At 59.2% G+C, this 115,343-nt stretch carries 90 protein-coding genes, 1 tRNA gene and 2 pseudogenes (1 of these 93 cut by a window edge); 57 read left to right on the top strand and 36 right to left on the bottom strand.

From position 1 onward, the window contains the following. The 3 genes from hxsB to ACEN8Z_RS17080 form a co-directional block, all read right to left on the bottom strand. Positions 1–456 carry the 5' portion of a His-Xaa-Ser system radical SAM maturase HxsB gene (gene hxsB / locus ACEN8Z_RS17090; RefSeq protein WP_495594989.1) on the bottom strand. 1,032 nt of this gene lie to the left of the window's left edge, so 456 of the gene's 1,488 nt are visible here — the first part of the coding sequence; the start codon lies at positions 454–456; its stop codon lies off the left edge, out of view. Then, entirely contained in the window at positions 453–752 is a 300-nt protein-coding gene (gene hxsD / locus ACEN8Z_RS17085; RefSeq protein ID WP_495594988.1) for a His-Xaa-Ser system protein HxsD, read from the bottom strand. The genes hxsB and hxsD overlap by 4 nt, the downstream gene beginning before the upstream one ends. A 346-nt stretch (positions 753–1,098) precedes the next feature. Continuing rightward, positions 1,099–2,013: a LysR family transcriptional regulator gene (locus tag ACEN8Z_RS17080; RefSeq protein ID WP_495594987.1), complete on the bottom strand. Its 915-nt coding sequence runs from the start codon at positions 2,011–2,013 to the stop codon at positions 1,099–1,101. A 269-nt stretch (positions 2,014–2,282) separates the two neighbouring features. Between ACEN8Z_RS17080 and ACEN8Z_RS17075 the strand changes: the two genes are divergently transcribed. The 4 genes from ACEN8Z_RS17075 (at position 2,283) to pgm (ending at position 8,561) form a co-directional block, all read left to right on the top strand. Next, on the top strand, positions 2,283–3,305 hold the full coding sequence (locus ACEN8Z_RS17075; RefSeq protein ID WP_008002059.1) for a zinc-dependent alcohol dehydrogenase family protein: 1,023 nt from the start codon (positions 2,283–2,285) through the stop codon (positions 3,303–3,305). 564 nt (positions 3,306–3,869) lie between these two features. Further along, positions 3,870–5,360: a hypothetical protein gene (locus tag ACEN8Z_RS17070; RefSeq protein WP_495594986.1), complete on the top strand. Its 1,491-nt coding sequence runs from the start codon at positions 3,870–3,872 to the stop codon at positions 5,358–5,360. Between the two features lie 40 nt (positions 5,361–5,400). Continuing rightward, complete coding sequence (locus tag ACEN8Z_RS17065) at positions 5,401–6,801, top strand: aminotransferase-like domain-containing protein (protein WP_495594985.1); 1,401 nt, start codon at positions 5,401–5,403, stop codon at positions 6,799–6,801. 113 nt (positions 6,802–6,914) lie between these two features. Further along, complete coding sequence (pgm, locus tag ACEN8Z_RS17060; RefSeq protein ID WP_495594984.1) at positions 6,915–8,561, top strand: phosphoglucomutase (alpha-D-glucose-1,6-bisphosphate-dependent); 1,647 nt, start codon at positions 6,915–6,917, stop codon at positions 8,559–8,561. Between the two features lie 198 nt (positions 8,562–8,759). Here the strand turns inward: pgm and ACEN8Z_RS17055 are convergent, their stop codons facing one another. Beyond that, complete coding sequence (locus ACEN8Z_RS17055) at positions 8,760–9,455, bottom strand: pirin family protein (protein ID WP_495594983.1); 696 nt, start codon at positions 9,453–9,455, stop codon at positions 8,760–8,762. 279 nt (positions 9,456–9,734) lie between these two features. Between ACEN8Z_RS17055 and ACEN8Z_RS17050 the strand changes: the two genes are divergently transcribed. Next, positions 9,735–12,209, top strand: a complete 2,475-nt coding sequence (locus tag ACEN8Z_RS17050) for a UvrD-helicase domain-containing protein (protein WP_495594982.1) — start codon at positions 9,735–9,737, stop codon at positions 12,207–12,209. A 162-nt stretch (positions 12,210–12,371) separates the two neighbouring features. On the opposite strand, the gene ACEN8Z_RS17045 is transcribed toward ACEN8Z_RS17050, so the two are convergent. Next, positions 12,372–12,644 carry a DUF1652 domain-containing protein gene (locus ACEN8Z_RS17045; RefSeq protein WP_495594981.1) on the bottom strand — a complete coding sequence of 91 codons (273 nt, stop codon included), beginning with the start codon at positions 12,642–12,644 and terminating at the stop codon, positions 12,372–12,374. A 264-nt stretch (positions 12,645–12,908) separates the two neighbouring features. Between ACEN8Z_RS17045 and ACEN8Z_RS17040 the strand changes: the two genes are divergently transcribed. From ACEN8Z_RS17040 to ACEN8Z_RS17025, 4 genes are all read left to right on the top strand, one after another. Further along, complete coding sequence (locus ACEN8Z_RS17040) at positions 12,909–13,724, top strand: helix-turn-helix transcriptional regulator (protein WP_495594980.1); 816 nt, start codon at positions 12,909–12,911, stop codon at positions 13,722–13,724. A 50-nt stretch (positions 13,725–13,774) separates the two neighbouring features. After that, a complete protein-coding gene (locus ACEN8Z_RS17035; RefSeq protein ID WP_495594979.1) occupies positions 13,775–15,181 on the top strand; it encodes an NAD(P)/FAD-dependent oxidoreductase in 1,407 nt (468 codons plus the stop codon). Between the two features lie 43 nt (positions 15,182–15,224). Continuing rightward, positions 15,225–15,566 (top strand): cupin domain-containing protein, encoded by a 342-nt coding sequence (locus ACEN8Z_RS17030; RefSeq protein WP_008002074.1) that lies wholly within the window; start codon positions 15,225–15,227, stop codon positions 15,564–15,566. Between the two features lie 68 nt (positions 15,567–15,634). Further along, complete coding sequence (locus ACEN8Z_RS17025; protein ID WP_108228806.1) at positions 15,635–16,720, top strand: polyamine ABC transporter substrate-binding protein; 1,086 nt, start codon at positions 15,635–15,637, stop codon at positions 16,718–16,720. A gap of 45 nt (positions 16,721–16,765) precedes the next feature. On the opposite strand, the gene ACEN8Z_RS17020 is transcribed toward ACEN8Z_RS17025, so the two are convergent. Next, on the bottom strand, positions 16,766–17,443 hold the full coding sequence (locus ACEN8Z_RS17020) for a lysozyme inhibitor LprI family protein (RefSeq protein ID WP_495594978.1): 678 nt from the start codon (positions 17,441–17,443) through the stop codon (positions 16,766–16,768). A gap of 138 nt (positions 17,444–17,581) precedes the next feature. After that, positions 17,582–17,806 (bottom strand): YgdI/YgdR family lipoprotein, encoded by a 225-nt coding sequence (locus tag ACEN8Z_RS17015; RefSeq protein WP_495594977.1) that lies wholly within the window; start codon positions 17,804–17,806, stop codon positions 17,582–17,584. Positions 17,807–18,000: 194 nt separating this feature from the next. Between ACEN8Z_RS17015 and ACEN8Z_RS17010 the strand changes: the two genes are divergently transcribed. Both ACEN8Z_RS17010 and ACEN8Z_RS17005 read left to right on the top strand, forming a co-directional pair. After that, positions 18,001–19,668: a VRR-NUC domain-containing protein gene (locus ACEN8Z_RS17010; RefSeq protein ID WP_495594976.1), complete on the top strand. Its 1,668-nt coding sequence runs from the start codon at positions 18,001–18,003 to the stop codon at positions 19,666–19,668. Next, positions 19,665–22,013 carry an ATP-dependent DNA helicase gene (locus ACEN8Z_RS17005; protein WP_495594975.1) on the top strand — a complete coding sequence of 783 codons (2,349 nt, stop codon included), beginning with the start codon at positions 19,665–19,667 and terminating at the stop codon, positions 22,011–22,013. The genes ACEN8Z_RS17010 and ACEN8Z_RS17005 overlap by 4 nt, the downstream gene beginning before the upstream one ends. A gap of 61 nt (positions 22,014–22,074) precedes the next feature. On the opposite strand, the gene ACEN8Z_RS17000 is transcribed toward ACEN8Z_RS17005, so the two are convergent. Then, positions 22,075–23,229 (bottom strand): MalY/PatB family protein, encoded by a 1,155-nt coding sequence (locus ACEN8Z_RS17000; RefSeq protein WP_495594974.1) that lies wholly within the window; start codon positions 23,227–23,229, stop codon positions 22,075–22,077. Positions 23,230–23,515: 286 nt separating this feature from the next. Between ACEN8Z_RS17000 and fdnG the strand changes: the two genes are divergently transcribed. The 7 genes from fdnG to ACEN8Z_RS16965 all read left to right on the top strand — a co-directional run bounded on the left by fdnG (position 23,516) and on the right by ACEN8Z_RS16965 (position 32,623). Next, positions 23,516–26,581 (top strand): formate dehydrogenase-N subunit alpha, encoded by a 3,066-nt coding sequence (gene fdnG, locus ACEN8Z_RS16995; protein WP_495594973.1) that lies wholly within the window; start codon positions 23,516–23,518, stop codon positions 26,579–26,581. Beyond that, positions 26,582–27,517 (top strand): formate dehydrogenase subunit beta, encoded by a 936-nt coding sequence (gene fdxH, locus ACEN8Z_RS16990; RefSeq protein WP_442098214.1) that lies wholly within the window; start codon positions 26,582–26,584, stop codon positions 27,515–27,517. Continuing rightward, positions 27,514–28,179 carry a formate dehydrogenase subunit gamma gene (locus ACEN8Z_RS16985; RefSeq protein WP_495594972.1) on the top strand — a complete coding sequence of 222 codons (666 nt, stop codon included), beginning with the start codon at positions 27,514–27,516 and terminating at the stop codon, positions 28,177–28,179. The genes fdxH and ACEN8Z_RS16985 overlap by 4 nt, the downstream gene beginning before the upstream one ends. A 3-nt stretch (positions 28,180–28,182) precedes the next feature. Then, positions 28,183–29,109, top strand: a complete 927-nt coding sequence (fdhE, locus tag ACEN8Z_RS16980) for a formate dehydrogenase accessory protein FdhE (RefSeq protein WP_495594971.1) — start codon at positions 28,183–28,185, stop codon at positions 29,107–29,109. A 51-nt stretch (positions 29,110–29,160) separates the two neighbouring features. After that, positions 29,161–30,591 carry an L-seryl-tRNA(Sec) selenium transferase gene (gene selA, locus ACEN8Z_RS16975; RefSeq protein WP_495594970.1) on the top strand — a complete coding sequence of 477 codons (1,431 nt, stop codon included), beginning with the start codon at positions 29,161–29,163 and terminating at the stop codon, positions 30,589–30,591. Beyond that, positions 30,588–32,495, top strand: a complete 1,908-nt coding sequence (gene selB, locus ACEN8Z_RS16970; RefSeq protein WP_495594969.1) for a selenocysteine-specific translation elongation factor — start codon at positions 30,588–30,590, stop codon at positions 32,493–32,495. Before selA ends, selB begins: the two co-directional genes overlap by 4 nt. A 32-nt stretch (positions 32,496–32,527) precedes the next feature. Further along, a tRNA-Sec gene (locus ACEN8Z_RS16965) sits at positions 32,528–32,623 on the top strand. 8 nt (positions 32,624–32,631) lie between these two features. Here the strand turns inward: ACEN8Z_RS16965 and ACEN8Z_RS16960 are convergent. The 7 genes from ACEN8Z_RS16960 to ACEN8Z_RS16930 form a co-directional block, all read right to left on the bottom strand. Next, positions 32,632–33,960, bottom strand: a complete 1,329-nt coding sequence (locus tag ACEN8Z_RS16960; RefSeq protein ID WP_495594968.1) for an OprD family porin — start codon at positions 33,958–33,960, stop codon at positions 32,632–32,634. Between the two features lie 171 nt (positions 33,961–34,131). Then, positions 34,132–34,785 carry a hydrolase gene (locus tag ACEN8Z_RS16955; RefSeq protein WP_495594967.1) on the bottom strand — a complete coding sequence of 218 codons (654 nt, stop codon included), beginning with the start codon at positions 34,783–34,785 and terminating at the stop codon, positions 34,132–34,134. Between the two features lie 264 nt (positions 34,786–35,049). Beyond that, positions 35,050–36,117, bottom strand: coding sequence for an alpha/beta fold hydrolase (locus ACEN8Z_RS16950; RefSeq protein ID WP_495594966.1), 1,068 nt, complete (start codon positions 36,115–36,117; stop codon positions 35,050–35,052). 164 nt (positions 36,118–36,281) lie between these two features. Beyond that, positions 36,282–37,640 carry an ATP-binding protein gene (locus ACEN8Z_RS16945; RefSeq protein ID WP_495594965.1) on the bottom strand — a complete coding sequence of 453 codons (1,359 nt, stop codon included), beginning with the start codon at positions 37,638–37,640 and terminating at the stop codon, positions 36,282–36,284. Further along, complete coding sequence (locus ACEN8Z_RS16940) at positions 37,616–38,281, bottom strand: response regulator (protein ID WP_442098199.1); 666 nt, start codon at positions 38,279–38,281, stop codon at positions 37,616–37,618. The genes ACEN8Z_RS16945 and ACEN8Z_RS16940 overlap by 25 nt, the downstream gene beginning before the upstream one ends. Before the next feature lie 85 nt (positions 38,282–38,366). Further along, positions 38,367–38,801, bottom strand: coding sequence for a hypothetical protein (locus tag ACEN8Z_RS16935; RefSeq protein WP_008000889.1), 435 nt, complete (start codon positions 38,799–38,801; stop codon positions 38,367–38,369). A 27-nt stretch (positions 38,802–38,828) separates the two neighbouring features. Beyond that, complete coding sequence (locus ACEN8Z_RS16930; RefSeq protein ID WP_495594964.1) at positions 38,829–39,593, bottom strand: COG4705 family protein; 765 nt, start codon at positions 39,591–39,593, stop codon at positions 38,829–38,831. Between the two features lie 415 nt (positions 39,594–40,008). Between ACEN8Z_RS16930 and ACEN8Z_RS16925 the strand changes: the two are divergent. Further along, positions 40,009–40,861: pseudogene (locus ACEN8Z_RS16925) on the top strand (IS5 family transposase). 144 nt (positions 40,862–41,005) lie between these two features. On the opposite strand, the gene ACEN8Z_RS16920 reads toward ACEN8Z_RS16925, so the two are convergent. Then, positions 41,006–41,356, bottom strand: a complete 351-nt coding sequence (locus ACEN8Z_RS16920) for a hypothetical protein (RefSeq protein WP_495594963.1) — start codon at positions 41,354–41,356, stop codon at positions 41,006–41,008. 527 nt (positions 41,357–41,883) lie between these two features. Here ACEN8Z_RS16920 and ACEN8Z_RS16915 point away from each other — a divergent pair. Further along, a complete protein-coding gene (locus ACEN8Z_RS16915) occupies positions 41,884–42,525 on the top strand; it encodes a DUF1826 domain-containing protein (protein ID WP_495598144.1) in 642 nt (213 codons plus the stop codon). A gap of 581 nt (positions 42,526–43,106) precedes the next feature. On the opposite strand, the gene prpR is transcribed toward ACEN8Z_RS16915, so the two are convergent. After that, positions 43,107–45,071 carry a propionate catabolism operon regulatory protein PrpR gene (gene prpR, locus ACEN8Z_RS16910; protein ID WP_495594962.1) on the bottom strand — a complete coding sequence of 655 codons (1,965 nt, stop codon included), beginning with the start codon at positions 45,069–45,071 and terminating at the stop codon, positions 43,107–43,109. A gap of 204 nt (positions 45,072–45,275) precedes the next feature. Between prpR and ACEN8Z_RS16905 the strand changes: the two genes are divergently transcribed. From ACEN8Z_RS16905 to ACEN8Z_RS16885, 5 genes are all read left to right on the top strand, one after another. After that, the gene (locus tag ACEN8Z_RS16905; protein ID WP_495594961.1) at positions 45,276–46,334 is read left to right on the top strand and encodes a phosphotransferase family protein; all 1,059 of its coding nucleotides are present in this window, start codon (positions 45,276–45,278) and stop codon (positions 46,332–46,334) included. After that, positions 46,331–46,687: a DUF6285 domain-containing protein gene (locus tag ACEN8Z_RS16900; protein WP_495594960.1), complete on the top strand. Its 357-nt coding sequence runs from the start codon at positions 46,331–46,333 to the stop codon at positions 46,685–46,687. The genes ACEN8Z_RS16905 and ACEN8Z_RS16900 overlap by 4 nt, the downstream gene beginning before the upstream one ends. 51 nt (positions 46,688–46,738) lie before the next feature. Then, complete coding sequence (locus ACEN8Z_RS16895; RefSeq protein WP_495594959.1) at positions 46,739–47,911, top strand: acyl-CoA dehydrogenase family protein; 1,173 nt, start codon at positions 46,739–46,741, stop codon at positions 47,909–47,911. Then, a complete protein-coding gene (locus tag ACEN8Z_RS16890) occupies positions 47,911–48,678 on the top strand; it encodes an SDR family NAD(P)-dependent oxidoreductase (protein WP_495594958.1) in 768 nt (255 codons plus the stop codon). Before ACEN8Z_RS16895 ends, ACEN8Z_RS16890 begins: the two co-directional genes overlap by 1 nt. Positions 48,679–48,762: 84 nt before the next feature. After that, a complete protein-coding gene (locus tag ACEN8Z_RS16885) occupies positions 48,763–50,415 on the top strand; it encodes an AMP-binding protein (protein WP_495594957.1) in 1,653 nt (550 codons plus the stop codon). A 603-nt stretch (positions 50,416–51,018) separates the two neighbouring features. On the opposite strand, the gene ACEN8Z_RS16880 is transcribed toward ACEN8Z_RS16885, so the two are convergent. From ACEN8Z_RS16880 to ACEN8Z_RS16850, 7 genes are all read right to left on the bottom strand, one after another. Next, positions 51,019–52,272, bottom strand: coding sequence for an aspartate aminotransferase family protein (locus ACEN8Z_RS16880; RefSeq protein WP_495594956.1), 1,254 nt, complete (start codon positions 52,270–52,272; stop codon positions 51,019–51,021). 48 nt (positions 52,273–52,320) lie between these two features. Then, entirely contained in the window at positions 52,321–53,745 is a 1,425-nt protein-coding gene (locus ACEN8Z_RS16875; protein ID WP_204931518.1) for a gamma-aminobutyraldehyde dehydrogenase, read from the bottom strand. An 80-nt stretch (positions 53,746–53,825) separates the two neighbouring features. Then, positions 53,826–55,157 carry an APC family permease gene (locus ACEN8Z_RS16870; RefSeq protein WP_204931517.1) on the bottom strand — a complete coding sequence of 444 codons (1,332 nt, stop codon included), beginning with the start codon at positions 55,155–55,157 and terminating at the stop codon, positions 53,826–53,828. A 12-nt stretch (positions 55,158–55,169) separates the two neighbouring features. After that, positions 55,170–56,327 carry an iron-containing alcohol dehydrogenase gene (locus tag ACEN8Z_RS16865; protein ID WP_495594955.1) on the bottom strand — a complete coding sequence of 386 codons (1,158 nt, stop codon included), beginning with the start codon at positions 56,325–56,327 and terminating at the stop codon, positions 55,170–55,172. A 219-nt stretch (positions 56,328–56,546) separates the two neighbouring features. After that, positions 56,547–57,422 (bottom strand): alpha/beta fold hydrolase, encoded by an 876-nt coding sequence (locus ACEN8Z_RS16860; protein WP_204931513.1) that lies wholly within the window; start codon positions 57,420–57,422, stop codon positions 56,547–56,549. Continuing rightward, positions 57,419–58,945, bottom strand: a complete 1,527-nt coding sequence (locus ACEN8Z_RS16855; protein ID WP_495594954.1) for a flavin-containing monooxygenase — start codon at positions 58,943–58,945, stop codon at positions 57,419–57,421. The genes ACEN8Z_RS16860 and ACEN8Z_RS16855 overlap by 4 nt, the downstream gene beginning before the upstream one ends. A 381-nt stretch (positions 58,946–59,326) precedes the next feature. After that, positions 59,327–59,908, bottom strand: coding sequence for a TetR/AcrR family transcriptional regulator (locus ACEN8Z_RS16850; RefSeq protein ID WP_495594953.1), 582 nt, complete (start codon positions 59,906–59,908; stop codon positions 59,327–59,329). 431 nt (positions 59,909–60,339) lie between these two features. On the opposite strand from ACEN8Z_RS16850, the gene ACEN8Z_RS16845 reads away from it, so the two are divergent. The 8 genes from ACEN8Z_RS16845 to ACEN8Z_RS16810 all read left to right on the top strand — a co-directional run bounded on the left by ACEN8Z_RS16845 (position 60,340) and on the right by ACEN8Z_RS16810 (position 71,772). Continuing rightward, positions 60,340–61,227: a phytanoyl-CoA dioxygenase family protein gene (locus ACEN8Z_RS16845; RefSeq protein ID WP_204931507.1), complete on the top strand. Its 888-nt coding sequence runs from the start codon at positions 60,340–60,342 to the stop codon at positions 61,225–61,227. A 66-nt stretch (positions 61,228–61,293) separates the two neighbouring features. Beyond that, positions 61,294–62,661, top strand: a complete 1,368-nt coding sequence (locus ACEN8Z_RS16840; protein WP_204931505.1) for an NAD(P)/FAD-dependent oxidoreductase — start codon at positions 61,294–61,296, stop codon at positions 62,659–62,661. A gap of 75 nt (positions 62,662–62,736) precedes the next feature. Further along, positions 62,737–63,399: a hypothetical protein gene (locus tag ACEN8Z_RS16835; RefSeq protein ID WP_495594952.1), complete on the top strand. Its 663-nt coding sequence runs from the start codon at positions 62,737–62,739 to the stop codon at positions 63,397–63,399. A 509-nt stretch (positions 63,400–63,908) separates the two neighbouring features. Further along, the gene (locus ACEN8Z_RS16830) at positions 63,909–65,330 is read left to right on the top strand and encodes a DUF1329 domain-containing protein (RefSeq protein WP_495594951.1); all 1,422 of its coding nucleotides are present in this window, start codon (positions 63,909–63,911) and stop codon (positions 65,328–65,330) included. 24 nt (positions 65,331–65,354) lie between these two features. Beyond that, a complete protein-coding gene (locus ACEN8Z_RS16825; RefSeq protein WP_495594950.1) occupies positions 65,355–67,001 on the top strand; it encodes a DUF1302 domain-containing protein in 1,647 nt (548 codons plus the stop codon). Between the two features lie 50 nt (positions 67,002–67,051). Next, positions 67,052–69,424 (top strand): efflux RND transporter permease subunit, encoded by a 2,373-nt coding sequence (locus ACEN8Z_RS16820; RefSeq protein WP_495594949.1) that lies wholly within the window; start codon positions 67,052–67,054, stop codon positions 69,422–69,424. Positions 69,425–69,434: 10 nt separating this feature from the next. Further along, complete coding sequence (locus tag ACEN8Z_RS16815; RefSeq protein WP_495594948.1) at positions 69,435–70,397, top strand: WD40/YVTN/BNR-like repeat-containing protein; 963 nt, start codon at positions 69,435–69,437, stop codon at positions 70,395–70,397. Positions 70,398–70,572: 175 nt separating this feature from the next. Then, entirely contained in the window at positions 70,573–71,772 is a 1,200-nt protein-coding gene (locus ACEN8Z_RS16810; protein ID WP_495594947.1) for a PucR family transcriptional regulator, read from the top strand. Between the two features lie 37 nt (positions 71,773–71,809). Here the strand turns inward: ACEN8Z_RS16810 and ACEN8Z_RS16805 are convergent, their stop codons facing one another. Continuing rightward, on the bottom strand, positions 71,810–72,286 hold the full coding sequence (locus ACEN8Z_RS16805; protein ID WP_495594946.1) for a TetR/AcrR family transcriptional regulator: 477 nt from the start codon (positions 72,284–72,286) through the stop codon (positions 71,810–71,812). Between the two features lie 195 nt (positions 72,287–72,481). On the opposite strand from ACEN8Z_RS16805, the gene ACEN8Z_RS16800 reads away from it, so the two are divergent. From ACEN8Z_RS16800 to ACEN8Z_RS16790, 3 genes are read left to right on the top strand one after another with little or no spacing between them, the layout of a single operon-like run. After that, positions 72,482–73,615, top strand: a complete 1,134-nt coding sequence (locus ACEN8Z_RS16800) for a MexC family multidrug efflux RND transporter periplasmic adaptor subunit (protein ID WP_495594945.1) — start codon at positions 72,482–72,484, stop codon at positions 73,613–73,615. Between the two features lie 15 nt (positions 73,616–73,630). Then, positions 73,631–76,759, top strand: coding sequence for a multidrug efflux RND transporter permease subunit (locus tag ACEN8Z_RS16795; RefSeq protein ID WP_495594944.1), 3,129 nt, complete (start codon positions 73,631–73,633; stop codon positions 76,757–76,759). Further along, complete coding sequence (locus ACEN8Z_RS16790; RefSeq protein ID WP_495594943.1) at positions 76,759–78,162, top strand: efflux transporter outer membrane subunit; 1,404 nt, start codon at positions 76,759–76,761, stop codon at positions 78,160–78,162. The genes ACEN8Z_RS16795 and ACEN8Z_RS16790 overlap by 1 nt, the downstream gene beginning before the upstream one ends. A gap of 87 nt (positions 78,163–78,249) precedes the next feature. Here the strand turns inward: ACEN8Z_RS16790 and ACEN8Z_RS16785 are convergent, their stop codons facing one another. The 4 genes from ACEN8Z_RS16785 to ACEN8Z_RS16770 all read right to left on the bottom strand — a co-directional run bounded on the left by ACEN8Z_RS16785 (position 78,250) and on the right by ACEN8Z_RS16770 (position 83,334). Next, entirely contained in the window at positions 78,250–78,807 is a 558-nt protein-coding gene (locus ACEN8Z_RS16785; RefSeq protein WP_204931490.1) for a TetR/AcrR family transcriptional regulator, read from the bottom strand. 1,214 nt (positions 78,808–80,021) lie between these two features. Beyond that, positions 80,022–80,267 (bottom strand): hypothetical protein, encoded by a 246-nt coding sequence (locus tag ACEN8Z_RS16780; RefSeq protein ID WP_495594942.1) that lies wholly within the window; start codon positions 80,265–80,267, stop codon positions 80,022–80,024. A 432-nt stretch (positions 80,268–80,699) separates the two neighbouring features. Further along, entirely contained in the window at positions 80,700–81,608 is a 909-nt protein-coding gene (locus ACEN8Z_RS16775; RefSeq protein ID WP_495598143.1) for a carbohydrate kinase family protein, read from the bottom strand. A 160-nt stretch (positions 81,609–81,768) separates the two neighbouring features. Further along, entirely contained in the window at positions 81,769–83,334 is a 1,566-nt protein-coding gene (locus tag ACEN8Z_RS16770; RefSeq protein ID WP_495594941.1) for a carbohydrate porin, read from the bottom strand. Positions 83,335–83,502: 168 nt separating this feature from the next. Between ACEN8Z_RS16770 and ACEN8Z_RS16765 the strand changes: the two genes are divergently transcribed. The 6 genes from ACEN8Z_RS16765 to ACEN8Z_RS16740 all read left to right on the top strand — a co-directional run bounded on the left by ACEN8Z_RS16765 (position 83,503) and on the right by ACEN8Z_RS16740 (position 90,357). Continuing rightward, positions 83,503–84,777 (top strand): ABC transporter substrate-binding protein, encoded by a 1,275-nt coding sequence (locus tag ACEN8Z_RS16765; RefSeq protein WP_495594940.1) that lies wholly within the window; start codon positions 83,503–83,505, stop codon positions 84,775–84,777. Positions 84,778–84,798: 21 nt separating this feature from the next. Then, positions 84,799–85,761: a carbohydrate ABC transporter permease gene (locus tag ACEN8Z_RS16760; protein ID WP_495594939.1), complete on the top strand. Its 963-nt coding sequence runs from the start codon at positions 84,799–84,801 to the stop codon at positions 85,759–85,761. Then, positions 85,758–86,600: a carbohydrate ABC transporter permease gene (locus ACEN8Z_RS16755; protein WP_495594938.1), complete on the top strand. Its 843-nt coding sequence runs from the start codon at positions 85,758–85,760 to the stop codon at positions 86,598–86,600. Before ACEN8Z_RS16760 ends, ACEN8Z_RS16755 begins: the two co-directional genes overlap by 4 nt. Before the next feature lie 27 nt (positions 86,601–86,627). Further along, complete coding sequence (locus tag ACEN8Z_RS16750) at positions 86,628–87,773, top strand: ABC transporter ATP-binding protein (protein ID WP_495594937.1); 1,146 nt, start codon at positions 86,628–86,630, stop codon at positions 87,771–87,773. After that, a complete protein-coding gene (locus ACEN8Z_RS16745) occupies positions 87,770–89,272 on the top strand; it encodes a glycoside hydrolase family 32 protein (protein ID WP_495594936.1) in 1,503 nt (500 codons plus the stop codon). Before ACEN8Z_RS16750 ends, ACEN8Z_RS16745 begins: the two co-directional genes overlap by 4 nt. Before the next feature lie 92 nt (positions 89,273–89,364). Next, positions 89,365–90,357 (top strand): LacI family DNA-binding transcriptional regulator, encoded by a 993-nt coding sequence (locus ACEN8Z_RS16740; RefSeq protein ID WP_495594935.1) that lies wholly within the window; start codon positions 89,365–89,367, stop codon positions 90,355–90,357. Positions 90,358–90,615: 258 nt separating this feature from the next. Here ACEN8Z_RS16740 and ACEN8Z_RS16735 read toward each other — a convergent pair whose 3' ends face one another. Continuing rightward, positions 90,616–91,272 carry a dTMP kinase gene (locus ACEN8Z_RS16735; protein ID WP_495594934.1) on the bottom strand — a complete coding sequence of 219 codons (657 nt, stop codon included), beginning with the start codon at positions 91,270–91,272 and terminating at the stop codon, positions 90,616–90,618. A gap of 531 nt (positions 91,273–91,803) precedes the next feature. On the opposite strand from ACEN8Z_RS16735, the gene ACEN8Z_RS16730 reads away from it, so the two are divergent. Further along, positions 91,804–92,670 carry a patatin-like phospholipase family protein gene (locus ACEN8Z_RS16730; protein WP_495594933.1) on the top strand — a complete coding sequence of 289 codons (867 nt, stop codon included), beginning with the start codon at positions 91,804–91,806 and terminating at the stop codon, positions 92,668–92,670. Positions 92,671–93,035: 365 nt separating this feature from the next. Here ACEN8Z_RS16730 and ACEN8Z_RS16725 read toward each other — a convergent pair whose 3' ends face one another. Beyond that, on the bottom strand, positions 93,036–94,931 hold the full coding sequence (locus ACEN8Z_RS16725) for a sigma-54-dependent Fis family transcriptional regulator (RefSeq protein ID WP_495594932.1): 1,896 nt from the start codon (positions 94,929–94,931) through the stop codon (positions 93,036–93,038). 245 nt (positions 94,932–95,176) lie between these two features. Here ACEN8Z_RS16725 and ACEN8Z_RS16720 point away from each other — a divergent pair, with 245 nt between their 5' ends. Then, positions 95,177–97,000, top strand: a complete 1,824-nt coding sequence (locus ACEN8Z_RS16720; RefSeq protein WP_495594931.1) for an NAD(P)/FAD-dependent oxidoreductase — start codon at positions 95,177–95,179, stop codon at positions 96,998–97,000. Between the two features lie 203 nt (positions 97,001–97,203). Here the strand turns inward: ACEN8Z_RS16720 and ACEN8Z_RS16715 are convergent, their stop codons facing one another. From ACEN8Z_RS16715 to ACEN8Z_RS16705, 3 genes are all read right to left on the bottom strand, one after another. Further along, positions 97,204–97,689, bottom strand: coding sequence for a methylated-DNA--[protein]-cysteine S-methyltransferase (locus ACEN8Z_RS16715; RefSeq protein WP_495594930.1), 486 nt, complete (start codon positions 97,687–97,689; stop codon positions 97,204–97,206). Then, positions 97,682–98,005 (bottom strand): gamma-glutamylcyclotransferase, encoded by a 324-nt coding sequence (locus ACEN8Z_RS16710; RefSeq protein WP_495594929.1) that lies wholly within the window; start codon positions 98,003–98,005, stop codon positions 97,682–97,684. The genes ACEN8Z_RS16715 and ACEN8Z_RS16710 overlap by 8 nt, the downstream gene beginning before the upstream one ends. Positions 98,006–98,471: 466 nt before the next feature. Continuing rightward, complete coding sequence (locus ACEN8Z_RS16705) at positions 98,472–98,813, bottom strand: winged helix-turn-helix transcriptional regulator (RefSeq protein ID WP_495598142.1); 342 nt, start codon at positions 98,811–98,813, stop codon at positions 98,472–98,474. A gap of 100 nt (positions 98,814–98,913) precedes the next feature. Here ACEN8Z_RS16705 and ACEN8Z_RS16700 point away from each other — a divergent pair, with 100 nt between their 5' ends. Continuing rightward, positions 98,914–99,081: a hypothetical protein gene (locus tag ACEN8Z_RS16700; protein ID WP_495594928.1), complete on the top strand. Its 168-nt coding sequence runs from the start codon at positions 98,914–98,916 to the stop codon at positions 99,079–99,081. Beyond that, positions 99,020–99,289, top strand: a pseudogene (locus ACEN8Z_RS16695) (SPASM domain-containing protein); the annotation flags it as partial. The gene ACEN8Z_RS16700 and the pseudogene ACEN8Z_RS16695, both read left to right, overlap by 62 nt. A 103-nt stretch (positions 99,290–99,392) precedes the next feature. Here the strand turns inward: ACEN8Z_RS16695 and ACEN8Z_RS16690 are convergent. Further along, positions 99,393–100,343 carry a LysR family transcriptional regulator gene (locus ACEN8Z_RS16690; protein ID WP_218570085.1) on the bottom strand — a complete coding sequence of 317 codons (951 nt, stop codon included), beginning with the start codon at positions 100,341–100,343 and terminating at the stop codon, positions 99,393–99,395. 122 nt (positions 100,344–100,465) lie between these two features. Between ACEN8Z_RS16690 and ACEN8Z_RS16685 the strand changes: the two genes are divergently transcribed. The 11 genes from ACEN8Z_RS16685 (at position 100,466) to ACEN8Z_RS16635 (ending at position 113,396) form a co-directional block, all read left to right on the top strand. Then, the gene (locus ACEN8Z_RS16685) at positions 100,466–100,753 is read left to right on the top strand and encodes a hypothetical protein (RefSeq protein WP_495594927.1); all 288 of its coding nucleotides are present in this window, start codon (positions 100,466–100,468) and stop codon (positions 100,751–100,753) included. Beyond that, a complete protein-coding gene (locus tag ACEN8Z_RS16680) occupies positions 100,743–101,072 on the top strand; it encodes a DUF485 domain-containing protein (RefSeq protein WP_116263693.1) in 330 nt (109 codons plus the stop codon). The genes ACEN8Z_RS16685 and ACEN8Z_RS16680 overlap by 11 nt, the downstream gene beginning before the upstream one ends. Beyond that, on the top strand, positions 101,069–102,718 hold the full coding sequence (locus tag ACEN8Z_RS16675) for a cation acetate symporter (RefSeq protein ID WP_495594926.1): 1,650 nt from the start codon (positions 101,069–101,071) through the stop codon (positions 102,716–102,718). Before ACEN8Z_RS16680 ends, ACEN8Z_RS16675 begins: the two co-directional genes overlap by 4 nt. Positions 102,719–102,903: 185 nt before the next feature. After that, positions 102,904–104,154, top strand: a complete 1,251-nt coding sequence (locus tag ACEN8Z_RS16670; RefSeq protein ID WP_495594925.1) for an OprD family porin — start codon at positions 102,904–102,906, stop codon at positions 104,152–104,154. Between the two features lie 351 nt (positions 104,155–104,505). Continuing rightward, positions 104,506–106,209 carry an AMP-binding protein gene (locus ACEN8Z_RS16665; protein ID WP_495594924.1) on the top strand — a complete coding sequence of 568 codons (1,704 nt, stop codon included), beginning with the start codon at positions 104,506–104,508 and terminating at the stop codon, positions 106,207–106,209. A 102-nt stretch (positions 106,210–106,311) separates the two neighbouring features. Next, complete coding sequence (locus tag ACEN8Z_RS16660; protein WP_495594923.1) at positions 106,312–107,820, top strand: CoA-acylating methylmalonate-semialdehyde dehydrogenase; 1,509 nt, start codon at positions 106,312–106,314, stop codon at positions 107,818–107,820. A gap of 52 nt (positions 107,821–107,872) precedes the next feature. Continuing rightward, positions 107,873–108,769, top strand: a complete 897-nt coding sequence (gene mmsB, locus ACEN8Z_RS16655; RefSeq protein ID WP_495594922.1) for a 3-hydroxyisobutyrate dehydrogenase — start codon at positions 107,873–107,875, stop codon at positions 108,767–108,769. Beyond that, positions 108,766–109,854 carry an enoyl-CoA hydratase/isomerase family protein gene (locus ACEN8Z_RS16650; RefSeq protein ID WP_116263699.1) on the top strand — a complete coding sequence of 363 codons (1,089 nt, stop codon included), beginning with the start codon at positions 108,766–108,768 and terminating at the stop codon, positions 109,852–109,854. The genes mmsB and ACEN8Z_RS16650 overlap by 4 nt, the downstream gene beginning before the upstream one ends. Before the next feature lie 17 nt (positions 109,855–109,871). After that, positions 109,872–111,023 (top strand): acyl-CoA dehydrogenase family protein, encoded by a 1,152-nt coding sequence (locus tag ACEN8Z_RS16645; RefSeq protein WP_495594921.1) that lies wholly within the window; start codon positions 109,872–109,874, stop codon positions 111,021–111,023. A 64-nt stretch (positions 111,024–111,087) separates the two neighbouring features. Beyond that, positions 111,088–112,716 carry a methyl-accepting chemotaxis protein gene (locus ACEN8Z_RS16640; RefSeq protein WP_495594920.1) on the top strand — a complete coding sequence of 543 codons (1,629 nt, stop codon included), beginning with the start codon at positions 111,088–111,090 and terminating at the stop codon, positions 112,714–112,716. Next, positions 112,713–113,396, top strand: a complete 684-nt coding sequence (locus ACEN8Z_RS16635) for a TetR/AcrR family transcriptional regulator (RefSeq protein WP_495594919.1) — start codon at positions 112,713–112,715, stop codon at positions 113,394–113,396. The genes ACEN8Z_RS16640 and ACEN8Z_RS16635 overlap by 4 nt, the downstream gene beginning before the upstream one ends. A gap of 445 nt (positions 113,397–113,841) precedes the next feature. On the opposite strand, the gene ACEN8Z_RS16630 is transcribed toward ACEN8Z_RS16635, so the two are convergent. Then, entirely contained in the window at positions 113,842–115,320 is a 1,479-nt protein-coding gene (locus ACEN8Z_RS16630) for a DASS family sodium-coupled anion symporter (protein ID WP_495594918.1), read from the bottom strand. Positions 115,321–115,343 lie beyond the last annotated feature (23 nt).

Below are 115,343 nucleotides of genomic sequence, written 5' to 3'. Positions count from 1 at the left end.
CTCCACAGTCAGGGCGGGAGCGTTCGATTCGAACAGGCGATCGACCGCCGCCTGTGCATCCGCTTCCGACAGATCGTGGCCGGATCCTCCCAGAGGGGCCCGTGACACCTGGCAGTACTGGCAGGTGTGGTTGCAGCGCAATGTAACCACGAACAAGTGCAGTGCAGGACCCTGGAAGAGGAAGTCCTTGCGGCTGCGATACTGCGCGGCCATTTCCGGGAACGGGTCGTGGCGGCCTGGTTCGTAGATGAAGTGGCGGGCCAGCAGGTCCTTGTAAAAAGGCGTACTTGCTTGAACGTCGAAGTAACTGAGGGCTCGTAATTGCGCGTCGTTCACGTGCATGTACTCACCGGTATCGGAGGTGAGCAGGATGTCACGGTCATGTCCCGTGTTCATGCGCATGAATCGAAAAGGCAGCAAGCGGTAGTGCTTGGCGTCTGTCGCAATCAGTGTCACTGGGAAATCCCACATCCAGCGAGCGCGGCTCGGGCCAGGACTTCGCGCAGCCCTGCTGTTTCGCGGTTGATATGGTCGCGTAGGGCGAAGTCGTTCAGATGCTGGAGGATCAGCGAGTGAGCCTGCTCCGGGGAAAGCGTTAGCCTTGCTTCAGCGGGGTGGGCCGTGAGGCTTATCTGATTGGTTTCAATACCGACCTGGATCGCGACAGTGTCGGCCAGGGAATAAGCGGCGCGTTGCACCACGCTGAGCGGGTAGGCTGCGCTGTCGAGTTTCAGCGTGACTGGCCATGTCATCGGAACCGCTCCTTCAAATCCGTTGGAAACGTGTGGATTTTGCAGGTTGTCGAGGCATTATGCCATCATAATTTTTTACATTTGCACGCATTTGTCCAGCGTGGTGGGTGGTGCGCTCACTACGGCTCGGCCATTGATACGGGGTAGGGCCGAGGGTTCATATCTCCCTCAGCCCACCCATCCTCATCAATAGCCTGCTTGGCCTCAGGCTGGGGGCATCCTTTTCAAACCATCCAAAGCATGCCCTCAAATATGCCCCCAATGTAGCAATCCACTGGAAGTGAATGGATCTCCATGGTCTATGAAAAGGCATAAATGATCAGATGAACATCCTGCCCGACGACGCCTAGAGACTCTCAGGGTCCCCGAAGAACATCTGAATCCGCGAACGCAACCAGCGCTCACCCGGATCATTGTCCTGTGACCCACGCCACGCCATATGCAGTTCAAAACTGCGCACCGGCAACGGCGGGTCTTCAGCTCGCACACCGCCCGCGGCAGTCAGCGCTTCGGCCGTGTAGTCCGGCACGGTTGCGACGATGTCAGTGCCGGCCAGCAAGGTACTCAAGCCATTGAACTGCGGCACCGCGAGCACTACATGCCGTTTGCGCCCGAGTTTTTCCAGTTCTTCATCTATAAAGCCGCTGAGGTCACCGGCGAACGACACCAGTGCATGGGGGCGAGCGCAATAGTCATCCAGGCTCAACGGCCCCGGCACGGTGTCGGCGCGCAACAGCTTCGGCTGGCTGCGGCGCAGTACCTTGCGCTTGGCGTTGGCCGGCAGGTCGGTGGTGTAGCTGACACCGATGGATATCTCGCCGGATGCCAGCAAACCCGGCATCAGGATGTAGTTGACCCTGCGTATCACCAGCACAATCCCCGGTGATTCGGCACGCAGGCGCTTGAGCAGCATTGGCAGCAAGGCGAACTCGACATCGTCCGAAAGGCCGATGCGGAACACGGCGGTACTTGTGGCAGGATCGAACTCGGCCGCACGGCTGACCGCCGTGGAAATCGAATCCAGTGCCGGAGAGAGCAGGGCGAAAATCTCGATCGCCCGGGCAGACGGCTCCATGCTGCGGCCGGTACGCACAAACAAAGGATCATCGAACAGCCCGCGCAGGCGCGAGAGCGCCGCACTGATGGCTGGCTGGCCGAGGAACAGCTTTTCCGCAGCGCGGGTCACGCTGCGTTCGTGCATCAATGTTTCGAAAACGATCAACAGGTTCAGGTCGACACGACGCAGGTCATTACGATTCATCTGGAGTCCTGGCAGAGTCAGCAAACTTGACGTGGGCGGCCATATGAGAACAATGGCCAGCAGGAATATTACGGGGAAAGACTGGTACTCTGCACCGAGTAATTCAGATTTCCTGCAAAGGTGGCTTCAATTTCTTGCGACATTTGACGATGTTGCTGCCGCTGCGGAATCAATGACAGGCATGTCGACTATTAATAGCCACAGATAGTGTTGGGTTGAAAGCCCAGCTAGAGTTCAAGGCATTAGAGGTTCAATTGGCGAGGTTTGTGATGTCCCGCACGATTCGTTTTCACAAGTTTGGTCCAGCCGAGGTGCTCAAATGCGAAGAGCATGCGGCGGCTCTGCCTGCACCGGGCGAAGTGCAGGTGCGCGTCGAAGCGATCGGCATCAGTTGGTATGACACGCTCTGGCGCCAGAACCTGGCGTCGTCCCGCGCCCATCTGCCTTCCGGCCTTGGCCAGGAAATGGCCGGTATCGTCACGGCTGTCGGTGAGGGTGTCGATGACCTGGCGATAGGTGACAAGGTCGCCAGTTTCCCGGCCCAAAGCCCGAACGACTATCCGGTCTACGGCGAACTGATTGTACTGCCGCGCTCGTCGCTGACCCGTTACCCGGACGTACTCACCCCGATCGAAGCCAGCGTGCATTACACGCCGCTGTTGGTCGCCTATTTCGCTTATGCGGACCTGGCACGGGTCAAGCCCGGGCAATTCGCCCTGGTGACCGACGCCAGTCATTGCGCCGGACCTTCGTTCGTACAACTGGGCAAGGCCTTGGGTGTTCGAGTGATTGCTGCAACCAAGTCAGCAGAAGAGCGTGAGTATCTGCTGTCACTGGGTGCCGAAAAAGTCATCGTTACCGAGGAAGAAGATCTGCTCATGCGGATCAACAAAATTACGGACAACCGCGGCGTGGACGTGGTGTTCGATGGTTTGGGCGGTCCGCAGATGTCGTTGCTCGGCGATGTGTTGGCGCCTCGCGGCAGCCTCGTGCTGTACGGCCTGCAAGGCGGCAACCAGACACCATTCCCGGCTTGCGCAGCGTTCCAGAAGAACATTCAGTTCTTCGTGCACTGCATCGGCAACTTCACCGGCAAGCCGGAGCTGGGCATCATCCAGGACCAGGTCGCACTGCAGCGTGCCTTGCGCGATATCAACCAGTTGACCGCTGACCGCGTGCTGCTGCCGCTCAAGACTCGGGTCTTCCCGTTTACCGAGGTTGTCGAGGCACACCGCTACATGGACGAATGCCCGTGTCGCGAGAGGGTCGCGCTCCAGGTCGAACCGGCGTAACACTTACCCAATAGCTATCCCAACAGCCTATCCAAGAGTCCGTGCCCACACGGACTCTTTCGTTTCAGCCCCCGAAACCCGTCGATCCGCAGGCCTGTCCAGCAACTGAACTGGTTTTTGCTCGTAATCTGTAGCTTCTAATCAGCCACTAAGCCCTGATAATTGAATGATTACTTTCATCTCAAGGAACGAGTCATGGCTGGTGGTCAGGCTGAAATTTTTCAATGTGCGCCATCGGTGCAAATCTCCAAACTAGTTCGTTGTTGTGTAGTTGCCAAAAAGACAGCGACAACTTCTTTCCTTATTTCTTGTATTAAGTGTCTGTGGGACTTTGTCGGACGTTTCCTAGGACTCCGGTTTAAATCGAGCAAACCCTTGCCCGCCGGGTGGTACAGCCTCGCCTTCGTGGTTAAACCGAGGGGGTGCAGCGCTCACTTCAAATGATTGTCTGAAAATTCTAGTGTTAGCATTTGGCAATAAAGTCCATGACTCCATTCGTACAGACAGTCCAACGGGATTTGCTGTCTGCGCGATATTGAACTTACGAGTATCAGGTAAATAAAGATGACCAGCATCCATGACCAAGCGATGAACCATGTCTATCAACAAGTGCTGCAGCGATTGCTGGGTTATTTCTCCCGTGCCGAACGCACTGCATTGCAATTGTTGATTCAGCGCCTGGCGGTCGCGGCGGGGGGCATGGAGCACATTGGTGATTACAAGGTGTTGGCGATCCAGTCCGGGGCGCGTGACAACTGCTACACCCTGGCACTGTTGCGTGCTGCGCAGTTGACCATTGCCACGCGGGCGCCGGCGACATTCCAGTTGCGCATCGCCTCGTTACGGTTGAACGGGACAAGCTGCGCGGCCGTGGAAAACATGCACCGGACCAACTGTGCGTTGTTTGTCCATGACGATCCCCGGGTCGAGGTGTTGATGGTCGATGATCGGGAAGTCTTGCCGTTCAACCAACTGACGCCGATCTCCGACGCCGGTCGCGAGTCCAGCCGCCTGAACCAGCTGCTGATCGGCCATCGCCGGGAGTGGCGCGGCGGGTTCGACCTGTGGGATGACGGTTATCTGGCCACCGGAGAGTTTTACGGACAAATAGCCCGCTGGGACGGTGGTGTCGACGCTTTGCTCATCAGTGACACGCCGCGACAGCAGAAGCAGTTCATCGACGGATTGAAGCGTGCCGCCACCAAGGCAGGGCTCAAGCCTTCGCAAGTGGGCGAGGCCGGTTATGCGGGATTGTTTGCATTGCTCGATGAACTGGGCAGCGACTGTTATCACGCGTTTTACGCGGATTTCGGCCAGGCCCCGTGGCGTCCGCAAGAGCGCTTTGAGACCTGTCGTCGTACGGACTGCATCGACATTCACGACCTGCTGGTCAGCAATCTGGAGGAGCGTTGGCCATTGCTGACTGAGTTTCTCGGGTTCCAGCCTGACGAACTGTCCGCGCAGATCAGCGACAACGAATTCGTCAGCCCGTCGGTCTCGGCCCACGTCCGGGGGCTGCACGCGTGCTTCGTGCAGGGTCGTAATTACGAGTTCGGCATTGCGCAATACCTGCAACGTGCCTTGGTGATGATGCGCCGCAAGCGCTTGCCTGAGCGTTTGTGCGAGCAGGCCATCGAGGTATTCGGCAATCCGGCGACACTGGGCGAGCAGCGCGCCCGAGCGGCGGCCGAGGCGCAAAAGAACCTGGGCCTGAGCGAAGCACAACTGGTGTGCCTGCTTTTTTCGCCTTTTATCGAAAAAGGTGCGGGGCTCGAGCGTTTTCTGCGGCAGTGCCATCCGGGCATGCTGGTGGCCATGCCCGAGCTGCACCGGGCCATGCAGGGGCATCCGGTCGCCGAACAGATCATGCAATGGATGATGGATGTCAGCGGACTGCCCGTCAGCCTGATTGGCCAGCTTTATCGCATGGAGTGGGCGCCCGCAAGCGCTGGCGGGGCGCCTGAAGCACTGATCCAGACGGCCGCGTTGCAAAATGCCGTGGACGATCCTGACGCTGGCATCACATTGGTGGATGAATGGTCAGCAGGTCACTGACCGTGGGTGGATTTTCAGCCATTGCAATCGGCCTTTACCCATGAAAGGTCCTCGAGAAACGGATTTCGCCTATCAGGCGGTTTACCGGTACCTGGCCAGCCTGATCAACGAGTCCGAAGGGGATTCGCGCATCCGCCTGCCATCGTTGCGGCATCTGGCAGAACGTCTCAACGTGTCGATCTCGACCATTCAGTACGCCTATTCGCTGCTGGAAAAAGAAGGGCGCGTCTATTCGGTGGCCAAGTCGGGTTACTACGCATTGCCGGTGTCCTCAATCAACCCGCAGGACAGCGGCAGCGACCTGCTGGAAGCCGTCTACGTCAATGCCAGGCGTCCGGGGATGCTGGTCCTGAGCGCCGATGAACCGGCGTTGCTGCAGCCGCTCGACAGTCCTTTGTTACTTTTGGAGCGAGAGCTGCTGCGCCAGTATCCCCGACAGCCGCAGTCGCCTTCGCAACCCTGCGGTGAGCTGGAATTGCGCGCCGCCCTGGCAGCACGCTACACCACATCGCCAATGCGTTACTGGCACGCCGATGATGTCTACATCGGCGCCGACCTTCGCGGTGTACTGGAAATCCTGATCGCCGTGCTGGGCTTGAAAGACGCCACCGTGGTGGTCGAATCACCGTGCGACTGGGCGATCCTGCGTTTGTTCCAAGCCGCCTGCGTGCAGGTGATCGAGTTGCCCTTGCAAGCCGATGGCTGCCTCGATCCGGAGCGCCTCAAAATGCTGCTGGATACCGAACCGGTAAGGCTGGTGATGCTGTCATCGGCCCTGAATATGCCCCGTGGCAGCCTGGCGCCTGACGAAAACAGGCAAGCCATCGCCCGGCTTTTGGCTGCGTATGACAGTTGGGTGCTGGAAAACGATTGTTATGGCGAACTCGGATTCGACCTGGGCGGCGTGCGCTTTCGCGACTTGCTGGACCCTGAACGGTTGATGGTGTTTTCCACGTTCGAGAAAACCATCGGTCCGGAAGCGCCTTACGGTTACCTGCTTTCAAGGCATTTGAGCGTTGAGTTGCAACGGCACTTTCTGCTGCGGTCCTTTCGTCTCTCGCCGATTCGCCAGAAAGCCATCGCCCGTTTGTACAGCAGCGGTCGTATCGATCAACACCTGCTAGTGCTGCGTCGGTTACTCAAGGAGCGCAAGAGCCAGATGACCCTGTTGTTGCAGGAACGATTGGGTGATGCCTTGCATTTCGTCGAGCCTGAAGGCGGTGCAACGATCTGGGTGCGTTCCTTGCGTCGGGTCAATGTCCGTCGTGTGTTCCAGCGTCTGCTGGCGCATCAGGTGGTCATCGCGCCGGGTGAACTGTTTAGCCTCCAGGGTCTGCACGGGCAGCATCTGCGCTTGAGTCATACGTTCGGCGGTGATCACAATCTGGCTGCCGCACTGGGCTTGTTGGGGGATGCGCTGCGCCTTGAATCAATCGAGTGAGTCAGGCAAAAAATAACATCCTGCACTCTGTTGGATCGATCCCATCGCCTTGCGGTCAAACTGCCAGTAAACTGCGATCCAATTCCTGAACCACTCTATTCCAGAGGTTTTGCATGACACTCAGTCCTTTTGCGGGTAAACCGGCACCGGCAGAATTGTTGGTCGACATCCCGCGACTGGTAACGGCCTATTACACCGGCCAGCCTGATGCCGCCATTTCGACCCAGCGCGTAGCCTTCGGCACGTCCGGGCACCGCGGCAGCTCGTTCGACTTGAGTTTCAACGAATGGCACGTGCTGGCGATCAGCCAGGCGATCTGCCTGTATCGCGAAGCTCAAGGCATCGATGGCCCGCTGTTTGTCGGCATCGATACCCACGCGCTGTCCACGCCGGCCGGCGCCAGCGCCCTCGAAGTGCTGGCCGCCAACGGCGTGACCGTGATGATCGCCGCTGGCGACGAGTACACACCGACGCCAGCCATTTCCCATGCGATCCTCTGCTACAACCGCGGGCGCACTTCGGGCCTGGCGGACGGCATCGTCATCACACCGTCCCACAACCCGCCACAAAGCGGTGGCTACAAGTACAACCCAACCAACGGTGGTCCGGCCGATACCCACATCACCAAGTGGATCGAGGCCAAGGCCAACGAACTGCTGGCCAACAAGCTCGCTGGCGTCAAGCGCATCAGCTACGAGCAGGCACTGAAAGCCGGCACGACCCATCGTCACGACTTCCTCAGCACCTATGTCGCCGACCTGATCAACGTGATCGACTTCGACGCCATCCGTGAGGCCAAGCTGCGCCTGGGCGTCGATCCGCTAGGTGGAGCGGGGGTGCGCTACTGGTCGGCGATTGCCGAGCATTACCGCCTGGACCTGGATGTGGTTAACAAGGAGGTCGACTCGACCTTCCGTTTCATGACCGTCGACTGGGACGGCCAGATCCGCATGGACCCATCGTCCACCCATGCCATGCAAGGCCTGATCGGCCTGAAACAGCGTTTCGACGTGGCGTTTGCCTGCGACCCCGATCACGACCGTCATGGCATCGTCACGCCGTCCGGTGGTTTGCTGGCGCCGAACAACTACCTCGCCGTTGCCATCGACTACCTGTTCCAGAACCGTCCGCAATGGCGCGCCGATGCTGCCGTGGGTAAAACCGTGGTCAGCAGCGGCTTGATCGACCGCGTGGCCAAGCGCCTGGGCCGGCGCCTGTACGAAGTGCCGGTTGGTTTCAAATGGTTTGCCGACGGCCTGTTCGATGGATCCCTCGGTTTCGGCGGCGAAGAAAGCGCCGGTGCCTCGTTCCTGCGCAAGGACGGCGGCGTCTGGAGCACCGACAAGGACGGTTTGATTCCGGCCCTGCTGGCTGCCGAGATGACTGCCCGTACCGGCCGCGATCCGAGCCAGGCGTATCGTGCCTTGACCGATGAACTGGGAGAACCGTTCTCGGTACGGGTCGACGCCAAGGCCAACCCGGAACAGAAGGCGTTGTTGAGCAAGCTGTCGCCGCAACAGGTCACTTCGACCCAACTGGCCGGCGAACCGATCCAGAGCATCCTCAGCCATGCACCGGGCAATGACCAGGCCATTGGCGGTCTCAAGGTCATGACCGAAAACGGCTGGTTCGCGGCGCGTCCGTCGGGCACGGAAGACATCTACAAGATCTACGCCGAAAGCTTTGTCAGCGACGACCACCTCAAGCAGCTGGTGGCCGAAGCGCAAACGCTGGTGGATGGCGCCATTTCCGCGAAATAAGCAACGTAACTCCCTCCGGAGTTGTATGTAACCCTGTGGGAGCGAGCTTGCTCGCGATAGCGGTCTGTCAGTCAATATCAATGCTGGATGCCAGGCCGCCATCGCGAGCAAGCTCGCTCCCACAAAGGGTTTGCCGCAGCAACTAAAAAGGGGCGACCAATACGGTCGCCCCTTTTTTTTGCAATTGCGCTCAGCGAATCAAGCCAGATCCACCAACACGATCTCACTGTCCTCGATGGCCGTTACGCGCAGCACCTGCTCATCGGCAACCGCTACACCGTCTCGAGCTTGTGCACGCAAACCATTGACTTCGATGACCCCGGTGGCCGGCACCAGGTATGCACGACGCCCCTTGTCCAGCGGGTACTCGGCAGACTCGCCGGCCTTCAGGTTGGCCGCTACCAGCCGGGCATCGGCGCGGATGCGCAGGCTCTGATCGTCGCCTTCCTTGCCGCTGGCCAGGGTGACAAAACCTTCGCGCTCGCCTTTCGGGAACGGCTTGGCGCCCCAGGACGGGGCCAGACCGGATTCATTCGGGATGATCCAGATCTGGAAGATCCTGGTCGGCGTCGCTTCCAGGTTGTACTCGCTGTGGGCGATCCCGGTACCGGCACTCATGACCTGGACGTCACCCGCTTCGGTGCGGCCCTTGTTGCCAAGGTTGTCCTGGTGGGTAATGGCGCCTTCGCGGACATAGGTGATGATTTCCATGTCCCGGTGCGGGTGTTGCGGGAAACCGGTGCCGGGAGCGATCACGTCGTCATTCCAGACCCGCAGGTTGCCCCAGTTCATACGCTTGGGATCGTAGTATTCGGCGAACGAAAAATGGTGATGAGCATCCAACCAGCCGTGGTGAGCGCCGCCGAGCGAGTTGAAAGGTCTGAGTTCAAGCATGATCGTCTCCTGAAAAGGTTCGTCATGGGGCGAGGCGCCTGGGCCATGAAGCGAGACCGGTGAGTGATGACGGCTATCATCCATCAGGCAACAATCGATAAAAAGCGTAAAAAATGCAGCATTCCAATCGAATGGATTGATATAAAGCCACCTCGAAAGTTTCTTATCCAACCTTCACTTCATCGCATAAGCCAATGAGTCATAAGCAATTCACTAGAACTCGACGGCAAATGCAGACACCATAGCGCTCAACAGCCTCACACCCTGGAGTCAGTCCGCGTGCCGCGACACACCCCCGATCTTCCTCCTGAACTTCGCCCCCTGGCCGAGATGCCGCTGATCAAGCGACTGCTCGCCCGATTCTTCGGTTACAGCCTGACCCGCCTGCATGCCCAGCATCGTGCGTCGTGGTTGCATGGCCAGGCCGACGGTTTTCGCAGCGGTCACAGCGCCGGGGTCGATTACGGCTACAAGGAAGGCAAGCTCGAAGGGTTGGAGGAGGGTCGACAGGTCCTGCTGATCCGCGACTCGCGCTCCACTGAACACCGGCCACCGAATGTCGATGACCTGTTGTTCGACGATTGGCGCCTGCCGTTGACTGCCGAGTTGAAGAAGCGCATGAAGGCTGATGTCGCCCGGTTGCTGCCGGCCCATGCCCAACCCAGCGCCGCACAGTGGAAAATGATCTTCAGCGATACGCCGTCGACCTCGGTGATCGCGGGTGCCGGTGCAGGCAAATCGACCACGCTGGTGCTGCGTATCTTGCTGCTGACCCATTACCTGGGCTTCGAGCTGAGTTCGATGACGGTGGTGACCTTCACCCGTGAGTCGCGCAAGGACTTCATCAATAAGCTGATCGAACTGTTTGCGCTCTGGGGGCGCGTTATCAGTTTCAAGGAGGCGCGGGATCTGGTGCGCACCTTTCACTCGCGGATCCTGCCGATGGTGCGCAGCCTTCCGGGTTTTGAGCGTTTGCAGGCTTTCGAAAACCTCAGCCTGCGGGCTGCACAGGGTGATGAGGAGGTCGACAGCAATCCGTTCGATCTGCGGATCAACGACGCTCAACGCCAACAACTCAACGCCTGCTATCACCGTCTGCACCGTGACGATGAGCGCTTTCGCGAGCTGATCAAGCCATTGTCCCGGCATGCCTTGCAACTCAAGGAGCTGGAGCGCGATCACCCGGATGTGCAGAAACGCATCGGCGTTACCGAACTGGCCGCCAAGCGCGATGAAGAATTGTGCGACGCCATAGAAGACCTGTGGATTCGCGCCGGTGCCTGGCCCATCAAGGGTATCGAACCAAATCGTCAGTCGTTCGATATCAACGGTTCGACATTCCATTGTCACGGCTACATTCCGTCCCTGGATGCCTGGGTGGTGCTGGGGTTCGATCCTCGGGAAAACCCGCAGGTGGCACGTCCTAACGCCAAACTGACGGTGCGCGCAGAGTGGGCAGTGAAGCGCACCCTGTTTCAAGCTTTCTGTCGTAAGCCATTGATATGGCTGGATAGTTACGAATCATCAAAACGTGTTTTGGCATCGCTCGCCGACGATGCCAGCGCCGGGCCGGGCTTCGATTACAAGGTCAAAGGCGAACTCGCTTCTGCGCCATTGCTCGATTGTTTTGTCGCCGCTGCCGGGTTCATCGAAAACCTCGGGCTCGATGTGCCGAGCGCCGTGGGTCAGATGAGTTTCGCCAAGGACGATCCCGACCGGTTCTTCTTCGAGGCCTTGAGCCTTTACTGGCGGGCGCTGGAAGATCATTTGCTCGATCAGAAACCGCCGATCATGACTTACAACCGGATGTTCGCCCTGTTCAGCGAGCACTCGCCAGAGAACCTCAAGCTGCTCGGCGATGAGCTGCTGCGACCGCTGTCGCACCTGATGATCGACGAATTCCAGGATGTCTCGCCGCAAATCGTCTCCTGGATCAGGGCCAGTCTGGCCGAGATCCGCAGTCGCGGACCGGCCATGCACGTCGGACGCGGCGCCCAGCGTTCCTCGCTGCTCTGTGTAGGCGATGACTGGCAGTCGATCTATGGCTGGCGCGGCAGTTCGCCGACCTACTTCATGGAGTTCAACAAGGAGTTTCCGTCGCCGAGTACCACCAAGGTCATGCTGAGCGACAACTATCGCAGCCACCAGCACATCATTGATGCCGCCGAACACATCGTGCGGGCAGCACCGGCGATTGCCGGGAAGAAAGCCAAGGCCAGCGGCGAACCCAAGGCATTGCTGCCGGTTAACGTCCTCGATCGTGACGACCAGGGCATGGCCCAGCGCCTGATGGAGCATTACCGAAAGGGCGACTCGATCTTGATGCTGTATCGAAAAAATAGCGATAAGCTATTGATAGAAGAGCATATTCAGTCTGTAGTTAATGTTGATTCGAGCTTGCCGTATGAGGCTCGCAGGCTCAAGCAACTGACGTATCACAGTGCCAAGGGCCTCCAGGCCGATGCGGTGTTCTTGCTGGGCGACTGCCAGCACCTGACCAGTTCGCCTTACAAGAATCAGGTTTACCGGATGGCGGGCCTGGGCAAGGCCGGTGACAGTGAACCCTACGACAATGCCCAGAAGGACGAGATCCTGCGGCTGGCGTACGTGGGTATTACCCGCGCCGTCAGCCATTGCTACTGGTACGTCGACGCGCAAGACACCCAGGCCGCGAACATGCCCAAGGCCTCCGACCGGATCGGCAAGGGCAAGGCGTTTTTTGTCGATCATCGTGCAAGCCAAACCACGACCTGATTTTGTGGGAGCGAGCTTGCTCGCGATGGTCGTTAACGATAACGCGTATTTACTGGCTAAACGCGGCGCTCTTGAGTCCATCGCGAGCAAGCTCGCTCCTACAGGGAATAGCGCTCAACAAAAAGCCCATTTGAAGTGGGCTTTTAGTGGGGGGGACAGCCTTCAGGCATAACTCTTGACGGCCTCCGGTGGAATGAAGGCTTCAAGTTCATCTTCCACCGCTTCGATTATTCGTTCTACATCCGCGGCATTCATGACGGTGGCGCACGGAATACCGGCAATGGCGATCATGGTCTCGCCAGTGGCACGATCAAACAGACGGGCAATCATGCTGCCCGGCGCGTCCATGCTCGCCTCGAACCCCATGGGATGAAAATGCCAGCGCATCAGCTGGCAGGCGTTTGGAAACGTGACCTTACTGAACCCTATATTCATGTGTTGCCCGCCTTCATCTTCGAGCGCTTCCTTGAGCTCATGGTAGGAGGGAGAACCTTCATTGGTTCAACCAGTGACAGTGTTTAAAAGTAGCAGCCGGATGTGAAAATAATGTGGATTTTTCAGGCCGTTTGGCGATTGCCGGCGTTGTTTTGATTCAGCTCACTCTTAGCCGCAATTTGCGGGCAAAAGCCATCATCTGTTTAGTCGTTGAAGACAAAGCGGAAGTTGGGCAAGCTCGGTTTTTTCCCGTCGAGATTTTCAATGCACGCCGATGATGATGGCCCGCTGCAAACCCAGGCCACGGGCGAGACGGTCATGCGCTATCACTTGCGCTGGAAGCACCGGGATCTGGATGGTGTCATGGCGCTCTATCACCCTGAGATCCAGTACAACGATTTTTTCCAGAACCGGGTCATGGGCCTGGCCGAATTGCGCGAATACGTGCGCAGCAGCATGCCCCGGGATCCGGATGAAGCGCTGGAGCACTCCGACCGCATTCGACTGGACGGCAACACAGCGTTCATTCAGTACCGCATCACACTGCGCGGCGGTGAAGGATTGGTGTCTTTGCGCGCCAGCGAAGCGATTACCGTGAAGGACGGGCTGATCTGGCGGGTCAACGAATACGCTTCATTGGTGCATGAGCAACCCGCCAGCAAAGCTTGCGGCAACCAGCGCCCGGCGGTCAGCCGGCTCGGATTGTCACCCCGCCAATTGAGCTTCATGGCCGATGACCTGCAACAGTATTTCCAGGGTCAGCAGCCTTATCTTGACCCGGAGCTCGACCTGCAACGGGTGGCGAAGGAGTGCGGCTACAGCCGTAATCAGATTTCCTATCTGTTGAACCAGGTGTTGGGACAAAGCTTCTACCGCTACGTCAACCAGGCGCGCCTGCAGCATTTGCTCGCCGCGCTGGATGCCGCCACACCACCACTGCGTATCGATGAACTGGCCTTCGCTGCGGGATTCAATTCGCTGTCGGCGTTCTACAGCTGTTTCCGTCAGCACACCGGCCAGTCACCCAAGGCCTACGTCAAACAAATTTCTTTGCGTGCACGCGCGCAAGACAGCGCCTGAGCCCACGCACTAGGATCGACGCCATCGAAGTCTGAGTGGCGGAGTCTTGCATGCCGGCGTGGCGCACTATCAGTTTGTGGATGGACCAGCTCGACGAGCCTTTGTTGGCGCGTCCGGCGCTGGAGCGGGATCTGGATGTCGACGTGGCGATCATCGGTGCGGGCTACACCGGCCTCTGGACCGCGTACTACCTCAAGCGGCACAAACCTGACCTCAATATCGCGATTGTCGAAGCGCAAACCGCCGGTTTCGGCGCATCCGGGCGCAACGGCGGCTGGCTGATGGGCAACTTGCTGGGTGAAGATCGCCTGCTGGCCGATTTGCCGGTGGAAGAGCGCCGCGCCTCCTACGATTTGTTGCACAGCATTCCGGAAGAAGTGGAACTTGTCCTCGAACGTGAGGGGATCGACTGCGATTATCGCAAAGGCGGGGTGCTGTATTGCGCTGCGCGCTATCCGGAGCAGGAGACCAGCCTGCGTCACTATCTGGACGATCTCCACCGCCAGGGCCTCAACGACAGCCACTATCGCTGGCTGAACCCGGAACAACTGGCGCAACAGATCCGGGTCGCCAAACCCTATGGCGGTATCTACGCGCCACACGTGGCGACCATCCATCCGGCCAAGCTGGTACGCGGGCTGGCCCGGGCGGTGGAGCGCCTGGGGGTCAAAATCTACGAAAACAGCCCGGTCACCCATTGGCAGTCCGGCAACCTGCGCACGGCGCAAGCGTCGGTGCGCAGTCGCTGGCTGGTGCCGGCGGTCGAAGGCTACTCCGTCACCTTGCCGCCGTTGGGGCGTTATCAGATGCCGGTGCAGAGCCTGATCGTCGCGACCGAGCCATTGTCTGCCGCCACCTGGGACGAAATTGGCCTGAGTCGTGGCCAGGCGTTCAGCGAGGCCAGTCGCCAGGTCACCTACGGTCAACGCACCGCTGACAACCGCTTGATCTTTGGCGCCCGTGGCGGTTACCGGTTCGCGGGCAAACTACGCCACAACTTCGACCTGACCACTGACGAAAAAGAGTTGCGGCGCTATCTGTTTGGCGAGTTGTTCCCGCAGTTGAAAAACGTGCAGATCACCCATTCCTGGGGCGGCAACCTGGGCATGTCCCGGCACTTCAAGCCGCACATGCTCTGCGACCGGGCCAACGGTATTGCCTTGTCTGGCGGCTATGGCGGGGAGGGCGTTGGCGCCAGCAACCTGGGGGGGCGGACGCTGGCCGACCTGATCCTGGGGCGCGACACCGACCTGGTACGCCAGCCGTGGGTCATCCCCGAGCGTGGTCTCGACGCGCTCAGGGCCTGGGAGCCGGAACCGATCCGCTGGCTCGGCTACAACGCGATCATCCGCAGCTTCGTCCATGAGGACCAGACCCTGGCCAACCCGGCGACCGCGCCCTGGCGCCGCAAGCTGGCCAGCGGGGTGGCCGGTTTCATGGAAGGTTTCATGCACTAAACGGCGCGCTCTTCATCTACAGGCTACATCGACAGGTATTCCCATGAGCATCACGCAATTCAAGAACACCGCAACCCTGAAACTGGAAGAGTCCAATCCGGTCGCCGTACCCCTGGGTACACCCGTGGCCGTGGCTTCGACCACCAGCGTCGAACGCGACGACGGCGTCGAGACCGGCGTCTGGGAATGCACACCCGGACGCTGGCGGCGGCAGATCGTCGCCCAGGAATTCTGTCACTTCATTCAGGGCCGCTGCACCTTCACCCCGGACGGCGGTGAACCCCTGCTCATAGAAGCCGGCGACGCACTGATGTTGCCGGCCAACAGCCTCGGCATCTGGGACATCCAGGAAACCGTACGCAAGACCTACGTTTTGATTTTTTGAGTTTTGAGTTTTGATTTTTGATCCTTTGATTGCCTGCCAACAAAAACAACCTTTACAGGAATCGACTCATGATCCGAAAGACACTGACTCTGGCCCCGCTGATGCTGGTCGCATCAATCAGTCAGGCGGCCGAAACCGTCAAAATCTACAACTGGTCGGACTATATCGCGCCAGACACCACGAAAAACTTCCAGAAAGAAACCGGCATCGCCTTCACCTACGACGTCTACGACAGCAACGAAACCCTCGATGGCAAGCTGATGACCGGTAAATCCGGCTACGACGTCGTGTTCCCCTCCAACCACTTCATGGCCCGGCAGATTGAAGGCGGCGCACTGAAGAAGCTCGACAAGAGTCAGCTACCAAACTGGAAAAATCTCAACCCGGTACTGCTCAAGGCATTGCAGACCAACGACCCGGGCAACGAGCACGGCTTCCCGTACCTGTGGGGCAGCACCGGTATCGGCTACAACATTGCCAAGGTCAAAGCGGTGCTGGGCGACAATGCCCCGGTGGATTCCTGGGACCTGATCTTCAAGCCCGAGAACATGCAGAAGTTGCAGAAGTGCGGCGTGGCCATCCTCGACAACGGCCCCGAACTGCTGCCAGCCGCGTTGAACTACCTCGGTTTACCGCCTCACAGCAAGAACCCGGAAGACTACAAAAAGGCCGAAGCCCTGCTGTTGAAAGTGCGGCCGTATGTCAGCTATTTCCACTCGTCCAAGTACACCAGTGACCTGGCCAACGGCGACATCTGCGTCGCGGTCGGTTTCTCCGGCGACATCCTGCAAGCGGAAAACCGCGCCAGGGAAGCCAACAACGGCATCGACATCGGCTATTCGATTCCCAAGGAAGGCGCCGCGATCTGGTTCGACATGGTCGCGATGCCGGCCGATGCCCCGGATGAAAAGGCCGGCTACGACTTCATGAACTACCTGCTGCGCCCGGACGTCATGGCCAGCGTCAGCAACTACGTGCATTACGCCAATGGCAATGAACAGGCCGACGGCCTGATCGACCCGGCCATCAAGAATGACACCAAGGTTTACCCCAGCCCGGAAATGATGGGCAAGCTGTTTGCCCTGGAAGCCATGCCTCTGAACATCGACCGGGTGCGTACCCGGGTCTGGAACAAGATTCGCACCGGCAGCTGAAGCGGTGAGCGGTCATCGGGACAGGACGTCCCGATGCCAGGGTCATCAGCCGACCGGCTCGGCTGCGCAACTCATCTTTCCTGAGCCGGGTATCTGCAAAAACACGTCATTGCCGATTTGCCAGAAGCTGTAGCTGCCTTTGTAATCCTTGCCCGTGAACTGGGTTCCGTAATTATTCGGCACCTGGTTGAGGGTGATGGAGGTGTTCGCCCATTTCAGGAACACAACCCCCGGTTCGACCGTAAAGAACGTGGCGGCAACCAGCGGGCTGATCCCTGCGCAATGGAAGGCGACGGGGCCTTCGGTGCGTCTGCTTGGGTCCTTGGTTCTGGCAATGGCCGAGCCCTGGCGCAATTGATGCGCACGCTCGGCATAACTGCGAATGACGCAGGGCTTGGCTTGCGGGCCGCTGTCACACTGGTTGCGGGCGTCGATCCAGAACTGTTGATCAACCTCGACTTTGTCCGGGCGCGGCACGGAATGTTCATCCGTGAGCGCCAGCAAATAAAGGCGATTGAGTTCGAGGTCCATCTGCGCCAGTTGGGCGTCATGACAGATGAGCTTTTCGGCGGATGCCTGGGGCGAGGCGCAATCGAAACTGGTCTTGTAAGTTGGCAAGGGCTTTGGTTTTGCCTTTGCCTTCGTGGCGGCGTCACACACGCTCGCAGTCATGCACACGCTGACGGCGAGCAGAGAGGCCAGAAGTGGCGAGACCATTTTCATTTCGGCGTCACCTGAATCTTTACGTGATGCCCGTATTGCAACGCATCGTGTCGAAGCGTTGCACAGTCATTCGGTCGCACGGGGTCTATCGAGTGTAAAGCAGTGCTCGAAACCTGCCACATCGTGCCAGGAGAAACGTTAGTCTTCCTCACGAATCGTCGCCACGTCATCGGCCCTGACTTTCACCTTCGCACCCGAAATGTCCTCAAACTCGAAGAACCCGTCGCTGGTTTTGGTTTTCGGCATGTCTTCGGTCAGGTACTGAGTGCCGTTCTGCAGCGTCACCACCGTTGGCGTCGAGCAACCGGTCAGCGTCAACAGGGCCGCTATTGCCAGGGGCAAGCCCAAAGTCTTGATATCCATAATCACCTCTATACGTTCTGAAGCAGCGCCATCAGTTCGATAGCTGTCACTGCACCTCTATGGCGGTTGGTGCGGCTGGGGGGCAGAAAGTTCTACTGCCCGGAAAAAATTCCGTACAGCGCCATTTATCCTTTTCCGATTGCACCGGGCAGGGCGGAACTGGTATCTGTACGCATAACCAGTACTCGCTCGCCATGGCCCATTTCCCTGTGACTGCAAATCCCCTCGACGACCCGTTCTATTACTTGAACAACTTCATGCAAGTGCTTGATTGGCTTGAGCAGCGCTCGGCCGATGTGCTGAGCGTCGACGAGCAGCGTTTCATTCATGAATTCAAGCGGTTGCCCCGTGAATCGCAGGCGCTGCTGGTCAGAATGGTCATGCGCAAAGGCGTTCATTTCAGGGCGAGCAAGCTGCATTACGACGAAATCGGCGATATCGGTACAGCCGCCGGCCCGTTGCTCGAACTGGGTTGGGTCGACGGGCAAATGCCAATCACCATCGACGAGCTGTTCGAGGTGCTGCTCAAGGCAGAGATCCTCCAGGCCTTTGTCGCTGTCATCGATCAACCCAAAGGCAAGAAAGCCGATTGGCTGCCGGCGCTGTGCGAGCAATTTCCTCAGGTGCAAAGCTTCAACGACTGGTGTCCGACCCTGGACGAGCGCCTGTTCAGCCTGACCATCATGCAATTGTGCGATCGCCTGCGCCTGATGTTCTTCGGCAACCTGTACCAGGACTGGTCGGAGTTCGTGTTGGCCGACCTGGGTATCTACACCTACGAAAAAGTCGAGTTCTGCGCCGAGTCCCGTGGCTTGCGCAGCCGCGAAGACGTGGATGCCTGTGTCCTGCTGCACGCGTACCAGCAACAATTCGAGGCCGGTGAAGCGCTGGAAGCGGTGGCCGAGCGAATCAAGGGGCTGGCGCTGGATAATCCGTGGTTGCAACGCCGGCGCGGCAAGCTGCTGTTCCAGATGGCCCAGTACTGCGAACGCATCGCGGATTTCTCCATGGCCCTGAACCTCTACCGCGAATGCGCTTACCCCGGCGCGCGTTCGCGGCTGATTCGCGTGCTGGAACGCAGCGGTCAGTTCGAGCTGGCGATGGATCTGGCCGCACAGGCCGAACAGGCTCCGGAAAGTGCCGCAGAACACCAGCAGTTGCTCCGTGTGCTGCCACGCCTGCGGCGCAAGCTCGGCGGGCCTCCCATCAAGCGGGCTGCGCCCCGGGAAATGCAGCGTCTGGACCTGCAATTGCCCAGGACAGACCCGGCGTTGTCGGTGGAGTTTTACGTTCAGGCGCATCTTGCGGAGGATTCGGTACCGGTGCACTACGTGGAAAACAGCCTGGTCAATTCACTGTTTGGCCTGCTGTGTTGGCCAGCGATTTTCGCGCCTTTGCCGGGGGCGTTTTTTCACCCGTTCCAGCGCGGGCCGGTGGATTTGCTCAGTGAAGACTTCCATGGCCGCCGGGCCGACCTGTTCCAGGCTTGCCTGGCCGAACTCGACGACGGACGCTACCGGCAGACCATCCGCGAACGTTATGCCGCCAAGTGGGGCGTGCAGTCACCGTTCGTGTTCTGGAGCGCGCTCAGCGAAGAGTTGCTGGAGCAAGCCCTGGACTGTCTTCCGGCCGAGCACCTCAAACACTGGTTCAACCGCCTCCTGCTCGACATCAAGGCCAATCGCGCCGGCATGCCGGACCTGATCCAGTTCTGGCCGCAGCAAAAGACCTACCGCATGATCGAAGTCAAAGGCCCGGGCGATCGCCTGCAGGACAACCAGTTGCGTTGGCTGGAGTTCTGCCACGAACACCGGATGCCCATCGCCGTGTGCTACGTGCAATGGGCGGAGCAGGACACTTGAGCTACAGCATTGCAGTGCGGGCGCTGTGTGAGTTCACCGCCAAGGTCGGCGACCTCGATCTGCGCTTCACGCCGTCGCCTACCGCGCTGGAGGGCATTGTCGGGCACCGTACGGTGGCAGCGCGGCGCAGCGAGGGCTACCAAAGCGAAGTCGTCCTTGAAGGCCAGTATCGAACCTTGACGGTCAAGGGCAGGGCGGACGGCTACGACTCCGGGCAAAACTGCCTGGAAGAGGTCAAGACCTACCGCGGCGACTTGAGCAAGCAACCGGCCAACCACCGTCAGCTGCATTGGGCCCAGGCGAAAATATACGGCTGGTTGATGTGCCGGAAACTGGATCTGGCAAAGATCAATCTCGCACTGGTGTATTTCGACATCGTCAGCGAAAAGGAGACCTGCCTGGTCGAGCCTTTCGACGCCACCGAGCTGCAACAATTCTTCGAACGGTATTGCGCGCGGTTCCTGCAATGGGCCGAACAGGAAGTCGCCCATCGAGAAGGGCGCAATCGGGCGGCGCAGCGTCTGGTCTTTCCTCACGCCGACTTTCGACCGGGGCAGCGCCATCTGGCCGAGTCAGTGTTCAAGGCCGTGAGCACGGGGCGCTGCCTGATGGCCCAGGCGCCCACGGGAATCGGCAAGACCCTGGGCACCTTGTTCCCCATGCTCAAGGCCCTGGCGCCGCAGCAATTGGACAAAGTGTTCTTCCTGACGGCGAAAACCCCGGGACGCAAACTGGCCCTGGACGCCGCGCAAGTGATTCTTGCCAGTGCCGATGCGCCGCCGTTGCGGGTGCTGGAGATGATCGCCCGGGACAAGGCCTGCGAACATCCGGACAAAGCCTGCCACGGCGAGTCCTGTCCACTGGCCCGGGGTTTCTACGATCGCCTGCCCGCTGCACGGCAGGCGGCCAGTCAACGCAGCCTGTTGAATCAGAGCACCTTGCGCGAGGTCGCCCTGGCCCACGATGTCTGTCCGTATTACCTGAGCCAGGAAATGGCGCGCTGGGCCGACGTGGTGGTTGCCGACTACAACTATTACTTCGATTTCAGCGCCTTGCTTTTCGGTCTGGCCCAGGCCAATAACTGGAAGGTCGCGGTGCTGGTCGACGAAGCCCATAACCTGGTGGAGCGCGGCCGGCAGATGTACAGCGCCAGCCTCGATCAGGCGACCTTCAACGGCGTGCGCAAAACCGCACCCGACGTGCTGAAAAAGCCCATGCAGCGGGTCAACCGTGAGTGGAATGCCCTGCATGACACGCAAACCGGCGCCTATCAGGCCTATGACCAGGCGCCGCAAAAGCTCCTTCAGGCACTGTCATCGTGCAGCGCCAGCATCGGTGACTACCTGAACGATCACCCTCAAGGGCTGGACAGCGCACTGCAGGGGTTTTACTTCGACATGCTGCATTTTTGCCGGGTGGCCGAACTGTTCGATGAGCAGTTCCTGTTCGACATCAGCAAGCGCGACCTCGAGCGCAAGCGCAACCTCTCGCAGTTGTGCCTGCGCAATGTGGTCCCCGCCGGGTTCATCCGCCCGCGCCTGAGCGCCGCGCGCAGCACGGTGCTGTTTTCCGCGACCCTCAGCCCCCGGCACTATTACGCCGATTTGCTGGGGACACCGGCGGACACAGTGTGCATCGACGTCGAGTCGCCGTTTCATGCCGATCAACTGCAAGTGCACATTGTCAACCAGATCTCCACCCGGTTCGTGCATCGCCAGTCCTCCCTCGAACCGATCGTGGACTTGATCGCCAGACAGTTCTGCGCACGCCCCGGCAATTACCTGGCGTTTTTCAGCAGCTTCGATTATTTGCAGCAGGTGGCGCAGTTACTCGCCGAGAAACATCCGCACATCAGTCTCTGGTCGCAGTCCCGAGGCATGGGCGAAGCGCAACGCCAGCAGTTTCTCGATCAATTCCACGCCGACGGCCAGGGTGTTGGATTTGCCGTGCTGGGCGGGGCCTTTGGTGAAGGGATCGATTTGCCCGGTGCCCGGTTGATCGGCGCGTTTATCGCCACGTTGGGGTTGGCGCAGTTCAATCCGGTGAACGAACAACTGAAGCGGCGCATGGCCGCCATTTTTGGCGCCGGTTACGACTACACGTATCTGTTTCCCGGCGTACAGAAAGTGGTGCAGGCCGCTGGACGGGTGATCCGTACGCAACAGGATCGAGGGGTGGTGATGTTGATCGACGACCGTTTTGGCGAGAGCAAGGTCAGGCAGTTGCTGCCGCGTTGGTGGGCGGTAGCCGGCAATTGTGCGGAGTATCACAGCATCGGGTTGTCACCCTGTGGGAGCGAGCTTGCTCGCGATGGCGCACTGTCAGGCAACATCATTGCTGACTGACAGGACGCCATCGCGAGCAAGCTCGCTCCCACAGGGATCTTCGTTGCTGCTGAGGGGAGTATCAGGCCTTGAGATTGCGCAAACTGCGCTCCATCCGCGCAATGCCTTCTTCCAGCAGCGACCGTGGGCAGCCGAAGTTCAGGCGTACGAACTGTTTGCAGTCATCGCCGAAGTCCAGGCCGGCGCTCAAGCCGACCCTGGCCTGATCAAGGAAGAACTGCTGCGGGTTGTCCAGCCCCAGCGCCGTGCAATCGAGCCACGCCAGGTAGGTGCTTTGCGGCAGGTTCATGGTGATACCCGGCAGGCGGGTGCGCACGGCCTCGGCCAGGAAATCACGGTTGCCTTGCAGGTAGACCTTCAGCTCGGCCAGCCATGGCGCGGCTTCGCTGTAGGCAACGCGGGTAGCCTCCATGCCCAGCGGATTGACGCTGTCGACCATGCCGCAACGGGCGTGGTTGACCTTCTCGCGCAGGTGGCGGTCCTGGATGATCATGAACGAGGTTTTCAGGCCGGCGATGTTGTAGGCCTTGCTCGCTGACATCAGTGTGATGGTGCGCTGGGCGACTTGCGGGCTCAGGGTCGCCATCGGAATGTGCTGGCGACCGTCGAAGCACAGCTCGGCGTGGATCTCGTCGGAAATGATCCAGGCATCATGCTCAAGGCAAATATCGGCAATGGCTTGCAGTTCTGCGCGGGGAAAGGCCTTGCCCAGCGGGTTATGCGGGTTGCTCAGCAGCAAGGCGCCGCCACCTTGCAACGACTGGCTCAGGGTATCCAGCGGCGTGGTGTAGGTGCCATCGGCTTGCGCATCGAAATTCAGCTCGACCTTGTTCAGGCCCCAATGCCTGGGCGCATGGCGCAGCGGCGGGTAGTTCGGCACCTGGACAACGACGTTCTGTGGCGCCTGCACCAGTGCCTTCAGCGCCATGTTGAAACCGGACTCGACGCCTGGCAGGAAAATCAGCTCCTGGGGCTCGACGCGCCAGGCGTACTTGTTCCATAGGTCGGCGACGATCGCCTCGCGCAGGTCATCCTGGGCCACGCTGTAACCGACCATCGGGTGCTCCAGTCGTTTTTGCAGGGCCTGGATGATCACCGGCGGCGCGGCGAAATCCATGTCGGCGACCCACATCGGCAACACATCGGCCGGGTAACGGCTCCACTTGGTACTGCCGGTGTTGTGGCGGTCGAACACCTGATCAAAATCGAAAGTCATGCGCAAATCTCGTAAAGGCCGGTTAATCATGCCGGCCATGATAAACGCCAATCCCCTGTAGGAGCGAGCTTGCTCGCGATGGTGTATCAGTTGAGTGAGCGTCGACTGACACTCCATCGCGAGCAAGCTCGCTCCTACAGGGGGGGTGGTGGGCCGACGGTCGGGTTTCATCGCAGATTCGACAGTATTGACTACAGTTTGTAGTGTCGGCAGCCAGACTGCCCCGACCGTGGTTGTTCAAAAAAGCCCGGCCATGTACCGGGTTCCACCTGATCAGGAGTGCACGATGGATCTCAGCCGTCGTCAGTTCTTCAAGGTCGCCGGTATCGGCCTTGCAGGCTCTAGCCTGGGTGCGTTGGGCATGGCCCCGACGCTTGCCTTTGCCGAACAGGTGCGTCACTTCAAGCTTGCCCACACCCATGAAACCCGCAACACCTGCCCGTATTGCTCGGTCGGTTGCGGCGTGATCATGTACAGCCAGGGCGATACGGCGAAGAATGTCGCGCAAAACATCATCCACATCGAAGGTGACGCCGACCACCCGGTCAACCGCGGCACTCTTTGCCCCAAAGGCGCAGGCCTGCTGGACTTCATTCACAGCCCCGGACGCCTGCAATACCCGCAGGTGCGCAAAGCCGGCGGTACCGAGTGGACCCGCATCTCCTGGGATGAAGCGCTCGATCGCGTCGCCGACCTGATGAAGGCCGACCGCGACGCCAACTTCATCGAGAAGAACGCCCAGGGTCAAACGGTGAACCGTTGGTTGACCACCGGTTTCCTTGCGGCCTCGGCGGCGTCCAACGAAGCCGGCTACATCACCCACAAGGTGGTTCGCAGTCTCGGCATGCTGGGGTTTGATAACCAGGCGCGTGTCTGACACGGCCCGACGGTGGCAAGTCTTGCCCCGACGTACGGCCGTGGTGCCATGACCAATACCTGGACCGATATCGCCAACGCGAATCTGGTTCTGGTAATGGGCGGCAACGCAGCAGAAGCGCATCCGTGCGGCTTCAAATGGGTGACCGAAGCCAAGGCGCACAACAAGGCGCGGCTGATCGTGGTCGATCCGCGTTTTACCCGGACCGCCTCGGTGGCCGACTATTACGCGCCGATCCGCACCGGCACCGACATCGCCTTCATGGGCGGGCTGATCAATTACCTGCTGACCGAGGACAAGATCCAGCACGAATACGTGCGCAACTACACCGACGTGTCGTTCATCGTCAAAGCCGGCTATGGCTTCGAGGACGGAATCTTCAGCGGCTACGACGTCGCCAAGCGTGCCTACACCGACAGGTCCGGCTGGGGCTATGAGCTTGGCGAGGACGGGTTTGCCAAGGTCGATCCGACGTTGCAGGACCCGCGCTGCGTCTATCAATTGATGAAGCAGCACTACAGCCGCTACAACATCGAACTGGCAAGCCAGATTTGCGGCATGCCGGTCGATGCCATGAAAAAAATCTGGGAGGAGATCGCCACTTGCTCGCAACCGGGCAAGACCATGACCATTCTCTACGCCCTGGGCTGGACCCAGCACTCGATCGGTTCGCAGATGATCCGCAGTGCGGCGATGGTGCAACTGTTGCTGGGTAACGTCGGCATGCCGGGCGGCGGCGTGAATGCCTTGCGCGGGCACTCCAATATCCAGGGGCTGACCGACCTGGGCCTGCTGTCCAACGCACTGCCGGGATACCTCACGCTACCCGGCGAAGCCGAGCAGGATTACAACGCCTACATCGTCAAGCGCACGCAAAAACCATTGCGCCCGGGGCAACTGTCTTACTGGCAGAACTACGGCAAGTTCCACGTCAGCCTGATGAAAGCCTGGTACGGCGCCAACGCCACGGCCGAGAACAATTGGGCCTACGACTACCTGCCGAAACTGGACATTCCCCAATACGACATCCTCAAGGTGTTTGATTTGATGGGCCAGGGCAAGGTCAACGGCTATATGTGCCAGGGCTTCAACCCGATTGCCGCGCTGCCGGACAAACACCGGGTGACCGCGGCACTGGCCAAATTGAAGTGGCTGGTGGTGATGGACCCGCTGGCCACCGAAACCTCGGAGTTCTGGCGCAATGTCGGGCCGTACAACGATGTGAAGAGCGCCGACATCCAGACCGAAGTGATTCGCCTGCCCACCACCTGTTTCGCCGAGGAGGACGGCTCGCTGGTCAACAGCAGTCGCTGGCTGCAATGGCACTGGAAAGGCGCCGATGGGCCGGGTGAAGCGCAGACTGACATACGGATCATGAGCGAACTGTTCCAGCGTCTGCGTCAGCGCTATCAGACCGAAGGCGGGAAGTACCCTGACCCGATACTCAAGTTGTCCTGGCCGTACAAGATCCCGGACGAGCCTTCGCCGGAAGAGCTGGCCAAGGAAATCAACGGTTCTGCCACCACCGACTTCACCGATGCCACTGGCGCGGCGATCAAGGCCAATGCGCAACTGGCCGGATTCGCCCAGCTCAAGGACGACGGCAGCACGGCGTCCGGTTGCTGGATCTTCTGTGGAAGCTGGACCGAACTCGGTAACCAGATGGCTCGCCGCGACAACAGTGACCCGTACGGCATGCACCAGACCCAAGGTTGGGCCTGGGCTTGGCCGGCCAACCGGCGGATTCTCTACAACCGCGCTTCGGCGGACCTGCAAGGCAAGCCGTGGGATCCGAAAAAACGCCTGGTGTGGTGGAACGGCAAGACTTGGGGCGGCACCGATGTGCCGGACTACAAGGCTGATGTGGCGCCGGAAGCGGGGATGAATCCGTTCATCATGAACCCCGAAGGCGTGGCGCGATTCTTCGCCGTCGACAAGATGAACGAAGGCCCGTTCCCTGAACACTACGAGCCGTTCGAAACGCCGATCGGCATCAACCCGCTGCACCCGCAGAACAAGAAGGCCACCAGTAACCCGGCGGCGCGGATCTTCGATTCGGTCTGGGATTCCCTTGGCGTGGCCAAGGAATACCCCTACGCCGCCACCAGTTACCGGCTGACCGAGCATTTCCACTTCTGGAGCAAGCATTGCAAGCTCAACGCGATTGCCCAGCCCGAGCAGTTCGTGGAAATCGGTGAGGTGCTGGCCAAGGAAAAAGGCATCGTCGCCGGCGACCGGGTTCGGGTCAGCAGCAAGCGTGGATTCATTGAAGCGGTGGCGGTGGTGACCAAGCGGATTCGTCCGTTGCAAGTCAACAATCAGGTGGTGCACCAGATCGGCATTCCGCTGCACTGGGGGTTCACCGGGCTCACGCGACACGGTTACCTGACCAACACCCTGGTGCCGTTCCTCGGCGATGGCAACACCCAGACCCCGGAATCCAAGTCATTCCTGGTCAACGTGGAGAAAGTCTAAATGGCCAGCCAAGACATCATTGCCCGCTCGGCCACTACCACACCTGCGCCCTCGGTGCGCGGCATGGAGGAAGTCGCCAAGCTGATCGACACCACCAAATGCATCGGCTGCAAGGCCTGTCAGGTCGCCTGCTCGGAATGGAACGAGTTGCGTGACGAGGTCGGCCATAACCATGGCACCTACGACAACCCGCAGGACCTCACCGCAGAAACCTGGACGCTGATGCGCTTCACCGAGCATGAAACCGATGCCGGCAACCTGGAATGGCTGATCCGCAAGGATGGCTGCATGCATTGCGCCGAGCCCGGTTGCCTGGCGGCATGCCCCAGCCCGGGGGCGATCATCAAGCACGCCAATGGCATCGTTGATTTCGATCAGGATCATTGCATCGGTTGCGGCTATTGCATCACCGGTTGTCCGTTCAACATCCCGCGGATCTCGCAAAAGGATCACAAGGCCTACAAATGCACCTTGTGCTCGGACCGGGTAGCGGTGGGGCTGGAGCCGGCGTGCGTGAAGACCTGTCCGACCGGTGCCATCGTGTTCGGTTCCAAGGACGACATGAAGGAACACGCGGCCGAACGCATCGTCGACCTCAAGAGCCGGGGTTTTGAAAACGCCGGCCTGTATGACCCCGAAGGCGTTGGTGGCACTCACGTGATGTACGTGTTGCACCACGCCGATACGCCAAGACTGTACGCCGGCTTGCCCGATCACCCGGCGATCAGTCCGTTGGTAGGGTTGTGGAAAGGCGTGAGCAAACCGTTGGCGCTGCTGGCCATGGGCGCAGCGGTGCTGGCCGGGTTCTTCCACTACGTGCGCGTCGGCCCGCAGATCGTCGAAGAGGATGAACACCCGAACCCGCCAGACAATGCCGTGCATGAAGTCGATCCGTCGGTGCACACCTTCGATCCTCGTGGGGAGGGCAGGCCATGAGCAACAAGACGATCCTGCGCTACACCAGCAGCCAGCGCACCAATCACTGGCTGGTGGCGATTCTGTTCTTCATGGCCGGGCTGTCCGGGCTGGCGTTGTTTCACCCGGCGCTGTTCTGGCTCAGCAACCTGTTCGGCGGCGGGCCATGGACGCGCATCCTGCATCCGTTCATGGGCGTGCTGATGTTCCTGCTGTTCCTCGGCCTGGTGTTTCGCTTCTGGCGCGCCAATTACTTCATCGCTAATGACCGCCTGTGGCTCAAGCGCATCGACCGGGTGATGCTGAACAAAGAGGAGGGCGTCCCGCCCATTGGCAAATACAACCCAGGGCAGAAGTTGCTGTTCTGGACTTTACTGCTGTGCATGCTTGGCTTGTTGGTCACCGGGCTGGTGATCTGGCGTGCGTATTTCAGCGATTACTTCGGCATCACGATTATCCGCTGGGCGATGTTGCTGCATGCGTTGGCCGCTTTCGTGCTGATCCTGAGCATCATCGTGCACATCTATGCCGGCATCTGGATCAAGGGCTCGGTCAGCGCCATGTTGCATGGCTGGGTCAGCCGCGGCTGGGCGAAGAAACACCATGAGCTCTGGTATCGCCAAGTGACTCAAGATGAGACCCGCGACGAAGCTTCTACGCGACCGATCACCAAAAAGGGCTGACATTTGCCAACCATCCTCGAACCTGGAGAAATCGAAGCGGCGGCCAGTTCGCCGCCGTTTCTGTACATGCCACCGCATAACCTGTTCAGCCTGCGCGCCCAGCGCCTGGAAACGCTGGCCGAAGGGCACCCGCTGGCCGATTACCTGCGCCTGATTGCCGGGTTGTGCCGGGTACAGCAACAGGTGCTGGACGACCCGCCGCTGAGCGAACGCCTTGACGGGCAGCGCATCGAATTATGCCAGCAACACGGTTTGCCGCCGTTCGCGGCCGACAGTCTGGCGCGTGAAGACGATTGGCAGCTTTACCTCGATGCCTTGCTGCAGCGCTATAACGCACCGCCACAATCGGCCGTGGCCGATGCCGTGGACACCTTGCGCCTGGCCGGTGCCGGGCAATGCCGTGCCTGGGCAGTGGCACTGGTCAGCGGCCAGTATTCACTGGTACCGGCAGCGCTGGTTCCGTTTCTCGGTGCGGCGCTGCAAGTAGCCTGGAGCCACTGGTTGTTGAGTACGCCGAACCTGGCACTTAGCCCCGGCGACCGCCTCAGCCAGTGCCCGGCCTGTGGCTCGCCGGCCATGGCCGGGGTGATCCGCCATCGCGGCAAACACAACGGCTTGCGTTATCTGGTCTGTTCGCTGTGTGCCTGCGAGTGGCATGTGGTGCGCGTCAAATGCGTGTATTGCGAGCAGAGCAAGGGCCTGGAATACCTCAGCCTTGAAGATGATCGCCATGCCGCCAACCAGGCGCCGTTGCGCGCCGAAGTCTGCCCCGGTTGTAACAGCTATCTGAAGTTGCTCTATCTGGAGAGCGATGCGGATGCCGAAGCACTGTCGGCAGACCTGTCCAGCCTGATGCTCGACATGCGCCTGACCCAGGACGGTTATCAGCGCCTGGCACCGAATCTGTTGCTGGCTCCGGGAGACGAATAGCCGCAGCGTCTACACTTTGGCGCGACGGTCATTCGTTTTCAGGAGCGCCAGATGTCTGCACGCGGTGCCAGTCAACCCCAGCGCCTGCCCTCCATCGACAGTTTGTTGCGTCACCCGGCGTGCCGGCCGTTGGCCGAACGCTATGGGCGCGATGCCTTGCTGGCTGCCTTGCGGCAATTGCTTGATGAACTGCGCGAAGGGCTGCAGAAGGGTGTGCTCGAGCCTGTAGAAGTCAGCGCCGAAGTGCTGGCGGGCAGGGTCGGCGAGCGATTGGCAATCCAGCATCGCAGCCATGTGCGTCGAGTGTTCAACCTCACCGGCACGGTCTTGCACACCAACCTCGGGCGGGCGCTGTTGCCCGAAGAAGCGATTGAGGCGGTGCAAATGGCGGCCCGCTATCCGCTCAACCTCGAATTCGACCTGCGCAGCGGCAAGCGCGGAGATCGCGACGACCTGATCGAAGGCTTGATCCGCGAACTGACCGGCGCCGAAGCGGTGACCGTGGTCAATAACAATGCCGCTGCGGTGTTGCTGACCCTCAACAGCCTGGGCGCGCGCAAGGAAGGCATTATTTCCCGGGGCGAACTGATTGAAATCGGCGGTGCCTTCCGCATTCCCGACATCATGGCCCGTGCCGGGGTGAAGCTCCTTGAGGTCGGCACCACCAACCGCACCCATGCCCGTGACTACGAGGCCGCCATCGGCCCGCGCAGTGGTTTGATCATGCGGGTGCACGCGAGCAACTACAGCATTCAAGGTTTCACCACGAGTGTGGCGACGGCTGAACTGGCGCAAATTGCCCACCGACATGGACTGCCACTGCTTGAAGACCTCGGCAGCGGCAGCCTGCTGGACTTGACCCGCTGGGGTTTGCCCGCCGAACCGACAGTACGTCAGGCGCTGCTGGATGGCGCGGACATCGTTACCTTCAGTGGCGACAAACTGCTCGGCGGGCCGCAAGCCGGGTTGATTGTCGGCCGCAAGGAGCTGGTCGCCAGGATCAAGAAGAACCCGCTCAAACGTGCGCTGCGGGTCGACAAAATGACCCTGGCTGCCCTGGAAGCGGTGTTGGGTTTATACCGCAACCCGGACCGACTGGCCGAGCGCCTGCCGAGCCTGCGCCTGTTGACCCGGCCGCAGGCCGATATTCTCGCCCAGGCTGAGCGTTTGCGGCCGTCGCTGGTCCAGGTGTTGGGTGACGGCTGGAGCGTCAGTGCCATGCCGGCACTGGGTATGATTGGCAGCGGCAGCCAACCGGTGGCGCGGCTGGCCAGCGCAGCGCTGTGTTTGCGCCCGTTGACCTCCAAGCGCTTGCGCGGGCGCTCTCTGTTGACGCTGGAAGAAGCCTTTCGCGCCTTGCCAATTGCCGTACTCGGGCGCATTGACGACGACGCCCTGTGGCTGGACCTGCGGCAACTGGACGACGAGCCGGCCTGGCTGGCGCAACTCGATCAATTGCAGGTGGAGGGCCGGGCAGGGTGATTGTCGGCACCGCAGGGCACATCGACCATGGCAAAACCGCGCTGCTCCAGGCATTGACCGGCCAGGCCGGCGACCGGCGCCGGGAAGAGCGTGAACGCGGCATGACCATCGACCTCGGCTATCTATATGCCGCGCTGGAGCCGGGAGCGCAGCTGACCGGTTTCATCGACGTTCCCGGGCATGAGCGCTTCACCCACAACATGCTTGCCGGGGCGCAGGGCATCGATCTGGTGTTGCTGGTAGTGGCCGCCGATGACGGGGTGATGCCGCAGACCCGGGAGCACCTGGCGATTGTCCAGTTGCTGGGCATCCCCCGGGCATTGGTGGCGATCAGTAAGTGCGACCGCGTCGACAGCGCCAGGGTGCAGATCGTGCGTGAGCAGATCCGTACCTTGCTGGCTCCCGGACCGTATGCCGATGCACCGCTGATAGCGCTGTCGAGCGTGACCGGCGAGGGTATCGAAACCCTGCGCCAGGCTCTGCTCGAAGCACAACGGGAGGTGTTGCAACGCAGCACCGAAGGTGGTTTTCGCCTGGCGATCGACCGGGCCTTCAGCGTTGCCGGGGCCGGCATCGTCGTGACCGGCACGGCGCTGTCCGGTCGGGTCGCGGTGGGCGATACCCTGCTGTTGGGGCCACAAGGCAAACCGGTGCGCATTCGCGGCCTGCACGCGCAAAACCAGACCGCCGACAGCGCCTTTGCCGGCCAGCGTGTGGCGTTGAACCTGAGTGCCGAGCGGCTGGCCCTGGAGCAGATCCATCGCGGCCACTGGTTGCTGGCCGAGGGTTTGTACGCGCCCACTCAACGCCTGGACATCGACATGCAGTTGCTTGCCGGTGAACCCAGGGCCTTCGAGCACTTTCAACCGGTGCATGTGCACCTCGGCACCCAGGACGTCACCGGGCGAGTCGCCTTGCTGGAGGGCACAAGTCTGGCGCCCGGCGGGCGAATGTTTGCGCAACTGCTGCTCAATACAGCGGTGCATGCGGTGAAGGGCGATCCGCTGATCCTGCGCGACCAGAGTGCCCAGCGCACCCTTGGTGGCGGCCGGGTGCTCGACCCGTTTGCACCCATTCGGCAACGCCGCAGCCCCGAACGTTTGGCGCAACTGGACGCGCTGGCCAACCGTGCAACGCTGGAGGATGTTTTGCCGGCATTGCTGGCCCATAGCGACACCGGGCTCGACCCGCAGCGCCTGGAGCGTCAGTTCAACCGTCCGCGCAGTTCCTGGATGCTGCCGGATGACGTGCGCCTGATCGATACCCGTCAAGGCCCGTTGCTGTTCAGTGCCAGTCGTTGGGAAGCCTTGAAAGCACCTTTAGTGGAACAACTCACGCGTTTCCATCAAATCGAACCGGATCAAATGGGCCCGGACCGGGATCGCCTGCGTCGATTTGCCGGCAGCACTCTGGAGCGCCCGACGTTTATCAGCCTGCTCGATGAATTGCTGGCCAGCGGCGCTATCGTCAGCAGCGGACCGTGGTTGCACTTGCCTGAACATCAGGTGCGCTTGAGTGAAGAAGACGAAGCCTTGTGGCAACGCTTGCAGCCGTTGTTCGAACAAGCCGGTTACGACCCGCCCTGGGTGCGCAACCTGGGGCATGACGAGGCAACCGTTCGCGCATTGCTGCGCAAAATGGCCCGGCTGGGCCTGCTCCATCAAGTGGTCAACGATCTGTTTTACACCGACGGCATGATCCGTCGATTGGCGGCTATGCTTGTGCAACTGGCGGATGCCGACCCGGTGATTCAGGTGGCGGCGTTCCGCGATGCTATCGGTTTGGGGCGCAAGCGCAGCATTCAGATACTGGAGTACTTCGACCGCATCGGCCTGACACGACGCTTCGGTGATCGTCGGCAGATTCGTGCGGACAGTGCGTTGGCCCGGCGCACAGAGCACTGATTCAGGTGCATGATTCAGGGGCATGGGTTCAAGGAAGGCAATCGCGCCCGGTGGCGCGGCCGGGCTTCAAACCCGGTTGGGGACGGCATCCGTTCCCGGGCAGGTTCGACTCCGGCTGCCTTCCGCCACATTCCGTTCAGAACGGCCCGAAGTTCAACGGGTACTGGATGACCACGTAAACCCGGTCGATGTCATCGCCGGCCTGGGCCGCGTTCGCCCGGTGCGATACGTGGGACAGTTGCAGCGACAAGCCCTTGGCCGCACCGGACTGCACGACGTAGTGCAGGTCGATGTCTCGCTCCCAGTGTTTGCCTCCATCGCCTTGTTGCGGCACGAAGGTGCCTGTCGCCGCGTCGAACGGGTTGTAGGCCCCGCCTTGTGGTGCATGGGTGCCGTCGATCTGGTCGCCGGTGACGTAACGGGTCATGAATTTGAGCCCGGGAATCCCGTAGGGCGCCAGGTCCAGGTCGTAGCGTGCCTGCCACGAACGTTCATGGGCGCCGTTGAAGTCGGCATACTTGATCGAGTTGGCCAGATAGATGGAATCGCCACCGACGAAATCGAATGGCGTATCGCCGTCGATCTTCTGATAGGCCACGGTGAAACCATGGGCGCCGATCGTGTATCTGCCCGACAGGCTGTACGCGGTGTTGTCGATAGCACCGGCCAGTGCCTGGCCGGTGTCCCGGGTGTGATAGAGGTTGGCGTCAAGGAACACATCGGATTGCTTGTAATGCAGATTGCCGTAGTACTGATGCCAGGTGTCTGTCAGCTCCGAGGCATACAGGGCGCCGCCGACCGGGCTCCGGGTAAACAGGTCGGCACCGAAAAACGAAATGCCACCGGCCTCGGTGTTGGCGCCATAGCCGAAAAAGTTGCCCTTGCCTGAAGCACTGTCCTGATTCTTGAATGCCGTGAAGTGCCCGGCTTGCAGGTTCATGCCGTCGATCTCACGGCTGTCGAGCAGAAAACCGGTGGCGTACTCCGGTTGCAGGCGTTTGTCCGCGGTGTCGAATACCGGGGTTTCGACCTCCATCTCGCCATACGCCAGGGTGGTCTTCGATGCCTTGAGCTTGATCGCGCCGCCACCGCTGGAGTAGTCGCTCTCGCTGCGGCCGTCACTGCCGACCGGCAGCAAACCGGTTCCGGAATGGCCCTTGCCGCCATCGAGTTTGAGTCCCAGAAAGGCATGGGCATCAAGGCCGAAGCCGACCGTGCCCGGCGTGAAGCCGGATTCAAAAGCGCCGATGAAACCTTGCGCCCATTCGGCCTTGTAGCTCTTGCCGGTCGGCGAGGGGGATCGATAGTCGCTGTTCAGATAAAAGTTTCGGCTGAGTACGCCAAGCGTTGCGCCGTTCAGGAAGCCTTGCGCGTCTTGCGACGATTCATCGGCCAGTGCGTGGGTGGCCAACAGATAGAGGCACAGGGCAATTGCCGCCCTGAAGTCTTGCGGGGAAAGGGTCATCAATGGTTCACCACAGGGGCAGCGACTGCGGGTGATGATTCACTGTAGGAGCGAGCTTGCTCGCGATGGTCGTTAACGATAACGCTTGTTTACTGGGTAAACGCGGCGCTCTTGAGACCATCGCGAGCAAGCTCGCTCCTACAGGAGTTCGCCCGCAGTCGCTTGTTTTTCTTAGTGGCCTTCCGACGCACCAAACATGGTCTTGGCGTAGATCAGCCCCAGACCGTAGGCACCACCGTTGGCAATCGAGGTTTTCACGGTTTCGTCGTACGTCTCGCTGCGGGCCCAGTCACGTTGCAGTTCCAGCAGGTATTGCAGCGAGGTCATCGGCCGGGCACCGATCTGGATCATGCGCTGCATGGCCATTTCATGGGCTTCTGTGCTGACGTCGCCGCAGGCGTCGGCAATCACATACACCTCGAAGCCCTGATCAATCGCCGACAACGCCGGGCCAACGATGCAAACGGAGGTCCACAGACCGGCGAGGACAATCTTCTGCTTGCCGATGGCGTTGACTTCCACAGCAATGCGCTCGTCTTCCCAGGTGTTCATGCTGGTGCGATCGATCACCTTGTGTTCCGGGAACACAGCCTTGATCTCGTCGAAGATCGGCCCGGAAAAACTCTTCTCGGCGACGGTGGTGAGAATCGTCGAGACCTTGAAGCCACGCGCTGCCTTGGCCACCAGTGCGGCGTTGTTGCGCAGGGTGACGGCGTCGATCGACTTGGTCGCGAAGGACATCTGCGACTGGTGGTCGATCATGATCAGGGTGTGGTCGGTCGGGTTCAGCAGGGTTTTGCCGGGAACGGCTTTTGCAATGGCCATGACTCTGTCCTTATGGGGGGGAGTGAGGACGTCATGGTTGCGTAGATCGGGTCGGGATTATTGAATCGGTGTGCTGTCTTTGACTCATTGTGATCAAACGGCACAAACCCTGTGGGAGCGAGCTCGCTCGCGATGAGGCCGGCACATCCAGCATTTATCTCGGCTGACACTCAGCCGCCGCCCGGAGCAAGCTCGTTCCCACAGGGTTTTGTGTATGCCATTCACGGTATCCCATGGCGCTATTGTGCGGATGTCAGATCGACCTCAAAGATGATCGGCATCAATCACCGCCTTGGCGAACGCCTGCGGAGCCTCCTGCGGCAGGTTGTGGCCGATGCCGCCGTTGATCAGCCGGAACTCGTATTTTCCGGTGAAGCGCTTGGCATAGTCTTCGGGGGCCGGGTGCGGTGCACCGTTGGCATCGCCTTCAAGGGTAATGGTTGGCACGCTGATGGACGGCGCCGTGGCCAGTTTCTGCTCCAGCGCTTCGTATCGGCTCTCGCCCTGGACCAGGCCCAGGCGCCAGCGGTAGTTGAACACGGTGATGTCGACATGGTCCGGGTTGTCCAGTGCCCTGGCGCTGCGGTCAAAGGTGGCGTCATCGAACGCCCATTTCGGCGAAGCCAGTTGCCAGATCAGCTTGGCGAAGTCGTGGGTGTTTCTCTCGTAACCGGCGCGGCCGCGGTCAGTGGCGAAGTAGAACTGATACCACCACTGCAATTCCGCCTTGGGTGGCAGCGGGTTCTTGCCGGCTGCCTGGCTGCCGATCAGATAACCGCTGACCGAGACCAGTGCCTTGACCCGCTCCGGCCACAGTGCCGAGACAATATCGGCCGAACGCGCACCCCAGTCGTAGCCACCGAGTACCGCTTGTTTGATTTTCAGGGCATCCATGAAGTCGATGACATCACTGGCCAGCGCAGCCGGCTGGCCGTTGCGCTCGGTTTCTACGGACAGGAAACGCGTATCGCCATAGCCGCGCGCATAGGGCATCAGTACCCGATAGCCCTTGGCGGCCAACAACGGCGCGACCTCGTCATAACTGTGAATGTCGTACGGCCAGCCGTGCAGCAGGATCACCACCGGCCCGTTGGCCGGGCCAGTTTCGGCGTACGCCACGTCCAGCAGCCCGGCGTTGACATGCTTGAGCGGGCCGAACGGCAGGGGCACCACCTGCCTGGTTCCGGCAGGGGTCGCCGCTGGCTGCGTGGTGGCGGCCGTTTGCGCGTGGGCTGCGCCGAGAACGCCGAACAGCGTAAGCGCGAGGATCGATGGGCCGACCAGGTGGCGGCGAGTCTTGCCGGTTTTGCAGTTGCTCAGTGCCTTCTTCATGGGATGCCTCCATTACTAGCCATGGGTCAGGGGTTCTGCTTGAGCCCCTTCAAACCTTGCTTGTATTGAAGCGTGGCAACGTATCTGGACTGTGTCGAGTCGCCGGCCAGATGAAAGTCTGTGTATCGCGTTGTTGTATTGACACACTGTGATACATGGGGGATTCAGCCTGAGCCTCTTTTCAACTCGATCGAGACACATAACCCGCTTTTGTCCGTTTCGTCCGAAAAACTCAAGCGCACCCGAGCCCCCGTACGCTCGGCGATGGCCTTGACGATGGACAACCCCAGCCCGGAGCCTGCTTCTTCGGTTCCGATGCTGCGATAGAACGGGTCGAACACCCGCATCTGTTCGTCGGCAGTAATACCAGGGCCGGAATCCTTTACCTGAAGGATCACGCTGTCCTGCACCAGCTCCACCGACAGGTCGACGCGTCCGCCGCAAGGGGTGTAGCGGATCGCGTTGTCCACCAGATTCTTGACCAGGATCAGCAGGTCCATTTCGCTGATGACGACCTGCACGTCTTCGGTACTTTCAACACCGATATCGATGTTCTTGCGCTCCGCCAGTGGCAACAGGTCCTCCAGCACCCGTCGATAGACCTCATGCACCGAAACCGTGGTCGGCGGTCGCTCGGTGTTCGATTGGGCGGCGGCCAGGGCCAGCAACTGATCGATCAGCTTTCTGCTGCGCTCTATGCCTCGCGACAGGGGCAGCAGGCGCTCGACGGCTTGCGTCGGCATTGGCGTGGCTTTCAGTCGCTCGGCTTGCAGGGACAGGGCTGTCATGGGCGAACGCAGTTCGTGGGCGGCGTCGGCGATGAAGCGCCGCTGGGTTTCCATGGACTGCGCAACCCGCGCCAGCAAGCGATTGATGGCCACAACGAAAGGGCGGATCTCGGTTGGCAGATGGTTCTCGTCGATAGGGTGCAGGGCCTGTTTGTCGCGGCGGTCTATGTCATCGGAGAGGGTGGCAATCGGGCGAAACAGCTTGTGCACCAGATCGCTCACCACCAGCAACAGCACCGGAAACAGAATGAGAAACGGCAACAGGCTGCGCCAGGCGCTCTCGCGTGCCTCTTTGTCGCGGACACCGGTTTCCTGGGCAACGACGATGCGCTCGCCCCGGGCGGTAGTCCTGACCAGCGTACGAAAGTCTTCGCCGACGATACTCACGGTCGACAAACCATCGGCCAGCGTAGTGGGGAAGGGCAGCGGGATGACGCTGTCGTCGTTGCTGCCGAGTGCTTTGCTGCTGTCGGCCAGGTACTGCACGATGACCCTGGATTCTTCGTCGTCCCCCGGAATTTTTTCGACCACGGGATAGTGCAGTGTCATCTGCTGCCGATCGAACAGCACCGCCACCTGACGCAAGGTTTCGTCCTGCATTTCGTGGGCTTCGTCGAGGGCGGAGGTGAACGCAAACATCCCGGCCAGCACCGCCACGAGCAGGATGGCCAGCGACAGCGCAACCGACAGCCGTACCTGGACCGAGTCGCTCAAGCGCTTTTTGAAACCATCCATCCCATACCCCTGACGTTCTTGATGACCTGGTTGCCCAACTTGCGGCGCAGCGAATGAATCAGAAACTCCACGGCGTTGCTTTCCACTTCGTTGCCCCAACCGTAAAGGCGGTCTTCGAGTTCGCTGCGAGAGAGGATCGCCCCCGGACGGATCAACAGGGCCTGGAGCAGGGCGAACTCGCGGCTGGACAGTTGCACGTCGGGGTTTTCGGCAGTGCTCGCCTGTTTCGACACCAGGTCCAGCGCCACCACGCCGTTGTCCAGCAGTGACTGGGCGCTCCCGCCGTTACGACGCAGCACGGCGCGCATGCGGGCCAGCAACTCGGCCATGTCGAAAGGCTTGAGCAAGTAGTCGTCGGCGCCACCGTCGAGGCCACGCAGGCGATCGTCGAGGCTGTCCCGTGCGGTGATGATCAGCAGAGGCACCGGGTTGTTGCGGCCGCGAATGCTGTCGAGGACATCGAGCCCGTCCTTGCCAGGCAGCCCGAGGTCCAGCAGCACCAGGTCGTAGGGTTGGGTCTCCAGCGCCGAGAGTGCGGTAAGGCCGTTTTTCACCCAATCGGTCGCGTAGCTCGCATCACTCAGTGCGCCCTGGATGGCGTCTCCGATCATCGGGTCATCTTCGACCAGCAATATGCGCATGTCCCGCTCCGAAAAAATAGGCGCGGCGGTCATGACCGTCGCGCCTGTATTGAAGCACCTGTACCGGCGTTTGTCCGCCCGGTTATTACGCGCCTTTCATCGAATCGAAGGCCTTCATGAGCTCGTCCATGCGGGCCTTGCAATCGTTCTGTTGCGGATTGCTGGCGCGCAACGCGTCGAGCGCGCGGTCAATGGCCTTGTCCACTACATGCCAGTCGCTGGCGGCGCGCGGCTTGATCCCGGCTTCGGCGGAGTCCCAGGCGCTCTCCAGGTCCTTGATGCGGGCTTTCGCACCCGGCAGGTCGTTTTTATCGACGATCGTGGCAACGTCGGCGGCGATGGTGCGGAACTCGGACAGGTCACCCAGTTTTGAACCGGACCGGGTTTGTTCACTCATCGCACCTGAAGTGTTGCCCGCGTTTGGCTTGTCGGCGGGTTTCGAGCAGCCGGCGGCGATACCGAGCAGGAAAATCGACGAGACAATGGCGACGTGGCGAATGATGTGTTGAAAAGGGCGCATGACGATTCCTTGATGGACTAATAAACGTTATTGAGTGACGAGTTTGCGGTTGCCGACGCTGATCTGCGCGACCGCGACCAGCAGGACGATGACGCACAGGAAGATCGCGCTGGTCCAGGTAGCGCCCATACCGAGGCCACCGTAGGTCTTGGACTGGGTCAGCAAGTCGCCAAGAGAAGCACCGAACGGACGGGTCAGGATGTAGGCGATCCAGAAGGCCAGTACCACATTGGCACCGATGCGCCAGGCCACCAGCGTCGCGGTGAGCAGCGTGGCGAAAATTACGGCGCCGAGGGTGAAACCCAGTCCCAGTGCTTCGGTGGCCAGGTCGCCGGCTGCCGTACCGAGGGCAAAGGTGCAGAGCACGGTCGTCCAGTAGAACCATTCCCGGCGTGGGGTGACGATCTCGCGGATCGACAGGTTGTGTTCCACCCGGTACCAGACGAGAAAATTGAGTGCCAGCAAGACTGAAAACACGGCGGTGCTGGTGTACAGGCTGACGTCGAGAACGTCGGTCAGGATATCGGTGAGCTGCGTCCCGACGATGCTCACCAGCACCACGGTCAGCCAGTAGATCCAGGGCGAGCAGGCTGTTTTGCGCATCTGTATGAACAGCGCAATGGCCAGCAATGCCGCCATGCCGAGGCTGGTCCAGCCCAGGCCGAGGCCGGCATCGACAGCGAGGAAGTCCGCGCCGGTTTCACCCACGGTCGTGGACAAGATCTTGATCACCCAGAATGACAGCGTCACCTCGGGTACTTTGTTGAGCCATCCGGCTGTAGCGGGTTTCATGGGAGGTGCCTCTCCTGTGCAGCGCAGGAATTGCGCAAGGGAGACGATACGGATCGAAACTTAGCTGAGACTGAGGGGAGGGACGTCGTCCGGTTTTCTGCCACGGACTTCGAGGTTCGAGTTGACTTCAGATGAACAAAACCTGCTTTATCACGAAGCATTTCAAGTAATGGAACAGGGCGTCCGGCAAAGGTAAAAGCCAACTCATCTAAAGCACTATTTAGTCGAGTTATGTTGCTAAACGCTGCGAAAATATCGATAGCGTGACAGTAAAGCACTGCCGTATGGAGCGAGGTGAAAGTGACTCAAAATGCCATGAAAACTAGGCTCTGTACGAAATCAGCTGAAACTCATTTGAACCCGGCAATCGTCGGGACTCAGTAAAGTCCGCGTCCATCAAAGGCAGGAGCCCACGATGGCCAAACGGTACGAACTTCCCGACGCAGCCTGGGATTTGGTTGCAGACATTTTCAGTGAACCCCGCCGGAACGGACGCCCACGGGCAGATGATCGGCTGATGCTCAACGGCGTGCTCTGGGTGCTCTGCTCGGGCGCTGGCTGGCGCGACATGCCCGAGCGCTTCGGCCCATGGTCGACGGTGTATCAGCGCTTTCGTGACTGGCGCAATCGCGGGGCATTCGACCAGATGCTTAAGCGGCTTCACATTAGATTGAACGAGCAAGGGTTAATTGATCTGGAGACCTGGATGATCGATTCCACGGCGGTACGCGCAACCCGGGCCTCTTCTGGTGCTGGGAAAAAAGGGGGCCTGAAGAACCGCAAGACCATGCCTCGGACGAAGCCGGGGTGGCCTGACGACGAAGATTCACATGCTGTGCGATGCCAATGGCGTACCGCTGAACTTTCTACTGTCCGGTGGGCAAGCCAGCGACATCGCCTATGCACAGCCGCTGCTGGATAACGCTTATATCCCAAGTTTGCGAGGGCGCCCTCGCAAACGCTGCCGATGGTTGCTGGCCGACAAAGGCTATGACGCCGAAGCGTTGCGGCGCTACTGCGACCGCTATCGGATGCAGCCGGTCATCCCGCTGCGCACGATGAAGCGCAAACCCAAGCCGGGATTACCGAGACTGTTTGATCGCCCCAAATACCGACAGCGCAACATCATTGAGCGCATGTTCGGCTGGCTGAAGGAGAACCGCCGCATCGTTACGCGCTTCGACAAGCTCGCGAAAAGTTATGCGGCGATGGTCTCACTGGCTTGCGCCATGCGGTGTTTGAGACAGTACTTTTCGTACAGTGCCTAGGAAAGTAACACGCCACTAGGGAAGGCAATTACTGGGGGGGGGCTTGCTGCTAAACGGTACGCAGCGGCTACTCGTGACGCACTTTGCCCCGTGAGTTTGTGCACTGGAATAACGTCTATCACGATCAGCCGCTAGCTCACGTGATCAGCCTTTGAGGGTGACCGGGCCGTGATCGTCGCAGTGGTTGCCATGTGGATGGTGCAGATGACCATCCACCAGATAGTCCACATGATCACCATGCGGTACCGGCTCATGTCCACAGCCCGGACCATGCACATGGTCCTGAGCATGTCCGGCGCAATGATGATTGGGAGTGCAACGATCGGGGTTCATCGCACTCACCTGCAGACTATGTTCGTCCACATGATCACCATGCATGTGGTGCAAATGACCATCATGCAGGTAGTCGATATGACCATCGTGTTCAATCGCCATATGTCCGCAGCCTGACCCATGACGATGGTCGTGGTTGGGATGCTTGTTGCAGGTGCCCATGCTTGTATCCTCTTAATGTCGGAAACAATCTGTAATCAGGTTAGTCGAGAACCCGACTTGGTGCTTCTATGTCCCAGAAAGTTGCGCAGCGTGTTGTCTGTAAATATCCCCGTAATGCGTGATGCGAGCATTTGACTAGAACCTCACCTTTCAGGCGCAAGAAAGCCGACTTGGACAGATCGCAATGACTGTCGAGGAAATAGCCGAGCACCTCGTCAATCAGAGATGGAGACAACTCCTGGTGTTTAAGCCTTTCCAGCACAAGCTACAGGCGCGACAAATCGGAACAGCATGAACACCTCACACAACACGCCTGGGAAAGATTTCAAAATGGTAAGTGGTTAGGTCGAAGAAAAGTAATATTGAGATCATTGGTTATGATATAACATGTTATTAGGATCAACCTTCAACCGTCGACGAATGCACTGCCTTTGCCCGATATCACTGCCCAGGACGCCGCAGAGGCCAAGGCGCTGGCGTTGGTCGGTCATTCGTCGCCTTTGCTCGATCAGAAGAGGTACAGCGTGATGTTGGCGCCTGCGTTTAATTCCTTGCCCCGCCAGGTAGCGGGTGCGGACCCGATTACTTTGACTGAGGTACTGCTCGATGAGGTGAATCTAGCCGTCTGGCAGAGAACCTTGTCTCACCCCGTCGAACACTTTGCGCAGGCTCTTCTGAGCAGAGGAGAGCCACTTTCAGAAAGCTTCATGCTTGAGGTCAACGATGAGATCGAACCGGATCTGAGTCAGCTTGCGCGGGCCTATTGCAACCTGGAGGGTTATGAGCAGTTTCTTGCGGATGTATCCTGGTTGGTCGGCGCCTACAGCTGCCTGCTGGGAGCGCAGCGCGTGGGCGTTCGATTGCGCGCACTGGATCGAAGCATGTGCCCACGCTTTCACGTTGACCATGTTCCAGTCCGGTTGATCACCACGTATGTCGGCGTGGCAAGCGAGTGGTTGAGCGAGGGGGGCATGTCCCGCTCGAGATTGGGTGACTCCGCCGCCGAACCGCACGACCCAGCATTAATTAACCGGTTGCGACCTGGTGATGTGGCCCTGTTAAAGGGTGAGAAATGGCTGGGTAACAAAGGTGCTGGAATCATCCACCGGTCGCCACAACCACCCGAGGGCATGCGCCGCTTGATATTGACCCTGGACTGGTTGAGCTAAGACGGATTTCAACCAGCTTTCCTCTGCACCTCACTCCGACTGCTTCATGGCCACCTGCAATCAGGTCGTGCCGTGCTGTGAGTGCCGACAATAAAACTTGAACAGACAGAAAAATGAAATCGACTACTCTCGCCTCGCTCGGCAACAAGAGCAGGCTACTGGCCAGGGCCGTGAGCAGAGCGCTGTTCAGGTTCGACAGGCGCATCGCCGGGTGTGGCGCCAGCGAATGGGCGGCAGGGGGGGCTTCAGCGCGGTGATCGCGCGCTGCGGGTGGGTGATAGGCATCGGTACTGATCCGTGATTCAGGGCGACAAGACACGCAGAAAACCGCAGACGCCTTGGCGCCTGCGGCATTCATGCGCAGCTACGAGGATGGCGTTGGCTTCCTTAGGGCCTTGCAGGTAACGGTCAAATTCAAGGCGAAAGGGCGTTGCTGAGATGGCCACGAGACGATTCATTCAATGCGAGGCTGGGACAGAGCTCACACAGCTGAGCTACTTATCCCAAGCCAGGATCGACAATCGGCCAAAGCGAATGCAAGCCAGTGGTCGCACGACTTAACGCTGCCGGCAGAAGACTGTTTATTGCTTTGCTTCGCCGGCGCTTCGCAGCCGCCGCCACAAGGTGGTGCGGCTGATGCCTAGGCGGCGCGCTGCCTCGTCCAAATTGCCGTGACAGCTTTCCAGTGTTTCCTGGACGTGGCGCAGCTGTGCTGCCTTACCGATCGTGTGCAAGTCCGTTTCTCGCGGCTTTCTTTTCCGGCCGGGCGATAAGAAGGATTCTTCGCACAGTTCAGGGAGCACACGCGCCAAGTACTGTACGTCCAACTCGTCGTTGTGGAGGAGTTCAGGTGTCGAGAGCATGGCGCGTTCGATCACGTTCTCGAGTTCACGGACATTGCCTGGCCAAGTGTAGCGCTCCAGGTAAGGCAACAATGCTGCGGGCAAGACCGCAGCGCCTGCCGGCTGGCCTTGGACCAGCAGACGCTGGCTGATGCTGCGGCTAATCTGGGCGATATCTTCAGGCCGTTCTCGCAATGGAGTGGTTTGCAAGCGAAGGATGTTCAGCCGGTAGTACAGGTCGGTGCGAAACTCGCTCGCTTGCATGGCTGCGTGTAAATCCTGATGAGTGGCCGCGATGATTCTTACGTCGATGGAAATCGGTTCGGTGCCGCCCAGCCGCAGGACTTCACGCTCTTGTAACACACGTAGCAGGCGTGTCTGCAGCGAGACAGGCATGTCTCCGATCTCGTCGAGGAAAAGCGTGCCGCGATGCGCAGCCTCCAACAATCCCGGCTTGCCGCCTTTGCGCGAGCCGCTAAAGGCGCCTTCCTCGTAGCCGAACAATTCGCTTTCCAGCAGCGACTCGGGAAACGCAGCGCAGTTGATGGCGACGAAGGGGCCCTGCCAGCGTGGGCTCTCGTTGTGAATGCCTTGGGCCAGCAATTCCTTGCCCGTGCCACTTTCACCGGTGATCAGGATGGTCGATTGGCTGGCGGCGAAGCGCTTAGCCAGTTGCAGCATTTCACGATTGGCCTTGCTGTTGCCGTAGAGTTGTTCGAGTCGGTAACGGGCGGTGAAAGCACCTGGGCGGCGGGTGGAGCGAATGCGCTGGTCGGCCCGCTGAACAGCGGTGGTGTCCTGGCAGGTCAAGACCAGGCCTGTACGTTGACCGTTTTCCAGAATTGGTAGCAGGTTGCTGACTACAGCATGCGAACCTAGCCGGATCACCTGGTTTTCCTCGCCCGTGCCATTCTGCAATGCCTGCTGCAAATCCAGCTCCGGGCACAGCTGCTGCAGCGGGCGGCCAAGGACGGCACTAATCGGCAGCTCCAGCAGTTGAGCAAGGGCCGGGTTGAGCGATTGCACCACACCTTGGTTGTCGACCGCCGCCACTCCAGCAGGAATGTGTTGCAGCACTGCATTCAAATGCCGACGTTTGGCGATCTCGGTGCGTTGACTTTCGAGGATGCCCAAAGCTTCCTCTAACGCCTTGCGTGCAGTGTCCTCGCTCAGCGACAGAACACCGTGCAAACCAGCCTGTTCTGCCAGCTCCACGACCGTCGACGAGCCAATTATGCTACGGCAACCCAGCTGAGCTGCCTGCTGGACGGCCTGGCGGGCTTCCTCCAGGGAATTGTAGGTAGCCTGGTGAACCTGCACGGTGAATAGCGCGGCCATGTCGTGCAGATCCTGGTTGATGTGGCTGTAGCTGAGCACGGCCACCTGAGAAGAAAAATCGCGGGCCTGCCCCAGCGCCTTTAGCAAGTCACCGCCGCCAACGCGCATCGTCAGTACTGGGCGCGTCAGGTGCTTACGCAGGTAGGCAGCCGTAGCTCCAGCGCATACGAACACGTCAACCTTGCCAGCCTCCTCCAGTTCGCGGGCGGTCTGCAGCGCTTCAGTCACAGAGGTATCAAGCACTTCTATATGGGTGTTGGGGTAGTCCGCCGCGAGCCCGTTCACTACATGGGCGAGTCGACTCTGTAGCGGCGGGCGCTCCAAGTGGCTGATCAGCACGACGACCTGCGAGGCCGGAGAGTCCATGACAAATCCTGTTTCAAGTTTGAAATGTTTCAATACTGAACTAGCACATCGCAAATATGCAACAAACCGAATGCCTGTCGCCCATCGGTAGAAAGTGTCGAATGCACGCTGTCCGCGGTCTGCAGCTAATTGTTGAAGAGTTGGCCCAGGCCTTGCTCTCCGGGTTCTGCCAACTCAGAAACCAAAGGCAGGGCATACAGACCCATGAGCAGTTCTTCAGCGATTACTCTGGCCAGCGATACGTTCGCGGCCACGACTGACAATCACCGTCTGGTCGACTTCATCCGCGAGCAAGCCACGGCAACGGGGGTGGTCATCCAAGCGCGCAAGCGCCTGAGCGGCGGGGCCATTCAGGAAAACTGGCTACTGGACTTGGTAATAGAGGGCGGACCTTGGGCCGGCAACCGGCGTTGGGTGCTGCGTAGCGACGCAATTTCAGCGCTTCCCGCAAGCCTCGACCGCGAACAGGAGTTCGCCGTTTTGCAGGTGGTCCATCAGGCAGGTGTGAAAGTGCCACAGCCGCTCTGGCTGTGCCGTGACCTCCGCGTCCATGGGCGGGTGTTCTTCCTGATGGAGTATGTGCCGGGGATCGCCGCCGGACGACTGCTTAGCGCCGGTGCCGAGGCTCGGGGCAACACGCAGCTAGCTGCGCAGTTGGGCGCCAACCTGGCGCGTTTGCATGAGGTCCGCCCGCCGTGCGCAGCTCTGGACTTCCTGCCAGTTCCGGACAGCTCACCGGCCTTGGTGACCATCAATGCCTATCGCCGCTACCTCGACACCCTCACCGATGCCTATCCGGTGTTGGAGTGGGGGTTGCGCTGGTGTGAGCTACATGCGCCGCGCAACAGCACCCTGTGCTTGCTGCATCGCGACTACCGCACGGGCAACTACCTGGCCAGCGAGCAGGGGTTGGAGGCGGTGCTCGATTGGGAGTTCACCGGCTGGGGCGACCCTTACGAAGACCTGGGTTGGTTTACCGCCCGATGCTGGCGGTTCACCCGTCCAGATCTCGAAGCGGGTGGCATCGGCCGGCTGGACGATTTCCTGCATGGCTACCACGAGGTGTCTTCTGTACGCATCGAGCGCAGCCAGCTGCACTACTGGCAGGTAATGGCCACTCTGCGTTGGGCGGTAATCGCTCTGCAGCAAGGGCAGCGTCACCTGTCCGGTGAAGAACCCTCCCTCGAGCTGGCATTGACTGCACACCTGCTGCCGGAACTTGAGCTCGACATCCTGCATATGACCGGAGCCGACGCACCATGACCCAACCGAATGCCCATGAGCTTTTAGACATTGCTCGCCTGACGCTGCTGGAGCAGGTACTGCCAGCGTTGACCGCGGAGCTGCGTTACCCAGCACTGATGATCGCCAATGCCATGGCCATAGCTGCGCGCGAAAGCCGCCTGGGCCGCCAGGTCGACGATCAGGAGCAGGCGCGGCTGACCGCTTTGGTTGATGAGACGTCATCGACGTTGCCCGAAACACGCCGCCAACTGGTTCGCGCTATTCGCCAGGGTAGCCATGACGCCCCGCAAAGCCACCGCACCCTCGTCCAGACATTGCACCAAACGACCCTCGCTCGATTGGCGATCAGCAACCCGAAGGCCTTGCCCTGAACGGCGTCAGCCCCCCCATTCCCCGATCAACAAGAATCAAGAAGGACAGCCATGAACTTCACTCTCCCGGACGACCTACTGGCATTGCAGGCCAAGACTCGCGACTTCATCGCCGAACAGGTGATCCCGTTTGAGAACGACCCGCGCCAGGACGGCCACGGTCCCAGCGACGCACTGCGTCAGGATTTGCTGGCCTGCGCCCGCGCCGTCGGGCTGCTGACACCCCACGCCAGCCGCGAAATGGGCGGCTTGGAGCTGAACCACGTGGCCAAGGCTATCGTCTTCGAAGAGGCCGGCTACTCGCCGCTGGGCCCGGTGGCATTGAATATTCATGCCCCGGACGAGGGCAATATCCACCTGATGGACGTGGTTGCCACCGAGGCACAGAAGGACCGCTGGTTGCGTCCGCTGGTCCAGGGTCGTACTCGCTCGTGTTTCGCCATGACTGAACCTGCGCCGGGCTCGGGCTCCGATCCGTCGATGCTGCGCACCACCGCTATCCGCGACGGCGATGACTACCTGATCAACGGCCGCAAATGGCTGATCACTGGGGCCAAAGGTGCCGACTTCGGCATCATCATGGCGCGCATGGAAGATGGCACGGCCACCATGTTCCTGACTGACATGCAGCGCGACGGCATCATCCACGAGCGTCAGCTGGATTCGCTGGACAGCTGCTTCACCGGTGGTCATGGGCAGCTGCGCTTCGACAATCTTCGGGTTCCGGCGAGCGATGTATTGGGTGAGATAGGCAAGGGCTTTCGCTACGCCCAGGTGCGTCTGGCGCCCGCGCGACTGACCCATTGCATGCGCTGGCTTGGCGCCGCGCGCCGTGCCCACGATATCGCCTGCGACTATGCGCGCACCCGCGACGCCTTCGGCAAGCCCTTGGGTGAACACCAGGGCGTGGGCTTCATGCTGGCCGACAACATGATGGACCTGCACGTAGTGCGCCTGGCGGTTTGGCACTGCGCCTGGGTGCTCGACCAAGGCCAGCGTGCCAACGTCGATTCGAGCATGGCCAAGGTGATCAGCGCCGAGGCCCTATGGCGGGTGGTCGATCGCTGTGTCCAGGTACTGGGTGGGCGCGGGGTGACCGGAGATACCGTGGTGGAGCGGATCTTCCGTGACATTCGTCCGTTCCGCATCTATGACGGCCCGAGCGAAGTGCACCGCATGAGCCTGGCGAAGAAACTCCTCGACCAGCGCCTGGGGAGCCAATGATGCAACAGAACCTTGCACGATTGTTCGCCCTTGACGGGCACCGCGTCCTGGTGACCGGCGCCTCTAGCGGCCTGGGTCGACACTTTGCCATGACCTTGGCCGCCGCAGGCGCGGAGGTGGTGGTGACCGCCAGGCGTCAGGCGCCGCTGCTGGAGCTGGTGGAGGCCATTGAGGTGGCGGGAGGTCGCGCTCGCGCCTTCGCCCTCGATGTGACCTGCCGCGACGATGTCTGTCGGGTGCTCGATGCGGTCGGCCCGTTGGATGTACTGGTCAACAATGCGGGGGTAAGCGACAGCCAGCCCTTGCTGGCCTGTGACGATCAAAGCTGGGACCGCGTGCTCGACACAAACCTCAAGGGTGCCTGGGCTGTAGCCCAAGAGAGCGCCCGGCGTATGGTCGCTGTGGGGAAGGGCGGAAGCCTGATCAATGTCACCTCCATCCTCGCCAGCCGCGTAGCCGGCGCCGTTGGCCCTTATCTCGCGGCCAAGGCCGGTCTGGCGCACCTGACCCGCGCCATGGCACTGGAGCTGGCTCGCCATGGCATTCGGGTGAACGCCTTGGCGCCAGGCTACGTGATGACCGATCTGAATGAAGAGTTCCTGGTGAGTGAGGCCGGGGAAAAGTTGCGCTCACGTATCCCCGGCCGACGCTTCAGCCTCCCGGCGGATCTGGATGGCGCCTTGCTGCTGCTCGCCAGCGATGCCGGACGAGCAATGAGTGGCGCCGAGATCGTGGTCGATGGCGGCCATCTGTGCAGCAGCCTGTAACGCGCCCCGGCGCAAAAACAACAAGAAGCAGGAGGTGTTTATGTGCGTGCAATACCTGAGCAATGTATTGATGGAGTGGCTGCCATGATGATTTCGACACTCGAACACGACCTTGCTCCAAACGAAGCCAACCATGTGCCGCTGTCGCCACTATCGTTTCTCAAGCGTACCGCGCAGATTTATCCGCAGCGTGATGCGGTGGTCTATGGCAAGCGCCGCTACAGCTACCGCCAGTTGCACCAACGCAGCTGCGCCCTGGCCAGTGCACTGGTGCGGGTCGGCGTGCAGCCGGGCGAGCGGGTGGCGATATTGGCGCCAAACATCCCGGAGATGCTCGAAGCCCACTATGGTGTGCCCGGTGCCGGGGCGGAGCTGGTGTGCATCAACATCCGCCTGGAGGCGCGCAGCATCGCCTTCATCTTGCGTCACTGCGCGGCCAAGGTGCTGATCTGCGATCGCGAGTTCGGCGCGGTCGTCCATCAGGCGCTGGCCATGCTTGAGTCACCACCGTTGCTGGTGGGTATCGACGATGATCAGGCCGAACGCGCCGACCTGGCCAGCGATCTGGACTACGAAGCATTTCTCGCTCAGGGCGATCCCGAACGGCCGCTGAGTGCGCCGCAAAACGAATGGCAGTCGATCGCGATCAACTACACATCAGGCACCACCGGCGACCCTAAGGGAGTGGTCCTGCATCACCGTGGCGCCTATCTCAACGCCTGCGCCGGGGCGCTGATTTTCCAGCTGGGGCCACGCAGTGTGTATCTGTGGACGTTGCCGATGTTCCACTGCAACGGCTGGAGCCATACCTGGGCGGTAACACTGTCCGGTGGGACTCATGTATGCCTGCGCAAGGTCCAGCCAGACGCGATTCACGCCGCCATCGCCGAGCATGCGGTCACCCACCTGAGTGCCGCCCCGGTGGTGATGTCGATGCTGATCCATGCCGAGCACGCCCGCGTGCCTGCCGCGCCGGTATCTGTGATCACCGGCGGTGCCGCGCCGCCCAGCGCGGTCATAGCAGCAATGGAAGCGCGTGGTTTCAGCATCACTCACGCCTACGGTATGACAGAAAGCTACGGTCCCAGCACATTGTGCCTGTGGCAACCGGGAGTCGACGAGTTACCGCTGGAGGCCCGTGCCCGGTTCATGAGTCGCCAGGGCGTCGCCCATCCGCTACTCGAGGAGGCCACCGTGCTGGATACCGACACTGGCCACCCTGTTCCGGCCGACGGCCTTACCCTGGGCGAATTGGTGGTGCGTGGCAACACGGTGATGAAAGGCTATCTGCACAATCCGCAGGCCACCCGCAGCGCGCTGGCAAACGGCTGGCTGCACACGGGCGATCTGGCCGTGCTGCATCCGGATGGCTATGTGGAAATCAAGGACCGGGCCAAGGACATCATCATTTCTGGCGGCGAAAACATCAGCTCACTGGAAATCGAGGAGGTGCTTTACCAGCACCCCGAGGTAGTCGAAGCGGCGGTGGTGGCGCGTCCGGATTCACGCTGGGGCGAGACCCCTCACGCGTTCGTCACCCTACGCGCTGAGGCGCTGGCGACGGTCACGGCGGACGACCTGATACGCTGGTGCCGTGAGCGCCTGGCGCATTTCAAGGCGCCGCGGCATGTGTCACTCACGGAACTGCCCAAGACCGCCACCGGCAAAATCCAGAAGTTCGTCCTGCGCGAGTGGGCCCGGCAACAGGAGGTGCAGACCGCCGGCGCCGGACATTGATCGACCTGCTGCACCACAGACCCCATAAATCAATGCAGTTTTGATGGTTGCGCTGGCCTTGGCATCGCCGCCTCGGCCAGCTTCCGGATGCTGTCCCCGTCTCTGCTCTGGCGAGGGCTGAAGAGAGGTGACAGGTTGGCGGGTGGATGCGTCTCGGAGCCAGCGGAGTAAGAGGTCATTAAAGCGCAAGCGGCCGCTGTCGAGCGAATGACAGCGGCCGCGTGACATGTTCATTGAATCTGCTCGTCTCTCAACGCGTGCAAGGAGGAGCTGCCATTACGTAGGCAGCGAATACCTGGCTAGTAGCCCCTGAAAATGTCCCTGATGCTGACAACCGGATGCCCCGAGTGTTGTGCTGTCCCGCGGTTGACGAGGGAAGGTTTGGGGGCGAGAAGGGCACTCAAGAAAATGGCCAGCGTCAAAACGGCCAGTAGAAAACCAAATCGGCGCATATGATCCTCCAGCGGTATTTTTATAGTTGTTACCTTGGAACCTGATCGGAGAGAAGGCGCATTCAGAGCGAACAGCCGGGTGCGATTGTCGACTTGAATGTGCGAAGAGGCCGAGCGGCAGGTGTTACAACACGTGCCACTCGGCAGTCCGTTACGTACTCAGCGCTGCCTCGACCGATTCACCGAAGGCTTTCAGTCCTGCTTCAAGCTGATCGGTCGGGGTATTCACAGGCGGCATCAGCTTGATGATTTCGCCGTTCGGGCCGCAGCGGTCGACCAGTACACCCGCCTGCAGCGCACGCTGCTGTGCATCCTTGGCCAACGCAACGTTGCCGCGGCCGAAATCAATGCCTGCGATCATGCCGCGACAGCGCGCGGACGCTACACCGGAAATCTCGGCGAATCCCGCAACAGCGCGTTCCATGGCCGCGCAGTTGTCGGCTAGCAGTTTCAGGAACTGCCCATCGCGCCAATAGCTGAGCGCGATCTGGGCGGTGAGGAACGCTAGTTGATTACCGCGGAACGTGCCGATGTGATCGCCGGGTTGCCATACGTCCAGCTCCGCGCGAATCAACACAATCGCCATCGGCAGGCCAAAGCCGCTGATCGACTTCGCACAGGTGATCAGGTCTGGTTGAATCCCGGAACGCTCGAAACCGAAGAAGTCACCGGTCCGGCCGCAGCCCGCCTGGATTTCATCGCAGATGAGCAACACCCCGTGTTCGGTGGTCCACCTGCGCAACCGTTGTAACCATTCATTGGATGCCGAAAAGACACCCGCTTGAATCTGTACGGATTCCACGATCACAGCCGCGGGAAGTTCCGATCCGCTGCCCTGGTCGTTGGCCAGGCGCTCAAGGAAACCGTGACTGTCGAATTCGCCGTAAGGGCTGTCTTCGTATGGCACGAAAACCACGTCGCTGGACAACCCTGGGCCTCGGCGAGTGCGGTTTCCGGTGATCGCCAAGGCTCCGGCTGTCATGCCGTGGTAAGCCCCGTAGAACGATACGACCTTTGTGCGCCCCGTCACCTTGCGCGCAAGCTTCAACGCCGCCTCGACAGCGTCGGCACCGGTTGGGCCAGTGAACTGGACCTTGTAGTTCCAGCCTCGTGGCTCGAACAGGTCACGCTCGATCGCTTCCAGGAACCGACGTTTGGTGCTGGTATGCAGGTCCAGGCCATGGGTCACTCCATTGGCCGAAAGATACTCGATCAAGGCATCGCGCATGCGCGGGTCGTTGTGGCCATAGTTAAGTGCGCCGGCGCCGGCGAAGAAGTCCAGGTATTCGCGGCCATCCTCAGCGTGGATCTTGCTCCCTTGGGCGGTATCGAACACCAGCGGCAGGTCACGGCAATACATCCGCACGTTGGACTCGAGTCGTTCGAAAGTCTCGATGTTGCTCATATATAACCTCTTGAAAGTTCTAAGCAGGGGTTGCATGGAATTACGGTGTCAGTGCTTGAACATCACATGGCGCACCACCGTGTAGTCTTCCAGCCCGTACATGGACAGGTCCTTGCCGTACCCGGACAGCTTCACCCCACCATGGGGCATCTCGCTTACCAACATGAAGTGGGTGTTGACCCAAGTGCAGCCGTATTGGAGGCGAGCGGCCAGTCGATGAGCCCGCCCCACATCGGCAGTCCACACCGAAGAGGCCAGGCCGTAGTCCGATTCATTGGCCCACGCCAGTACCTGCGCTTCGTCCTCGAATGACGAAACCGTCACCACCGGGCCGAAGATCTCACGGCACACCACCTCATCTTGCTGCTGGGTGCCGGCCAGAACTGTAGGTTCGAAGAAGAACCCGGCGCCCGCGGCGCGCTTGCCGCCCGTGACGACCTCGATGTGGGGAAGCTCCCTGGCACGGTTCACGAAGCCCTCGACACGCTCCAGGTGCTCTTGGGTGATCAGGGGACCCATCTCGGTTGCCGGGTCATCCTGAAGCCCGCACTTGATACTGGACACCGCCTCGCCGAGCTTGCGAACGAATTCTGGGTAGACCGCCTTTTGCACATAGAGGCGGCAGGCAGCAGTACAGTCCTGGCCTGCGTTGTAGAAACCGAAAGCGCGGATGCCTTCGACGGCGGCGTCGATGTCGGCATCATCGAAGATCAGTACAGGTGCCTTGCCACCCAGTTCCATGTGCATCCTTTTCACGCTGTCGGCCGTGTCTTCGATGATCCGGCTGCCGGTACGCACTGAGCCAGTCAGAGACACCATGCGAACCTGAGCGTGGCGGGTCAGCGGTTCACCCACCGAGGCACCTCGCCCGTGGACGATGTTGACCACGCCGACGGGGAAGATGTCGGCGAGCAGCTCCCCCAGTTTCAAGGTGCTCATTGGGGTGTGCTCCGACGGTTTCAGTACAACGGTGTTACCGCCAGCCAGTGCAGGGGCGAGCTTCCACGCCGCCATCAGCAAGGGGTAGTTCCATGGCGCGATGGAGGCGACGACGCCTATGGGGTCCCGGCGGATCATCGAGGTGTGGCCCGGAAGGTACTCGCCCGCCGCCGACCCCTGCAGGCAGCGAACGGCGCCGGCAAAGAAGCGGAACACGTCCGATACGGCGGGCAATTCATCCTGCAGCACAGCCGCGAAAGGCTTGCCGCAGTTATCCGCTTCCAGGCGAGCGAAATCCTGCGCCTGTGCGTCGATGCTGTCGGCGAGCTTGAGCAGCAGTGCCGCACGGTCTTTGGGCGGTGTCTGCGACCAAGCTTCAAAGGCCGCATCTGCGCTCTGGACTGCGGCATGAACCTGGGCGCGACTGGCCTCTTTGGTCTGTACCAGGACGCGCCCCAGGGATGGGTTATACACGTCCAGGTTTTCGCCTTCGCCGACCACGAGGGCGCCATTGATCAGGAGTTTTGTTTGCATGTCGTATCTCACCATTGAACGGGCAATGCCATTGCCTTGCCTTGTGGTTGTTATCAAAGCGTTCGATTGGAAATTGATCGCTATACCAAAGCTTCAGGGACTGGGTTGCGGAAGAAGCTGGTTCGGCAGGCGAGATAAACCGCGCCCAGGCAAAGCCAGCTACAACCCATGATCAGTGCGTCTTTATCGAGGCTGGCCAGCATCCACCCGGCGGTGATCAGACCGATAAGTGGGAAGAGCACGCCACGCAACAAGCCGGCGCCATCCTTCACGCGTACATCGAAGGTGAGCCGCAATGCGCAAAGGTTGACGGCGGTGAAGGCGAGAAAAGCGCCGAAATTGACCAGGGAAGTCGCGGTGGCGATCGTCAAGCCAAACCCCGCGGTGCCGAAGGCACCGCAAAGCAGGATGTTGAAGGCCGGTGTCTTGTAGCGAGGGTGAAGGGCGCCGAACAAACTGCGTGGCAGTTGGTTGTCCCGGCCGAGCGCATACAGCAGTCGTCCCACGCTTGCCTGGAATGACATCCCTGCAGCGAAGTGGGCGATGATGATGCCGGCCAGGACCACTGCAAAGAACAGATCCCCCCCGATCATCCGGGCAATCTCGAAGGCGGCACCATCGACATTTTCGAACGCGAGAGAAGGGTGCGCCAGGAACATGAAGTACGAGGAACCGACGTACACTGTGCCGCCGATCAAAGCGACCAGCAGAATGGCACGCGGGAGCGTCCGACCTGGGTCGCGGGTTTCCTCGCTCAGAGTGGACAGCGCGTCAAAGCCCAGAAAGGAATACGCAGCAATGGCGGCGCCGGCCATGGTGGTGGCGAACGGCACGTCCTGGTTGAAGAACGGCCTGGTGGACAGCAGCCCGCCAGCCCCGTTGGCAGCAACGATGTAATGCCCGCACAGACCGATGAACACGGCGATGATGACAAGTTGCGCCACCATCAACAGCACGTTGAAACGGTTAGCGACCTGGATGCCCAGGATATTTAGCAGCGTTGTGGAAACGATGAAGCCTGTGATCCACACCCATTGAGGTACCTCTGGAAATGCCATGCTGAGATAACTGGCGCCGAGCAACCAGATCAGCATCGGAATGAAAAAGTAGTCGAGCAGGGCAGCCCAGCCCACCATGAAGCCCACATTCGCGTTCAGCATCTTGCGGGTATAGGTGTAGGCCGAACCCGCTACCGGGAACACCTTGACCAGTCGGCCGTAGCTCAACGCCGTGAAAATCACGCCGGTCGCAGCGACCAGGTAAGCCATCGCCGTGGTGTTCCCGCTTGCCTGCGAGATCACGCCGTAGGTGCCGAATACAATTAATGGGGCGAGAAACGCCAGGCCGAACAGCAGAACGGAAAACGGGCCCAGAGTGCGCCGCAACGAGGCGCTGGAGATTGATTGGCTCATGACTGGCACCTCTCACGCCACGAAGTTGTAAGCATTGGTGATGATGTCGTGGTAGGCCTGCACGGTCATTGCCTTGGCATTGCTGGCGTCTGAAAAGTTCTGCTTCGACTTTTCGGCAATGATCAGGAAATCCTCCTCGCACACACCTTTCACCTCGGCGAAGCAGGGAATGCCCAAGTCCTTGCTCATCTGGAACAGGTGGCCAACAGCGGCCTCGGCGGCATCGACCGGCGAAAGCGTGGGATCGATTCCCAATGCGTAGGCAACCTGGGCATGGCGGACAATATCGGCGTCACGGTTGTGATCGAATACGAAGGGCAGGAAAATCGCGTTGCCCACACCGTGTGGCGTGTCGTACAGGCCACCGATCGCTTCGGAGATGCAGTGCACGCTGGCGACATCCGCGTTACCGAATGCCATCCCCGCGATTAAACTGGCCACCAGCATCTGCTCGCGAGCTTCCAGGTTTGCCGGATCATGCACTGCTGGCTTGAGAAACTGACCGATCAGGCGGATGGCATGCAGCGCCAGGCCGTCGCTGATCGGATTCGATGCGCGACAGGTGTAGGCTTCGATGGCATGGGTCAAGGCATCCATCCCGGTCGCGGCGGCAATTGACGACGGGAGTGTGTTGGTGATGTGTGAATCCAGTAGGGCCAGCACCGGCCCGACTCGATAGTCCAGAACGCTCATTTTGTAATGACGCGCGGTGTCGGTGATCACTGAAAAGCATGTCACCTCGCTACCGGTGCCTGCCGTGGTCGGGATAGCGACGATAGGCGGTATGGCATGCTTGAGCGTGAACGAGCCTTCGTAATCCTCGATGCGACCTTCATGAGTCAGCAGCACGCTGATGGCCTTGGCTGCATCCATAGCGCTGCCGCCACCAACGGCCAGCAGGCCATCGATGCCTTTGCCCCGATAGAGCGTAGCGGTGCGGTTGATATCCTCGCTGCGAGGGTTGGCCTTGATGTCCGAAACTTCCTCGTACGTGATGCCTGCCTTGTTCAGGCTGGCATAGACGCTGTCGAGCAGGCCCGCTGCCTTCACACCGGCATCTGTCACGATCAGGACGCGTGCCAGGCCAAGTTCCCGTAGATGTTCGCCGGTGCGCTCACGCAGACCTGCTTCCATCACGACTTTGGTGGGGAGTAAGAACTTGAATTCCATACGTACCTCTTGCTCAATTGTTGTCATTGTTGAAAGGGCAGTGGAGGAGCATCCGCGCCAGGCCGTGGTCGACAGCTCAGGCGTGTGATGTATGGCTTGGGTGGTTCGCGCAAGCCGGAAATGTTGTTGTTCTGGGTTCTGATGACATGTACTGCGAGAAACCTCCAGGGGGATAAAAAGAGGGGCGGCCAAGCTGCGTGCCCCTAAAGGGAAACTGTGCTAACGCATGTGTCCTGCCAAAAGGGAGAGCAGCGTGCCTGACAGGCACGCTGGCAAGTCATGCCCCATCCCAGGCAACAGAACCAAACTTGACCGACGAATCGCCGCGGCCGTGGCGAACCCTCCGTTTGTCGCGACCATGCGGTCTTTATCCCCATGAATGACCAGAGTGCTGCAGCAAATCTGCTGGAGTTCCCTGGTTCGGTCACCTGAGTTGATAATTGCGCCAATCTGCCTGGCGGTACCGAGGTTGCTTGCCTCACCACCACCTCGCTCCCACGCCTCCATCGCATAGTCACGCAGTGCTTGCTCATTCCATTCGAGTGTCGAGCCAATCAGGCCCATGATGTCCAGATAGTCCCTGACGCTTTCCTGTTGATTGCGCGGAGGGCGGCGCAGGAGCTGCAAAATGGCTTTGAGCGCTGGCTGGCCTACGCGCAGTGAGCCGGTTGTCGAGAAGATGGAAGTGAGTGTCCTGACACGCTCGGGATGATGCGCGGCGAGTGTCTGGCCGATCATTCCCCCCATCGACATCCCCACGACGTGCGCTGTTTCCAGCTTCAAGCCGTTCATGAGCTCGATCACGTCGTTGGCCATGTCACGTAGGTCATAGCCGGGGGTTCGCTTGCGGAAGAACTGTTGAATGACTGACGGAGGGGGCATTTCAGTGAAGAACGACCTGCCGGAATCACGGTTGTCCAATGTGATAACGCGCAATCCCCGCTCAACCAGACCGGCGATCAGCGGCTGCGGCCAGTAGGTCAGCTGCAGCCCCAGACCGACAATGAGAATGACCGCCGGGGCGCCTTCAGTGCCGTAGCTGCGATAGCAGAGCTTGCGTTCTCCCGACAGCTCGTAAAAGCGATCGGTACTCATTGGCGGCTACCTTGCTGCGTCAACACGACGCCAGCGTGCAAGGGCGCCGTGGGTACTGTCGTGAACGTGAGGCATTTGTCAGCCACTGTGCCGCGGCGCAGCAGTTTGACGTCGCGAAAGTAATCCATCGACATGACCCAAGGCTCGCGCGGCCCTTGCCGTGGCATGCTGTCCAGCGCGCGTTTCACATAGCCGGCACCAAAGTCCAACAAGGGGCGGGTTTCGATCCCGTCCGGCGCCTTGGGCTCGCAGACGTTGTAGCCTTTATCCTCCATGAAGCCGAGCAAGCGACAGAAGTGGTCGCACAACAGACACACTTTGAGGGTCCAGGAAGAATTGGTGTAGCCCACCGCAAAGGCGAAATTGGGAACGCCGGAGAGCATCATTCCCTTGTAAGCCAAGGTCTCGCTGAGTACTACCGGCTTGCCGTCCTTGTGCAATGTAATGCCGCCGAACAGCTGTACGTTCAGCCCCGTGGCAGTAACGATGATGTCGGCCTTCAGCGTCCTGCCAGATTTGAGCAACACACCGGACTCGGTGAACCGCTCGATGTGATCGGTAACGACGTCAGCTTTACCTGCGCTGATGGCTTTGAACAAATCACCTTCGGGAACCGAACATAAACGTTGGTCCCAAGGGTTATAGGGCGGATTGAAATGCACGTCGACCGGGTAGTCTTTCGGCAACTCCTTGCGGGTTAGCCACAAAAGCATTTTTCGCGAAAGCTTGGGGAAGCGCTGGCAGAATCCCCAGAAGGCCAAGGTAATCCAGGCGTTCTTGTAGCGCGTCAGGGAATAGGCTGTTTGCGCAGGCAGAATTTTGCGCAAAAACGATGCAACCGCATCATTGGCGGGCTGGTTGATGATGTAGGAGGGTGTGCGCTGCAGCATGGTGATGCTGGCGACTTTGTCCGCCATGGCTGGGATCAGGGTCACAGCCGTTGCGCCACTGCCGATGACAACGACCCGCTTGCCCGTATAGTCCAAATGTTCCGGCCAGTGTTGAGGATGGATTATTTGTCCCTTGAACTGTTCGGTACCCTCGAAGCGAGGGCTGAAGCCCTGGTCATAGCGGTAGTAACCGCCCGCACTGAATAGCCAGCGGCATTGGATCGTACGGATCTGCCTCGTGGGGCCATCCTCGACGCGTACCGCCCACAAACCGTTGTCACTTTGCCAGTTCGCCGAAATGACCCTCTGTTTGTACTGGATCAAGGGATCCAGATCATGCTCGTCGATGGCTTCGCGCAGATATTCGAGAATGTCTGCGGCGTCCGCCAAAGACTTCTCCTTGGTCCAAGGCTTGAAGTCGAAACCGAAGGTATACAGGTCCGAGTCGGATCGAATGCCTGGATAACGAAACAGATCCCAAGTACCGCCCATTCGTTCGCGGGACTCGAGGATCGCAAAGACTTTGTTTGGCTGATGGCGTCGCAGGTAGGCCGCCGCACCGATGCCAGACACCCCGGCTCCAATGATCAATATATCGAGCGGCTCAAGCGGAAGAGCAGTGTGAGAGGACATGTCGCCTCCTAATTGTTGTGTTATAGAGACTGATCTTTTGACTTGATCACCTGACCAGAATAGGGCGGCCAAACGCACAGAACAAGGTGCAAAATGCACCAGGCCGCTATCGTTTTAGGTTGATTTACACCACAGCTGCGAGATTGACCGTGAGTTGGAGCCGCGATTGACGCGCTGGCCTCAATCGAGTGGTAAATGGGTGACGCTTATATGGACAGGCGCAGACGCGAGACCTGTGCGAGAAGAGAGACGATCACTATTGAGTCAGGTGGAACGGGCAGGGCGTTGCGCCGGGAATAGTTCGCTTGCAGAATTAATCAGATAAGCCGAGGTGCCAGGATTGCCGTGCAGCAGCGCGGCACGGCTAACTCTATGATGGCGCTAATAACCGGCCACCAGCAGTTCTACCGCTTGGCAGGCTGCCTCGGTCTCTTTTTCCAGGCGCTCATGGTCGCGGTGGGCGGACCAGCCGAGCAACAAACCGTCGAACAGATTTATAAGCAGGCTGCTGACGGCGGTCAGTGCGGTCTGTTCCAGTTCAGCGCCAGTGCTCTTCACGATGACTTGCTTGGTCGCTTCGATGGAGAGGGTATAGATCTTGGCCGCCATGTCCGGATTGTTGCGAAGGTTCCAGAAGAAAAGTTCGAACTGGGTGGTCGCGAGGTCAGGGTTGGCAGTGAACCATCTGACCAAATGGCGCAATATTTCCCCAACCGATTCCGCTGCCGTGGCCCCTGCCGGCGCATGCAGCAACGACTGCTGTGGCATGTTGATCAAGGACTCGTAGACCGCACAGAACAACTCGTCCTTGGTATGAAAGACATAGTGCAATGAAGCCAACGGAGAGTCTGCCGCCGCCGCGATACGGCGCGTAGTGGCATTGGCTACGCCGTGTTCCGCAATCACCTTGATGGTGGCTTCAATAAAGTCCTGCCTGCGCTCTTCAGCACCTATCCGAGCCATTGAACGTTCTCCTTTTTCGGTGTTGCCGCCGGCCCTGGTCCGGCGTCGAGGGTGACGAATGCTATCGCAAGGTCGCTCTTCAATCCATGAGTCGATGCGTTCCTTTCCTGACGGACATAAAGGCACCCGGTGTGCGAAAGCCATTCCCATTCCAGGAAGGAGAGGTGCGGCAAGGTATGACCGCATCCTCGTCACGCTGAATTGCAAAGACTTCAACCGCAGCTCAAAAGCAATGTGCAAATAATTTGATCAAATGACTTGATCAGATGACTATATTCGATAATCATGAAATCTCCAGCTTTGAATCGCTGGTCTGTTGAAGCGAAGAAATAACAAAAAGAGCCGCCGCTATGGCTAGCAGTGGGTGAGTTGAGCCTAGGTGGCCCGCTCACTGAATAGAACAACAACAAAATCAGACAGGTAGAAAGCAGATGCATACACGAAAACTCTCGACGGTCAGCAATGCGGCATCGATCGATCAGGTGGTGGAGATCATTAGGCGTGACGGCGGGGTCATCATTTCCGACTTTGTCTCGCCAGGAATGCTGAAGCCCCTTACCGAAGACCTGGACATCTACTTGAATGCCGCCCCTTGCGGAGCGGATCCTTATTTCGCTGGTACGCAGACTCGACGCGTCGCCCGTATCATCGGGCGAAGCGACATGGCTGTGGAGGTGGCACTGAACCCTCTGTTCCTCGGGGCCGCCAGAAAGATCCTGCAGACACCCACACATGTCTGGGTGGGCAGCGACCGCGTTGAGATCGAGCCTGATATTCAACTAAGCATTACCCAGGCGATTCAGATTGGGCCGGGTCAAGGTCTTCAGCCACTGCATCGTGACGATGCCACGTCGTTATGGCGGCATCCCCAGTACGGTCGTGAGGCCCGGCTGCAAATCATGCTTGCCATTTCAGATTTCACCGAAGAGAACGGTGCAACGCGTGTTATTCCCGGTAGCCATGAGTGGGATGACGAGCGAATGCCAACCCAGGAAGAAACAGTCGCCGCGGTAATGAAAGCGGGCTCCGCGCTGCTGTGGATGGGGTCGGTGTATCACGGTGGAGGCGCCAACACGTCCGCGTCTCCTCGCACTGGCCTGACGATGGCTTATGACCTTGCTTTCCTGCGTCTTGAAGAGAACCACTTCCTTTCCATTCCCATCGAGCGTGTTCGCGAACTGCCTGCAGAAATGCAACGCCTGTTGGGCTGGAGCGCCAGTTCCACGCTACTAGGTTGGGTGGAAATCGATGGCCAGATGCGAGACCCACAGGAGCTCCTCGGCATGCCCACCTTTTCCGAGCCTGGAAAAGGATTCTGATGATAACAAGCCCCCATGGTCAGACTCACGGGGGTAACAATGGTCGGTAATCCGGGAGTCATGTTAATGAATGCGTTAACCAAAGCAGCTCACGACGATTCTGCATCGTTGCGATTCCGCGAGTTAGGTGGATGGGTGGAGCAGCCCGGCGATCTGCAGCCCGAGCTCAACGGTCACGAGCGTGCCGATGTGATCGTTATCGGAGCGGGCTTTGCCGGTCTATCGACCGCATTGGAGCTAAAAGCGCTCGGTGCGGACGTCATAGTGCTGGAACAAGAATTCGCCGGCTTCGGCGCCAGTGGACGCAATGCGGGCTATTTGCTCGGCAGCATGGGAATTGAATGCGAACTCTTCGTCAAACGTGTGGGGTTGAAGCAGGCAAAGCAGTTCGTCAGGTTCTATGACGAGGCCGTCCCATATGTGGAAAGGCGATTGAAGGAGTTGGGTATCGACTGTGACTACAACCCTTCCGGTGTGATTCGGGCGGCTGTCCATTCCAGCCAAGAAAAGCGCTTGCGGCAAAATATGGAGTTGGGGACAAAGCTGGGTTCCGTCACCCGCTTCGTGGACCATGCAGAGATGCGCGCGCGGGGGATCCCGCCAGCATTTTTGTTCGGTACTGAGCAGCGCGGTGGCACCTTGAATCCCGGCAAGTACGTCAGCGGCCTGCGGCGTGCAGCAATCGAGGCAGGCGTGAAAATCTACGAGCGCACTCCGTTGCTTTCCTTCAGTGAAGGGCAGGTCATCACCTGCAAGACTACGCACGGAAGTGCAACCGCGCCTGTCATGGTGCTGGCAACCAATGCTTACACACCTCAGTTGGGGGTGTTGCAGAAAAAGGTCGCGGCGATTCGAGTTTCCGCGATCGAAACTCAACCGCTATCAGCGAAGCAATTGACTGAGCTGGGTTGGAACGCGCGGGAAGGGATCATCACGCCGCACTACACCATGGAAAGCCACCGCCTGACAGCGCATGGCACATTGGTGTTGACTGTAAAACAGCTGGGTTATGCCTACGGTTCGATGACACCCAATATTCCCGATCATGGCGCCTACACGGCATTGGCTAAAGTGCTGCGCGATCGCTTTCCTGCACTGCGAGGACTTGGCATCCAGCATTGCTGGAGCGGCTATGTTAGTGGCGCATATGACTTTCTGCCTGTGATCGGTGCAATGGGCGCGAAACAGAATATTTTCTATACGACGGGGTGCTCGGGTCACGGGCTGGCCACTCAATCGCTCATGGGGTCGCTCTTTGCTAGACAAATCAACGGCAAAGCGCCTGAGCTGCTTGCGGCGTTACAACACAAAACACCATCCATGCTGCCTGAGCCTTTTCAATGGTGCGCCATACAGTCTGCCTTTGCCGTGGCCAAGTTGCTGGATGCATGGACTGACAGGAAAGTGCGTAAAGAAAATGCCATGAAAGGTTAAGCGCAACGCGAAGTCGTGCCCTATTGCAAGTTGCTACAGGGGAACGGCGCAACCCAACTTGCAGAGGCTGTTATCGTGGAACTTAGAGATGTATTCGCGTTGATCTCCTGCGTACTTTTGGTAGTGTGCGGCCTATACTATGGCGCGGCATTTATCAGGCGCAAAAATTATCTGCTTGGCGTAGAGTTTCTGATTGTGGGCATTTCTGCATCGAACTTCACGACCTTCATTGCTACAGGCTGGCAAGCCAATTATGATATTGCAATCTTTCTCGATGCCTTTTCCCGAGGAGTTGGTGTACCTATTATCGCAACACTGGGGTTGATGGCCGTAACGCATAATTACAAGCCTTCTGCTAGGAAAGACGCTCTACTGTTTCTGGCCGGCTTTGTAGCTGCGGCCCTCTACTTCATGTCGAGTTCGTTTAAAGAGTCCCTTCCTTATTTCTATGTTTTGATGTGGTCAGGTTACACGTTGTACCTTGCGTACTTTATCTGGCGCCTGGCGCGTGCAGGTGAGCGTCTGCATGCACTGGCCACCAGTCTCGGCGGGGTGGCAGGGCTGACGGTGGCACTGCGATATGACTTCTTTCCGATTCCGGGTGATGACACGAAAATGATCTTCATGACCATTGCCTTTTTGACCTGGTCATATTCGATTGTGCAGTTGTTTTATGCTTATGGTGCACTTCATCGCTCGAGGAAAGTACCTTTTCACAAAATGCTCCATTCCGGTTGAGTTGTTCAGAATGTGACGCGCTTTGCTTGCTTGCACTAAGCAACGCTTAAGTTGGTTTATGATTTTTGATGTTACTCCATGGCGAGCCGAAGGCCCGCTTTTTTAGCCGCCCCTCGGGGCGGTTTTTTTATGGGCGAACCAGCCGTACTAATGGAACTGGCGGCTGGATGACCAATAACTGCAATGAGGCCGGGCGCGACCAACTTCCGCTGATGAACAAACGTGCACAGACATATTCGGTGCGACATAAAAGAGCATCTATTGGTAACACGTGTTTCTTTACTTCCCATGACAGAGCAGACGAGTGAATAGGAAGTAATAAACGGTGAATACCTAACTAGCTGATTTGTCTGATGTAAATCACGAATCCGGATTTCTGGCACATGGCTTGCGTGCCGATCATCCGACATAGTCAATTGACCATGTCGGATGATCATGAAATGTGTGCCGCCGATTTTCCCAACCGGGAGGTCGAGAGGCCGATTTAAGCCATTGTTGAGGATCCTCCAATGAGAGAAGTAACTGCACGGCTGGAAGGTGATGTGTCCGTCTGCCGTATTTTCAGGCAGCTGTTCGTTACCTTTGTGGCATCGACCGCGATCTGCTCGGTACAAGCCGCTCCCCAAGGGGCCGATGCGCTGGGCTCAAAGCTGACGCCGATGGGCGGCGAGAGCGCCGCAAGCTCAAGCGGGGATATTCCAGCCTGGACGCCTCCAGGGCCGCAGGGTATGGGCTGGAGCTATGGCCAGGTGCGAGGGGAGCATTGGAAGTTCAAGGGCGACAAACCTCTCTACAGCATCGACTCAAGCAATGTGGCACAGCATGCAAACAAGTTGTCGCCGGCCCAGCTCGAACTGTTCAAGAAGATTCCTGGTTATCGCATGGACGTCTATCAAACCCGCCGAACCTGCGGCGTGCCAGATTTCGTCGCTGAGAACACCCGACAAAACGTTGGTTTCGCCAAGCTCGACTCCGCGGGTGTCGCGCTCGATGACGCTCATCTGCCTGGGGTCCCGTTCCCTATGCCCGGCAATGGGGCAGAGGTGATGTGGAACATGAAGATGCGGTACCGCGGCATGGGTGTCGAAATCCCGAAAAGCATTTCGGGCATTTCGCCGCACAAGGGAGGGGAGTGGTTGCGCCAATCCACAGACACCTTCTTCTTCACGCCCTGGGGGAAAAAAGGAAGCGCGTTATTTTCGTCCGTCGGACGTCTGGAAAACGCGACCTTCTTCAATTACCTGGAGCCTGCCGCGCTTGCCGGCCAGTCGGCAGTGCAAACGGCCGTGGCCGGCGAACAGGCTACGACTTTCTACTACTTCCCCGGCCAGCGTCGAGTGCGGCGCATGCCGTCGTACTCCTACGACGCTCCGCAGATTGGACTGGATAACCAGTACGCCGTCGATGAGGCGAACGTCTTCTTCGGAACGATGGACCGCTTTGACTGGAAACTGATCGGCAAGCAGGAGCTGCTGGTGCCGTATAACGCCTTCGGTGCCTATGACACCGCCGAAAAGGTGGAAACGTTCGCCGCCAGCGATTCGATCACCGCGCAGTCGCGCCGCTATGAGCTGCATCGCGTATGGGTCGTCGAGGCCAATGTCCGCCAAGGCATGCGTCACCAGGCACCCAAACGTATGTTCTACATCGATGAGGACAGTTGGAACCCTCTGTTGGCCGTCGACTATGACAAACAAGGACAGATCTGGAAGGTGCGTGAAGGGTTCTCGATTCCCGTGTACGAAACAGGCACGTGCGATGTGCAGGCGCAGGTCCAGTACAACCTGGTCGATGGTCGTTATCTCTTCGACATGACCTCGATAGGTGCGGGCAAGAGCGATATCCGCTGGCTCACCGAGGACAGCGGCAATCCTCGCCTTAAACGCGACTTTTTCACCTCAGACAACCTGCGAGCCATCAGCGAGCGCTAAAACGACGTCAGATCGAGAGCCAGCATGAAAAGAATAATTACTAAAGCGTTAGGCCTTGTCATTGTGTGCGCAACTCCACTGGCAATGGGGTTCACATTTGCAACCGACACCATCCGTGGATCCTTTGACTCCACCATCACCGCAGGCATGGGTTTGCGTACGGAATCGCGTGGCTGCAACCTCATCAACCAGGGTGCCACCGGGCAAAACGTGCCCTCTGGCTGTCTGGCGCAAACCTCAGGCGTGGCTGACCAGGGCGACCTGAATTACGACCGGGGCGATATGTTCACCAACTACCTGAAAGGTACGCACGAACTGTTGCTCAAGATGCCCGAGGACGTCACCTTCATGGCGCGAGGCACGTGGATACGGGACTTTGCCGCAACTGATACCACAGGCACGCTATCGTTCAACACGCCCGAGGGTGTCGGTAGTGACGGTCTTACCGACGATGCCCGCGATGACCTCGAATTCAAGGCGCGCCTTCTTGATCTGTGGGTGAGCAAAGGCTTCGATGTCGGCGGGCAGCGGGTCCGGGCTCGCTTGGGTAACCAGGTGATCAACTGGGGCGAAAGCCTGTTCGTGGTCGGTGGTATCAACAACACCAACTCCTACGACTATCAAGCCTTGGCGCGTCCTGGCGTGCAGCTCAAGGAGGCCGTGCTGCCAGCGCCGATGCTCAGCGTCGCGTCGGGCCTGGGTTCCGGGGTGAATATCGAGGCTTACTATCAGTTCCGCTGGAACAAGAGTGAACTCCCCCCGGTAGGCAGTTATTGGTCCACGACCAACGGGCTCGGTGAGGGCAGGGGGGTCTACGGGTTCTCTGAAAAGAACGCCCGTGATAGCGGTCAATGGGGTCTTTCTCTGCGTTGGCAACCGGAGGACAGCGACATCAACTACGGTCTTTACGTGATGCGTTATCACGACAAGTTGCCGTCATTGCGTGTGGATATTCTTGACCCGAACACGTTCGCAGCGGCACCGACCTGGGAGTATCAGGAAGATCGGATGATGTATGGCATCAGTGCCAACATGCCGCTAGGTGACTGGGCGGTCGGTACAGAGCTGTCGTACCGACCGAAGGACTCGGTAATGCTCAACCCGGTTATCGACATGTGTGCCGCCAATGGTGGCAAATGCTGGAAGGACGAAAAGAAATTCCAGTGGCATCTGACAGGTCTGTATAGCTTCACGCCTTCGAATTCCCCGACGCTTCTGGATTTCACCGGGGCCAGCACAGGCACCTTGCTGACTGAACTTGTGGTCATCAAATACCCGGAGCTACATGATCAGGTCAACGGCGAGCCAATTGCTGCGGGGTTGAACACATGGCAATTGGACCCAGCGACAGCTCCGAAAGCCCATGGTGACAAGACCTCGTCAGGTATCAATCTGGACTTGAGCCTTACCTATGACGGCACGCTCCTGCCGGGATGGCAGGTCACCCCCGGGGTCTTCTATTCGCGATCGCTTGGGGGGCGAACACCGAACCTCAGTGCAACCTTCACTGAAGACGCGAGCAGTATGAACCTCTACCTGAATTTCGTGCGAAATCCAGCCAGTTGGCAAATATCCCTCAACTACGCGAAGTTCATGGGGGGCGACACTCCCTACGATCAGCTGTATCGCGACCGCGATTACGTCGGCATCGCAATCTCCCGCACCTTATGAGGCCTGTCGTGAACGGTTCCGTAAAACTATCTGAAATTCGGGCTCGTGGCATGCTGTCACGCGTCGAGGGCGTCTTGTTCGGTCATCGTTGGCTGGTACTGGCGAGCCTGGCCGGATTCACCATGATCATGGGCTGGTTCGCCGTGCAATTGCGTATGGATGCCGGTTTCGAAAAGCAGTTGCCGATAGGCCACGAATATATCAAGACGTTCGAGGCGTACCGCAACGACCTGCTGGGGGCAAACCGGCTGACCATTGTGGTCAGAAGCCGAAATGGCGATATATGGAGCGCCCCAGGCCTGAAGCGGCTCTATGACGTTACCCAGGCGGTAACCTTTCTCCCGGGGGTATCACGCAGCAGTGTGCGTTCGTTATGGACGCCCAATGCCTTCGTCAACGAGATCACTGAAGAAGGGTTTCGCGCTGATCCGTTGGTACCAGGGACGGTTTCTCCCGAGCACTTGAATGACGAGATCATCGCGAATATCTCTAACTCCACTGCACAGGGAGGCTTCATTGGTACGCTGGTCTCCCGTGACCAGAGCAGTGCGATGATCACCGCGGAACTCAATGAGTTCGATGCCAACGGGTCCCATCTGGACTATGTCGCGTTCAACCATCGGCTGGAGAATGAGATCCGTCAGCAATTCGAGGATGGCGCTTTCGAAATCCAGATGATCGGTTTCGCCAAGCAGATCGGCGACATCGCTGACGGGGCTTCAGCAGTGCTGGAGTTCTGTTTGCTGGCGCTGCTGCTGACGGCGGGGGCGGTGTACTGGTACTGCCACTCGCTGCGGTTCACGCTGCTGGCGCTGGTCTGTTCTCTGGCCTCGCTGGTATGGCAGTTCGGCAGTCTGCGCCTGCTGGGGTACGGCCTCGACCCGTTGGCGGTTTTAGTACCCTTTCTGGTATTTGCCATCGGGGTCTCTCATGGCGTGCAGCAGATCAACTTTATTGTCCGTGAAATCGCTATCGGCAAGCCGGCCGAAGAGGCGGCGCGGTCAAGCTTCACAGGATTGCTGATCCCTGGAACCCTGGCTTTGGTGACGGCATTGGTTTCCTTTGTGACTTTGCTCTTGATCCCCATTCCGATGGTGCGAGAGCTGGCTATCACGGCATCACTTGGCGTGGCCTACAAGATCGTCACGAATCTGGTGATGTTGCCGCTGATGGCGTCTTTACTGCGCGTCGATGACAAGTACGCTGCGGCACAGGAAGTCTCCAGGAGGCGCAGGTCCCGCTGGCTGCGAGGCCTGGCTCGCCTCGCCGAGCCGCGCAACGCGCAGTGGGTGCTTGGCGTTGCCTTGGCAGTCTTTCTGGTCGCGATCTGGCAAAGCCACGACCGTGTCGTTGGCACACTGCAAGCGGGTGCTCCAGAGTTGCGTGAGGACTCGCGTTTCAATCGAGATGCAGTCTCCATCGCCAACAACTACGACATCGGCCTGGATTGGCTCAGCGTGGTTTTCGAAGTCAGTCCGCAAACGTCTGGCGAAGACATTCAGGTGGCCTGCGAGGATATCGCCCTGGGTCAATATCAGGATCGTTTTGTGTGGGCCATGCAGGGGGTACCTGGCGTACTGTCGGTCGCTTCCTTCTCCACCAACATGCGCCAATTCAATGAGGGTTACAACGAAGGCAATCCGAAGATGGCCGCGGTTCCCATCGACCCGATGAACTACGCCGCGCTGGCCACCGAAGTTGCGCGCACGCCCGGGCTGATGCGTACCGACTGCAGTATGACTGCCGTGCACCTGTATCTGACCGATCACAAAGCCACGACGATCAACAGGGTTGTGGAAGCCGCCAAGGCGTTCCGAAGCGACTACCCGATACCTGGCATTGCGGTCCGACTTGCTTCAGGCAACGCCGGTGTCCTGGCAGCCATCAACGAAGAGGTGGAGAAAAGCGAAACCCCCATGTTGCTTTACGTCTATGTCGCCATCGCCCTGCTGGTGTTCATTGTCTACCGTGACTTGCGAGCGGTCCTGGTGTGCTGCCTGCCTCTGACCATCGGTACATTCATTGGCTACTGGTTCATGAAGGAATTGCAGATCGGCCTGACCATTGCGACGTTGCCGGTGATGGTGCTGGCGGTGGGTATTGGCGTCGATTACGCGTTCTACATCTACAACCGCATACAACTGCACCAGGCTCATGGCCAGCCGATCACCAAGGCGGTCGAGTACGCGCTGCTCGAGGTGGGCGTCGCCACGATCTTCACTGCGATCACCCTGGCCGTCGGCGTCGCCACCTGGGCGTTTTCGGATCTTAAGTTCCAGGCCGACATGGGCAAACTGCTTGCCTTCATGTTCATCGTCAACATGGTCATGGCCATGAGCGTTCTGCCGGCCTTCGCCGTCTGGCTGGAGCAGGTGTTCCCGCGCAAGCGCCCCGTGCGCATGATCGGCGCATTGCTGCACTGAGGAGAGAAACATGCGATACATTGTTTCATTTACCGCGGCCTTGCTTGCTGCAGCGCTTCCGCTGATGTCTCTCCGGGCCGCACCATTGCAGGCGGTACCTGCCGTCCAGGCGAGCAATGCCTCGCGGGCCGTCATGCTGGACGCTGTTTGGGCCGGGGAGCGCGTGGTTGCTGTCGGCGATCACGGCGTCGTGTTGTTGTCCGATGATCACGGCAAGCGTTTCCACCAGGCGAACTCGGTACCGCTGTCCACACCACTGACTGGGGTGTCTTTCGTGGATGCCAAGCGGGGTTGGGCAGTTGGTCACTGGGGAGCGATCCTGGCCAGCACGGATGGTGGTGAGTCCTGGCAGATCCAGCGCCTGTCCAGCGTCGAGGATCGGCCCCTGTTTGCAGTGCACTTTTTCAATGCCCAGCAGGGGGTTGCGGTAGGGCTCTGGTCTTTGGTGCTGACTACCGAGGATGGTGGGAGGACGTGGACGGAGCAGCCGTTGCAGGCACCACCAGGCGCCAAGAGGGCCGACCTCAACCTGATGGGGCTTTTTGCCGACAGCCGCGGCACGCTTTACGCCACGGCCGAGCATGGGCAAGTGTTGCACTCCGAAGACCATGGAAAAAGCTGGCGCTATCTGGATACCGGCTACGAAGGCACCCTTTGGTCTGGCGCAGTACTGGCCGATGGAAGTCTGCTGCTTGGTGGCCAGCGTGGGACATTGTTGTATGGCTCAGCGAGTGAAAAGGGCTTTCGCAGATTGCCAACGCAAAGCAAAGGATCTGTCACCTCTGTAGCGGTAGCTGGCCCTAAAGTGCTGGCGGTCGGGCTGGACGGGCTGATGGTACAAAGCAGCGATGGTGGACACAGTTTCCAGGAAAAGCAGTCCGCTGATGGTGTCTCGCTGACGGCGGCGCTGTTCAATGCCGACGGAGCACCTGTTCTGTTTTCACGTCGTGGGGTAATACCCCGCCAGGAGTGAAGGGTCGCTCATTGCGGTGCGCGCCATCGGGCGGACTGCTCGTGGCGCGCAAGCCATAAGGGTATTAATCCGTCATCCTGCGCCTGCATTATTTTCCCTGCGTTTTTTGAGTGGTTTGTCCATGACCAGTACACCGTCCCCTTGGCCACGCCCTTCGGAAGCCGTTCGTGAGCTTATGCGCAAAGGTGCCGAACTCGCTCAGGCGTTACCGCCAGAGTGGATCGAGCGCCTGAATCAGGCGCTTTTTTCTTCACCAGAAGAGGTGAGGTTGCTTGAGGACCCCGTCATCCTGGCGGCGTGCCGGCGCGCCAATCGGGCAGAATTGCTGCACTGGGCGAACGCAAATCTGCAGCGACCTGGAGAACCGGTGGAACCCTATGTGTCTGCTGACATGGTGGACACGGCCAGAGAGCTTGCCCGCAGAGGCTTGTCCGAACTGCTGATGAGCGTCGCAAGATCGACACAAAACGTAGCCTGGGACCTGTGGATGAAGATGGCGTTCAGCCTGACGCAGGATCCCGTAGTGCTTGAGGAGTTCCTGGAAGTCTCGTTGCGGTCGATCTCGGAGTTCATCGACAGCAACATGCGCGTGGTGACCCAAATCATCCTGGAAGAAAAGAGCGTCCAGGCCCATAACGACCAAATTGACAAACGCAGTCTGGTCAGTCGGTTGCTGGACGGCAGAGATATGGATAACGAGCAGTTAGGCAAGCGACTGGGCTACAGCCTTTCTCAGAAGCACCATGCCTGCCTCGTCTGGAGCGAAATCCCGGACGCAGAACTCCGCCCGCTGGAGGATATGGCGTGCGCTCTGGCGCATCTCACTGGCACAGTAGCGCCCCTGATCGTGTTCGCTGGTCCTGCTACCCTGTGGGTCTGGAGCAACGCGGCAAAGCCGCTGGACCTGAGCATGCTGCAAGGCGTTGCTCGGCAATTTCCACAGATACGCGCGGCAATCGGCTCCCCGGGAGCAGGGGTGAATGGCTTCCGTCGATCGCACCTGGAAGCCTTGACCACCCAGAGATTGATGGGCCGTTTGGCTGGCGCACCCGCCGTTGCCACGATTGATCAAGTGAGGCTGGTGTCCCTGATGACCCAGGACGCCCGTGCGGCCAGGCAGTTTGTCTTGAGTACGCTAGGGCGCTTGGCGACAGAGCCCACGGTTCTTCAAAATTCGTTGCACGCCTTTCTGGCCAACGGCTGCAATATCACCCAAACCGCGGAAGCACTGGGTACGCATCGCAATACATTGCTGCGTCGGCTGGAACGCGCCCAGGACCTGCTGCCCGTCAAGCTTGCCGAACATCGCATCCAAATCGCCGCAGCACTTGAGCTGGCGATCTGGAGTTCGCCGCTGGATGACGGCGAGCAATAGCCCCCATCCTTTTCCATTTCGTTTTCGGGGGGCGCATTCACTTGTGTCGCGTCGCGATGCCCAGCAGAAAAGCATGTTCCAGCATTGTTTTGCATTCTCTTGGCGTGCGGCCTCGTTGGCGAGTATCTATCGCGCCATGCAACAGCGATACGAACATCTCAGCCAGCAGCGTAGCGCTGACATCTATACGAAAGACGCCTTGCTCTTGTCCGTTTAGAAACATCCCATCGAGCTTCTCCAGATAGAACCGCAGATCAACCTCAAGCTGCGCCTTGGTCTGCACATGGTAGCGGGACGCAAGAAACACCATGAGTTCACCTCGATTCAAATGCTCGTGAATCAGCTGACGAACCGCTGCCATCGGCTGCATGAAAAGCAGATCGATGTTGTGAAGGATTTGGAGCAGGGATTCTGTAGCGTGCTGTGCGAGCTTGATGTCCAGGTTTTCTCGTGTACCGAAGTAACGATGCAGTGTTGCTCTGCTGATACCAGCCAGCGTAGCCAGCTCGCCCATTGATGCTCCTGGTCGCATAGCAACAGCGGTGTAAAGGGCGTTTACTAACTTGTCTGGTGGAAGTCTGCCTATGAAATCGCGCTTGATTTTTTTGAACGCAATTCGATCCCAAGAAGATCCTAATGAGACATAATTGACTCATTAAAACTCGAAACGTATCATTCGGCCGTTTTCAATTAAGGTTTCGGGTGAGTGATGGGCAAGAAAGGTTCAATTAGATTGGGTGTGCTGGCAGCGGTAATTGCCCTGGCCGGATGTAATCCCGCAGAAGAGCAGGAGGGTGCAGCCAATACGAGCTATCCGGTAGACGTTGTGACATTGGTGTCGGAACAGATGACATTGGCCGCAGAGTTGCCAGGCCGGGTTGAACCGATGCGAGTCGCTGAGGTGCGAGCACAAGTGGCAGGTATCGTTTTGCACAAACGCTTCGAGGAGGGGAGCGACGTCAAAGCCGGCGATGTGCTCTTCCAGATTGATCCGGCGCCGTTCAAGGCCGCCCTGGCACGCGCCGAGGCCGACCTGGCCCGAGCCGAGGCTGTGCAGCAGGATGCCCTGACCCGGGTGAAGCGCTATGAGCCACTGGTCAAGATCGAAGCGGTCAGTCAACAGGACTTCGACACCGCTACTGCTGAGTTACGCAGTACCAAGGCGGCCGTGCGCTCCGCTCAGGCCGATGTACAGACCGCCCGACTGAACCTGGGCTACGCAACTGTCACCGCGCCCATCTCCGGACGTATCGGCCGCGCCCTAGCCACTGAAGGCGCGTTGGTGGGTCAAGGGGATGCGACGCTAATGGCGCGCATCCAGCAACTCGACCCTATCTACATCGACTTCATGCAGTCCGCCGCTGACGCTCTGCGTTTGCGCCAAGCGGTGAAGGAGGGCGCACTTGCGGCTGACGGCCAGCATTTGACAGCCCAAGTGGAAGGGACCGATTTCCAGCGTACGGGTGAGCTCATGTTCACCGATGTGACTGTGGATCGTGGTACCGGCCAGGTCATATTGCGTGGGCGTTTCGACAACGCCGACAGCACCCTCCTGCCAGGCATGTATGTGCGCGTGCGCACGCCTCAAGGCACCGACAAGCAAGCACTATTGGTTCCCCAGCGCGCTGTTCAGAGAGGCAGCGACGGTCAGGCGCGAGTCTTGGTGGCGGCTAATGGCATTGCTGAACTGCGGAGCGTTCAAACCGGTGTCATGCAAGGCGCTCGCTGGCAAATTACCGAGGGGCTCAAACCGGGTGATCAGGTGATCGTCGGCAGCCCTGCAGGATTGGTCGCCGGTATGCCGGTGGTACCCGTACAGAAACAAACCGCCACGGCTGAGTGATACGAGGGAAGCGAGATGTCCAGGTTTTTCATCTATCGCCCGAACTTCGCATGGGTTTTGGCGTTGTTCATTTCCCTTGCGGGCTTGCTGGTGATTCCATCGCTGCCCGTGGCTCAATACCCCAATGTAGCGCCACCGCAGATTTCTATCACCGCCTCTTATCCGGGCGCTTCGGCCAAGGTGATGGTGGAGTCGGTGACCAGCATCATCGAGGAATCGCTCAACGGCGCAAAAGGCCTGCTGTACTACGAGTCCACCAATAACTCAAACGGCGTAGCCGAAGTGACGGTGACCTTCGAGCCGGGCACCGATCCAGACATGGCGCAGGTCGACGTGCAGAACCGGTTGAAACAGGCAGAGGCACGCATGCCTCAAGCGGTGTTGACGCAGGGGCTCAAGGTAGAACAGGCGAGTTCCGGCTTCCTGCTGATCTACGCCTTGACCAGCAAGTCTGGCAGCCACGGCGATACTACGGCCCTCGCCGATTATGCTGCGCGCAATATCAACAACGAACTACTGCGAGTGCCCGGTGTGGGCAAGCTGCAGTTCTTTGCCTCGGAAGCGGCCATGCGGGTCTGGATAGATCCGCAAAAACTGGTGGGCTATGGCCTGTCAATCGAGGACGTCAACAATGCAATTCGCGGCCAGAACGTCCAAGTACCTGCCGGCAGCTTCGGCAGTACGCCGGGCGCAAGCGAGCAGGAATTGACCGCAACCCTGGCCGTCCAGGGCACGCTCGACACGCCGCAAGCTTTCGCCAGCATCGTGCTGCGCGCCAATCCCGATGGCTCCAGCGTACGTTTGGGTGATGTTGCGCGCACGGTCATCGGTAGCGAAAACTATAACCTTTCGGCGCGCCTGAACGGCCATCCGGCCGTAGCCGGTGCAGTGCAGTTGGCGCCGGGCGCCAATGCCATCCAGACCGCGACACTGGTGAAGGAGCGTTTGGCAGAACTGTCGCAGTTTTTCCCCGAAGGCGTCGAATACTCGGTGCCGTACGACACCTCACGCTTTGTCGATGTGGCCATCGAGAAGGTGATCCATACCCTGATCGAAGCCATGGTGCTGGTGTTCCTGGTGATGTACCTGTTCCTGCAGAACGTGCGTTACACCTTGGTCCCGTCGATCGTGGTGCCAGTGTGTCTGCTTGGTACGCTGATGATCATGAAGCTGCTCGGTTTCTCGGTGAACATGATGACCATGTTCGGTATGGTGCTGGCCATCGGCATCCTGGTGGACGATGCCATTGTGGTGGTCGAGAACGTCGAGCGCTTGATGGCTGAAGAGGGCCTGTCGCCTGTGGAAGCGACCATCAAGGCGATGGGGCAGGTGTCGGGGGCCATCATCGGTATCACCTTGGTGCTGGCGGCGGTGTTCCTGCCGTTGGCGTTCATGTCCGGTTCGGTGGGCGTGATCTATCAGCAGTTCTCCGTATCGTTGGCGGTGTCGATCCTGTTCTCCGGTTTTCTGGCCCTGACCTTTACCCCGGCGCTGTGCGCCACGCTGCTCAAGCCGGTACCCCATGGCCACCATGAAAAGAGCGGTTTCTTCGGTGCCTTCAACCGTGGCTTCGCCCGTATTACAGAGCGCTATTCGCTGCTCAACAGCGAGCTGGTGGCGCGTGCCGGGCGCTGGATGCTGGCTTATGTCGGCATTTTGGTGGTGCTCGGTTATTCCTACCTGCGCTTGCCGGAGGCCTTTGTACCAGCTGAAGACCTTGGCTACAGCGTGGTTGACGTGCAACTACCGCCGGGGGCCAGCCGAGTACGTACCGATAACACCGCAGAAGCGTTGGAGAAATTTCTGATGTCCCGTGACGCGGTGGCAAACTCGTTTATCGTCAGTGGCTTCAGCTTCTCGGGCCAGGGTGACAACGCCGCGTTGGCGTTCCCGACCTTCAAGGACTGGTCGCAGCGTGGCAAGGAGCAGTCGGCGGAAGCGGAAACGGCGGCGATCAATGCGCAGTTCGCGGCCAATGGTGACGGCACCATCACCGCGGTCATGCCTCCACCGATTGACGGCTTGGGCAACTCCGGTGGTTTCGCCTTGCGCCTGATGGACCGTGGCGGTCTCGGGCGTGAAGCGCTGCTGGCAGCCCGTGACCAACTGCTGGCCCGTGCCAACAACAACCCGGTGATCCTCTACGCGATGATGGAGGGCCTGGCTGAGGCGCCGCAATTGCGCGTGCACATCGACCGTGACAAAGCGCGCGCTCTGGGTGTGAGCTTCGAGAGCATCAACAGCACCCTGGCCACCGCCTTCGGTTCGGCAGTGATCAACGACTTTACCAATGCCGGGCGTCAGCAGCGCGTGGTGGTGCAGGCCGAACAAGGCGAACGCATGACCCCGGAAAGCGTGCTGCGTCTCTATGCGCCCAACGCCAGCGGTGATCAGGTGCCGTTCAGTTCCTTCGTCACCACCCAGTGGGAAGAAGGCGCGGTGCAGTTGGTGCGCTACAACGGTTACCCATCAATCCGTATCGCCGGTGACGCCTCGCCAGGCCACAGTACCGGCCAGGCAATGGCCGAGATGGAGCGTTTGGTCAGCGAATTGCCGCTGGGTATTGGCTATGCATGGACGGGGCTTTCCTACCAGGAAAAGGTTTCCAGCGGCCAGGCTGCAGGCCTGTTCGCCTTGGCAATCCTGGTGGTGTTCCTGCTGTTGGTGGCTTTGTACGAGAGCTGGGCGATCCCGTTGACTGTAATGTTGATCGTACCGATTGGTGCTCTGGGGGCGGTGTGGGCAGTGACGCTCACTGGCATGCCCAATGACGTGTACTTCAAGGTCGGCTTGATCACCATCATTGGTCTGGCGACGAAGAACGCGATCCTGATCGTTGAGTTTGCCAAGGAGCTGTGGGAAGAGGGCTACAGCTTATGCGACGCAGCCATCGAAGCTGCGCGTTTACGCTTTCGCCCGATCGTGATGACGTCCATGGCATTCATACTCGGTGTAGTGCCGCTGGCCATCGCCACTGGCGCGGGTGCTGCGAGTCAGCGCGCCATCGGCACCGGCGTGATCGGCGGCATGCTCAGTGCCACCTTGCTGGGTGTGGTGTTTGTCCCGATCTGTTTCGTCTGGGTGCTGACGCTGCTCAAGCGTAAACCCGCTCCTGTACAACCGGCTGTCGAGGGGGCTAAGTGATGGCAATGGCTATTCGCGTGCTTCCATTTGTCCTGGCCTTGACCCTGGCAGGTTGCTCTCTGGCGCCGACCTATCAGCGTCCCGAAGCACCGGTGGCGGCCCAATGGGGAGATGCAGTCGGGCATACAGGTCGTTCGGTGGAACAGTTGGACTGGCAGGCGTTCATCGTCGACCCCGTGCTCCGTCGGTTAGTCGCAACCGCGCTGGACAACAACCGTTCCCTGCGCAAAACCCTGCTGGATGTCGAACAGGCCCGTGCGCAGTATCGGATCCAGCGTGCCGACCGGGTGCCGGGCCTGAACGCCGGAGTATCCGGCAACCGTCAGCACCTGCCTTCGGATCTATCGAACGATGGCCGTGCGGGCGTCAGCAGCGCCTACCAGGTGGGGTTGTCGCTGCCCGAATATGAAGTGGACCTGTTCGGTCGAGTCAAAAATCTGAGCGACGCGGCTCTAGAACAGTATCTGGCCACTGAGGAGGTTGGGCGTGCTGCGCGCATCGCCTTGATCGCCGAGGTGAGCCAGGCCTACCTGGCTTTGGATGGGGCCGAGCGACGCCAGGCGCTGACCCGCCAGACCTTGGCAAGCCGCGAGGACTCTCTGGAGTTGGTCAGCCAGCGGCGTTCTGCCGGCAACGCCACGGCGCTGGATCACCAAGAGGCGCTGGGGCTGGTCGAACAGTCTCGTGCCGAACTCGAATCCACCGTGCGCCAGCAGCGCCAGGCCTACAACGCGCTGGTGCTGTTGCTGGGCAGTGCCGATGCGGCGAAGGTTATTCCCGGTGAACGTCCGGATGAGCCGATGGTGCTGCATGACATCGCACCGGGCGCGCCGTCGGCGCTTATCGAGCGCCGACCGGACATCCTTGCCACCGAGCATCGGCTGCGGGCGCGTAATGCCGATATTGGTGCCGCGCGGGCGGCTTTTTTTCCGCGGATCAGCCTGACCGGCACCTTTGGTACATCCAGTGCGCAGATGTCCGGGCTGTTCGACGGCGGCTCGCGCAGCTGGAACTTCATGCCGCAATTGTCGCTGCCTCTGTTCGACGCCGGGCGCAACCGTGCCGGGCTTAGCCTGGCCGAGACGCGCAAGGATTCGGCCGTAGCCGCTTATGAGGAGACGGTCCAGACCGCCTTTCGTGAAGTGGCCGATGCGCTGGCCGCTACCGACACTCTGCGACGCGAGGAGGGCGCGCGGCGGGCTCTGGCCGACACGAGCCGAGCAACCCTGGCGTTGGCCAAGGCTCGTTACGAGGGCGGGGTGGACAACCATTTGCGCTACCTGGACGCACAACGCAACAGTTACGTGAACGAAGCGGCCTTCATCGACGCCAGTATCCAGCGCCAACTGGCGCTGGTTGACCTGTTCCGCGCACTCGGTGGCGGATGGTCGAGCAAGGGCTGAAAACTGCCTCCTTTAGTTGGTCCTTCCATCCAATTTGCCCCAGGGAGCTGTGCCTTGGGGCTTTTTTTTGGAATTTCTGCAGGCAGTTTAACGAGACGGTGTTGAGGCGCCGTCTAGGAACAGAAGCTCCAGTGTCTGTATGGACGTAGCGCTGGCTGCTCGTCCGCGCCGTTCAGCATCAACGATGCCGTACACCATGCTCAGGAACATCTCAGTGAATATCGCAGCGCTGATATCAATGCGGAAAGCACCTGCTTGTTGACCGCGCAAAAAAAACGCATCCAAAGCATCCGCATACGCGCGCCAGGGTCGATTTGACTCGCTATCGTCGAAGGAGTCGGGACGATATTGGAAGAGCAGGAAGATCATCATCTCTCGATGCTTGAGGTGCTCGACAATGAGACGATGGAGGGCTGCGATCGAATCGGAGCTGTTCAGGTCTGCATTACCTATGACCTGGGTAAGTATCTGTTCGCCGTAGCTTTCCAGCATGTTCACCAAGTTGTCACGGGTACCACAGAAACGGTGCAGAGTAGCCTTGCTGACGCCTGCTGTTTCGGCCAACTCCTTCAACGTGGCTCGGGGGTGTACGACAATCGCATCGGCCAACGCTTTTAGTAGACGCTCATCGGTCGGAAGGTGCATTACGAGGTTCCAATCTACATTTCGTGGTCCTATTGTGAATGAAGTTGGAGCCTATAACATCCATATGAGCAAATAATGCTTCAATTTGAGTCGCAGAGTCGCTAAGTTGTGCGATCAGTGGAGTTTGTTCATGTGGCGCGGGCAGGGGGAGATGGCTTAAGAAGCAGCGTTATCTAGGGTCCTACATGCGTCTGCGGACGGTGTAACATCTAATGGATCTGCGGTATTGGCGTGGGCTAGCCTTGCGTTAGCTACAGAGCTATGCAATATCCGGGTCTGACAGCTATGGATATTACAACGTAAGCCTCCACCCAGAAACGCCAGCCGGCGTCTACACTATATTGATCAGACTGATGGAAGGGGCACCGCATTGAGGTTGCCCCATAATGAAAACCCCTAGTATCGATTTGCCGAGCTAGGAACTCCGTATGGTTCATTTTAGCAATCTTGGCCCAACACAACCCGCTAAGCCAAAGCCGCGCGTTAAGAAAGGAAATCACGACATAGCCAAGGTGGTGCGCGAAGCAGCCCAGGCAGGTGACGAGAATTTTGCTTACTTCGTTGCTAACGGAAAACTCCGGACGAGTAAGAAAGATCAATAGAGCGGAGCTCAAACGCTTCTACTTGACGTGTGAAGCGGAGAGTTATGGAAGGAAAGGGGCCGAAGTGGGATCTTCGTAACCTCTAACTCAAAGGTCAGATACGAATAAATTCTAACTCAACTAAATAGATGTTTAGTTGAGTTAGCTAATGACTCCAAGTAAAGGTCGTTACGTTGCCATTGGCGGTAGACCACCTTCAAGAGTATATATCTCTCCTCAGACACGCGGTGTCAGGGCGCTTTGATGTGGTCCATCCTAATCTCGCGGGGTGCCAAAAACTGGAAGTCACGACTGACAGAGCAGCGCGAGTAATGATAAGTGTAACCGTGCCAAGCGGCAAATCCCGGAGTTCGAACAGCAATACAGAGCGTTGAAACCCCAGGCGCGCCAGACAAATCAAGGCGAACATGCAGGGTCAGAATTACGCTGTTAACTTGTTTTTTGACTTGTTAACCACCGTAGTTAACAAGTCAAAATTGTGGTTAACAACGGTACCGGATTGGCATTTTACTGAGCTTTTAATCTGCCAGATTCATGAGAGTTTCCAGAAGTGTTTGGCGTGAGGAAAGCTAGAAAGCCTTCAAACGCAAGGTGTTCGCCGCCAAACCGTCATTATTTGCAAGTAAATCCGGCGGCGCTTTTGCATGTGTGGCAGCCCTTGAAATCTGCGCACCAACCCACGCTGAACGCTTCAGATTTCACACAGCGACGTGTTTTCGGATGGACTTGTCGCGTAAGTAATGCCGTAAACCAGCGAACCGGCCCCAAAAAAGCTTCTTTAATCAAACGAATAGGCGAATCCGCATACGGTGCGCGATCACGCTCATCAAGGGCGACATTTCTGGATTCGCCGCTCATGACGTAAAATCATGAACGATGATGGTCACAAAGGCTGCGCCAGAGCCTTCACGCGCTGATGATTGCCGGACAAGTGATCTGTTAGCAAATCCGTGAACGTGAGGCGAAAGGCTCGATTTACACGATTACTTCCCATTTTTTTACACGATTACTTCTGAGAACTCGAGGATGAGGTGGTTGAGTGCTTCAAGATCTGCGCGTGTCAGGGTCAATCTAGAAACATGATGTTACGTGTAATGTATATTATGTTAAATCATGTATTGAGGCAGCCCCCACAATGACCTGGCAGCCTCTAATTCCAATGTCCGTCGCCGAAAATCTTTTAGCGAGAACGACATCTCCCCTGCTTTCACATTTCTATCAGTGATTGGGGTGATACCTGCCGAGGCAATACTTTTTACTTAGACAACTCCTCGGCGCCGGCAACCATGGTCAAGTATGTTTTAGCAGTTGGAGCAAACCTTCCACATCAGCTAGTGCTGGAGCATGGGCTCCGGCATGGCGGCAAGATATGGATGCGCAAGCCGCTGAAAATTGCAGGCGCTCTCTCAAGTCCGCGATCCCCAGCAACTCCGCAGCCAGCCAACCAGCCATACAAGCGTCTCCTGCTCCAACCGTGTCTTCCACCTTCACGGCAATCGCCGGCTGATCGAGCTGGCTGTCCGGGGTGTGGAGAATCATCCCGTGTTCCCCTCGAGTAAAAAGGATCTGCGCCTGAGGATTAAGAGCGCGCAGCTCATCCATTGCCTGGTGTTCTGTCAGCCCTGGATAAATTTGCCGAAGGTCTTCGTCGGAAAGCTTAATCATGTCAGCAAGAGTGATCATCGTAGGGAAGGTCTGCTCCCGATAATGGCTATCCATTAAATTGCGCCAGTTCGGATCATAGCTAATCCGTTTACCGGCTTCTTTGGCCTGCTGAGCAATTTTAACCAGCCTGTCTGCGAGTGGCTGTCGAGCCAAACTGATGCAACTGAAATGACACAGCTCTGCTTGGTTGATCCATCCTTCTGGCATCAGATCCGGATCAAAAAACAGATCGGCATCTCCAGCAAAAAAGTACCTTGGAGGGCGGCTCGATGGAACGATGGCGACCAAAGGATCTCGGTCTACCCGTTGGATAAACCTCATATCCAATGCTGCCGCTTCCGACTGCGAAACGATCTCGTCACCCAGTGAGTCCATGCTCACCGACCCAGCAAAAGCGCTGCTGACACCCAAGCGACTTAGCGCTCGTGCAACGTTCCAGGGAGCACCACCCGGGTAGCCCATCCACTGTCCAGGAGGGCCTTGGACAAGATCGGTCAGGGCTTCGCCAAACACTACTGCGCGAGGCAATACCATCGTCATTTCCTCAATCTTTTGTCGTAGGGAACTGCTGGCTGATCAGATTCAACCGGTAATCACTTACTCAATGCGCTTTGATGAAAGGCAGGGTTTATTGAAGTTAGTGAAGTTCTCATAGCCAACCTCAAAGCAGATGTTGGCCGCACGCGTTCAAATATTAAAACCAGGTTTCCATTTGTATACCGTATTGCCAGACACCCCCGGCTTTGAAGTCCGTCATGCCAAAGGAGTCTGTGGTACTGAATCTGTCCAGATCCGAAGACCAGTTCATGAAGCTTGCGAACACTCGCAATTCGGGACGTGTAAGAAGATCTCCAACCTCAGGTTTGAATGTCGGGGCGACAGTGAATTTCCAAAAGTTACCGTCGACCGCATTACGTTGTAGATAGTCCTTCGGGTCGAGGTTCATGGTTTGCCAGCTTATTTCGTAGGCCATCTCGAAATTGCTGTTGATTTTATTGGCCAGGCGCACATTCAGGGTCAGCCAGCGGTAGTCGTCACCCTTGACGTATCTATCCTTGCTCTGTTCGGCCAGCAAGCTGGGGCCGATACGCCAGTCGGGCGCAAGGGGTGTCTCACCGTAAAGTGCCAGACGCAGAGCGCGGGCATCGTCTATGAGTTCGCCATCTGAGCCGATGTTCTTGACCTCTGCCCCCAGACCTTGCCCATAGAGCAGCGCCGTTTTGAAGAAGCCTTCCCTGCCGAAAAAGTTTTTCTGGTGATTGGCCAGCATGCTGTGCAAGCCGGAATCCGCAGGCGTCAAACCCGCTGCATTGGTGCGGGTAGCGAAATCGTTTTTCTTTGCGCCGATGGCATTGAACATCCACTGCCACTGACCATCCTCGAAGAACTGGTTGGAGGTCAGGATGTAGCTTTCCACATCGGCATTAATACCGCCTTGACTGAAATCCCCGTAGTTACGCCCGATCAAAGAGTAGTTCGAACGCCAATTCTTGTTCATCTGCATATCGTAGATTCCACCCCCGGTGCCGGCCAGATAGACAACGTCCGAGTCCAGCCAGTGGATATCGAAATTATCTCTATCGAATCGCTTGCCTGCCCACAGGGTGGCGTTCTCGAACACTGAATTGCCCTCGAACGCAGCGAGATGGTCAAGCGCTGTGAATACCTGGCGTACGTTCAGTTTGCTTTCGTCGGCCGTCCAGTCATTGGAGCTTTCCACACCGTCGGCGATGGAGACCGTGAATTTGGAACGGGTGCCGTTTTGCGCATAGATTTCTTTCGACAGGTCTATACGCATGTAGGTGTCGTCTTCGTTACCGAGTCGCCCGACTGCACCACCGACTGAACCGGCAGGAGTTACATAAGGGCCGCCACGACCACCACCCAGCTCATCGTTGATCAGCAATCCGGAGCGGGCGTAGCCGTTGAAGCTGAATCCATCAGTGAGGTGTCCGGTACTGGCCTCTTTCTCCAGGCTTTGCTGACGGGCCTCGAGTTTTGCCAGTCGGGTATCCAAAGCAGGCGCTGAAATTACTGCCGCAGTAGATGCGGCGGGCTGCAAGGGAGGAGTGGCAAGTTTGATCTGCTGCAATTCCCTGGCGAGTGCCTGGGTTTGCTGTTCGGCTGCGGCCGCACGCTTTTCCGCTGCGCTGGCACGGGCTTCAAACGCGGCCATGCGTTCTTCCAGAGTCGCGGCCTGAGAAGTTACCGCCGAGGTACCGAGCACGCCTGCGAGTAGCCAGCTTGATGCTTTCTGCATGTGAATGTCCTGTTTTGTTTTTATTTTTCCGTTCCCGCGAGCGGCCTTTTTTTCGTCAATTGTGAATTGTCAAAATTGACGAAAAAAAGGATGCCTCATCGCAAATACGCTGCTACATTTGGCGATGTTAACGTTAACTTTTCTAAAAACAAAAATAAAGAGGGCTTTATGAAACAGCTAAAATCTCTCCTTCCAGCCGCACTACTCACCCTCTGTGCCGGATTTCCATGCCTCTCGAGCGCAGCCGATTTAACGATCTCGTGTGGTGCGGTGGGTGCGGAGTTGCAGCTCTGCAAGGAGGCTGTCGAGGCGTGGTCGAAACAGACCGGCAACAACGTCGAGGTGGTTTCCACCCCTAACTCGGCGACCGAGAGGTTGTCGTTCTATCAACAGATCCTCAGTGCGCAATCCAGCGACATCGACATCATTCAAATCGATATGGTGTGGCCAGGGATGCTGGCCAAACACTTGATGGATCTGCGCGAGGTGCTTCCTGCCAACGCGACCCAAGGCTACTTCCAGGCACAGGTGGATAACGCCACGGTGAACGGACGACTGGTGACGATGCCGTGGTTCACCGACTCAGGCCTGCTGTATTACCGCAAGGACTTGCTCGAGAAGTACAACCAGCAGGTTCCCCAGACCTGGGAGGAGATGACTGCTACCGCCAGGAATATTCAACAGGCTGAGCGCAATGCCGGGAACCCCAATGCGTGGGGTTACATCTTTCAGGGGCGCGCCTACGAGGGTCTGACGTGTAATGCGCTGGAATGGATCAGCAGCCAACCGGAAGGCGCAATGGTCAACCCACGAGGCGACATCGTGGTCAACAGTCAAGCCTCAAGAACGGCTTTGACCCTGGCGAAAAGCTGGGTGGGTGACATCTCCCCGCGTGGCGTACTCAACTACACCGAGGAAGAAGGTCGTGGCGTATTCCAGTCGGGAAATGCGCTGTTCATGCGTAACTGGCCTTATGTCTGGGCCTTGGTACAAAGCCAGGACAGTGCCGTAAAAGACAAGGTCGGGGTCGCTCCCCTGCCCCGTGGCGGCAAGACCGGTACCCATGCCTCCACCCTCGGTGGGTGGGGCCTGGCGGTGTCGCGATACAGCGCCCATCCAAAACTTGCCGCAGAACTGGTGAGCTACCTGACCAGTGCCCAACAGCAAAAACATCGTGCTCTGGCTGCCGCCTATAACCCGGTGATCGAGTCGCTGTATCAGGATCCCGAACTGCTCGCGGCAATGCCTTATTACGCTCAGTTGCACAGCATTCTCAACGATGGGGTGATGCGCCCCGCCTCAATAACCGCCGATCGCTATCCACGAGTCTCCAATGCGTTCTTCGATCGAGTGCATGGCGTGCTGGCGGGCGAGCTGCCTGTCGATCAGGCGCTGGCCGAACTGGAAAGCGAACTCACACGCATCAAACGCCGGAGCTGGTAAGCCACAAGGAAGGAAATCACCATGTCTGTCTCTACTACCCATGATCCCTGTGACGAGTTCCTGCTCACCAGGGAAACGCCCGTACAACGTCGCCGGGTACGCGCCGCCTGGCTGTTTCTGACGCCGATGTTGCTGTGTCTGGCCCTGGTGGCGGCCTGGCCGCTGCTGCGTACATTCTGGTTCAGCCTGACCGACGCCAGCCTGTCGGATACCAGTGGCGGATCCTTCGTCGGCTTGAGCAATTATCTGTTCCACAACGGCTCCAGCTGGTCGGGCATCCTGGTCGATCCGCAATGGTGGAACGCGGTGCGCAACACCTTGCATTTCACCGCGGTGTCAGTGGGCCTGGAAGTCGTATTGGGGCTGCTGGTGGCGTTGCTGTTGAACATCAAGTTCACCGGCCGCTCTCTGGTGCGCGCGTTGATTCTGATTCCCTGGGCGATTCCCACCATTGTCTCGGCGAAGATCTGGTCATGGATGCTCAACGACCAGTTCGGCATCATCAATCACATGATGCTGAGTCTCGGCCTGATTGACGCCCCTCTGGCCTGGACGGCAGATGCGGATCTGTCGATGTGGGCGGTGATCATCGTCGACGTCTGGAAGACCGTCCCGTTTGTCACGCTGCTGATGCTGGCGGCCTTGCAGATGTTGCCGAGCGATTGCTACGAAGCCGCCAGGGTCGATGGCATTCATCCGCTGAAAGTGTTCTGGCGTGTCACGCTTCCCCTGCTGATGCCTGCACTGCTGGTGGCGGCGATCTTCCGCATCCTCGACTCCCTGCGGGTATTCGACGTCATCTATGTGCTGACCTCGAATTCTTCGAGCACCATGAGCATGTCGGTCTATGCCCGTCAGCACCTGGTGGAGTTCCAGGACGTTGGCTATGGCAGCGCAGCCTCGACTCTGCTGTTTCTGGTCGTTGCGGTCATCGCCATGCTTTATCTCTACCTCGGACGCCGTCAACTGGAGGTCCGCTCATGAGCCCGCGCCTGCTGAAAAAAGCGCTGTTGCGCCTCGGGTTCTGGTGTCTGATCGGGGTGTTGCTGCTGTATGCGGTCTTCCCTTTCTACTACGCCATCGTGACGTCGCTGAAGCCATCCACCGCCTTGTTCGAGGTGAGCTACTGGATCGATAACCCCGACTTCTCCAATTACGCGGCGGTACTCCATCAAGCCTCATTCCTGCGGGCTATCGGTAATTCGCTGGTGGTTGCGCTGTGTGTGGTAACGCTGGCGCTGTTCCTCAGTGTGACCGCCGCCTATGCCTTGGGCAGGGTGAAGTTCCGTGGGCGTGGCACGGTCTTGATGATGGTCCTTGGGGTGTCGATGTTTCCCCAGGTCGCAGTGCTGTCGGGGCTGTTCGAAGTGATCCGCGCCCTGGGCCTGTACAACACCTCCTGGGCGTTGATTCTGAGCTACACGATTTTCACCCTGCCCTTCACCGTCTGGGTGCTGACCACGTTCATGGGGCAACTGCCACATGAACTGGAAGAAGCGGCAATCATGGATGGCGCGTCCCCATGGGTCACGCTGACCCGCGTGCTGTTGCCGCTGCTCTGGCCCGCACTGGTCACCACCGGTTTGTTGGCCTTCATCGCCGCATGGAACGAGTTCCTGTTTGCCCTGACCTTCACCCTCACTGACACCCAACGCACGGTGCCGGTCGCCATCGCCTTGATTTCCGGCGGCAGCCCCCATGAGTTGCCTTGGGGGTTATTGATGGCTGCATCGGTGCTGGTCACCGTCCCACTGGTGATTCTGGTGCTGATCTTCCAGCGCCGAATCGTTTCCGGCCTCACTGCCGGCGCGTTAAAGGGTTGATGCCCAACAAAGACAAGGAACAGCATCGTGATCAAATTGAAACTGGACAACGTGAACAAACAATTGGGCGGCGCGCGGATTCTTCGCGACGTCAGCCTGCAGATCGCTGCGGGTGAGTTCGTGGTGTTCGTTGGCCCTTCGGGCTGCGGCAAGTCGACTCTGCTGCGACTGATCGCCGGACTGGACTCGATCTGCGGCGGCGACCTGTCGATCGACGGGCGTCGGGTCAACGACCTGGAGCCGCGCGAGCGTGGCGTCGGCATGGTGTTTCAGTCTTATGCGCTGTACCCGCACATGAGCGTCTACGACAACATCAGCTTTGGTCTCAAACTGGCCAAGACTGAAAAGAGCAGCCTGCGCGAGCGGGTGCTGAAAACGGCGCAAATCCTGCAATTGGACAAACTGCTGCAACGCAAGCCAAAGGAACTGTCTGGAGGGCAGCGCCAGCGTGTGGCAATGGGCAGAGCCATGGCGCGGGAGCCGGACATTTTGCTGTTCGATGAGCCGCTCTCCAATCTGGATGCATCCTTGCGGGTGCAGATGCGCAACGAAATCGCCCGGCTGCATGATCGACTGGGCTCGACCATGATCTACGTCACCCACGATCAAGTGGAAGCGATGACCCTGGCCGACAAAATTGTCGTGCTCAATGGCGGTCGCGTAGAGCAGGTCGGCTCACCGCGCGAACTCTATGAGCGCCCGGCGAGCCGCTTTGTCGCCGGTTTTCTCGGTTCGCCCAGAATGAACTTTCTGGCGGCACGCCTGCATGCCCCGGGTGAAACCAGCCTGGTCGATACTCCCGTTCTGGGTATGACCTCCCTGCCCTTCGACAGCTCGAACCTGGCGGCGGACGCCCCACTGAGCCTGGGGATTCGCCCGGAACACGTGTCTCTCAAAGCGGCGCAGGGAACTGCCGGCGTCGTCGTGACCGGGGTCGAATACCTGGGCAGTGAAACCTATGTGCACCTCGATACAGGTCAGGACGAGCCACTGATCTGTCGTTGCGAGGTCAACGCCGGATGGCAGGAGGGCGATCGGGTCGAGCTGCAACTGGAGTTCGATAATCTGCACCTGTTCGACGCCGATGGCACTGCCTTGAGTCGCCACCCACAAGCTATTGAAACCCTGCCGGATGGCGTCCCTCTACGCTCGGCACGAGCAGGTGCCCTATGACCGTGTCTTTGAACTCCAAGAGTGTTCCAATGTCCGCTGCCCTTGAGATTGCGCAGCATGCGCTGAGTGATGGCCAGTCTCGTATCATCCACGATTATCGACCCGATTATCATCTTGCGCCCCCCGTGGGCTGGATGAACGACCCCAACGGGGTGGTGTACTTTCGTGGCGAATACCATGTGTTCTATCAACACCACCCTTTCGAAGCGAAATGGGGCCCGATGTATTGGGGGCATGCCAAAAGTGCCGATCTGGTTCATTGGCAGCACCTACCTATTGCGCTAGCACCCGGCGATGACTTCGATCGTGACGGTTGTTTTTCCGGTAGCGCCGTGGTGTGCGGAGATACCTTGGCACTGATCTACACCGGACACACCTGGCTGGGGGAAGTGGGTGACGAACGCTCGATCCGCCAAGTCCAGTGCCTGGCCACCAGCATTGATGGCATCCGCTTCGTCAAGCATGGCGCCGTCATCGAGAACGCGCCGCAAGATACGATCATGCACTTTCGTGACCCCAAGGTATGGCAGGAGGATGACTATTGGTACCTGATTGCCGGTGCGCGTCTGGGTGATAAACCGCTACTGCCGCTATACCGTTCCACGGATCTGCACGCCTGGGAGTTCCTCGATTATGTGTCCAGCGGCAGCGAGGGAGATGGCTATATGTGGGAGTGCCCGGATCTGTTCCGACTCAACGGACGTGATGTGCTGCTGTACTCCCCCCAGGGCATGCAACCCGAGGGTTACGAACGGCTCAACAAGTACCAGACCGGTTATCGAGTGGGCCGACTCGACAGCGAATGGCACTTCACCGGCGGGCCTTTTATCGAGCTGGATAACGGCCACGATTTCTATGCCGCGCAAACACTACTGGCCGCCGACGGTCGGCGCCTTGTGTGGGCGTGGCTCGACATGTGGGAAAGCCCGATGCCGAGCCAGGCCCATCACTGGTGCGGCATGCTCGGGTTGCCGCGCGAACTTGAACTGCATGCAGATCGTCTTTGCGTGTATCCGGCACGGGAGCTCACCGCACTGCGCAAGGCGCCATTGCCGGGCACGTCCTGGTGGGATGGTTCGGGAGCCCGATGGGTGCGGGAAGTGAATGGCGACAGGCTCGAAATCCATGTGCATCTGGATTTGTTCGGCTGCACCGACGGCCACCTGGGAGTCGCGTTGCGCTGCAGCGATGATGGTCATGAAGAAACCCTGCTCTATTACGATGCATCACTGCAGCGTCTGGTGCTTGACCGCAACCGCTCGGGTGCACAAGTCACCGGTCAGCGCAGCGTGGCGATAGACCCGACACAAGAGCGACTGAACCTGCATGTGTTTCTCGATCGCTCTTCCATCGAAGTGTTCGACGAGAACGGGCGCTTCAGCCTCAGCAGTCGCCTCTACCCACAGCCCGACAGTCTGGGTGTGAAGCTCCTTGCAAGTGGGAGTGGCGGGCGAGTCTCGATTCCCAAGGCATGGCCTCTCGGCTCTGGATGGCTGTGAGCGGCGGATGGCTATGAGCAACGTCATTGGAGTCGCGAGAAGCGCAGGCCCTGTGTCATGATTCTGCGTCAACCTGACCGGTCTCACCTCGCATGACTTCAGTGAAAGACGTTGCACAGCTGGCCGGCGTGTCCCTGATGACGGTTTCTCGAGCGCTCAATAATCCGGAAAAACTGAGCCCCGAAACCCTTCAGCGGGTGCGTCGCGCCATTGATGAACTGCAGTTCGTACCAAGCCTGTCGGCGCGCAAGATGCGCGGCGACAACCTCCAGTCGCGAACCATCGGAGTGTTCGCGCTGGACACCGCGACCACACCGTTCGCGGTAGAACTGTTGCTGTCCATCGAACAGACCGCACAGCAAGCCGGCTGGAATGTCTTTATCCTCAACCTGTTGAGCAACCCGCCCACCGACCAGAATATCGACCTGATGCTATCGCACCGTCCCGACGGGTTGATCTTCAGTGCCATGGGGTTTCGCCACGTGAATATTCCCGAGCGCTTGAAGAGCAAACCCCTGGTACTCGCGAATTGCCTGGCAGATGACAGTCGCTTGGTGAGTTATGTGCCAGACGACGAAACGGGGCAGTATCGAGCGGTACATCATGCGTTGAGCCAGGGCTATCGACGCCCTCTGTGCATCAATCTGCCAAGGCAGAGTCAGGCCTGGGGCCTGCGGCAAAAAGGCCTGCAGCGTGCCTGTCAGGCATTCGGAGTGGCGCCTGACGCTCTCCTGCAATACGACCTTTCCGATCATGATGCCTATGGTGAAACAGCAGCCATCCTCGACAGGCACATCATTGATGGTCGTCCCCAATTTGATATTCTGATCTGTGGCAACGACCGCATTGCCTTTTGTGCCTATCAGCTGTTGTTGGGCCGTGGCCTGAAAATTCCCGACGATGTCGCCGTGCTCGGCTACGACAACATGATCGGTATTGCTGAGCTGTTCATCCCGCCGCTGACCACAGTGCAACTGCCGTACTACGAGATCGGTCGCAAGGCTGCCCGGCATCTGATCGAGGCCCTCGACGTATCGGGAGCCCAGCCAGTTGATTGTCCATTGGTGGTCAGGGCATCGCTATAAGAGTTAATTGATTCGGTGATAGCGCACCCGCTTGCTTTCGATTTGCCACTAGCCTGTCATCGACCGCTTATGGCCCGAAGTGTGCTGCATTCCCGCACTCCAAGCCTTCCCTTCCGCTTTTCCTCTGACTTTCGACGTACTACCTACCGTTCTATGTGCACTGAACCAGCTAGCCCTTGAAGCCACGATCATGGACATGCGTTCGAGACCGATCTACACAGGTGCATCACGTTTTGTCCCCCGGATCTATATCTACGGCTATCTCACCGCATCAAGGCCGACGCAGCGAACTTCGCCTACGGGGCATCGAAGGACTCTATAGATCTCAGAAATCACCTGCATCGTTGCGTCTTCGATCGTTCCTTCATTACGGCATAACACCCAGCCGTGATCTGCAATCGCTCGTTCGAACGCGTTGGTACAAGCGACATGTTCTTCCAGCTTATGGATCACAGTACTGCTCAGCCCACGCCGTCGTGCCGCTGCCCTCGTCCATGAAATATCAGGGGTGGTGACAACCCCGACATGCAGGTCTGGCACTCGCACGTTTCGATCAATGTTCAACTGTAGAATCTCTGCAAACGGGACTGTCCGGCGAAACGCGGCATCAGACGGGTACCAGCGATCGATCAAGATGATGCTGCCTGGTGGCTGTTGAGCCAGCACGTGCCGGGAAATCCAGGTACGGCTATCAGCAAAGCGCTCACAAACCCTCAACTCCAAATCCCGGCTGGGATTTCTGACGAGTTTGTTCACGAGGGCCATTGTTTCCCCCCTATAGGGATCGCTTTTTTTCTCGCAAAGTCGGATCACCTTTTTGTTGTCTGCCCTCAGTACTTTCGTAACGGCCTCCAACAGTGTGGTTTTGCCGGTTCCCTTGGGCCCATCTAGAGAAACAAACAGCGGACGATTCATTCTTCACATAACGATTGATATACGGTTTTTTTTTGCCCGGTTCGTTCGCTGGAACCGCTTGGCGCGACTACGTGAATCGAGTGGAGGGCCCTTATGAACAGGCATTGATGAACACTCTAACCCGGTTTCTGCCTAACGGGTCTCAAAATCCAGGGTTACAGCTGCTTATGAACATCGGTCATCGCCCATAAGTGCTATGCATGCCTATAGCGCAGTCGTGGACTCCCGCTCCGAAAGTGCGTTTTGAAGGCGCCCCAGATTCAGTCGCTGATATTCAGCCTCGGCTTCCTCTCGGGTCTAGTAGCTAGTCTTCAGACGTAGCTTCTCTTCGTTGTCATAGATGTTGAAACCTATGGGCGCAGTCTGGCAGTAGAAGCGCGCTCCGTTACGCATTCATCCCGTTCCCGTTGGGATTCGGCATCGTCCGGAACTCCAAGCTTGCGACGGCTCGAGCATGTGGCGAGCCCCCGTAAGTAACGCCGCCCCACCAGCTACACTAAATCGGTACATTTCTGCACCGAGACTTCGACCATGGCGACCAAAACCGCAATCGTATTCGCTGGCGGCGGCAGTTTGGGTGCGGTGCAGGTGGGCATGTTGCGGGCCCTGGTTGAGGCCAATGTTCGATGCGATATGGTGGTTGGCGCTTCGGTGGGCGCCATCAACGGTGCCTATTTCGCCGCAAGGCCCGATGTCGAAGGCGTTGAGGCACTCGCCGGTTTCTGGCGCGGCCTGCGTAAAACGGACATCTTTCCCCTCTCCTGGCTCGATACCTGTAGAGGACTGATCAAACGGCGTGGTTTTCTGTTGCAGCCGGCGGCCTTGAACCGACTGCTGGATCAGGCATTGCCCATCCACCGCATTGAGGATGCAACGTTGCCCCTGCACATCGTCACCACCGACCTGCTCAGTGGTGCCGAGACCGTTCTGTCCAGTGGCGAACTCGAGCAAGCGTTACTGGCCAGCGCTGCCATCCCGCTGGTGTTCCCCTGCGTACAAATCGCCGATCAGTTCCTGGTTGACGGCGGCGTGGCAAGCAATACACCCATTTCGACTGCCGTGGCCTTGGGAGCCACCAACGTCGTGGTAATTCCCACCGGGGTGAGTTGCGCCCTAAAACAACCGCCCCGAGGCCTGGTCGCCTTAGCCCTGCACACCGTCAATCTGATGAGCATGCGCCAGTTGGTGAGCGACATCGAACACTTCCGCACTCTCACCAGCCTGCACATCGTCCCGCCCTTGTGCCCTGTGGATGTCTCGGTGTTCAACTTTGACCAGACCGAGTCTTTGCTGCAGCGCGCCTATGAGCAGACCCTCCGGTGGCTGGAACGTGGGGGGCTGGAACGCACCAAGGTACCTGGTGCCCTGACCATCCATTCACATGCCCATGAGCATTGAGTGATGGCTCAATGCGTGCTGCGCTTAAGCGCCAGGGGCACTTCGGATGGGCAGGCCGTACCACTGATGTCCGTCCAGCGCGACGTCATCTGTACCTCCATCAGGAACACCTAAAGCGTAGCCGGGCCCAGTTGGCCCGAAGTAGCGACTTTAGGAAACTGGCGGGGCGCTTTATCAGCTACCAGCGAGACAAGATTGCCTTCGCTAAATCCCATATGAAGGCCACATATGTTGTCATACGGAGCTGGCATCGTGTCGTGCACGAACACATGGTTGCTTCTAGCATTAGCGCCCTCTCCTGCTCGACCTCCATCGCCTCAGTCCAAGCCCACAGCGGCAGGAAAAGCGACGATGTCATTCTGCACTCAGCCGGGTCGTGAAATACCGTGATGACGCAGTTTGCGATAGAGCGTATTTCGGCTGATTCCCAGGCGGGCGGCAACATGGGCGATATGCCAGTGTTCCGCCTCAATCAATGTGAGCAGTGTCTGCCGCTCGGATACACCCAGCGGATTTTCGGCCAGCGCAATTGTCGCTGGCACTGCCGGCAGCAACTCCGCTAAATCGTCCAGGGTGACACGCCCCTCCAACGCCAACGCTACCAGTGTGCGCAGGCACGTACGCAGCTGCCGGACATTGCCAGGCCAAGGCTGCGCCAGCAAGCGCTCTCTGACACCCGCCTCCAGCCGAACTCTGGCCCCTGCTGCTTCCTCGCGCAGCAATAGGTCGAGCAAACGGCCCTTATCTGAACGCTCACGTAACGGCGGGAGCTGCACGGCGAACCCAGCAATGCGATAAAACAGATCTTCGCGAAAACGCCCTTCGGCCACACAGGCGTGCAGATCCTGGTGGCTGGCACTGATAAGGCGTACGTCGAGCGGACGTGGCGTCGCGCCGCCTAGCGGCACCACCTGACGTTCCTCCAGCACACGCAACAGGCGAGTCTGTAACGCCAGTGGCATATCGGCGATTTCATCGAGAAATAGAATGCCGCCATGGGCTTGCTCCAGCTTACCGATCATCCCGTCCTTGCGTGCACCGGTGAAGCTGCCGCCACGATAGCCGAACAGCTCGCTCTCGATCAGCGTTTCTGGAATGGCCGCGCAATTGATCGCCACAAACGGCTGGCTCGCTCTGGAGCTGGCACGATGCAGCGCCGCAGCAAAAGCTTCTTTGCCGGTACCGGTTTCGCCCTGTAAAAACACCGGAACGTCTCGCTCCAAAACACGCAATGCGCGAACAAAGCCGCGTTGCAGGCGCGGGTCTTCCAGACACACGTGCATGTCGTTGATTTTGGGGATTGCAGGAGTGACTAAAGGCACCTGGCGTAAGGGTTCTCGCAACTGTCCGTAGAGCAGGCGTCCGTCCACCAGCCGCATTGGCCAACAGACACTCGGCTGAGAGCTGGCCTGACTCATCACCTGATCGATAGGTGTTTCCAACAGCATCGTCAGAGATTGCCCAACCACCTGGTCACGGCTAAGGCCCAGCAGATCCAGCGCAGCATCATTGACTGAACTGATACGGGCACTCTCGTCGAAACTGAGCAGACCTTCACCCAGCAGCCCAACGAAGCCTGCCTCAGGGTGGAAGCGCAGCAAGTATCGCTGCGGATCATTTCCTAAGAAAAAACAGCTCTCGATCAACTTGGCTGACAGGTTGGTCAACGCCATTGCCTTGAAGTGTTGCTGAAGACTGTGTTCCTCCCGCACAGAGGAGAGATTGAGCACGGCAAGCAATTCTCCGCTCGCATCAAATATCGGGCTGGCGGAACACGTCAAGCCGACGTGCTTACCACGGAAATGTTCATCACGACGGATGGTGACGTGCTGTCGCTCGACCAAGCAGGTGCCGACACCGTTGGTGCCTTCACAATCCTCGCTCCATACCGAACCGAGCCACAGTCCGGAACGCTGGAACTCGGCTTGTTCGGATTCGTTGAATACACTGTCAATCGCCACACCGCGAGCATCGGTGAGTAGCACCACGTGGCCGTCACGCCCGAGTTGTTGGTGCAAACTGCTCATCTGCCAGTGCGCCACGGAGATGATGTGTTCCAGTGGCGCGCGGTGATCCTGTAAGCGTGGGTGCTCAACTACATTAGGCGCGCGGCGGCTGGCGGGATCGAGCTGATGCTGATCCAGGCAACGGCGCCAAGACCGTGTGATAGCCAGTTCAGTGGTATGGCCGTGGCTGGCTGGAGTGCCCTGCACGGCTTGTAGCACTTGTTGTGCATGGGCGTTGATCAAGGCCGGCTTCATTGTTCTTGTTCTCCGCTACGGTTAGGACACGGGGCTGTTCGCAGCTTATATGAAAAGACTGCAACGAGCGCTCTTTGCGCCGCGTGACACTCTGTCATCCGCCGTTCCCAGAATCGTGACATAGATCCGAGTCAAAGCCTGAGCACTACTGAGGCAGCCGCTCTGCAACGGGGCTTTCATGAAGATGGCCCGGAGCTTGCTCCAGGGCAAGTTGTTACAAAAACAACAAGATCGGGAGAGGCTCCATGAACATCGCTATCGAAACACCTCTGCAAACGCCAACTGCTCAACTCGCGGCCTGGGTCGAAAACCTCGGCGAGCGTCTCGCCCAACGTGATTTGGACGGCGCACTGGAATTGTTTGCCGAAGAGTGTCACTGGCGTGACCTGCTACTTTTCAGCTGGAACCTGGTGACCTTGGAAGGCAAGCCTGCCATCCGAGACATGCTCGAAACACGTCTCGACCAGACTCGTCCTGGGCGATGGAAGCTGGAAAGTGAGGCGACGCTAAATAACGGTGTGCTCGAAGGTTGGATCAGCCTGGAAACCGATGTGGCGCGAGGTAAAGGCTACGTGCGTCTAAAGGAGGGCCTGTGCTGGACGCTGCTGACGGCCATGCGTGAGCTCAAAGGCTTTGAAGAACCCAGCGGCCGCCGTCGTCCAATGGGTGCCAATCATGGTCACGCCCATGCCGACAAACGCAACTGGCTAGAACGCCGTCGTGATGAAGAAGCTTCGCTAGGCATCAACACCCAACCTTACTGCCTGATCGTGGGCGGCGGCCAGGGTGGGCTGGGGCTCGCTGCGCGGCTCAAGCGAATGGGCGTGCCAACGCTGATCGTCGACAAAGCCGAGCGTCCTGGCGATCAGTGGCGCGGTCGCTACAAGTCGCTGTGCCTGCACGACCCTGTCTGGTACGACCATATGCCTTACCTGCCCTTCCCCGATCACTGGCCTGTCTTCACCCCAAAAGACCAGATTGGCGACTGGCTGGAAATGTACACCAAAGTCATGGAGCTCAATTATTGGCCGCGTACAGAATGCGTGAGCGCCAGTTTTGACGAGCAAAGTAGCACCTGGAAAGTTGAAGTGCAGCGCGATGGCGAGCGTGTGACTTTACAGCCTACCCAGTTGATCCTCGCCACCGGCATGTCTGGCGTACCCAATGTTCCTGGTTATCCGGGTGCCGAGGCTTTCAATGGCCAGCAGCATCATTCCAGCCGCCATCCCGGCGGAGACGCCTGGCGCGGCAAGCGCGCGGTGGTCATCGGTGCTAACAATTCGGCTCACGATATCTGCGCCGACTTGGTGGAGAACGGCGCCGAGGTGACCATGGTGCAACGCTCCAGCACCCACATCGTGCGTTCCGACAGTTTAATGGATCTCGTCTTCGGCGGGCTCTACTCTGAAGACGCCCTGGAGACGGGGTTGACCACGGACAAGGCCGACATGCTGTTCGCCTCGATCCCCTACAAGGTTATGCCAAGCTTCCATCAACCCATCTTTGACGCGATCAAGGAGCGTGACAAGGACTTCTACGAGCGCTTGGCCAAGGCCGGCTTCATGCTCGATTTCGGTGACGACGAGTCTGGCCTTTTCATGAAGTACGTACGCCGTGGTTCTGGTTACTACATCGACGTCGGCGCCTCCGAACTGATCGCTAATGGCACGATCAAGCTCAAGAGCGCACCCGGCCTGGGTGTCGAACGCATCGAAGCAGATGCCGTCATACTCAACGATGGCAGCCGACTACCGGCAGATCTGATCGTCTACGCCACGGGCTATGGCTCAATGAATGGTTGGGCGGCGAAGCTGATTTCCCAGGAAGTAGCTGACAAGGTCGGCCGCTGCTGGGGCTTGGGTTCTGGAACCACGAATGATCCTGGCCCCTACGAGGGCGAACTGCGGAACATGTGGAAGCCAACACAGCAGGAAAACCTCTGGTTCCATGGTGGCAACCTGCATCAGTCACGACATTATTCGCTGTATCTGGCGCTGCAGTTAAAAGCGCGCTTCGAAGGCATCGACACATCCGTCTATGGCCTTGCCGAGAGTCACCACACTGGCTGAGTCAAATGGCGCCCAGCTGCGGTTGGGCGCTGCTCCACAATGCCCCGGACGTGGCCTATGGATACGGGAAGACGTGGCAGGTAGTTGTCATCCTAGCGTGTGCATCTTCGTGACTCCCACCAAATCACCGGCGCGCAGGTGATCGAGCAGCCTGAACGGTTACTCGCTGCGCTCTGAGCCTTTATGCCAAAGCACGTTACCATTCACTCCGAAAACTCCACGCTTCGCTTGGTGGACTCATCTTTGAGCAATGAACGTTTGCGCTCGATACCCCAGCGGTAGCCGGAGATCGAACCGTCGCGACGCACCACGCGATGGCAAGGAATGGCAATGGCCAGCACATTGGCTGCACAGGCTCCCGCTACGGCGCGAACTGCCTCTGGCGCACCGAGGCCGCGTGCCACATCGCTGTAGCTGCATGTCTTGCCTGTCGGGATGTCGCAAAGCGCCTGCCAAACTTTCTGCTGAAAAACGGTACCGCCAACATCGAGGTTGATAACACCTGCGAACATCTGTTTGTCGATGAAACCGATGACCAGATCGAGTTCGTGTTCTAGAGAAACTTGGTCAGCTTGCAGTTCAACATTCGGAAATTCGGCCGCGAGCTGATCACGAAGTTCTTGCGCGTCTTCGCCGAGAAAGATGGTGCAGATGCCCCGCTGGCTACGACCGATAAGAACCTTACCCATCGCTGATTGGCTGACAGCGAATTGAATGGGGCCAACCGTCGATTCTGGCAATACGTCTTTCCACGGAATCAATCGCCGGATTCCAGATCAACGATCCGTAGCCGAAGACCCAAACATCACCGCGTGGCCGTATCGACAACATCTTGCTCAGCGATGCTTTTCGGTTGGCGTCTGTGAGGAGCTTCAAGTTTGGAGAATCGATGGCAGCAAGCACCTCGATGCGCCCTCTTTCAACCAAGTCACGAGTCAGCACAGGTGACGGATTTTGTTTTTCTCTTCTTGCCGATCGCTGCGCAGAAGCAATGCTGGCGGTCATAGTTACCTCGTGGGGCATTTGTGGCGATGCGCTAGGATTGCGCCTGCGCTTTGGGAGCCACTTTGCCTACGAGGTGATTTTGGGTAACTCCGATTCTTGCGCGAGGAGTCAGGACACGAATCGCATACGTTTGGTCACTACGATGTGTACTGACCAAGCCGAACGCGAATGACTGATCAGTGGCGATGAAATTGGGGGGGCAAGTACTTGCATTTACGTACCTGAGGAATGCCCGCTACGGGTCGATTCTGTTGAAAAAGTCGCTCTGCCCAAACTGCCTGATCATTGACTGGTGAAATCGTCGTTTTTGCACGCGGCTACGTGAAATCCGAGTCTGGAAGACTCTGCCAAAAGTAAAGATTTCAATCTCGGACGCGTACTTTTCTTATGCGCAAACCATGGCCGACTTTTTCAACAGAATCGGCCAGAAGCAGCCTCTCAGGTGGGGCCGCGAAACTTGGAAGATTCAACCTGCTGGCTTGAGCGTCTCCCGAAGTTCCGCCCATTTCAACAGTGCATCCAGTACCGGACAAAGTGCCTGCCCCCACTCTGTCATGCGGTACTCCACCTTAGGCGGTACTTGCGGATAGGCGGTGCGATGCACGATGCCATCCGCTTCCAACTGGCGTAACTGCTGGGCGAGCATTTTCTGGGATATCTCAGGGATTAGCTTTTCCAGCTCGGAAAAGCGTTGCACCTGGCCACCAAAGAGGTGAAACAGGATCACCAGCTTCCAACGTCCTTCGAGTTGCTTGAACACTGCCTCTACTTCGCTAGCCGCAGTAGAGGGCGTATAGATTTTTCTCATATTTCCCTGGCTTACTTTTTCGTGGGTTCGTTGCCATCGGGTATGGCCGAAAGCGAACATGTGGATGAAGAAATCCTTACATCCGTGAGGTGAAATCGCCATGAAAATCGAATTGCCTGAACCGCTCGCCAGCTACCTCGCGGCCGAAAAGATTACTGACACCGAGGTGTTGGAGCGCTGCTTCGCCAAAGATGCCACCGTGCGCGACATTTGGCTTCAGCCGTTTCCGCGGCTACGACTGGATGCCCGAACCGTGCCGCTCCTGTGATGAGAAAGAAAAAGACTTCGGCGGCTGCCGCTGCCAGGCGTTCATGCTCACCGGCGATGCCAGCAACGCCGACCCGGTGTGCAGCAAGTCGCCACAACACGGCGTGATCCTCAAGGCTCGCGAAGAAGCCGAGCACGCGACCCAGACCATCGACCAACTGGCCTTTCGTAATACGCGTAATTCGCGGTTGATCGCCAAGGTGCGCTGAATGCATGAATCCAAGCTCACCGTGGTCAGTCTAATGAGTCCTCGCTGGCGACTGCGACGCGTCGTTGGGTGCGTGCTGATTGGCCGCTAACCCTTGCTGCAACTCAGGGTGAAGGCAGATACGCCATCGCTTGCGACTCGCCCATCAGCAACGGCTGGTTGAGCTCGGCGCAAGCGCGCAGGTAGTCGGCTACCAAGGTGATCCGCTTGAGCTTGCGCAGGTCCTCGCTGTAGTACATCCAGAACTGGCGAGTAACCTCCACCTGGTCCGGCAACACTTCACACAGGCGCGGGTCGGGACCTGCGAGAAAACAGGGAAGGATGGCCAGCGCGCGCCCTTCCAGCGCCGCATGATACTGGGAGACTACGCTAGTGCTACGCAGGCGGCTGTGCGCTCCGGGCAGCAGGTCATTCAGGTAGAGCAGTTTGAAGCTGAAGGCCAGGTCCTCGACATAGGTCACGAACGGGTGACCCGCCAAGTCCTCGCTACTCGTAATCGACGGATGATTGGCCAAGTACTCCGGGGTCGCATACAGACGCAAGCGATAGTCGCACAGACGCGAGCAAACGTATGGACCGCGCTCAGGACGCTCCAGGGTGATGGCAATGTCCGCCTCCCGCCGTGACAGGTTGACGAAGTGCGGGACCGGCAAAATGTCCACTGAGATGTGCGGATAGTGAATGATGAAGTGACTCATCTGCGTGGTGACAAAGCAGGAGCCAAACGCTTCGGTACAGCCGATGCGCAGGTGCCCGGCGAGCCCCCCGGTGGTTCCTGAAACCTGCTCACAGGCTGCCAGCAGCGTACTTTCCAGAGTTTCAGCGTGACTGATCAGACGCTGCCCTTCGACCGTCATGACGAAGCCCGACGTACGAGACTTCTCGAACAGCAGCGCGCCAAGGCTTTGCTCAAGGGCGCGAATGCGCCGCGACACCGTGGTGTAGTCCACCCCCAGACGGCGTGCTGCGCCGCTGGCAGTGCGAGCACGGGCGACCTCGAGGAAGAAACGCATATCGTCCCAATTCACGTGAGATTGCGTTGTGCGTTTTTGCATATTCATCAGGCTTTTCCGCCAATTCTTATTGGAAATTAGCCAACATATACTCGCATTCAGCCTGGCTTGACCAGCACCGTTTCTCGACCGGAAAGGCCCCGATTTCAAACCGGGCTGACGGCATGAATGCAGGGCAAAAACACTGTTTTCAAGCCGAAAACAGGCAGCTGCGCGGCAGCGCAATCACTGCCGCATTCGCACCCGCCGAGGGCTCTTACGGCGGGTCCCTTTCGGCGCCACACCTATGGCATTTCAACCTGCCCTCGCCTTCAGAAGATCGCCAAGGCAGCAATGACTCCAGCAGCATTCAGGCGATGTCCCGCTTCGGGTCGTCGCCCGGGTACCCGTACGCCCCTGAAAAGGCCGGCAAACAAAAACAATTAAAAGCGGAGCCTCACCATGACGACTGACCATCCGAACAACGCCCAGACTTGCGACCAGGTCAGGGCCAATCCCAAGTTCCACCACCTCACTCGCCAGCGCGCGCTGCTGGCCTGGTCACTGAGCGGCGCGGTCCTGACCGTCTATTACAGCTTCATCATGGTAGTGGCCTTCGCCCCTGCCTGGCTGCACCTGCCGCTGTACGACGGCAGTCACCTGAGCCTCGGCATGCCGATCGGCGCGACGATTATCCTGCTGTCCTGGCTGCTGACCGCCTGGTACGTGCACACCGCTAACACTCGCTTCGACGCGCTCAGCGCGCAGATCCTCCAGGAGACCCGCGCATGAAACGCCTGCCCGCCCTACTCGCCCTCAGCCCTCTGCTGGCCAATGCCGACACCATCACCGCACAGAAGCAACCGCTCAACGTGCATGCCATCGGCATGTTCTTCGTCTTCGTCCTTGCCACCTTGCTGATCACGTGGTGGGCGTCCCGCCGTACACGCTCCGCTGCCGATTTCTACAGCGCCGGCGGCGGTATCACAGGTTTTCAGAATGGCCTGGCAATCGCCGGAGACTACATGTCGGCGGCCACGTTGCTCGGCCTTTCAAGCCTGGTGTTCACCAAGGGTTATGACGGCTTCATCTACATCATTGGCTTCTTCGTCGGCTGGCCCATCGTCACCTTCCTGATGGCTGAACGCCTGCGCAACCTGGGCCGCTACACCTTCGCCGACATCGTCTCCTTGCGCCTGGATCAAACCCGCGTGCGCAGCTTCGCTGCCCTCGGCTCGTTGACGGTGGTGTGCTGCTACCTGGTGGTGCAGATGGTCGGTGCCGGCCAGTTGATCAAGCTGCTGTTCGGCCTCGACTATCGCACGGCGGTGGTGGTGGTCGGTTTGCTGATGCTGGTCTATGTGATCTTCGGCGGCATGCTCGCCACCACATGGGTGCAGATCACCAAGGCAGTTCTGCTGCTGGGCGGCGGCACGACCCTGATGCTGATGGCCCTGAGTCGCTTCGGCTTCAGTTTCGAGACACTGGCTGCCCAAGCGGTGGCGGTGCACGCCAGCGGCGTGCAGATCATGGGCCCGGGCACCTTGTTGGCCGACCCGATCAACGCGGTGTCCCTGTCCCTCGGTCTGGTCTTCGGCATCGCCGGCTTGCCACACATCCTCATGCGTTTCTTCACCGTGCCCAATGCCAAGGAGGCGCGCAAATCGGTGTTGTTCGCCACGGTGTTTATCGGGTTCTTCTTCCTGGTGGTTTGCATCCTGGGCTACACCGCCATCGTCATCGTCGGCACAGACCCGCAGTACTTTGTCGACGGCAAGGTGGGCGGCGCCATGATCGGCGGCGGCAACATGGTGGCCATGCACCTGGCTAAGGCGGTGGGCGGTAACCTGTTTCTCGGATTCCTCTCTGCCGTGGCTTTCGCCACCATCCTTGCCGTGGTGTCCGGCCTGGCCCTGGCCGGCGCCTCGGCCATCTCTCACGACCTTTATGCCTCGGTGCTGAAAAAGGGTGAGGCCGACGAGAAACAGGAAATGCGCGTATCGCGTATCGCCACTGTCGGCCTGGGTATTGTCGCGATCTCCCTGGGCATTCTGTTCGAGGGCCAGAACATCGCGTTCCTGGTCGGCCTGACGTTCGGCATTGCGGCCTCTGCCAATTTTCCGGTGCTGATCATGGCCATGTACTGGGACGGCCTGACCACCCGAGGCGCCCTTTACGGCGGTCTGACAGGGCTGATCAGCGCCCTGGGTCTGGTCGTCGGCTCGCCGTCGGTGTGGGTCGGCGTATTGGGCCATGCCCATGCAATTTTTCCTTACGACCAGCCGGCGCTGTTCTCCATGCCTTTGGCCTTCCTGGTCATCGTGGTGGCGTCCAAGCTGGACCGCAGCGAGCGCGCCGACCGTGAGCGCGCGGCTTATGCCGATCAGTTCGTCCGCGCCCAGACCGGCCTGGGCGCTGCTATGGCCAGCAGTCACTGACGCTGCAGTTTTTACGGGGCCTGTGCCCCGAGCGCGAGTTCGCCCCTTAGCATCGCGCTTTTTTACCCCCGCCCTGCGCCGCCCCGCGCTGGGCACCTTCAACGAGCCTTCCCTCCACTGGCCCCGGTCAGTGCGGGATCGGCTTGCTCGTAACGACACTTACTCATAACAACAAGAGACAAGCTATGAAACCCACCCTTTTCACGCTGTTCCTGGCGGGCACCAGCCTGGCCACACAAGTCCATGCGGACTTCCTCGCAGACAGCAAGGCCAGCCTGGAGCTGCGCAACTTTTACTTCAACCGAGATTATCGTCAGACCAACGCCGCCCAATCCAAACAAGACGAATGGGCCCAGGGTTTCCTGCTCCGCTATGAATCGGGCTTCACCGACGGTTTGATCGGTGTCGGTTTCGATACCATCGGCCTGGTCGGCATCAAGCTCGACTCCAGCCCTGATCGCGCAGGCTCCGGCCTGCTCAAGCGCCATCGCGACACGAGCAAAGGTGCGCAGGACGAGTACGGCGAACTGGGCCTGACCGCCAAAGTGCGCGCCTCAAAAAGCACGCTGAAACTCGGCACGCTGCAGCCGAAACTGCCAACGGTATTGGCCAACGATTCACGGCTGTTGCCACAAACCTTCGAGGGCGGTCAGTTGACGTCCCTGGAGCTTGAAGGCCTGACGATGGATGCCGGGCGACTGACGCAGGTCAATCAGCGCGACTCCTCGGACTACGAGGACATGGGCATCACCCGAACCGGCGCCAAGGGCATCACGACGCGTCATGTCGATAGCGACAGCTTCGATTTCGCCAGCCTGAACTACAAATGGACCAGTAACCTCACCACTGGCTACAGCTACGGTCATCTCGACAACTTCTACAGCCAGCACCTGATTAACCTGACCTACGTGTTGCCGGTGACGACGGGCCAGTCGTTCAAGACAGATCTGCGCTTCGCCCGCTCCACCGACGATGGCGGCAGCAATGTGGATAACAACGCCATTGGCGCGATGTTCACCTATAACCTCGGCGGGCATGCGTTCGGCCTGGGTTATCAAGGCATGAGCGGCGACACCGGCTTCGCCTACATCAACGGCACCGATGCGTTCCTGGTGAACTTCGTGCAGATCGGCGACTTCGCCAGCAAGGACGAAAAGTCCTGGCAGGCGCGTTACGACTACAACTTTGCAGCCATGGGCGTTCCGGGTTTGACGTTCATGACCCGCTACCTCACCGGCGACAATATCGATCTGGGCGGCAATCGCCCGGAAGGCAAGGAATGGGAACGGGATACCGACATTGGTTATGTCGTACAGAGCGGGCCACTAAAAAATGTCGGGGTGAAGTGGCGCAACGCGACGGTGCGCTCGACCAATTTCGGCAGTGATCTGGATGAGAACCGCCTGATCCTCAGCTACACCCTGGCGCTCTGGTAAATCCCCTGTAAGACGGGTGTTGCTCGTATTGCCTGACGATGCGAGCAGCTCCCATCTGACGTGCCGCACCTATGGTTTTTTTGCACAACGCACCGGTTTTTATGAGCATTCTTAATTGATTTTTGCATGCATATACTGGGCTCAAGCGCCTAGTCATGAACCAGGCCAGACCCAACAAAAACAAACAAGGGCATACACCGTGAAGACATCCATGCTTGCCGCCGTCTCCCCGTTATCCGGTACCTGCACGCGTCTCGTACGCATTGCTGCCCGCAGCGACGCCCGCCTCGCCGCCTGACCATTCCGTACCCGTTACCGCGCCGATCGCCCTCGCGATCGATGGAGACTTCAATGAACAGCAACTGCCAACCCTTCCTCGCCGCTCGAGACTTCCTGCTGGCCCACCGTACCGATTACGCCACTGCCGCGCGTGACTTCCGCTGGCCGCAGCTGAACGAGTTCAACTGGGCACTGGATTACTTCGATGCGATGGCCGAAGGCAACCAGGCCAATGCCTTGTGGATCGTCGAAGAAGACGGCAGCGAACAGCGCTACAGCTTCGAGCAACTGGCCTTGCGCTCCAACCAGGTGGCCAACCACTTGCGTGCCCTTGGCGTGCGCCGCGGCGAGCGCATCCTGCTGATGCTCGGTAACGACGTCGCCCTGTGGGAGACGATGCTGGCCGCCTTCAAACTTGGCGCCGTGGTCATCCCCGCTACCGCCCTGTTGACCCCAGATGATCTGCGCGACCGCATTGAGCGCGGCCAGGTTCGACACCTCGTGGTCGGCGGCGCCCATGTCGACAAGTTCGTCGGCCTGGCTGAAGGCTGCAGCCGCATTTGCGTCGGTCCGGGCCCCGCCGGCTGGACCCCGCACAGCGCCGCCAGCGAATACTCCGAGCAGTTCGAAGTCGAGGGCTGCACCTTGGCCACTGACCCAATGCTGCTGTACTTCACCTCCGGCACCACCTCCAAGCCGAAGATGGTGCTGCACAGTCACCAGAGCTACCCGGTCGGCCATCTGTCGACCATGTACTGGATCGGCCTGCAGCCGGGTGACCTGCACTTGAACATCTCGTCGCCGGGCTGGGCCAAGCATGCGTGGAGCTGCCTCTTCGCACCGTGGAACGCCGGCGCCTGCATCTTCATTCACAACGTTGCGCGTTTCAGCGCCCAGGCCCTGCTTGGCGCGTTAGAGCGCTATGGCGTCACCAGCCTGTGCGCCCCGCCTACCGTATGGCGCATGCTGATCCAGGAGGACCTGGCCAGTTACAAAGCGCGCTTGAACCTGCGTGAACTGGTGGGCGCCGGTGAGCCGCTGAACCCAGAGATCATCGAGCAGATCCTGCATACCTGGGACTTGCCACTGCGTGACGGCTTCGGCCAGTCGGAAACCACCGCTCTGGTCGGCAACACACCCGGCCAACCGCTCAAACCCGGCTCCATGGGCCGTCCACTGCCGGGCTATCGGGTGACCATGCTCGACCCCGACGGGGTGCCGGGCAACGAGGGTGAAGTGGCCCTGCCGCTGGATGTGCGTCCGCTCGGATTGATGTTGTGCTACGAGGACAGCCCTGAGAAAACCGCCGAAGTGATGCGCGACGGCTACTACCGCACCGGCGATACCGCGCAGATCGACGAGGAAGGCTATGTCACCTTTGTCGGCCGCGCCGACGACGTGTTCAAAGCCTCCGATTACCGCATCAGTCCCTTCGAACTGGAAAGCGCACTGATCGAGCATCCGGCAGTGATGGAAGTGGCCGTGGTACCAAGCCCTGACCCACTGCGCCTGGCTGTGCCCAAAGCGTTTTTGATCCTGGCTCACGACGAACCCGGGAGCGCCGAGCTGGCCGGCAATATCCTCGCCTTCGCCCGTGAACACCTGGCGCCTTACAAGCGGGTGCGCCGCATCGAATTCGTCAGCGAACTGCCCAAGACCATCTCCGGAAAGATCCGCCGGGTGGAATTGCGACAGATGGAAGTGCAGCGCCGGCAGAGTGATACACGCGGCTCGCAAGAGTACTTCGAAGAAGACTTCCCACAGCTCAAGGGCTGACCCCGGGCCGGCACGCCGGCCATTCTGAATTCACGCGCGACCGCTCGGCCAAACAGGCCGAGGGGCCTCACTCGACTCAAAAAAAGTAGACAGGAACCGAAAATGACCTCCTCCAGCATTCCTAGCGTCAAGCTCCTCATCAATGGCGAATTCGTCGAGTCACGCAGCACCCAGTGGCGCGACGTGGTCAACCCGGCCACTCAGGAAGTTCTGGCTCGCGTGCCCTTCGCTACCGCGCAGGAAATGGACGCCGCCGTGGCCAGCGCCAAGGAAGCCTTCAAGACCTGGCGCAAGACTCCGATCGGCGCCCGCTCCCGTATCTTCTTCAAGTATCAGCAGCTGATCCGCGAGAACATCAAGGATCTGGCCGCCCTGCTTACCGCCGAACAGGGCAAAACCCTGCCGGACGCCGAAGGTGATGTGTTCCGCGGCCTGGAGGTGGTCGAGCACGCCGCCTCTATCGGTAACCTGCAGATGGGTGAATTGGCCAACAACGTCGCCAATGGCGTCGACACCTATACCTTGATGCAGCCGCTGGGCGTGTGTGCTGGCATCACCCCGTTCAACTTCCCGGCGATGATCCCGTTGTGGATGTTCCCGATGGCCATCGCCACCGGCAACACCTTCGTCCTCAAGCCGTCCGAGCAAGATCCGCTGGTGACCATGCGCCTGGTCGAACTGGCACTGGAGGCCGGTGTACCCAAGGGGGTGCTCAACGTCATCCACGGCGGCGTCGATGCGGTGAACCTGATCTGTGACCACCCGGACATCAAGGCCGTGTCCTTCGTTGGTTCGACCAAGGTCGGCACCCATGTCTACAACCGCGCCACCCAGAACGGCAAACGCGCACAGTGCATGATGGGCGCGAAGAACCACGCCATCGTCCTGCCCGATGCCAACAAACAGCAGACGTTGAACAACCTGCTGGGCGCCTCGTTCGGCGCCGCCGGCCAGCGCTGCATGGCCCTGCCGGTGGTGATCCTGGTGGGTGAAGCACAGAGCTGGTTGCCGGACCTGATCGAGCGCACCAAAACCCTCAAGATCAATGGCGGCACCGAACCTGGCACCGACATCGGCCCGGTGATCTCCTGCGCGGCCCTGGATCGGGTCAACAGCCTGATCGCCAGCGGCATCGAAGAAGGAGCCAGGCTCGAACTGGATGGACGCAACCCAAGCGTGCCTGGCTACCAGCACGGCAATTTCGTCGGCCCGACCATCTTCTCCAACGTCACTGCGCAGATGTCGGTGTACCGCGAGGAAATCTTTGGCCCGGTGCTGTGCGTCATGCAGGCCGCCAGCCTGAGCGAGGCGATCGAGATCATCAACGCCAACCCCAATGGCAACGGTACCGCCCTGTTCACCCGCTCCGGCGCTGCGGCCCGTCACTTCCAGGAAGAAATCGACGTCGGCCAGGTGGGCATCAACGTGCCGATTCCAGTACCGGTTCCGCTGTTCTCCTTCTCCGGTTCGCGCGCATCCAAGCTCGGTGATCTGGGCCCTTACGGCAAGCAAGTGGTGACCTTCTACACCCAGACCAAGACGGTCACCCAGCGCTGGTTCGACGAAGACGATGTCGTTGGCGCGGTGAACACCACCATCACCCTCAAATGATCTGTGGCGAGGGGATTTATCCCCTCGCCACCACACGCAAAAGGTAGTCATCATGCATATCGGATTTCTTGGCCTGGGCAACATGGGCGGCCCAATGGCCCGCAACCTGCTCAAGGCTGGCCACAGCCTGACCGTCTTCGATCCCTTCGCGCAGGCCGTCGCCGCCCTGGTCGAGGCCGGCGCCAACGCCGCGGACTCGCCCGCCGACGTGGCCAGGGCCGGGGTTGAAGTGATCATCACCATGCTGCCAACCGCCGAGCACGTGAAGCAGGTCTATCGCGGCAAGGACGGCCTGTTGGCCAATATTGGCCAGGACGTGCTGTTGATCGACAGTTCGACCATCGACCCGCTGAGTGCCCGCGAGGTGGCCAAATTCGCCCTTGCCCAAGGCAACCCGATGCTCGACGCACCGGTCTCCGGGGGCACCGGCGGTGCGACGGCAGGCACCCTGACGTTCATGGTCGGCGGCCCGGTCAGCGTGTACGACCAGGCCCTGCCGGTCCTCTCGGCCATGGGCAGGAACATCGTGCACTGCGGCGGCGCAGGTAACGGCCAGGTTGCCAAGATCGCCAACAATATGCTGCTCGGCATCTCCATGGTCGGCGTCGCCGAGTCGATGGCCCTGGGTGTGGCTCTGGGCATGGACGCCAAGGTGCTGGCCGGTGTCATCGGTACTTCCACGGGTCGCTGCTGGAGCTCTGAGATCAACAATCCGTTCCCTGGCGTACTGGAAAATGCTCCGGCTTCGCGTGGTTACAGTGGTGGCTTTGGTACCGACCTGATGCTCAAGGACCTCGGCCTCGCCACCGAAGCAGCCAAACATGCGCGCCAGCCAGTGGTGCTCGGTGCTGCCGCCCAGCAGTTGTACCAGACCTTCAGCCTGCAGGGTAATGGCGGTCTGGACTTCTCCGCCATCATTAAACTGTTCCGTGGAGAAGCGTCAGCATGAGCGAGCAGCAAGCCCCGGTGCTGGCCAGTGTGCGCAACCGCATCGGCCACCTGACGCTGAATCGACCCGGCGCGTTGAACACCCTGGATCTGCCCATGGTGACACTGCTTTGCCGACACCTGTGGGTGTGGGAACAGGACCCGCAGATCGTTGCCGTGACCATCCGCGGCGCCGGGGAAAAAGCCTTCTGCGCCGGTGGCGACATCCGCATGCTGTACGACAGTCACCAGGCCGGCGACAACCTGCACGAGCTGTTCCTCGAAGAGGAATACGCCCTGGACGAGTACCTGCATGGTTACTCCAAACCGGTGCTGGCGCTGCTCGATGGTTTTGTCCTGGGTGGCGGCATGGGACTGGCACAGGCGGCTTCGCTGCGGGTGATCACCGAACGCACGCGCATGGGCATGCCGGAAGTCGGCATCGGTTTTTTCCCCGATGTCGGTGGCAGCTATTTCCTGCCGCGCCTTCCGGGTGAGCTGGGTATCTACCTGGGGGTCACAGGTGCCCAGGTACGTGCCGCCGACGCGCTCTATGCCAACCTGGCCGACTACTATCTGCCCAGCGAGCGGCTGGCCGAGCTGGATGCCGCCCTGGATCACATGAACTGGACCCGTGCGCCCGACGAAGACTTGCAAGACCTGCTTGCCGGCATGGCCACCGAACGTATCGCCGGCTCGGAACTCAAAGCTTATCGCCAGGTGATCGATGAATATTTCGCCCTGCCCGATGTGTCGGCGATTCGCAACGCGCTGCAGCGCGAGCAGCGTCCCGAGTTGCGCGACTGGGCCGAACAGACGGTCGAGCTGCTCGACAGCCGCTCGCCGCTGGCAATGGCCACGACATTGGAGCTGTTGCGACGCGGTCGATACCTGAGCCTGGCCGACTGTTTCGCCCTGGAGCTGCACCTGGACTACCAGTGGTTCGACAAGGGTGACCTGATGGAGGGTGTGCGCGCCCTGATCATCGACAAGGACAAGACTCCACACTGGAACCCGCCAACCCTGGCGGAACTGGCACCTGCGCGGGTGCAGGCCTTCTTCAGCGACTTTCGCCCGGCCTCTGGCAAACCCCTTCGCACGGCCTGATCGACAGGAGACTCGCAATGCACGATATCGAATTGACCGAAGAACAACGCATGATCCGCGACATGGCGCGCGACTTCGCCCGCAGCGAAGTCGGCCCGCATGCCCAGGCCTGGGAAAAGGCCGGCTGGATCGATGACGCCGTGGTGGCGCAGATGGGCGAACTGGGCCTGCTGGGCATGGTCGTGCCGGACACCTGGGGCGGCAGTTACACCGACTATGTGGCCTACGCCCTGGCCGTGGAAGAAATCTCGGCCGGCGACGGCGCCCTCGGCGCATTGATGAGCATCCACAACTCAGTGGGCTGCGGCCCGCTGCTGAGATATGGCAGCCCCTCCCAGCAGGACAGCTGGCTGCCGCTTCTGGCCAGCGGCCAGGCCATTGGCTGCTTTTGCCTGACCGAACCACAGGCCGGCACCGAAGCACACAACTTGCGCACGCGCGCCGAACTGCGCGACGGCCAGTGGATTCTCAACGGCGCCAAGCAGTTCGTCAGTAACGGCAAGCGCGCCAGGCTGGCCATTGTCTTTGCCGTCACCGATCCCGAACTGGGCAAGAAGGGCCTGTCGGCCTTCCTGGTGCCGACTGACAATCCCGGATTCGTGGTCGACCGCAGCGAACACAAAATGGGGATCAAGGCCTCCGATACCTGCGCGGTGACCCTCAATAATTGCACGATCCCACAGGACCATTTGCTCGGCGGGCGCGGCAAGGGCCTGGCCATTGCCCTGTCCAACCTGGAAGGCGGTCGCATCGGCATCGCCGCCCAGGCCCTGGGCATCGCCCGCGCTGCCTTCGAGGCTGCGCTGGGGTATGCCCGCGAACGCATCCAGTTCGGCAAGCCGATCATCGAACACCAGAGCGTGTCCAACCTGCTCGCCGATATGCACACCCGGCTCAATGCTACCCGCCTGCTGGTGCTGCATGCCGCGCGCCTGAAAAGCGCCGGGCAACCGTGCCTGTCGCAAGCTTCGCAGGCCAAGCTGTTCGCCTCGGAAATGGCCGAGCGCGTGTGCTCCAGCGCCATGCAGATCCATGGGGGCTATGGCTACCTGGAGGATTACCCGGTGGAGCGCTACTACCGCGATGCGCGCATTACCCAGATCTACGAAGGCACCAGCGAAGTCCAGCGCCTGCTGATCGCCCGCGAGCTGGCCCACTACGCGCTCTGAGCCCTCGGCCGGACGCTTGCTGCGTACGGCCGCCCCCTTTTCTGCCCGCGTTCTGGAGTCGCCCATGCTCGGCCTGCGTAATATTTCCATCAGCCGCCGCCTGTGGTTGATCCTGCTGACATCCATCCTGATGCTGCTGATTCTCGCGGGCCTGATGCTCAAGCAGAACCATGACGACCTCCATGCCGCCAAGGCGCTGAAAACCCGTCATGTGGTCGAGACCGCCAGCGGCATCCTGCGCCATTTCCACAACCTTGAAGTCCAGGGTCTCGATCGTGAGCAAGCACAACAACAGGCCAGTGCGGTCATACGCGATCTGCGCTACGACCGCGAGGACTACTTCTGGATCGAAGACCTCGACACACGCATGGTCATGCATCCCAATGCCAAGCTTGAGGGCAAGCGCATGGCCGGCACTCGCGACCCTGACGGCAAGACACTGTTCGACGAGATGGTTGCCGTAGCCGTACGCGACGGCTCCGGCCTGGTGAGCTACCGTTGGCCAAAGCCGGGCTCCGACGCGCCGGTGGAGAAGGTGTCCTACGTCGAACTGTTCAAACCTTGGGGGTGGATCGTGGGCTCCGGCATTTACATCGACGACGTGCAAGTCGAGTTCCGCCGCCAGCTCGTTCAGGCCTTCGGCATTCTAGTGACAATCGCCCTGCTGCTCAGCGCGCTGATCCTGCTGATTGCCCGCAGCATCGCCTCGCCACTGGCGCAGGTGGTTAATGCAATGGAGAACATCGCCAGCGGTGACGCCGACCTGACCCACAACCTGGACAGTCGCTGGCGCGATGAGTTGACCGCTCTGAGCAGCCACTTCAACGGATTTACCAGCAAACTACGCGCTGTAATCGGGCAATCCGTCCAGACCGCCGGCAGCTTGGACAAAGCCTCGCAATCGCTTGGTGAGATTGCCAGCGATAGCCAGCGCCACAGCCAGCAGCAGTCACAGCAAATGGAACTGGTGGCCGCCGCCATTCACGAGGTGTCCTACGCCGTGCAGGAAGTGGCGAAGAACGCCGAGCACGCCGCCAACGAAGTACGACAGGCCGATGAGCAGGCACGCCAAGGCCAGCACAATATCGACAGCAGCCTGCGCCAGATCGACCAGTTGTCCGAGACCATAGGCCAGGCTGTCGAAGTGATCCAGAGCCTGGCCCAGGAAAGCACTCAGATTGGCAGCGTACTGGAAGTGATCCGCGCCATCGCCGAGCAAACCAACTTGCTGGCGCTGAACGCTGCTATCGAAGCAGCGCGCGCTGGCGAGCAGGGTCGTGGCTTCGCCGTGGTGGCAGACGAAGTGCGCCTGTTGGCGCAACGCACCCAGCAGTCCACCGCGCAGATTCAGGGCATGATCGAACGCCTGCAGGGTAACTCCGAAGCGGCGGTCAATGTCATCAATGCGAGCAGCCAAGCCGCTCAACAAACCGTGGTACAGGCCCGCGAAACCGGTGAAAGCCTGCATCAGGTCATTACCGCCCTGCGCAACCTCACTGAACTGAATGCCTCAATTGCCAGTGCCACCCTGGAGCAGTCCCACGTGGTCGAGGACATCAACCAGAATGTCACCCGCGCAGCCTCGCTGGCCCACGAGAGTGCCCTGGCAGCGGATCAGTCCAACGAGGCCAGCCAGAAATCAGGCGAACTGGCGGGCCAGCTCAATCGCCTATTGGCGCAGTTTCGCGTATGAGGTGGATGAACAATATGCAACCCTCCAAATCCCTTTTTGCGGTGCCTGTCGACGAAGAGCGCAACACACGCTACCTGGACACGCGTCGCAAGGCTGTCGAGTTGTTCGCGAGGCATGGTTTCAGCCGAGTGAGCATGCGCGACCTGGCCACCTACCTGGGGATCAAAGCCGGCTCCATCTACAACCACATTGATAACAAAGAGGCACTGTTGTTTGAACTGATCGAGGAGCTTTACGAGGAACTGCTTGATGGTGCCAGCCTGGTGATCCGTCGCAAATCCGCACCCAGTGTACGACTGAATGGCCTGCTTGAAGCACACCTGCGGCTCCACGAGCGTATGGCAGCGCACTTTCGCCTGGCTGAGTACGACCTCCATTGTTTGAGCTGCGAACAGCAAGCCTCGATATTGATCCTGCGCCGACGCTACGAGGAGCACTTGCTGGAGACCATAGAGCAACTCACCGGTAAACCACATAGCGTCACTCGACGCGCGACCGTGAGCGGTATCGTTTCCCTGCTCAATCAACTACCATCCTGGGTTGGGGAGACCCAGACCGGCATTGGAGCCCACCGTAAGCTGCTGCATGATATGGTGATGAGTACTCTGCAGGGTGCATTGCGGGCAACTCAGGCCTCTGACTCTACACGCCAGGAAAAACCACCCCACTGCCGCTTGTGAAGTAGCGCCTTACATGTCTTGGAAGCGGTTGCTTCGAGGAGCCACGGCTTCAAAGGTGTCATACCCCAAGCGTCTTTTACGGCTTGTTTAACCAAGCCACTATTCTTTTTTCTACAAATATAGGCTCGGCTCGCAGCTGATCGTCAGGGTCTTTCACGGCGGGCTGTCTCGCGGATCCGGCGCTCTCGGCTATGGGTCGTTTTCAACCGGTCGCAGCAGGCAGAAAACGGCCAGGAGCAGACGTTGCTTTACCAGACCCCTTCAGCGTAGAGGCTCTGACCTGAGCCGACTGGTAACAGATCGACGCGCGATGATTGATCCATTTCCAGTTCCTCGACTGCTGCGCATCCGTACATAGGTGTCAACAGATAGCGCACCCAGTGTCGCAACGCGGTACCGCTCTTCTCAATCAGGTGGCTGGCTACTTCTATTCTCCGGTGCCGTCTCAAACATGTCCAAGCATCTGCCACCAAAGCGGGCCGACGACCAGCCAGATAACCATGTAGATGAGGCTCATCAAGAAACCGGTCTTCCACCATTCCCCCTGGGTGACGTAACCGGCACCGAACATGACCGGCCCGGAACCGATGCCATATTGGGTCAGACAACCGTTGATGCTGCTCAGGATGCCGAGAGCGACCGCTGCAGTGAATGGCGGGATGCCGGCAGCGACCATAAGCGCCATGCAGAGGGGAAACAGAGCACTGATATGTGCCGTGGCGCTAGCGAAGAAATAATGGATGTAGCAATAGATCGCCGCCACCAGCATATAGACAGCCAGCCTCGGGAAACCCTCCAGGTGTGCCCCGAACTCCTTGCCGAACCACGAAACCATGCCGTACTCATTGAGTTTGGAGGCCAGCATGATCAGCAGGCCGATCCAGATCATGGTGTCCCAGGCGGATTTCTCATTAAGGGCATCCTGCCAGGTCAGTACGCCGGTGATGAACAGCAACGAGACACCGAGAGCCGCCGCCAGCGTCGCTCCGATTTTCAGATCTTCACCGAAAATCCAAAGCACCAGCAAGCCAACGAAGATCACCGCCATGATGATTTCCTTGGCCGAGATGGGCCCCATTGCTACGAGTTCTCTCTGTGCCAGGGCCTTCGCATCGGGTGTCTGGCGAATCTGCGGCCGGACAATCCACAGCAAGGCTACCGGAATGAGGGCAAGGCACAGCAAGCCGGGAACTGATGCTGCCACCGCCCATTCGAGCCAACTGATTGAGACGCCTTGGTCTGCGGCCATCTTGACCGCCAGGGGATTTCCCGCCATCGCCGTGATGAACATGCCTGCGGTGATGATGTTGGCGTGGAAGGCACAGAGGATCAGATAGTTCCCCACCTTGCCGCGCGATTCAGGGTCATCGGCATGGCTGCCGAGGACCTCCGACATCGCTCGGGTAATCGGCAGCATCACCCCACCGGCGCGAGCGGTGATACTGGGCATGGCGGGCGAGATAAGGAGTTCAGTCATGACCAGTCCATAACCCAGCCCCAGGGTTCGCTTGCCCAGCAGCCGCATGAACAGGAGTGCGATGCGGTGCCCCAGTCCTGTCTTGATCACGCCTCGGGAGATAAAGAAGGCGAGCATCACCAGCCAGACGAGGTCCGTCCCCGTGGATTTGGTGACGTCGGCAAAGGACACGACGCCAACCAGCACGCCCACCGTGGCGCTGATAATGGCTACCGCCGACATCGGAAGAGGGGCGGTCATGATGCCGGCGATGGTGGCGACGAACACGGCGAACATGTGCCACGCCTTCACGTCGAGGCCAGCCGGCGCCGGCAGGAACCAGAGGACGATACCTATGCCCACCGGGACGAGAAATTTCCAGACATTACTGAGATGCCCTTCCGATGGCGTCGGTTTCGTCGTGGCAGGGCTTGCAGGTTGCGAATCCTTTGCGGGTAATACAGCCATGATATAAACCTCTTGGCGGCGCT

It is taken from the genome of Pseudomonas sp. Pseusp10 (assembly GCF_059492225.1).
The sequence above is the reverse complement of the archived record's forward strand: the minus strand, read 5'-3'. Positions and strand labels throughout refer to the sequence as shown.

Excerpts from the sequence above, each read along its gene's own strand:
- ACEN8Z_RS16850 (WP_495594953.1), bottom strand. The coding sequence starts at position 59,908 with ATGGCTCGGATAGGTGCTGAAGAGCGCAGGCAGGACTTTATTGAAGCC.
- hxsD (WP_495594988.1), bottom strand. The coding sequence starts at position 752 with ATGACATGGCCAGTCACGCTGAAACTCGACAGCGCAGCCTACCCGCTC.
- ACEN8Z_RS16715 (WP_495594930.1), bottom strand. The coding sequence starts at position 97,689 with ATGGGTAAGGTTCTTATCGGTCGTAGCCAGCGGGGCATCTGCACCATC.
- ACEN8Z_RS16720 (WP_495594931.1), top strand. The coding sequence starts at position 95,177 with ATGAACATCGCTATCGAAACACCTCTGCAAACGCCAACTGCTCAACTC.
- ACEN8Z_RS16905 (WP_495594961.1), top strand. The coding sequence starts at position 45,276 with ATGAGCAGTTCTTCAGCGATTACTCTGGCCAGCGATACGTTCGCGGCC.
- ACEN8Z_RS17055 (WP_495594983.1), bottom strand. The coding sequence starts at position 9,455 with ATGCTTGAACTCAGACCTTTCAACTCGCTCGGCGGCGCTCACCACGGC.
- ACEN8Z_RS16775 (WP_495598143.1), bottom strand. The coding sequence starts at position 81,608 with ATGGTATTGCCTCGCGCAGTAGTGTTTGGCGAAGCCCTGACCGATCTT.
- ACEN8Z_RS16960 (WP_495594968.1), bottom strand. The coding sequence starts at position 33,960 with ATGACCCTTTCCCCGCAAGACTTCAGGGCGGCAATTGCCCTGTGCCTC.
- ACEN8Z_RS16785 (WP_204931490.1), bottom strand. The coding sequence starts at position 78,807 with ATGCACCTTCCGACCGATGAGCGTCTACTAAAAGCGTTGGCCGATGCG.
- ACEN8Z_RS16915 (WP_495598144.1), top strand. The coding sequence starts at position 41,884 with ATGTTGGCGCCTGCGTTTAATTCCTTGCCCCGCCAGGTAGCGGGTGCG.
- ACEN8Z_RS16820 (WP_495594949.1), top strand. The coding sequence starts at position 67,052 with ATGCTGTCACGCGTCGAGGGCGTCTTGTTCGGTCATCGTTGGCTGGTA.
- pgm (WP_495594984.1), top strand. The coding sequence starts at position 6,915 with ATGACACTCAGTCCTTTTGCGGGTAAACCGGCACCGGCAGAATTGTTG.
- ACEN8Z_RS16670 (WP_495594925.1), top strand. The coding sequence starts at position 102,904 with ATGAAACCCACCCTTTTCACGCTGTTCCTGGCGGGCACCAGCCTGGCC.
- ACEN8Z_RS16935 (WP_008000889.1), bottom strand. The coding sequence starts at position 38,801 with ATGCGCCCTTTTCAACACATCATTCGCCACGTCGCCATTGTCTCGTCG.
- ACEN8Z_RS17025 (WP_108228806.1), top strand. The coding sequence starts at position 15,635 with ATGATCCGAAAGACACTGACTCTGGCCCCGCTGATGCTGGTCGCATCA.
- ACEN8Z_RS16640 (WP_495594920.1), top strand. The coding sequence starts at position 111,088 with ATGCTCGGCCTGCGTAATATTTCCATCAGCCGCCGCCTGTGGTTGATC.
- ACEN8Z_RS16810 (WP_495594947.1), top strand. The coding sequence starts at position 70,573 with ATGCGCAAAGGTGCCGAACTCGCTCAGGCGTTACCGCCAGAGTGGATC.
- ACEN8Z_RS16930 (WP_495594964.1), bottom strand. The coding sequence starts at position 39,593 with ATGAAACCCGCTACAGCCGGATGGCTCAACAAAGTACCCGAGGTGACG.
- ACEN8Z_RS16650 (WP_116263699.1), top strand. The coding sequence starts at position 108,766 with ATGAGCGAGCAGCAAGCCCCGGTGCTGGCCAGTGTGCGCAACCGCATC.
- selA (WP_495594970.1), top strand. The coding sequence starts at position 29,161 with ATGTCTGCACGCGGTGCCAGTCAACCCCAGCGCCTGCCCTCCATCGAC.
- ACEN8Z_RS16940 (WP_442098199.1), bottom strand. The coding sequence starts at position 38,281 with ATGCGCATATTGCTGGTCGAAGATGACCCGATGATCGGAGACGCCATC.
- ACEN8Z_RS16855 (WP_495594954.1), bottom strand. The coding sequence starts at position 58,945 with ATGTCCTCTCACACTGCTCTTCCGCTTGAGCCGCTCGATATATTGATC.
- ACEN8Z_RS17000 (WP_495594974.1), bottom strand. The coding sequence starts at position 23,229 with ATGACTTTCGATTTTGATCAGGTGTTCGACCGCCACAACACCGGCAGT.
- ACEN8Z_RS16800 (WP_495594945.1), top strand. The coding sequence starts at position 72,482 with ATGGGCAAGAAAGGTTCAATTAGATTGGGTGTGCTGGCAGCGGTAATT.
- ACEN8Z_RS16890 (WP_495594958.1), top strand. The coding sequence starts at position 47,911 with ATGCAACAGAACCTTGCACGATTGTTCGCCCTTGACGGGCACCGCGTC.
- ACEN8Z_RS17045 (WP_495594981.1), bottom strand. The coding sequence starts at position 12,644 with ATGAATATAGGGTTCAGTAAGGTCACGTTTCCAAACGCCTGCCAGCTG.
- ACEN8Z_RS16825 (WP_495594950.1), top strand. The coding sequence starts at position 65,355 with ATGAAAAGAATAATTACTAAAGCGTTAGGCCTTGTCATTGTGTGCGCA.
- prpR (WP_495594962.1), bottom strand. The coding sequence starts at position 45,071 with ATGGACTCTCCGGCCTCGCAGGTCGTCGTGCTGATCAGCCACTTGGAG.
- ACEN8Z_RS17065 (WP_495594985.1), top strand. The coding sequence starts at position 5,401 with ATGAAAGGTCCTCGAGAAACGGATTTCGCCTATCAGGCGGTTTACCGG.
- ACEN8Z_RS17040 (WP_495594980.1), top strand. The coding sequence starts at position 12,909 with ATGCACGCCGATGATGATGGCCCGCTGCAAACCCAGGCCACGGGCGAG.
- ACEN8Z_RS16760 (WP_495594939.1), top strand. The coding sequence starts at position 84,799 with ATGTCTGTCTCTACTACCCATGATCCCTGTGACGAGTTCCTGCTCACC.
- ACEN8Z_RS16745 (WP_495594936.1), top strand. The coding sequence starts at position 87,770 with ATGACCGTGTCTTTGAACTCCAAGAGTGTTCCAATGTCCGCTGCCCTT.
- ACEN8Z_RS16705 (WP_495598142.1), bottom strand. The coding sequence starts at position 98,813 with ATGAGAAAAATCTATACGCCCTCTACTGCGGCTAGCGAAGTAGAGGCA.
- ACEN8Z_RS16700 (WP_495594928.1), top strand. The coding sequence starts at position 98,914 with ATGAAAATCGAATTGCCTGAACCGCTCGCCAGCTACCTCGCGGCCGAA.
- ACEN8Z_RS17020 (WP_495594978.1), bottom strand. The coding sequence starts at position 17,443 with ATGAAAATGGTCTCGCCACTTCTGGCCTCTCTGCTCGCCGTCAGCGTG.
- ACEN8Z_RS16845 (WP_204931507.1), top strand. The coding sequence starts at position 60,340 with ATGCATACACGAAAACTCTCGACGGTCAGCAATGCGGCATCGATCGAT.
- ACEN8Z_RS16795 (WP_495594944.1), top strand. The coding sequence starts at position 73,631 with ATGTCCAGGTTTTTCATCTATCGCCCGAACTTCGCATGGGTTTTGGCG.
- ACEN8Z_RS16740 (WP_495594935.1), top strand. The coding sequence starts at position 89,365 with ATGACTTCAGTGAAAGACGTTGCACAGCTGGCCGGCGTGTCCCTGATG.
- ACEN8Z_RS16865 (WP_495594955.1), bottom strand. The coding sequence starts at position 56,327 with ATGGAATTCAAGTTCTTACTCCCCACCAAAGTCGTGATGGAAGCAGGT.
- ACEN8Z_RS16665 (WP_495594924.1), top strand. The coding sequence starts at position 104,506 with ATGAACAGCAACTGCCAACCCTTCCTCGCCGCTCGAGACTTCCTGCTG.
- ACEN8Z_RS16885 (WP_495594957.1), top strand. The coding sequence starts at position 48,763 with ATGATGATTTCGACACTCGAACACGACCTTGCTCCAAACGAAGCCAAC.
- ACEN8Z_RS16690 (WP_218570085.1), bottom strand. The coding sequence starts at position 100,343 with ATGCAAAAACGCACAACGCAATCTCACGTGAATTGGGACGATATGCGT.
- ACEN8Z_RS16765 (WP_495594940.1), top strand. The coding sequence starts at position 83,503 with ATGAAACAGCTAAAATCTCTCCTTCCAGCCGCACTACTCACCCTCTGT.
- ACEN8Z_RS16945 (WP_495594965.1), bottom strand. The coding sequence starts at position 37,640 with ATGGATGGTTTCAAAAAGCGCTTGAGCGACTCGGTCCAGGTACGGCTG.
- ACEN8Z_RS16645 (WP_495594921.1), top strand. The coding sequence starts at position 109,872 with ATGCACGATATCGAATTGACCGAAGAACAACGCATGATCCGCGACATG.
- ACEN8Z_RS16950 (WP_495594966.1), bottom strand. The coding sequence starts at position 36,117 with ATGAAGAAGGCACTGAGCAACTGCAAAACCGGCAAGACTCGCCGCCAC.
- ACEN8Z_RS16860 (WP_204931513.1), bottom strand. The coding sequence starts at position 57,422 with ATGAGTACCGATCGCTTTTACGAGCTGTCGGGAGAACGCAAGCTCTGC.
- ACEN8Z_RS16660 (WP_495594923.1), top strand. The coding sequence starts at position 106,312 with ATGACCTCCTCCAGCATTCCTAGCGTCAAGCTCCTCATCAATGGCGAA.
- ACEN8Z_RS16840 (WP_204931505.1), top strand. The coding sequence starts at position 61,294 with ATGAATGCGTTAACCAAAGCAGCTCACGACGATTCTGCATCGTTGCGA.
- ACEN8Z_RS16955 (WP_495594967.1), bottom strand. The coding sequence starts at position 34,785 with ATGGCCATTGCAAAAGCCGTTCCCGGCAAAACCCTGCTGAACCCGACC.
- fdxH (WP_442098214.1), top strand. The coding sequence starts at position 26,582 with ATGGCCAGCCAAGACATCATTGCCCGCTCGGCCACTACCACACCTGCG.
- ACEN8Z_RS16985 (WP_495594972.1), top strand. The coding sequence starts at position 27,514 with ATGAGCAACAAGACGATCCTGCGCTACACCAGCAGCCAGCGCACCAAT.
- ACEN8Z_RS16680 (WP_116263693.1), top strand. The coding sequence starts at position 100,743 with ATGACGACTGACCATCCGAACAACGCCCAGACTTGCGACCAGGTCAGG.
- ACEN8Z_RS17035 (WP_495594979.1), top strand. The coding sequence starts at position 13,775 with ATGCCGGCGTGGCGCACTATCAGTTTGTGGATGGACCAGCTCGACGAG.
- ACEN8Z_RS16755 (WP_495594938.1), top strand. The coding sequence starts at position 85,758 with ATGAGCCCGCGCCTGCTGAAAAAAGCGCTGTTGCGCCTCGGGTTCTGG.
- ACEN8Z_RS16685 (WP_495594927.1), top strand. The coding sequence starts at position 100,466 with ATGAATGCAGGGCAAAAACACTGTTTTCAAGCCGAAAACAGGCAGCTG.
- ACEN8Z_RS17075 (WP_008002059.1), top strand. The coding sequence starts at position 2,283 with ATGTCCCGCACGATTCGTTTTCACAAGTTTGGTCCAGCCGAGGTGCTC.
- ACEN8Z_RS16730 (WP_495594933.1), top strand. The coding sequence starts at position 91,804 with ATGGCGACCAAAACCGCAATCGTATTCGCTGGCGGCGGCAGTTTGGGT.
- ACEN8Z_RS16880 (WP_495594956.1), bottom strand. The coding sequence starts at position 52,272 with ATGAGCAACATCGAGACTTTCGAACGACTCGAGTCCAACGTGCGGATG.
- ACEN8Z_RS16635 (WP_495594919.1), top strand. The coding sequence starts at position 112,713 with ATGAGGTGGATGAACAATATGCAACCCTCCAAATCCCTTTTTGCGGTG.
- ACEN8Z_RS16675 (WP_495594926.1), top strand. The coding sequence starts at position 101,069 with ATGAAACGCCTGCCCGCCCTACTCGCCCTCAGCCCTCTGCTGGCCAAT.
- ACEN8Z_RS16900 (WP_495594960.1), top strand. The coding sequence starts at position 46,331 with ATGACCCAACCGAATGCCCATGAGCTTTTAGACATTGCTCGCCTGACG.
- ACEN8Z_RS17030 (WP_008002074.1), top strand. The coding sequence starts at position 15,225 with ATGAGCATCACGCAATTCAAGAACACCGCAACCCTGAAACTGGAAGAG.
- ACEN8Z_RS16875 (WP_204931518.1), bottom strand. The coding sequence starts at position 53,745 with ATGCAAACAAAACTCCTGATCAATGGCGCCCTCGTGGTCGGCGAAGGC.
- ACEN8Z_RS16815 (WP_495594948.1), top strand. The coding sequence starts at position 69,435 with ATGCGATACATTGTTTCATTTACCGCGGCCTTGCTTGCTGCAGCGCTT.
- ACEN8Z_RS16895 (WP_495594959.1), top strand. The coding sequence starts at position 46,739 with ATGAACTTCACTCTCCCGGACGACCTACTGGCATTGCAGGCCAAGACT.
- ACEN8Z_RS16710 (WP_495594929.1), bottom strand. The coding sequence starts at position 98,005 with ATGACCGCCAGCATTGCTTCTGCGCAGCGATCGGCAAGAAGAGAAAAA.
- ACEN8Z_RS16920 (WP_495594963.1), bottom strand. The coding sequence starts at position 41,356 with ATGGGCACCTGCAACAAGCATCCCAACCACGACCATCGTCATGGGTCA.
- ACEN8Z_RS16780 (WP_495594942.1), bottom strand. The coding sequence starts at position 80,267 with ATGAGCGGCGAATCCAGAAATGTCGCCCTTGATGAGCGTGATCGCGCA.
- ACEN8Z_RS17080 (WP_495594987.1), bottom strand. The coding sequence starts at position 2,013 with ATGAATCGTAATGACCTGCGTCGTGTCGACCTGAACCTGTTGATCGTT.
- ACEN8Z_RS17015 (WP_495594977.1), bottom strand. The coding sequence starts at position 17,806 with ATGGATATCAAGACTTTGGGCTTGCCCCTGGCAATAGCGGCCCTGTTG.
- ACEN8Z_RS16870 (WP_204931517.1), bottom strand. The coding sequence starts at position 55,157 with ATGAGCCAATCAATCTCCAGCGCCTCGTTGCGGCGCACTCTGGGCCCG.
- ACEN8Z_RS17070 (WP_495594986.1), top strand. The coding sequence starts at position 3,870 with ATGACCAGCATCCATGACCAAGCGATGAACCATGTCTATCAACAAGTG.
- ACEN8Z_RS16725 (WP_495594932.1), bottom strand. The coding sequence starts at position 94,931 with ATGAAGCCGGCCTTGATCAACGCCCATGCACAACAAGTGCTACAAGCC.
- ACEN8Z_RS16790 (WP_495594943.1), top strand. The coding sequence starts at position 76,759 with ATGGCAATGGCTATTCGCGTGCTTCCATTTGTCCTGGCCTTGACCCTG.
- ACEN8Z_RS16735 (WP_495594934.1), bottom strand. The coding sequence starts at position 91,272 with ATGAATCGTCCGCTGTTTGTTTCTCTAGATGGGCCCAAGGGAACCGGC.
- ACEN8Z_RS16770 (WP_495594941.1), bottom strand. The coding sequence starts at position 83,334 with ATGCAGAAAGCATCAAGCTGGCTACTCGCAGGCGTGCTCGGTACCTCG.
- mmsB (WP_495594922.1), top strand. The coding sequence starts at position 107,873 with ATGCATATCGGATTTCTTGGCCTGGGCAACATGGGCGGCCCAATGGCC.
- ACEN8Z_RS16805 (WP_495594946.1), bottom strand. The coding sequence starts at position 72,286 with ATGGGCGAGCTGGCTACGCTGGCTGGTATCAGCAGAGCAACACTGCAT.
- ACEN8Z_RS16830 (WP_495594951.1), top strand. The coding sequence starts at position 63,909 with ATGAGAGAAGTAACTGCACGGCTGGAAGGTGATGTGTCCGTCTGCCGT.
- ACEN8Z_RS16630 (WP_495594918.1), bottom strand. The coding sequence starts at position 115,320 with ATGGCTGTATTACCCGCAAAGGATTCGCAACCTGCAAGCCCTGCCACG.
- ACEN8Z_RS17010 (WP_495594976.1), top strand. The coding sequence starts at position 18,001 with ATGGCCCATTTCCCTGTGACTGCAAATCCCCTCGACGACCCGTTCTAT.